Raw genomic sequence first — 115,343 nt, 5'->3', positions numbered from 1 at the left:
TGAACACGCGTCACTGGAATTGGTGATGCAGCCGCAACTGGCAAGCGTGCTGTTCCGCTATCGTCCGCAGCAACTGGCGACAGCGGATGATGCGACTATTGCATTGCTCAACCAACGCATTGGCGATGCGCTGTTGGAGTCAGGTCGTGCCAACGTGGGCGTTACCGAGTTTAACGGCGTAACCTGCCTGAAACTGACGTTACTGAACCCAACCGTTACGCTGGACGATGTTAACGTCCTGCTGGCACTGGTTGAAAGCACCGCTCAGCCGTTGCTGAACGCGTAATGCGTTAACACACCGATCTGGAAGACAAGCCGGTAACCGCTGAGGTTATCGGCTTTTTACTTTCTCTCTCCCTCTGCTGCTGGAGAATGATAAGCGTCACCCTACCACGGCTGGAAAGGGTCAGGAAAATGGCGCCATGCATCAGGGCCTAGCGCGATTTCTTCGTCTGTCAGTAAAGCATGGTTCAATTTGGAACGCATGCTGTCTTCATCCATATCGATCCCTATAAAGACCAACTCCTGACGGGCATCACCGATGTCATCCATCCAGTTTGACAAAATGTAATGCAGCGATTCGGGGTCGTCTGGCCAACGTTCTCTGGGAACACTCGCCCACCATTGACCGGCGAATCCTTCACGTGCCACACCGCCGGCTTGTGACCATGAACCCGCGCCGCCCGGACGGCTTGCCAGCCAGAAAAAGCCCTTAGACCTTACTACACCGGGCAATTCCCCCGCGATAACATCCCAAAAACGCGCCGGATGAAACGGTTTACGTGCTCGGAAAACGAAATGAGTAATACCATACTCTTCTGTTTCCGGTGTGTGTTCGCCCCGTAATTCCTTGAGCCAGCCGGGAGCCTGTGAGGCAGCATCAAAATCGAATAAACCGGTATTAAGCACTTGATTCAGTGGAAACTGCCCAAACTGGGAAACCACGATTTTCGCACGAGGATTCAGTGAATGCAGGATAGCCATTAGCTTTTCCTGCTGGGGTTTGTCGATCAGATCAACCTTGTTCAGCACCAGAACATCACAGAATTCAATTTGGTCGATCAGTAAATCCACAACTGTACGCTCATCCTCCTCGCCCAACGATTCTCCGCGTGAGCGGATGCTTTCATTCGCGCTATAGTCTTTTAAAAAATTAAACGCATCCACGACGGTAACCAGCGTATCCAACCTCGCCACATCGGAAAGGCTTTCTCCATCATCACCGGCAAACGTGAAGGTTTCGGCAACGGGTAGAGGTTCCGCAATCCCTGTAGATTCAATCACTAACTGGTCAAAACGCCCTTCTTTGGCAAGCTGACTGACTTCCAGTAACAGATCTTCGCGTAACGTGCAGCAGATGCAGCCGTTACTCATTTCCACCAGTTTTTCATCCGTGCGCGACAGTGCCGCGCCCCCTTCTCTGACCAGCGTGGCGTCAATATTCACTTCGGACATATCATTGACGATGACGGCAACCCGGCGACCTTCACGGTTAGCAAGAATATGGTTCAGCAACGTCGTTTTACCCGCCCCCAAAAAACCCGACAGCACGGTGACGGGCAATCTGTTATCTACCCTTTCGTATCTGGAAACTTCAGACATTATTCGCATCCTTCTCTGGCTTGTTACACTATCGAACAAATAAATAGACGTTCTCGATAACCCGTGCAGGAATAAGCACGACCCATCTGAATTTATTGTGATGTTATAACATAACAATAAATCATTACCAGTTTTGTAAGGGATTACAATGGATGCGGCTTTCAGCCCCGCGAATAAAACCCGCAGGGCTGATGGTAAAACAAGAGCTTAGTACGAATATCCTGGTTTTTTCGCCAGCGTTTCCAACTGCGGTTTAATCAGCGGATCGTAAACGTCATCCTTCCAGCGGTCGGGCTGAATTTCGTTAAACGCCACAGAAAGCGAGTCGTCAGAAGAGCCGAAATGCTTCTTCAGAACCGCAGCGAGATCTTCAGCGACAACTTTTTTCTCTTCTTCAGACAGGTTTCTTGGGAAGTGTTTGACGTCAATATGAGGCATGGGAGAGTCCTTTTCAGTGATGAAACAGCACGATGATTAAGATAGCTATTGCGCATGCAGACGGCAATAGAATGCCCACGCCTGATGATAAACCATCCATCTGAGATAAATTGGCCTAAACTCATCGAAGTGTGTCATTCAGGCCACTGTTAGCGACCGGTCAGATTCTTATACTGCTTCTGTTTGGTGCGTAACGGCACCGCCAGTTAACTTGATATGGGAGCGATAAGATGAAAATAACGCAGATTCGCAATGCGACATTACGACTGGAATTTGGTGAGCAGGAAAGTAGCCAGATCATTATGCTATTGGTGAAGAGACGGATCGCCGCCTATCCTTAAAATGTACTAATGGTCACATTCAGCAATACCACGAATATAACACCTCACTGCAAGCATACGCCCTTTCTGACCAACGTTAATCGCCCATCGTGACACTCTGTTTATCCACGATAAAACATGGAGAACCCATGCAAACGCGTAACACGAAGCTGATTATTTTCAGCGATCTCGACGGATCGTTGCTCGATCATGAGACTTATCGGTGGGATGCCGCACAACCGTGGCTGATGCGGCTGGCAAATGAGGCAATTCCGCTGATTATCACCACCAGTAAAACGGCGGCCGAAGTTGAACCCTTACGGCAGGCGCTCGGGCTGGAACATTATCCCTATATTGCAGAAAACGGTGCCATTGCCGCTCTCCCACGGGCATGGCAAACGCACCCCGATTACCCATGGAAGCGGATTGGCATGGAATATTCCGTCATTCGTGATCGGTTGGCACAGCTACGAGCATTTGGTTTCCGCTTCAAAGGCTTTGGCGATATGAACCACGCAGAAATCGCAGAGGTGACTGGGCTTACCGAGCAAGAGGCCCACTGGGCACAACAGCGTGAAGCCTCTGAGCCGCTACTTTGGCTGGATGATGCTGGCAAGTTACCGCATTTTTGCCAGTTATTAGCGGAGATGGAGCTGTCTCTAACTCAAGGAGGTCGCTTCCATCACGTTATGGGTAAGCAAGTGAGTAAGGGCTTTACGACAAACTGGATAAAAACGCAGTATATCGAGAAATACGCGACTTCCGTCAAAACGCTTGGCTTGGGCGATGGCCCTAACGATGTTTCCTTCTTATGCACAGTAGACTGTGCCGTACTCATTAAAGGTAAAGAAAATCAAATTCTTACCCTGCCTGAGTCGTACGCTGGTGAGCAATATTGTACGCAGGCTTCAGGGCCTCGGGGTTGGAGTGAAGGGCTGGAGCATTTTATCGGCAACGGCCATTTCCTGGCATGAACTTGCGACAAGATGGTATGGGAGCATAGGATGAGCGAATTTTATCAAGATGGCATCATTACCAATTTTCACAACCTCACTCAAAGAAGTACGGAAGAGTTGGAGTATGAACTTCAGGTATTTTCTGGGCAAAACAGTATGGGGCTGATTTTGCCATCGCTCTATTCTGAGCTGGAAGGCCCTGCGCTGAGCCACATTATCGATCAGCTGTCTCAAGTGTCTTACCTTGGCGAAATTGTGATTGGGCTAGATCGCGCTGACCGGGAACAGTTTCTTTACGCTCGAAAATTCTTTTCTCGCCTGCCGCAACGACATCGAATTCTGTGGAACGATGGCCCACGCCTGAAAGCGCTCAGCGATGAACTGGCAGAAAAAGCGCTGGCACCGCAGGAGCCCGGCAAGGGGCGGAATGTCTGGTTTTGTGTCGGTTACACGTTAGCATCGCGTCGCTCTGCCTGTGTTGCACTGCATGATTGTGACATTGTCACTTATGACCGTGCGATGCTGGCTCGTCTGCTCTACCCTGTGGCGAATCCACATTTTAGTTACGATTTTTGCAAAGGCTATTACGCCCGCGTTGCAGAGGGAAAACTGAATGGTCGCGTGGGACGCCTGCTGGTCTATCCGCTATTGAAATCGCTGCAAAAGGTCTACGGCAATTCCGACTATCTGGATTACATGCGCAGTTACCGTTATCCGCTTTCCGGTGAGTTTGCGATGCGCACCGCAATCCTGAATAACCTGCGTATCCCAAGCGATTGGGGGTTGGAAATTGGCGTGCTGTCAGAAATTCATCGTGGAACCGCAACCCGCCGTATTTGTCAGGTCGATATTGCGGATCGCTACGACCATAAACATCAGCCGATGTCTGAAGATGACCCGAATGCAGGATTACAGCGTATGGCGGCTGACATCACCAAAGCGCTGTATCGTAAACTGGCGATTCTCGGCGTGAATATCACTGCGGACTCTTTCCGCGTTCTGCGGGCGACTTACTATCGCACCGCCCTTGATATGATCGATGCTTTCGAACATGACGCCCGTATGAACGGCCTGAGTTTTGATCGTCACAAAGAGGAGTCGGCAGTGGAATTATTCTCTGATGTGATCACCTTTTCCGGCCATGTTTATAGCGATAGCCCAGGTGATAAACCCTTTGTGCCGAGTTGGAACCGTGTGCAGTCTGCTTTTCCCGATATCCTTGAGCGGCTGTACGCTGCGGTAGAAGCTGACAATCAGGAAACGTGACGCTTCTCCCGCTACCTCATAGAGCAAGTGCATCATGATGCATCATTCCATGCGTCATGATGGATCTTTTGCATAAGTAATTCATATTTTTTTGATTTAATTACTCAATGAATAAATCAATTTTTTTTACCTTTTATTAATGCGTCAGAAACGGTGAAATTTCCCGCCATACGGAAAAATTTGTCGTAAGAAAATATTATTTCATCTATTTGACAAGGTATTAGCGATCGCGCAATGTGATAAATTGGCGCGTTTTATGCTTTAGCTCTCCTGCCATTATGCAACTAAGGAGAGTGTTTTGATGAATTTTTTAATCAATGAAAGCGATGTGTTAAACCCGAAACGCAGAGCATTATTAAAACTTTCTGGCGCCCTGCTGGGGACGGCAGCGGTAACGACAGGGTTAAGTTCTCGAGTTTTTGCCGAAACACAACCTGAGAACGCAGCATTTACTGCCCCCTCGGTCGATAACCCCATCCGCATTAATTTCAATGAAAATCCACTGGGTATGTCACCTAAGGCGCAAGCCGCCGCACGCGATGCCATCGTGAAAGCCAATCGTTATGCAAAGAATGAAATTCTGATGCTTGGCAATAAGTTGGCTGCACACCATCAGGTTAAAGCCCCATCCATTTTGCTGACGGCTGGTTCGTCCGAAGGCATCCGGGCGGCGATTGAAGCCTACGCATCGCTGGATGCACAACTGGTTATTCCAGAACTCACCTACGGCGACGGCGAGCGTTTCGCCAAGATTGCCGGAATTAACGTCACGAAAGTCAAAATGCTCGATAACTGGGCCTTCGATATTGAAGGGCTAAAAGCCGCCGTTGCCGGTTACCGTGGTCCTTCTATCGTTTATCTGGTCAACCCCAATAACCCAACGGGCACGATTACGCCAGCGGATTTAATTGAACCGTGGATTGCCAGCAAACCTGCCAATACGATGTTTATCGTCGATGAAGCCTACGCCGAGTTCGTCAACGATCCGCGCTTTCGCTCTATTTCGCCGATGATTGCTCAGGGCGCAGAGAACATTATTTTGCTCAAAACGTTCTCCAAAATACATGCCATGGCTGGCATGCGTATTGGGTACGCCGTTGCACATCCCAACGTCATCGCGTTGATGGGCAGACATGTCGCGGGAGAGAAAATTAATTTTAGCGGCGTGGATGCTGCATTGGCGTCTCTGGACGATACAGCATTTATTACCTATAGCAAAAAGAGTAATGATGTGGCGCGCCAAATCCTGCTGAAAGCGCTGGATGACCTGAAGCTGCCTTACCTGCCGTCAGAGGGAAACTTTGTTTTCCATCAGTTGGTCGTACCGCTCAAGGATTACCAAAAGCATATGGCAGATACGGGCGTGCTGATCGGCCGTGCGTTCCCTCCGGCGGATAACTGGTGCCGCATCTCGTTAGGTACACCACAGGAAATGCAGTGGGTTGCGGACACCATGCGCGAATTCCGTAACAAGAATTGGATTTAATCCCTCGTCATGCCTGTCTTGTCGCTTGCGATAGCGCGGCATTCGCCCCTCGTTCTGAGGGGCGATTTTTCCTGAACCGCATCGTTGAAACCGGAGTAACGCTTGACCCACGGGGAATTGCGCGGCTAAATGATCCCACGCCTTTCATTATTTATAGTGATATCAGGCACAAGCAGAATATGGAAACCGTCAGGGAGAAATGCGAGCATGATTATTTTTGTTACCGGTGCAACGGCTGGGTTTGGTGAGTCAATTACCCGTAAATTTATTAGCGCAGGCCATAAAGTGATCGCCACGGGGCGCCGCCAGGAACGCCTGGATGCGCTCAAGGCAGAACTGGGCGATGCGCTGTATACGATAAAACTGGACGTGCGCGATCGTCAGGCGATTGAAAAAGCTGTTGCCGCTCTGCCAGCCGAATGGCGGACCATTGATGTGCTGGTGAATAACGCCGGACTCGCGCTGGGTCTGGAACCTGCACATAAAGCCTCGGTAGATGATTGGGAAAATATGATCGATACCAACAATAAAGGGCTGGTGTTTATGACGCGTGCGCTGCTGCCTGCCATGGTGGAACGTAATATCGGGCATGTCATCAACATCGGCTCTACCGCTGGCAACTGGCCATACGCAGGCGGTAACGTGTACGGAGCCAGCAAGGCATTCGTGCAGCAGTTCAGTCTGGGTCTGCGTGCCGACCTGTCTGGCACCCGAATTCGCGTCACGAATATTGAACCGGGTCTGGTCGGTGGAACCGAATTCTCGGCCGTGCGCTTCAAAGGCAACGACGAGAAAGTCAGCAAAACCTATGACAACACAACACCGTTGACGGCCGAAGATGTATCCGAAGCCGTTTTCTGGGTCGCCACTCTGCCTGCACACGTCAATATCAACACGCTGGAAATGATGCCGGTCAGCCAGTCTTTTGCCGGTTTAAGTGTACATCGTGAAGGCTGATAGCCGCCACAGAGTCGGGCATAAACGTCTGTTTCATGCCCTTTTCTATTGGCGCGATCACCCTTGTCGCGCGGTGCGGCACGGTTATAGTGTCGTTGAGGCGAAGAATGTATACTTCTGTTATGGGCAACTTTTCCTTTTGTACGACGCGCCAAGGTTACAGGGAACGGCGGTCGCCTTTTGTTGTCTACCGCTTGCCGTGCGCGTGTTATCGTTCTGCGGCATCGGCGTTTGTTTTTATCATTCGTTCTGTCAAGGTGAAACATGAACCACTACTCTTTTTCTTCTTTGATTCGGGCTTTCATCCCGCTTTCTCTGGTTATCGTTTCCGCTGCCTGGCAGCCTGCCGCACTGGCAGATACGCGCCATATCATTGTCGATTCTGGGGACAGCACACTGTCGAAAGAAGCGGCGCGTCAAAGCAAAGAGCAATGGGACTCAACGCGTTCACTGCGTAATAAAGTGAACAACCGCGTTGAGAAAGAATTCGATAAGACAGAAAAAGCCATTGATGGGCGCGAAAAATGCAACGCCAGCTTTAACGTCAATGCTTACTGGGAAAGCACGACCGATCGCTGTCTCGATCGTCGTACTGGTCGCCCGGTTACCCCCTGATTTTTCACCCACGTCTTCTGGCGTGGGTTTCCCCTTTTTGTCGTATTACAGCAAATTCGTCTGCTCTCAAAAGGTACCATCGCCTTTAAATTCAACGATTATCACTTTATTGCATGGCAACATTGACTCTGATCCAGAGAATGAAGCACATCAGGATGAATATGAATTTAGCTCGGTTATTTTCACGCCCTTATCACATAAAATTGTGGGGCGTGCTCATCATGTGCCTATTGGTTAGTTCGGGTTGACCAAACAGCAGGAAATCGATTTACGCGAACTCTTCTCAGCGCAAATTCCCACGACAATGGGAAAAGGTGAAGTCACCTTTAGCGCGAACGGCACATTTAGTGAGAAAAAAGCTCACTGGTCAGTTCGATAAACACGGGTCGTCTGGCGCAGCCTATTCCGGTGGTGATCAACAGCAGCGATAACTCCGGCAAAAACGTGCGGCTTGCCCCTCTCATGATTCCGGCTGTCGCCCTTTTCCCGCTGTTTATGATGTATGGCTGCGCCACCGGCCCCTGCGTTTAACCTTCTCAGGCCATTATGGATGGTTTGAGTCCGCAGCTTTTTCGCGTTATTTCCATCGTTTGATATACTCAAAGAGTCTTTTTTCAGAAAAGGATCAAAAGATGAAAAAAACCATCATTTTTGGCGCGGCGTTATTTCTGGTTGCTCCGTTGGCTGCACAGGCATCTTGCGAGAGCGTGAAAGTGGATATTGCCCAAAAAATCATCGCCAATGGCGTGCCAGAATCCGGTTTTACGCTGGATATTGTCCCGAACGATCAGGTGAATCAAGCCAGTGGTCAGGTGGTTGGTCACTGTGAGAATGATTCGCACAAGATTGTGTACACCCGTCATGCCGAGGGCGACGTCAATACCGAAAGTGCGCCTACTCCAGCAGAAGGCCAGCCGACAACAACACCGTAACCTCTCCTCTGGATAGGCAAAAGGCGCTTTCGCGCCTTTTCTTTTGTCATTATTTCTGTCTGGTTTCGGCCTGCCCAGGCCGCTGACTGGCAGGGATCATCTTGGCGGAAAGTAGCGTGATAGCGGCGATGAGTGCAGAAACAATAAATACCCCGTGGATTGAGGAAGCGACTTGCGATGCCAGCGTATCGAGTTGATTGACGCTCAGCAGAATGCGCTTGTCCGGATCCATGAGCGTCTGAAGTGGATCGCTCACGTTCGGTAATCGCCAGTGCAGATTAATGTTCAGTGTGGCACCAAGCATTGCCGTACCCAACGCTGAACCCAGCATGCGGGTAAACATGGCGGAAGCCGTCGCAATGCCGCGGATGGAGTAGTCCACCGAGTTTTGTATCGACACCAGAAACGTTGTGCTACTTAACCCCATTCCTGAACCGATCAGAAATGCCGCAAGCCGCGCCCACATAAGATTGCTGTCTGGCTGAACGGTTAGGAGCGTCAGACTACCAATCGTCAATATGATACCGCCTAGCATTGCCGTAAAGCGGTAAGACGTCCATAGCATTAAGCGTCCGCTCAACGTACTGGCCAGCGGCCAGCCAATTGACATCATCGCCAGAATACTGCCCGCTTCCAGCGGCGTTTTGCCCATCACGCCCTGAATAAACGTCGGCAAAAAGGCGCTCACGCCCATCATGGCGGCCCCAACGACCAATCCCCCGAGATTACCAGCAATAATAATTCGATTGCGCCACAGCGCCAGCGGGAACAACGGCTCCGCCGTGCGTTTTTCCTGCCGGACCAGCAGAATGCAGCCCACGGCAGAGATCGCGAGCAGCGGGATCACCCAGTAACCAAACACCTCAGCCTGTAGCAGCGCCATCAGCAGACTGGCGACGGACACAACCAGATAGAACGCGCCCATCCAGTCCAACTGATGCTGGCGCACGGCAGTGATCGTCGGCAGGTAGCGAGCTAGAAGGAATATGGAAAACAACCCAATCGGTACGTTGACCCAGAAAACCAGTGCCCAGTTAAAGTGTTGGACGATAAACGCGCCCAGCAGCGGACCGATAATCGCGGAAATCCCCCACACGCTGGACAGATACCCCTGTATTTTCGGGCGCTCGGTCGAGCTGTATACATCGGCAACAATAGTGAATGCAATTGGGGTTATTGCGCCAGCGCCCAGCCCCTGCAAGGTACGGAAGACAATCAGCCAGCCCATCTGCGTCGAAAATCCGCACAGAACAGACCCCAGTAGGAATACCATCATGCCGAAGAAGAAAATCTTTTTGCGGCCATACAGATCGGCCAGACGGCCATAAATCGGAATACTGATCGACTGCGTCAGCAAATAACCCGCAAAGACCCACCCTAACAGGGAAAATCCGCCTAAATCCGCGATGATGGTGGGCAGCGCCGTGGCGACGATCGTTACCTCAATCGCCGCCGTAAACATAGCCAGCATACAGGCAATTAAAATCCAATGGCGATGAGGAGCAGGCATTTGTCTCTGGTTATTCTCTGTTTTCATTATATTTTCAGGATAAGAAGAAAAACTGCCAGTGAGTATAACAGGTGGCGTGGCGGAGAAAATTTATTCCCGCAGAGAAGCGGGAATAGAAGACGACAGAAATTAGTCGCTGAGGGCAGAAAGATCGATGTAAGGCGAGAGATCACGCAGCTCTGCTCGCGGTAAGTAAGGCAGTTCGCCTAGTTGCGGCGCCGGAATCTTTTTCCGCAGGACATGAATGATTTCGGCGTAATTCGCCAGACCGGGGTTAATCCGGTTAGCGACCCAGCCAACCAGCGGCAAACCATCGTTAATGATCGCCTGTGCCGTCAGCAGCGCATGGCTGATACAACCCAGTTTAATGCCGACAACCAGCACCACGGGCAGTTGTTCCTGTACTACCCACTCGGAGTACGGACGCAGATCGTTCATGACACTCCGCCATCCGCCCGTACCTTCAACCACCACGATATCCGCTGCCTCGCCCATGTGGCGCAGCCCCTGCGTCATTGTACAGTAATCAATCATTCCATCACTGACGCTGATTTCATCCTCTCTCAGAGCGATGGGGTTAACCATGTTATAGGGCAATTCCAGCGTAGAGGCCGCCTGTAGCAGCAGTGCATCTTTATTTCGCAGACCCGATTCCGTCTCTTCGCACCCTTTTGCTATCGGTTTGTAGCCCGCAACCGATTTACCTGCCAGCGCCAGTTTTTGCAGTAACGCCTTGGATACCACTGTTTTGCCAACGGCGGTATCAGTACCAGTGACAAAAATACGTTTCAACATGGGATAACTCCAGACCACCTGAATGCCAAAAAACAAGCACAGCTAAAATGCTTTCCAAGCGTGAAAGTCTAGGCTATGCCTTATTCAGGCAGTTTGCGTTAGCGCAATGTTTTGTTGCTCTACGCCCTTATGGTTATCCCTGTAGCAGTTTAACCAGCAGCGATCCGTTGTAGAGCGCGTCTTTTACCAGTGCCGCGCCGGGCATCGTCCCCTGATTGTAGAACTGGGTCGCTTCCACCTGGATGTTGTGGCTATAGGGCGGGAATGACTGCTGTTGAATGCAGCCTAAAATGGCAGGGTGCAAAATGCTGGCCGCTTTATTCAGGGGGGAACCCACCAGAATTTTATCGGGGTTGAAGAGATTCACCATGATGGCGACAATTCGACCTACGTTATTGCCGACATCGTTAATGATATCTTTGGCTAACTGATCACCCTTGAGCGCGGCATCACACAGGCTCTCAACGTTAAGCGGAGAACCGTGTAAAAGCGAACTCATGGACGTATTCATGCGTTGCTGCACTAACTCCAGCATATTTTCCGTGCTGGCGACCGTTTCCAGACAGCCGTGATTGCCGCAATAGCAACGTTTGCCGTAAGGATCGACCTGTGTGTGTCCGATTTCGACCAGGTTCCGGCTTCCTGCATGCAGGATGCGTCCGCCGGTAATCACGCCCGCACCGACGTTATGGTCGATCACCACCTGAATCACATTTTGACAATCGCGCGCCGCGCCGTATAACGCTTCGGCCATCGTCCATGCGCAGATATCATGCTGCAAATATACCGGTAGCCCCGTACGCTGTTCCAGCGCCGGGCCAATCGCCATTTCCTTAACGTCATAGAACGGCATTCGATGAATAACGCCCTTACTGGCGTCAATCATGCCCGGCGCGGTAATCGCGATTGCCGTTAGTCGTTCCAGCCGTTTCTGGTGACGAATAAAAAACTGGTCGATTTCATTCAGAATACGGTCAAGTAGCGGCTGTGACGCCTCTGCGGGAAGCAGGATATCTTCTTCCACAACCAGCTTGCTGCTAAGATCGCGCAGTGCTAAAGAGATGCTATTGTGGCTGATGCGGGCAGAAAGATAGTGCCAGGCTTCGGTATCCAGAATCAGGCCGATCGCGGGACGCCCCCTGCTCCCCAGATCCTGGTATTCGGTTTCCTGCACCAGATGGGCTTCCAGCAGTTCACGGACGATTTTGGTAATACTGGCGGGGGCGAGCTGAGCGCGTTTAGACAATTCGATTCGTGATATCGGGCCGTACTTATCGATCAGCCGATACACCGCTCCGGCATTCACTTGTTTGATTTGATCGATGTGTCCTGGTTGACCGTCGGCAATCACAAACCTGGCTCCTACTCATTATATACCCGTCATACTTCAAGCTGCATGTGCGTTGGCTTCGCTCTGTCACCCGAATCACTTACCTGAGTAAGCTCATCGGGATTCTTTCCCTTGTCGCCTTCCTGCATCCCGAATTATTTAGGGTATATCTGGCACTGCTGTTGAGAAATTTATCTTTATCATTGCAGTATGACTATTTTTCACGCTGCAAAATAAAAAAACTGCGGCTATGGTGGGGCTTTTCGATAAACTCGTCAAATATTTGATTCGTTATGTGATTTAGCGCGCATATTTTAATGATTATCCCCCCAGCATCAGCGACATTAGCATTTTAGCCGCCGCACTTTGCGGATGATGCCGCGCGGTGACCAGCCAAACTTCCGTTGTGGCGTCCTCTTCTTCCAGCAACAAATATTTCACGCCATCGACCCGAATGCGTAAAAACGACGCCGGCAAAATGGACACGCCCAATCCAGCCGACACCAGCCCAACGATGGTCATTGCCTCACCCACTTCTTGCGTAATGTAGGGGCTGATGCCATAGCGTTTTAGCAACGTCAGCGTATCGTCATACAGTGCGGTGCCAACCGCGCGGGAGAAGAAAACAAACGGTTCGTTCGCCAACTGTGTAATGTTGATTGCTCTCCCTGCGGCCTGTTGCGCTAACGGGTGGGACTCCTGTACGACGGCAATCAGCGGTTCACGTAATAGCAATTGATGATCCAGTGCGTTCGGTAGCGGGTTATTGCGCATAATGCTGATATCGAGCTTACCATTCAGCAGCGGTTCAATTTGCTGTTTGGTGTTGAGCTCCATCATCTGAATATGCACTTCCGGGTACGTGTGACGAAAACGCAGCAGGCTGCTGGAAATCTTTTTGATAAACGGCGCGGATGACGTAAAGCCGATCGTTAACTCTCCAATTTCGCCGCGTTGAATGCGAGAAGCTCGCTCCGCCGCCTGATCGACCTGACTGATAATTGACCAGGCTTCTTTCAGGAACATCTCGCCCGCCGGCGTGAGCTGGACATTACGGTTGTTACGCGCCAGAAGCTTCGCCCCGACCTGCTCTTCCAGAATTTGAATCTGTTGGCTCAATGGCGGCTGTGAAATGCGTAATCTTTCTGCCGCTCGGCCAAAATGCAGCTCTTCAGCGACCGCAATAAAATAGCGAAGGTGGCGTAGTTCGATATTCATATTTTAAAAATATCAATCATGACTATTAATATATTATACAAAATAATATCACTCTTCTATGATCGACTTACTGTTGTTTTACGCCTGATTTACCTTTTCCGGTAAGGAATTATTGTGAGTAACCTGCCATCTTCTGCACCGAATGACTGGCCTCTTTCTATGGCCGACGATGCAGATGATATTCCCCTGAGATCTTTGGGGAAAACGCCCTATATTGCCCGTGGTACGCCACAATTTATGCGTGTCACGCTGGCGTTGTTTTCTGCCGGATTAGCGACGTTTGCCCTGTTGTATTGCGTTCAACCGTTGCTGCCGGTGTTATCTCAGGATTTCGATATTTCGCCCGCTACCAGTAGTTTGTCGCTTTCCGTATCAACGGTGATGCTGGCGTTTGGGCTACTTTTCACCGGCCCACTTTCCGATACGATCGGTCGTAAAAATGTCATGGTCGTGTCCTTGATGCTGGCTGCGCTCTGTACCGTGATTTGCGCATTTATGGCCAGTTGGAAAGGCGTATTGATCATGCGGGCGATGATTGGCCTGTCGCTAAGCGGCGTCGCAGCCGTCGCCATGAGCTATCTGAGTGAAGAAATTCACCCTAGCGTGCTGGCGTTCTCGATGGGGTTATATATCAGCGGTAATTCGATTGGCGGCATGAGCGGACGTCTGATCAGCGGAGTCTTGACGGACTACTTCCCGTGGCGGGTTGCCATCGGCACGATTGGCGTACTGGCGCTCATTGCGGCGATAACATTCTGGCGTATTCTTCCCGAGTCACGCCATTTCCGCCCCGGCTCATTACGACCTAAAACGCTGTTGCTGAATAGCAAACTGCACTGGCGCGATGCGGGTTTGCCATTGCTGTTCCTTCAGGGATTTTTACTGATGGGCGCATTCGTTACCCTGTTTAACTACATTGGGTACCGGTTGTTAGCCCCACCGTATTTACTCAGTCAAGCGGTAGTCGGCTTACTTTCCGTGGTTTATCTCACCGGAAGTTACAGCTCGCCAAAAGCCGGGGCATTAACCGCTCGCTATGGACGCGGCCCGGTGCTAAGCATGGCGATCCTCCTGATGCTAGCAGGTCTGGGGATAACGGCACTGACGCCGGTATTTGCTATCTTTGGTGGGATGATGCTCTTTACCGCCGGCTTCTTCGCGGCACACTCGGTATCCAGCAGTTGGATTGGCCAACGGGCACGGCGCGCGAAAGGCCAGGCATCATCAATGTATCTCTTTTCTTATTATCTGGGGTCAAGCCTGGCTGGCACGCTAGGTGGATTCTTCTGGCATGCATGTGGTTGGATGGGTATCACCGTCTTTTTGAGCGCACTCTTAGTACTCGCGCTCGGAGTCAGCCTGATACTTAAAAAACGGCTTTAACGCTTTTCTTATAGGAGTTTACCTGAATCAAGGTAAATTCCTTGCTGCTCTTGTTCACTTCCCTATATTTCCCCCATCAGCACTGCTGAAAATGATGATATGCACGATTGCTGAAGTATGTGTTTCTGAGTATAAATATATGTATGTTGTAACTAAAATGAGTTGTAAGTTGAGCTATGAATCGCTACGCGCTAATCGATCGTATGAACCACTGTTTTCAGACGTTAGAGAAGAAACTTGCCCTGATGCAACAACAGTTTGCTGAGTATCGGCTGCTCGCTGGCCGCGTCTATTCCCTTCCCCCAGTGGAAAAAGGCGCGGAGCATGATCCTATCGAACATATCGCCGTCACGCAGTTCGTCGGGCAGGAGGCACGCGATAAAGGGTTAGCCCACTTTCAGCGTCTGTTCATTCACCACTACCCGGAAACGCTCAGCAGTAAAAGTGCAATTCGCTTACCAGGTGCACTCTGCTTTGCTGTAAACGCGGCACAATATCAGCAGGCACAGTCGCTCATCGCAGAAATTAATGCGCTGAAAAAAGAGCTGGAACACATTATTACCATCGAATCCGGACTGGAGCCGGAACAACGCTTTGAGTTCGTCCACACACATTTGAAAGGATTGATCACGCTTAGCGCTTACCGGTCGTTAACGCTGATAACAAACCCGGCGTCAGTCCGCTTTGGCTGGGCGAATAAGCACGTCATCAAAAATATGACGCGCCGGGAACTGCTGGAACAACTGACCAAAAGTCGGAATGCTGCAAAACACACGGCACCGTATACCAAAGCGCAGTGGATTGAGCATATAGAAGAGGAAATTGACGCGGTCCTGTCGCTGCCGGAAGACGCAGTATTGAAAATCAAACGCCCGGTAAAAGTGCAGCCCATCGCCCGCGTGTGGTATCCCGAACAGCAGAAACAGGTTCAGCATCCCTGCCCGTCTCCCCTGATTGTATTTTGTCAGCAGGAGTCCGGCGGCGACGTGCCAATTATCGGCGAGCTGAATCCTTATGACGCCAACAACATAAAACATAAGCACAAACCGAAAGCGGCCGAACTTCGCCTGCTTATACCGCGTTTGCACCTGTATACCGACGCATTGGAATGAAAATGAAAAAGAAAAAGCCTGCTGATAAACACCAGCAGGCGATAAGATAACGCCCTCATTACCGGGCCATTACTTTTTTAAGCTACCGACCATATCCTCCGGCTGAACCCACTCATCAAACTGCGCTTCGGTCAGATAGTCCAGTTTGAGCGCGGCGGCCTTCAGAGTCAGCCCTTCTTTGTGCGCTTTTTTGGCAATTTCTGCCGCTTTGTCATAGCCAATATGTGTATTCAGCGCCGTCACCAGCATCAGCGATTCGTTCAGCAACTGATTGATACGATTGTGATTCGGTTCGATACCTATCGCACAATGCTCGTCGAAGCTCTTCATACCATCAGCCAGCAGGCGAACCGATTGTAGGAAATTATGAATCACCATAGGTCGGTACACGTTCAGCTCAAAATTACCGGACGCCCCGCCGATATTCACCGCGACATCATTGCCCATCACCTGACAACACAGCATCGTCAGCGCTTCACACTGGGTTGGATTGACCTTACCCGGCATGATAGAGCTACCCGGTTCGTTTTCAGGAATACTCAATTCGCCGATACCACAGCGCGGGCCCGACGCCAGCCAGCGCACATCGTTAGCAATCTTCATTAACGATGCAGCCAGCCCCTTCAAAGCACCGTGCCCATGAACCAGCGCATCACAGGTCGCCAGCGCTTCGAATTTATTCGGCGAGGTAACAAACGGCTGACCGGTGAGTGTCGCCAGTTCCGCCGCCACGCGCACCGCATATTGAGGATGTGTGTTCAGCCCCGTACCAACCGCAGTGCCCCCCAGCGCCAGCTCGCAAATGTGAGGTACGCTGTTTTCGATATGCTTCAGGTTATGCTGCAACATCGCCGCCCAGCCGGAAATTTCCTGACCCAACGTCAGCGGTGTTGCATCCTGTAAATGCGTACGGCCGATCTTGACGATATCCTTAAACTGCTCGGCCTTAGACGCTAGCGTGGCGTGTAGCGCTTTCAACTCAGGAATCAGGTGTTCATTGATCGCGACCACGGCCGCAACATACATCGCTGTAGGGAAGACGTCGTTGGAACTCTGACTTTTGTTTACATCATCATTGGGATGAACCAGTCGGTTGTTGCCCCGCTCTCCCCCCAGCAGTTCACTGGCACGGTTAGCCAACACTTCGTTCATATTCATATTGCTTTGCGTGCCCGATCCCGTCTGCCAGATCGCTAACGGGAATTCCCCGGCATGCTTGCCTGCTAACACTTCGTCCGCTGCCTGAATAATCGCATTTCCTCGATCGGCAGGCAGAAGCGAGAGATCCATGTTGACGCGGGCCGCCGCACGCTTGGTTTGCGCCAATGCATAAATCAGCGCACGCGGCATTTTTTCTTCAGAAATACGGAAATGTTCCAGCGACCGCTGCGTTTGTGCGCCCCATAAACGTTCAGCAGGAACATCAATCGGCCCCATTGAGTCTTTTTCACTACGCGTCGTGCTCATTATCTTTCCTCCTTAAAAATATACATTTAACTAGTAGAAGACATTGAATCACATCGCTGGGCCTATTCTAGTAACACTCACTGGCCTGATAACACATATTGGTCTATTAACACTGTCTGGCATCGCGCTACATAAAACATTACCATGAAGCGAAGAAGATGCAGTGTATTCATAATCATTCAAGTAATTAACAGCCAGCATCACAGAAATTAACAATTAATGTAATAGTAGGAAGCCGACATGCAAAAAATGCTCAACTGCATCCAGCACTACGCCTGGGGCAGCAAACACGCCTTAACTGAGCTATACGGCATTGAAAATCCTAACGATTTACCTATGGCGGAACTGTGGATGGGTGCCCATCCTAAAAGCAGCTCGACGATTATGGATGAAAAAGGCAACATCCGTAACTTGCGGGACGTTATTGCCGAAGACGTAACGACGCATCTTGGCGCAACGATTGCGCAACGTTTCGGCGAGTTGCCCTTTTTATTTAAGGTATTGTGCGCGGAACAACCGCTTTCCATTCAGGTTCACCCCAGTAAAACAGCGGCAGAACAAGGTTTTGCGAAAGAAAATGCCGCTGGCATCGCGCTGAATGCCGCCGAAAGAAATTACAAAGATGCCAATCACAAACCGGAACTGGTCTATGCATTAACGCCTTTTCAGGCCATGAACGGGTTCCGAGAATTATCTGAAATTGTGTGCCTGCTGACGCCAGTTGCCAGCGCACATCCGTCAATCGCTGCGTTTTTACAACAACCCGACGCAAAGAATCTCGCCATGCTGTTCACCAACCTGTTGAGCATGGAAGGTGAGCAAAAATCACGTGCACTTGGCGTGCTGAAAGCCGCGTTAAACAGCCAGGATGACGAGCCCTGGGCGACTATTCGCTCGATTACACAATACTATTCTGATGACAGCGGATTGTTCTCCCCGCTGCTGCTGAATGTCATTACGCTGCAACCGGGCGAAGCTATGTTCCTGTTTGCTCAAACGCCGCATGCCTATCTGAAAGGCGTAGCATTAGAAGTCATGGCGAACTCGGATAACGTGCTGCGAGCTGGACTCACGCCAAAGTACATTGATATTCCCGAACTGCTGGATAATGTCGTGTTTGAAGCCAAACCCGCAAACCAGTTGCTGACGACGCCACGCCGACAGGGTTATGAACTCAGCTTCCCGATCCCTGTTGATGATTTTGCTTTTTCGCTGCACGAACTGGACCAGCGTCCACAAACGCTCAGCCAGAACAGTGCCGCCATTGTATTTTGTGTTGACGGTCATGCCGTCCTGCAAAAAAACGAGCAGCGGCTCTCGCTACGTCCGGGAGAATCCTGCTTTATTTCCGCCAGTGAGTCACCGATAACGGTTGAGGGACAGGGGCGTCTCGCTCGCGTATTTAACCGATAACTTGTTCTATACGCGGCGGTTACCTATGGGTAAGCTGCCAGCGTTTCGCGTTGAAAACGCGCATTTTTTTACTAAAGGATGAATAAAAATGAAAAAGTCGTTAGTCGCCGTAGGCATTATTGTTGCTCTGGGTGCCGTCTGGACCGGCGCATCCTGGTACACCGGCAAGCAGGTAGCTCAGCAGATTGATGGTTTTACCGATATGCTGAATACTAAGCTCAAGCAAAACTACCCGAACGCCGGATTGAAAGTAGTCTATCGCGACTATCAGGGCGGCGTATTCACTAGTACTCTGGCCTATGTTTTGCAGGCAGACGGCACGGCAAAAGGCGCACAGTTCCTGGCGCCCGGTGAAGAACTCGTTTTCAACGAAACCGTGTCTCACGGACCGTTCCCGCTGGCACAGCTCAAGAAATTCAACCTCATTCCGGCAATGGCCTCTGTTCATACCGAGTTAGCCAACACGCCGGCCGTCAAAGCATGGTTTGATTTGACTAAAGATAAACCGTTCTTTACGTCCGAGACTCGCGTCGCCTACAGCGGGGATACTCAGTCACTCATTACGTTGGCCCCTATCGACCATCAATCACCAGAACAAAAGTTTTCTTTCAGCGGTGCGGAAGCGCTACTGGATATCGGGCACGATCTGCGTAGCAGTAAGCTGGATACCACCATCAGCAGCGTGAAGATGGAAAGGAAAAATGCCTGGGGCCAGACAGAGAATGTGGATGTCACCGATTTATCCATCAAGGGAACCAATCAAAAAGGTAAATTCGATCTTGATTTAGGCGATGGCGCACTGTCTCTTAAAGCGATGACGTTTACCGTAGAAGGTGGCGAACCCGTTACGTTGAACGATTTTTCTTTAAAAAGTAGCGCAACGGAAGATGACAAAAATCTGGCGGGCAGCATGGCTGTGACGCTGGGCTCGTTAATCATCGGCGACCGCAATCTGGGGTCGGGTAACGTAAACATGTCTATCTCACAGCTTGATGGCGCGGGCACCAAGCAATTCCTCACAGCCTATCAGGAAAAGGTGCAGACACTCTTGCAGAATCCAACCGCAGTAGATCCCGATAATTATCAGCACGAAGTGGTCATGTCTGTACTGCAATATTTGCCACAACTACTGAAAGGTAACCCAAGCATTGAAATCTCCCCAATCAGTTGGAAAAATAGCAAGGGTGAAGGCACATTCATGCTGGCGCTGGATCTAACCGATCCGTTACAGAACACCGATAAAGCGAATGACCCAAGCCTATCGGATGAAGAAAAAATCATTCGCCAGTCGGTCAAAAAACTTGATGCAAAGCTCAATGTCCCGTTGGATATGCTGGCAGAGCTAATGATACAAGCCGGACCTAAACCGGCGAGTGATGAAGAGCAAAAGCAGGCGACAGAAATGGCGCAGCAGCAGGCTAAAATGATGGCGGACATCGGCCAAATGAACCAGTTGAGCGTCACGAAAAACAACACGATTACCAGTTCACTGAACTATGCCGATGGTCAGATTGACTTCAACGGTAATAATATCTCGCTGGCTGACTTCATCGCGCCTTATTTCTCCGTTCCAGCGGAAGAAGGTGAAGAATCTCTGCCTGGTGCACAGGAAGCGCCTGTTACGCCCCCGGCGCAATAAGCCATACAGGATAACATTACGTCCGAAAACACCCGGTGGCCGCACTTGCAGCCACCGGGTTTTCTGCCCGCCCTTTTCGTTTTGATTTTGAGATAACACCATGCCCGCGTTAAAACCCTTTCTGGAATCCCATCAGGCCGCCATCTACTTTGTTGCTGTGATAACGGCGGTGGTAACGGCTATGGTTTTGCCGGAAACAGAGCAATGGGATGCCGCGATTAATCCGGCGCTGGCGCTGATGCTGTTTGTCACGTTCCTGCAAGTTCCGCTGACTACGATCGGAAAAAGTATCACTCATGTCAGATTCATCGGCGCACTGCTCGTGGCCAATTTCATCGTGATTCCCTCATTGCTCGCGGCGTTATTGCCTTTTCTCCCTTCTGAACCGCTGGTCAAGCTGGGCATCCTGCTGGTGTTACTGGCACCCTGTATTGACTACGTGGTGACCTTCGCGCATCTGGGCCGTGCCGACGCTGTCCGCCTGCTGGCCTCAACACCTATTTTGCTGTTGCTGCAAATGCTAGCCTTGCCCTTCTATCTGACGCTGTTTCTCGGTGACGCCGCCGCCGGGCTCATCGTCTTTGCTCCCTTTATCGAGGCGTTTATCTGGTTGATTGCCGTGCCTTTAGCGCTGGCAGCGCTTCTGCAATGGCTGGCGGTACGCCAGCGCACGATGGCGGCATGTTCGGACGCTTTGGGCTATCTCCCCGTTCCGGCAACCGCTCTGGTGTTATTTATCGTGGTTGCGGCGGTGATTCCACAACTGCGTACCACCTGGGCATCCGTGTTGCTCGCGGTGCCGTTTTACCTACTCTTCGCGCTGCTGGCACCGCTACTCGGCTGGTTCACTGGCCGCGCTTTCCGGTTGGACTCCACTGGCGGACGCGCCGTAGCCTTTAGCGCCAGCACACGTAATTCTCTGGTTATTCTGCCGCTGGCGCTGGCAATACCGGGCGCCTTGCCCCTCCTTCCCGCCATCATCGTCAGCCAAACGTTAGTGGAGCTACTCAGTGAGCTCATTTATATCCGGGCGATTCCTAAGCTGAACGCACGTGATACCAGGCAGGAAAAGCCATAACAGTCTGGTTTTGCTCAATGGTTGCTCAGGGAGTGCGCGTTTCGGCGGTAACAATTGGCTATTTACCACGATTTCTTTTTATACTTTGTCATACGAGAAACCGTAATCAGACAATAACATTATGATTGATTTGAACCTGCCATTGACGGATATCCACCGCCATTTGGATGGCAATATCCGCGCCCAGAGTATTCTGGAGCTCGGACGCCAGTATAATGTCGCGTTACCCGCGCACGATCTTGAAGCGCTTCGCCCTCACGTTCAGATCACCCAAAATGAACCTGACCTGGTGAGCTTTCTACAAAAGCTCGACTGGGGTGTGGCCGTGCTCGGCTCACTGGACGCCTGTCGCCGCGTCGCTTATGAAAACGTTGAAGATGCCGTAAAAGCCGGGCTAGATTACGCCGAACTGCGTTTTTCTCCCTATTATATGGCGATGAACCACAAGCTTCCGGTTGCTGGCGTGGTTGAAGCGGTGATCGACGGTATTACCGCAGGTTGCCGTGATTTCGATACTGACATTCGTCTGATTGGCATCATGAGTAGGACATTCGGCACCGAGGCGTGCCAACAAGAGCTGGACGCCCTGCTGTCCCAGCGAGACCGCATCGTCGCACTCGATTTGGCTGGCGATGAATTGGGGCACCCTGGTGCGCTATTTACCTCCCATTTCCGACAGGCCCGCGATGCCGGCTGGCACATCACGGTTCACGCAGGAGAAGCCGCTGGGCCGGACAGTATCTGGCAAGCGATTAATCATCTGGGCGCAGAGCGTATCGGACACGGCGTGACTGCTATTATCGATCAGCGTCTGATGACGCACATGGCAGAACAGGGAATCGGAATTGAATCCTGCCTGACATCCAACATTCAGACCAGTACAGTAGAATCTCTGGATAAGCACCCGCTCATCCACTTCCTGCGTTATGAAATCCCCGCCACCATCAATACGGATGACCCGGCGGTTCAAGGCATAGAGATCCGCCACGAATATGAAATTGCAGCACCGCTTGCTGGTCTGACAGCGGTGGAAACCCGCAAAGCACAGGAAAACGGCCTGAACATTGCGTTTATCAGCGAGCAGGAAAAGCAGCAACTGCGTAAAAAGGTTCTGCGTAAACGTAGCGCGACCTGATAGCGCACGCTGTAATAACTACTCAATGCCATACGAAAAAACGGCTAACTATTGTTAGCCGTTTGACATAAAGCAGTTACAAATAAGTTACATAAATCAGCTGCTCGGATTCATCGAAGAATGGTGCGTGGTGATCAACCACTGTTTGCCATCCCAAGCGTAAGTATAGGTATATCGTGCTTTGGCTACGCTACCATCCCCGAATGTGAAGGTGTAGGTTCCGGTATCAACGGCCTTATTACAGCCGATACGGATCGTACTGGTGTCAATCTTACCGACCGGCTTTTTCGCTAGAAAATGTTCAAAATAGTCGATACGCTCTGCGTCAGTCGTACGCGGTTTATCGGACAGCGTCGGCAGCAGCACCGCGTCTGGCGCATAGTTTTTCGCAACCTTCTTCGCATCCCCCGTCTGTAGCGATGCATTCCAACGGTCAAACAACGAGGCAATCTCTTTTTTATTGGTCTTCACACAATCCATATGTTGAGCGGCCTGAACGGAGGTGGAAGCTAACGCCCCTAGCATTGCTAAAGTTACTACCGTTTTTTTTAACATATTTTCTCGATCTCAAATGAAAATTATCATCAACTGCATCCTGCTCTATCGATAATGAATCTTGATGAGCCAACATTGTTATAACGTAACAGATCGAAAAAATGATAAACTCTAGAAACTATCACTGTAATAGATTATTTTTTGTGTTTCCGGGTAGTTACAAATGATTGTTACAAGTGATAGCGACAAATAACAACGCCCCGACCTGATTCAGGCCGGGGCGTTTGTCATGTGAGAGAGAACAATAATCTCTTATTGACGAGGCGTATCCTGTTCTTTCTGTAGCCGTTTAGCATAACGCTGAGCCAATGCAGCGCACACCATCAACTGGATTTGATGGAAAATCATTAACGGCAGCACCATCGCACCGACAGCCGCAGCAGGAAACAGTACGTTGGCCATCGGGATCCCATTCGCCAGGCTCTTCTTCGAACCACAGAACACAATGGTAATTTCATCGGCGGTGTTAAAGCCCAGTTTGCGCGCAGCGAGCGTATTGACCACCAGCACAATCGCTAACAGCACCATCGAACAGCCAACGACCGCGAGCAATGACCAGCCGTTGATTTGTCCCCAAATCCCTTGCACAACCGCCTCACTGAAAGCGACATACACTACTAAAAGAATGGATGACCGGTCAGTAATATTAATTAGCTTACGGTGACGAGCGACCCAGCCAGCAATCAGCGGACGAGACAGATGTCCAATCACGAAAGGCACCATTAACTGCATAATAATGGAACCGATGGCGTGCAACGTATCGGTCTCCCCGCCCTGCGTATGCATCAGCAAACCGACAAGAATCGGCGAAAGGAACACGCCCAGGATACTGGATGCTGATGCACTACAGATCGCCGCCGCCACGTTGCCGCCAGCCATTGAGGTATAAGCAATCGCCGACTGCACCGTCGCTGGGAGCGCACACAGATAGAGGAAGCCAAGGTATAATGTTGGCGTCAGCACCACTGGTGACAGCAGACTCATGCCGATGCCCAGTAGCGGGAACAGAATAAACGTGCTGGCAAACACCACCAGATGCAAACGCCAATGTCCCATACCGGCGGTAATCGCTTCACGCGAGAGCTTTGCACCGTGCATAAAGAACAACAGAGCAATCGCCGCGGTTGTCAGATTTTCAAAGAAAACTTTCGCGATACCTTGAGCAGGAAGAATCGATGCTGTCACGACAACCAGAATTAAAACCAATAAGAACTTATCAATGCGTAACCGTTGTAACCACCCCATGCCTGACACCTTTCCCCTAGCCTGTTATCGATCGACTTCACACCCGAACAAGACGGGCGACCCGAAGATCGCCCAAAAACAGTAGTCTATGGCGCTCCTAAGAGCGCCAGTTTAAGCAAAGCGTTAACTATCTGGAATAAAACACAATAAATCTAGCTATTTTTCAGCGTAACGGCTTTTTTCTGCTCATGAGAAAGCAGCCCCAGTTCGATGAGTTCCATCACCTGAATTGCCTGATGTACGCTGACGGGGTTTTCTCCCTTACCGAGCAACGCATCGCGCACGGCAGCATAGTAAGCCGGATAGTTGCCCGGCATCGTGGCGATCGTTTGCTCCGCCATGATGCCATCGCGCGACAACGTCAGCACGCCATCACGCTTATCCTGCCCCCAATCGGCCAGCGGCGGACGTTCACCCGCTTTCAGACGATCTTCCTGTGGGTCAAGGCCGTATTTGACAAAGCTACCGCGCGTCCCGTGCACGGTATAACGTGCAGAAGCCGCCGCCACCAGCATACTGGCATGCAGAACCACCCGGCGCTGCGGGTAAATCAGCGTCGCATGGAAATAATCCGTTGCCTTGCTCCCCGGTCTCAATTGCGCCATGTCCACCTGAATCGCGACCGGTAAACCAAACAGTTCCAGCGCCTGATCCAGCAAATGCGGCCCCAGATCGTACCAAATCCCGCTGCCTTCACTGCCGTCTTCACGCCAGCGCTGGCGCACTTCAGGACGGAAACGATCGAAATGTGATTCCATGTACACCACATTCCCTAACGTTCCCGCTGACAGTAGCTGTTTCAGCGTCAGAAAATCACTGTCCCAGCGGCGGTTATGGAAAACAGAAAGCACCTTTCCAACCCGTTCAGCCACCACACCCAGTTCATGGGCTTGTGACAACGTCACCGTGAAAGGTTTATCGACAACGACGTGCTTACCCGCTTCCAGCGCCTGTTTCGCCAGCGGGAAATGCGTGTCGTTGGGGGTAGGAATAACAATGAGGTCAATATCGGGATCGTTAAACAGCGCCTGAGGGGTTTTCTCTACTCGCAGATTTGCCCAATCCGCATGCACTTTTTCAGCACTACTGCTGGACACAGCCACCAGCTCCATACCAGCCGTACCGGCAATCAACGGCGCGTGGAATGACTTACTGGCATAACCGTAGCCCAGTAGCCCAACGCGAACAGTCTCACTCATGACGATTCCCCTTAACGTAAGTTTGACTTTGTGATTTCTCACTCAGTATATACCCGTCATCCGCCAGATTGCAGAAAGGGATCACGCCAGGGGAATCTGGCACAATTCAGAATATTAACCGCCTACGGCACTGGGCATCCGCTCGCCCCACGTCACAGGCAGCATTTTAGCTGCCGGATAGTTGATTTCACTGCTGCGTCGGCGGAAATCACTGGGGCTGACGCCGACTCGCTTACGGAACACACGTGAAAAATAGAGCTGGTCGTCATACCCCACCACGCGGCCAATGTTAGCGATAGATTCCTGCGTCGTCTGCAATAACAGCTTGGCGCGAATCACGCGCTGATCTTCACGCCAGCGCAGGATATTAATCCCCACCTGCTCGCGGAAAAGATGCGCCAGCCGCGACGGCGATAAGCAAACGTGGCGTGCCACTTCGTCAATACGCAGTTCGTCGGCCAGATTGCTGGTAATAAACTGGCAGGCCTCTATTACACGCGGATCCATGATCTTCTGCGGACTTTGCGGGTCTTCTTCCATCGCTCTGAGCAACAGACGCTCCAGCAGATTCATGCCCAACTCTTCTGAAAAACGCCGCCCAGAACGCTGTGTCTGCTCAATATTGGCAAACAGCCTATCGAACTCCAGCAGCAGTTGGTTATTTGGCAGGCTCATGCGGCCAATACCGCTGCTTTTAGTATGCCATTCCAGCCAGTCTGCCCAATAGGCGCGCGGGCGAAAATAGACCCAGCGGTGATACCAGCAGTCGCTGCTCGGTGAGCGGCCATAAAAATGCTTCGATTTCGGCGGGAACAACAGCAAATCGCCGGGATTACAGAGAAAGGTCTCATCACCATCAAAGACCTGCCCCTGTCCCTTCATGGTGAGATTAATGATGTAGCCTTTCATACCATCGGGGCGATCAATAAAGAAATCGAGTGGCCCATCAGCCAAAATCGGCGTCAGGCCTGCCACGAGATAAGCGTTGAACGAATATCCCGGCAGCAGCGGATTAGGCTGAGATTCATGCGCCATACGGTGATACATCGAGCCTCCGGTACACGCTAGTAATGAGAGAAAGCGGCAGAATGACTCACCTGCCGCACGGGCATTTACACCGTTTTCTTTGCCAACTGTTTGTAGCGGTCAAAGATAACCGCCGCCAGCAGAATCAAACCGCGCACCACATACTGGGCAAACGGCGAGATATTCAGCAGGTTCATCGCGTTCTCCACCGTCCCCAAAATCAGCACGCCGGCCACCACGTAAGAAATTTTGCCGATCCCGCCTTTCAGCGACACACCGCCTAGCACACAAGCAGAAATCACGATCAGCTCATACCCGATGGAAGTCATTGGCTGGCCGCTGGTCATACGCGAGGCCAGAATGATCCCCGCTGCGGCAGAGACCAAACCGGACAAGGCGAAGATGATAATCTTGGTACGCACTACCGGCACCCCAGCCAGACGCGCTGCCTCTTCATTGCCCCCAATCGCCAGCGTATTGCGACCAAAGGTCGTTTTGTTCAGCAGCAGGCCAAACACAATCATGCAGCCTATCGTGATCCAGATTGGCGCAGGCAAGCCCAGCCAGTTGGCATAGCCCAGCGCGAAGAAACGCTCATCTTCAATCCCTACCGCTTTACCGTCGGAAATGATGTACGCCAAGCCGCGCGCAATCTGCATGGTCGCCAACGTGGTGATCAGCGCGTTGATCTTCAAACGAGCAATCACGAAACCGTTGAGCAAACCGAACGCCACACCTAACAGCAGCCCGGCACTCACACCGATCCACAGGCTTTCACTGATATTGATCACCACCGCCGTGGCTACCCCGGCACAGGCAATGATGGAGGCCACCGACAGGTCGAAATCGCCAGAGGCTAGACAGAACAGCATCCCGCAGGCCACTATGCCCGACATGGAGATCGCCAGTCCCAGCCCTTTCATATTGATAAACGTCGCGAAATTCGGGACAAAAATCGCACACCCCAGAAACAACACGGCAAAAACCACCAGCATGCCGTAGTTATCCCAAATGCGGGACAATCCCGTACCGCTGTTCTTCTTTTCTGAGGTGGCAGACGTAACCGTTGACATTATTTTGCTCCTTCGCGGTCAGGCAACCGCAGATTCGATATCGGGGGTTCGTAACATAGCCAGACTGAGCACCTTCTGCTCCGTGGCATCATCATGCTGCAACTCACCGGAAATAGCCCCTTCGCGCATAACAATGATCCGGTCGGCCAGCCCGAGCACTTCTGGCAAATCGCTGGAGGCAAACAGCACCGCGATCCCCTGATTCGCCAGTTCATAGATGACATGATAAATTTCATGCTTCGCGCCGACGTCAATGCCGCGCGTAGGTTCATCAAGCAAAATGACTTTCATCTCTTCAGACAGCCAGCGACCAAGAATGGCTTTCTGCTGGTTTCCGCCGGAAAGATTCATAATCAGTTGTTCATCGGACGGTGTTTTGATGTTCAATGCGTCAATACGCTGTGCAGCGTTATCCGCTTCCCACTGATTATTAATAATAAAACCGTCTCTCAGGCTTTTACGCCTCGCGCTGATATTGATATTGTCACGCACCGAATGCACCGGAATGATACCGTCGGCTTTACGATCCTCCGGGCAAAGCATCATGCCCTGACGAATCGCATCAATGGGGGAATTCACCACCAGCGGTTTACCATCCAGCAGCACCTGACCGCTGGTAATTTTGGTCGCCCCAAACAGCCCCTTCATCAGTTCGCTGCGGCCAGCCCCTACCAGCCCAAATAGCCCGACGATTTCCCCCTGCCTTACGTTCAGGGACACCGTGGATTTCACGCCCGGCGCTTTGACGTCTTTCAGCGTCAAACGCGCGTCGCCGTGCGGGCGCGGCGCATAGCCATAGATATCCCCCAGGTTACGTCCAACCATCGCCTGTACCAGCGACTCATGGTTCACCTGATGCATATCGTCAAATGTGCGCACATAGCGACCATCTTTAAACACAGTAATGGCATCGCTCAGCGCAAAAATTTCTTCCATCCGGTGCGAAACGTACAAAATGACCCTGCCTTCACGACGCAATTCTTTAATCACACGGAAAAGCTGCTCGATTTCACGGGCAGACAGCGAACTAGTCGGTTCATCAAAAGCAATGATTTTGGCGTTACGGGCCAGCGCCTTGGCGATTTCCACCATCTGCCATTGCCCGATAGACAGGTATTTCAGCGGGGTATCAGGATCGATATCCAATCCGAGATGCTGTAGCTGGAGCTTAGCTTCATAGCGCAGCAGCGGGTAGTTCACCATGCCGTATTTATGCGGCAGTTGACCCAGATAGATGTTCTCGGCGACCGTCATTTCCGGCACCAGATGCAGTTCCTGATAAATGATGGCAACCCCCGTATTCAGGGCATCCATCGTGTTAGCAAACTGTACAGGTTTACCCTGAATATGAATTTCACCTGCGGACGGTGAATAGTTGCCGCTCAGGATCTTTAACAGCGTCGATTTGCCCGCTCCGTTTTCCCCCATCAATGCATGGATCTGGCCGGCATGGCAGGAAAAACTGATATCCGACAGTGCTTTAACACCGGGAAACTCTTTACCGATCCCATGAAATGACAAATAGGGTGACTGTGCAGCCATCTCTGTTTCCTCATAACAATGCAGGTAACGCGCGGATAACCTCGACCAGCGTTATGCCGATCGGCGTTATCCGCATCGTGACAAAATCAGGCGTGATTACATCAGGCCTTTTTTCTCCAGTTCGACCTTAAAGTTGTCACGGGTGATCAGCACCACGTCAGTCACTTCGGTGAATTTCTCCGGTTCAACGCCTTTGGTGACCCAGTCGTTCAGCATCTGGATACTCTTATAACCGTGAATATCCGGGCTGGGCAGCAGTGAACCAAAGAAGCCCGTCGCTTGGCCTTTGGACAGTTCACTTACCGCGTCCACACCATTAATACCGATACCAATGACGTTTTCCGCTTTAAAGCCCTGACCTTCTGTCGCACGCACGCCCCCCAGCACGGTGTTGTCATTCATGCCGACAATCAGCCAGTTTTTCACTTTCGGGTGCTGAACCAGCATCGAGTTGGCGGCGTCGAACGCGCCGGGGATATCGTTAGATTTGGTGGGAACCTGATAGATCTGTTTTTCAGGGAAGCCTGCGGCTTTCAACGCTTCCATCGAACCAGAGGTACGGCGACGTGCGGTATCCAGTTCGTTAGCAGTAATCGCCATCACGGCGGTTTCATCCACCTTCCAGCCACGTTTATTCATCTCTTTATACAGTTCCTGCCCCTGACGCTCGCCAATTTTGGTGGCGGCCATCATCACCAGCGGCACGGTATCCATCGGCTGGCCTTTGGCATTGACGAACTGATCGTCAACGGCAATCACTTTCAGATCGTAGCTGCGTGCTTTCGCCATAATGGCAGGCCCCAACTTCGGATCAGGCGTACAGATAACAAAACCTTTTGCTCCACTGGCCGCCAGACTGTCAATCGCGTTCAGGGTCTTTTCCCCATCGGGAACCGCAATCTTTATCACATCAAAACCGAGATCTTTTCCTGCTTTATCAGCAAATTTCCATTCGGTCTGGAACCAAGGCTCTTCCGGTTGTTTAACCAGAAATCCCAGCTTTGCGTTCTCTGCCATAGCTGATTGTGACATAACCGCAGCCAACCCGATGGCTGCCAGCGCCTTAGTGAATTTATGCATGATGTTCTCCGGTGTAATTATCTTTTCGTTCGCCAGCAACGCCGACACGCGTTCGCGTTGTGGGTAAGGTATTTCCGGGCTGGTAAAGGAAAAACACAGACTTAGCGCAGTTCCTTTACTGAGTAGCATTCAGACGCTTTATGTTTTAGTCGTTATTTCAGGTCCGAATATAGAGCTTTATCACATCACGGAACAATGACAGGTTTGTGCATACATTTAGCAATTTTAACCAATCATTAACCTTTGACGGGCTTCACACAATGGCTGCGGGCGACAGAAAAATACATACTTCCAGCTAACCACTCCTAACCGCCTCTTCCTGTCCCTGCCTATCGTAAACAGTAATGATTTGGGATTAATGAGGAGCAAAGCATGAGTGCGGGCGCTATTACGATTGGCCTCGACTTCGGCAGTGATTCGGTACGCGCCTTAGCCGTTGACTGCCAAAGCGGGCAAGAGCTGGAAACAGAAGTGGTCTACTACCCCCGTTGGCGTGCGGGTAAATATTGTCAGCCTGCCAACAACCAGTTCCGACACCACCCGCTGGACTATATCGAATCACTCGAACAGGCGATTAAGGTGGTGGTTTCCCGTCTGACGAACGAACAACGGCAACACATCATTGGCATCGGCGTGGATTCGACCGGATCCACACCCGCACCGATTGATGAGCAAGGCCAAATTCTGGCGCTGCGTCCTGACTTTGCCGACAATCCCAATGCCATGTTTGTGCTGTGGAAAGACCACACGGCAATAGAAGAAGCGGAAACCATCAATACGCTGTGCCGGAGCGGCCAGTTCCCGGATTACACCCGTTATATCGGCGGCGTTTACTCGTCTGAGTGGTTCTGGGCCAAAATCCTGCATGTCTCGCGCCACGATGAAGCCGTGCGTCAAGCAGCCGTTTCCTGGATCGAACTGTGTGACTGGGTGCCCGCTCTGCTTTCCGGTACGCAAGCGCCTGCCGATATTCGCCGTGGCCGGTGCAGCGCCGGACACAAATCACTCTGGCACCCGAGTTGGGGCGGACTGCCGCCGAAAGATTTCTTGCACGCCCTCGATCCCTGCCTGACCGAAACATTGCAGTACCCGCTGTTTACCGATACCTGGACCGCCGAACAGCCGGTCGGAACCATTACCGCAGAGTGGGCGCAGCGGCTCGGCATCCCCGAAACCGTCATCCTGGCGGGCGGCGCGTTTGACTGCCACGTTGGCACCGTCGGCGCAGGCGCACAGCCGTATACGTTGGTCAAAGTGATTGGTACGTCCACCTGCGACATTTTGATCGCCGACGACGCACGCATTGCCGATCGCACCATCGCCGGTATTTGTGGGCAGGTCGACGGCAGTGTTGTTCCCGGCTATATCGGCCTCGAAGCAGGACAGTCCGCTTTCGGCGATATGTATGCCTGGTTTGGGCGGCTGTTGGGTTGGTCATTACAGGAAGCGGCGAAAGACTATGCCGAACAAGGTCATCCCGAACTCAAAACATCATTACAAGCGATGGAAGCCAAACTGCTGGAACGGCTTACCCGTAGCTGGGAAGAAAATCCCACGCTGGATCACTTACCTGTCGTGCTGGACTGGTTTAATGGCCGCAGAACGCCGTTCGCCAATCAGCGACTCAAAGGCGTGATTACCGATCTCAATCTGGGTACCGATGCCCCCACGCTGTTCGGCGGTTTTATTGCCGCGACGGCCTTTGGCGCACGCGCGATTATGGAATGTTTTGAAGATCAAGGCGTCCCCGTCGAGAACGTACTGGCACTGGGCGGCATCGCCCGAAAATCCCCTGTCATCATGCAGGTATGTACCGATGTGATGAATCGTCCCGTGCAGATCGTCGCCTCCGATCAGTGCTGTGCCCTCGGTGCCGCGATCTTTGCCGCCGTCGCCGCTGGCGTTCACGGAGATATCCCAACGGCACAGCAGCATATGGCCAGCGGCATAGAACGCACCTTAATGCCAGACAGCCAACGTGTTGCCCGTTATCAGCAACTTTATGCGCGCTATCAGCAGTGGTGCCGCCTCGCGGAACCGGCCTACAGCCCAACGTCTACGGCAAAAAACTAATTTTTATCCCTCTGGGATCACGTTACAGGAGTCATCATGGATCATTTTAAGCAGCTTGAAGTCTGGTTCGTCATCGGTAGCCAGCACCTCTACGGGCCGGAAACGTTACGTCAGGTAAAAGAGAACGCGGAAAAGGTCGTCGCCGGGTTAAATCAACAGGCCAATCTGCCGGTTAAACTGGTGCTGAAGCCGCTGGTGAAAACACCGGACGAAATTCTGGCGCTGTGTCGCGATGCCAACTATCAGGATAACTGCATCGGTCTGCTGACCTGGCTGCATACCTTTTCGCCAGCCAAGATGTGGATTGGCGGTCTGAGCGTACTCAATAAACCACTGCTGCAATTCCACACCCAGTTCAATGCCGAAGTACCGTGGGACACCATGGACATGGATTTTATGAACCTGAACCAGACCGCGCACGGCGGACGCGAATTTGGCTTCATCGGCGCTCGGATGCGTCAGGCGCATCAGGTGGTCGTTGGTCACTGGCAGGATAAGAACGCGCATATCCGTATCGGGAAATGGATGCGGGTTGCTGCCGCCATTCAGGAAAGCAAACAGCTGAAGGTCGCGCGCTTTGGCGACAACATGCGTGAAGTGGCCGTTACCGAAGGTGATAAAGTCGGCGCACAAATTCAGTTCGGTTATTCCGTCAGCGCCTGGGGACTGGGTGATTTAACCGCCCTGGTTGATGCGGTATCCAAAGGCGATATCGATGCGTTGGTCGACGAATACGAATCCAGCTACCAGTTAACGGATGCGGTGAAGCTCAACGGCGCTAATCGCCAGAATCTGCTGGATGCTGCACAGATCGAACTCGGAATGAAGCGCTTTCTGGAACAAGGCGGCTATCACGCGTTCACCACCGATTTTGAAAATCTGTACGGTTTGAAGCAGCTACCGGGGCTGGCGGTACAGCGTCTGATGCAACAAGGCTATGGCTTCGGCGGCGAAGGCGACTGGAAAACCGCCGCGCTACTGCGCATCATGAAAGTGATGGCCGGAGGTTTGTCAGGCGGGACGTCCTTCATGGAGGACTACACCTATAACTTCCAAAACGATAACAATCTGGTCGTCGGTTCCCACATGCTGGAAGTCTGCCCCACTATCGCGAAGGAACAGAAACCGATTCTGGATGCGCAATACCTTGGCATTGGTGGAAAAGCCGACCCTGCTCGTCTGATTTTCTCTACGCCAGCTGGCCCATCACTCAACGCCAGCGTGATCGACATGGGCGACCGTTTCAGAATGCTGGTAAATTTGGTCGATACGATCGAGCAACCGCACCCACTGCCTAAATTGCCGGTTGCCCGCGCCATCTGGAAAGCGCAGCCGTCGCTGGAAGTTGCAGCGGAAGCCTGGATTCTGGCAGGCGGTGCGCACCATACTGTCTTTAGTCAGGCGTTGGATCTCGAACACATGCGGCTCTACGCAGAAATGCAGAACATTGAACTGCTGGTGATCGACAACGAAACCCGACTCCACGAATTCAAAGATGCCCTACGTTGGAACGAGGTGTACTACAAACTGTGTAGTCGCTAGACGCAAATATCAGGGGCAGATTCCCGCACAATCTGCCCCGTTATCGTCACCCTCATTCCATGCGCCGGTTTACCATCGTCCTGCCGCTCACCATTGACTTAAACGCCATCGTATTTTCTGTCAATCCGTTATTTTTATTTTCATTTTTTTGTTGTTGAAAAATAAGCGTACTTTTATTACATCGCCCCCTAGACAGGCTTTCTCGCTTGCATATACTTAGTCATCTCAATCACATAACTATTAGACCCATCACCATGACCGTTCATGACTATTTGCTCAAATTCAGGAAAGTCAGCTCAACAGAAAGTCTGGAAAAACTCTTTGATCACCTCAATTATTCTCTGACAGATAGTCAGGAAATCATCAACATGTATCGTGCCGCGGATCATCGGCGGGCTGAACTGGCATCCGGCGGGCGCTTATTCGATATCGGCTGTGTGCCAAAATCCGTCTGGCATCACGTCCTGTAACCATAAAGCGTTATCAGCGATAAAAAGAATAATTATGCAATAATTTCCTTCCGGGCTATTGCTCAGAACATACCCTTCGTGGTTGTCTGACAGCCCGGCGTTTCTCTTATTTACAAGACGTTAATCTTTCGCCCTTTGCAAGGGACATCGATAACCCTACTTTGGGTATGTTGTCGAAAACCCGACAATGCCTGATAATAGTCCGGTTTTGTTTTGTAGGCACCGTAATGACCGAATACGCATTGCTCTTTGTTAGCATCCTTCTGGTAAATAATTTCGTCTTAGTGAAGTTTCTTGGGCTGTGCCCCTTTATGGGCGTGTCCAAAAAGCTGGAGACGGCGATTGGTATGGGAATGGCGACCACGTTCGTGATGACGCTGGGCTCCATGTTTTCCTGGCTGATCAACGAATTTATTCTCGTTCCGCTCGATATTCTCTATTTGCGCACCATGGCGTTTATTCTGGTGCTCGCCGTTGTGGTGCAGTTCTCCGAGATGTTCGTGCGCAAAGTCAGCCCTGAGCTGTACCGTCTGCTGGGGATTTTCCTGCCGCTGATTACCACCAACTGCGCCGTACTTGGTGTTGTTCTGCTTAACATCAATCTGTCGCACGGTTTCCTGCAATCGACGATTTATGGCTTCGGTGGTGCCGCGGGCTTCTCGCTGGTGATGGTGCTCTTCGCCGCCATTCGCGAACGCCTCGCCGTATCAGATATCCCAGCACCGTTCCGCGGTTCTTCTATCGCGCTGATCACCGCCGGTCTCATGTCGCTGGCGTTTATGGGCTTTACCGGACTGGTGAAATTCTGATGACCGCAATCTGGATTGCCATTGCGGCATTAAGCGCCCTCGCGCTGGCATTCGGTCTGGTGCTCGGCTACGCCTCCCGTCGGTTTGAAGTCGAAAACGATCCGATCGTGGAAGAAGTGGAAGCCATGCTGCCCCAAAGCCAGTGCGGCCAGTGCGGTTACCCTGGCTGTCGGCCTTACGCCGAAGCGGTCGCACTGAATGGGGAAAATATTAATAAATGCGGTCCCGGCGGCGAGGCGATGATGTTGAAACTGGCTGAAAAGCTCAACGTCGATCCGCAGCCGCTGGAAGGCGATGCCGATGTTCAAGCCCCTGCGCGTCAGGTTGCCTGGATCGACGAAAGCAACTGCATTGGCTGTACCAAATGTATTCAGGCCTGCCCGGTTGATGCCATCATCGGCAGTACCAAAGCGGTACACACCGTCGTGAGCGATTTATGCACCGGCTGCGATCTCTGCGTCTCCCCTTGCCCGACGGACTGTATCGAATTACGTCCTATCGCTCCGACTCCCGCTAACTGGAAATGGGATCTCGATACGATTCCAGTGCGCGTTATTCAAGTAGAACACCATGCTTAAGCTGTTTTCCGCTTTTAGAAAAGACAGGATCTGGGATTTCGACGGAGGCATTCATCCGCCGGAAATGAAGACGCAGTCCAGCCGGACGCCACTGCGTCACATTCCGCTGCCAGAACAGTTCATTATTCCTCTCAAGCAGCATCTTGGGCCGGAAGGCGAGATCTGCGTCAGCGTCGGCGATAAAGTCCTGCGCGGCCAGCCGCTGACGCGGGGAAAAGGCCGAACCTTGCCCGTTCATGCACCGACATCGGGAACGGTAAATGCCATCCGTCAGCACACAACGGCACACCCTTCGGGCCTGTCCGAACTCAGCATCATCATCGTGCCGGATGGCGACGATCGCTGGTGTGAACGCCAGACCTTTGCGGATTATCGCGCACAAAGCACCGATACCTTGCTTGCCCACTTGCATCAGGCTGGCATCGCGGGTTTAGGCGGCGCAGGGTTCCCCACCGCGGCCAAGTTACAAGGCGGGATGCGCGGGATTGAAACCCTGATCATCAACGGTGCAGAGTGTGAGCCCTATATCACCGCCGACGATCGACTCATGCAAGAGTGTGCCGACGAGATTATTCAAGGCGTCGACATTCTGTCGTTCCTGTTGCAGCCAAAACGTATTTTGATCGGGATCGAAGATAACAAGCCGGAAGCCATCACCGCCCTGCGGCTGGCCTTGGGTAAACGCAGCGATATGCACCTGCGCGTCATCCCAACTAAGTATCCGTCAGGCGGCGCCAAGCAGCTCACCAAGATTCTGACCGGCAAAGAAGTCCCGTTTGGAAAACACTCCGCCGCCATTGGCGTACTCATGCAGAACGTCGGGACGGCCTTCGCCATCAAACGTGCCGTGATCGACGGTGAACCGCTCACCGAACGTGTGGTGACGCTGACCGGTGAAGCCTTGCGTCAGCCCGGTAACGTGTGGGCACGATTGGGGACGTCAGTACGCCACCTGCTCAAACAGGGGGGCTTCCATGTCAATAAGCAGCCGATGGTGGTGATGGGCGGTCCACTGATGGGCTTTACCCTGCCGTCGCTGGATGTGCCTATCGTCAAAATTAGCAACTGTCTGCTTGCGCCGTCGCATACGGAAATGGAGCCGGTGGCCGAAGAGCAATCCTGCATTCGCTGTAGCAAATGTGCAGACGCCTGTCCGGCGGGGCTCTTGCCACAGCAGCTTTACTGGTTCAGCCGTGGACAGGAACACGAGAAAGCCCGCAATCACCATCTGTTTGACTGTATCGAATGTGGTGCCTGCGCTTACGTTTGCCCGAGTAATATTCCGTTGGTGCAGTACTATCGTCAGGAAAAAGCCGAAATTCGGGCAATCGATGAAGATGCACAGCGTGCCGCGCAGGCTAAAGTGCGCTTTGATGCTAAACAGGCTCGTCTGGAGCGAGAAAAAGCCGCGCGCGAACTGCGCCACAAGCAGGCAGCGGCTAACGTGTCCAGCAGCGATAAAGACGCGGTTCAAGCAGCGCTGGAACGCGTGCGCCGCAAGCAAACCGCCGCCACAGAGATCGGTGCGCCAATCGAGATTACGTCCGATGCACAGCCGGATAACAGCGCCACCATCGCCGCGCGAGCTGCCCGCAAAGCACAGGCTCGTGAAGAACGAGCGCAGCAGGAAACGCCAACAGCCGAGGTTCCAACTGCCGAGCTTGACGATCCCCGCAAAGCCGCCGTGGCCGCCGCTCTGGCACGCGTTAAAGCGTGTAAAGCAGCCCAGCAGACTGACATCAGCACAGAGCGCGCGGAAGACGTGACGGCTCCCGTTGTTTCCAGCGTGGTGGCCGAGCCTGCCGCCGTTGTTGAAACACAAGAGCCGGACGATCCACGTAAGGCCGCCGTGGCTGCGGCCATCGCTCGCGTTAAATCCCGCAAGGCTGCACAGCAGACCACGACAAAGGCGGAAGCACCCACTTCATCCGTTGCTCCTGACATCTCTGCTGAGCCTGTCCCGGCCGTTGAAGCACAAGAGGCGGACGATCCACGTAAGGCTGCCGTTGCTGCCGCTATCGCTCGCGTTAAAGCCCGTAAAGCCGCGCAGGCATCGTCATATCAAGAGGAATAAATGGCTTTTAGAATTGCGAGTTCCCCGTTTACACATAACCAGCAGCGCACACAGCGCATCATGCTGTTGGTCATTCTGGCCTGTCTGCCTGGCATGTTGGCGCAGGTCTATTTCTTTGGCTATGGCAACCTGATTCAGGTCGGGCTGGCATCGGCCACCGCGCTTATCGCGGAAGGCGTGACACTGTCACTCAGAAAATTCGCAGTACGCCCCACCCTGGCTGACAATTCCGCACTATTGACCGCCGTACTGCTCGGCATCAGCCTGCCTCCGCTTGCCCCGTGGTGGATGGTTGTCATGGCAACCGTCTTCGCCATCATTATCGCCAAACAGCTGTATGGCGGCTTAGGACAAAACCCCTTTAACCCCGCGATGATTGGCTATGTGGTGCTATTGATTTCTTTCCCGGTTCAGATGACGAGCTGGCTGCCGCCGGCACCATTGCAAACCATCCCTGTCGGTTTCCATGATGCGCTCGTCATCATATTTACCGGGCACACGCCTGACGGACACACCATGCAGCAGTTGATGCACAACGTTGATGGCGTCAGTCAGGCTACCCCACTGGATACGTTTAAAACCAGCTTACGCGCTGGCCAAATGCCGCAGGACATTCTGCAACAGCCAATGTTTGCGCAATCGCTGTCTGGGATTGGCTGGCAGTGGGTGAATATCGGTTTTCTCATCGGCGGGCTGTTTTTGCTGATCCGCGGTACTATTCGGTGGCATATTCCGGTCAGTTTCCTGCTGTCACTGATGTTCTGTGCGTCACTCAGTTGGGCCATCGCGCCGGAGAAATTCGCTCCGCCGATGCTGCATTTGCTGTCCGGCGCTACCATGCTCGGCGCCTTTTTTATTGCGACCGACCCGGTTACCGCCTCAACCACAAACCGTGGCCGTCTGATTTTTGGGGCGCTGATTGGGTTACTGGTCTGGTTAATTCGGACCTACGGCGGCTATCCGGACGGCGTCGCGTTTGCCGTTCTGCTGGCAAATATCACCGTGCCACTGATTGACTATTACACCAAGCCACGTGCTTACGGCCACCATCGCTGAGGAGACGCCCATGATAACAACAATGCGTCGCCACGCGACAACACTGGCCCTGTTTGCCGCGTTCACTACCGCCGTCACTGCCATGGTGAACATGCTGACGGAACCCACGATCTCGCATCAGGCGATGCTACAGCAAAAAATGCTGTTAGATCAGGTAGTTCCCACCGAGTTATACAATAGTGACATTCAAAAGGAGTGTTACGTTGTCACCAACCCGGCATTAGGATCATCAGCGCCGCATCGCGTGTTTATCGCTCGTCTGAACGGAGAACCCGTCGCCGCCGCACTGGAAAGTACCGCGCCGGATGGCTATTCTGGTGCTATTAGGCTGCTGATCGGTGCCGATTTTCATGGCAAGATACTTGGCGTCCGCGTCACCGAGCACCATGAAACGCCGGGGTTGGGTGATAAAATCGAAGTACGAATTTCTGACTGGATCACCCGATTCAGCGGACAAACGGTACAGGGCGAGGCGGATACTCGCTGGGCAGTGAAGAAAGAAGGCGGAATGTTTGACCAATTTACCGGAGCCACCATTACGCCACGCGCCGTTATTAATAGCGTAAAACGCAGCGCCCTTTACCTGCAAACGCTGCCGTCACAAATCAACACGCTGTCCGCCTGTGGAGAGAACCAATGAGTCAAACCAAAGCGCTTTTCATTGAAGGGTTATGGAAAAACAACTCGGCACTGGTTCAATTACTGGGTCTCTGCCCTCTGCTGGCTGTGTCATCAACCGCCACTAACGCGTTGGGACTCGGGCTGGCGACCACGCTGGTTCTCACCTGTACCAACATGGCCGTCTCTGCGCTACGCCGCTGGGTGCCAGCGGAAATCCGTATTCCTATTTACGTCATGATCATTGCCTCGGTGGTCAGCACCGTGCAGATGTTGATCAACGCTTACGCCTACGGTTTATATCAGTCTCTGGGGATCTTTATTCCGCTGATCGTGACGAACTGTATCGTCATCGGTCGTGCAGAAGCCTTCGCTTCCAAGAATGCGGTGTTCCCTTCTGCGATTGACGGCCTGGCAATGGGGCTGGGAGCCACCAGCGCGCTGGTGGTGCTCGGTTCTTTACGTGAAATTTTAGGTAACGGCACGCTGTTCGACGGCGCGGATTTGCTGCTGGGCAGTTGGGCCAAGGTTCTCCGCATCGAGGTTGTACATCTTGACTCCCCCTTCCTGCTGGCCATGCTGCCACCGGGCGCGTTTATCGGCTTGGGGCTGTTGCTGGCCGCGAAATATTTGATCGATGAGAAAATGAAACAACGCCGAGCTCGTGCCGCTGTGACCGAAGGTAAAACGGCACCGGCAACCGGTACCGTAGGGGAGTCGCTGTGAACAAAGCCAAACGGATTGAGATCTTAACGCGATTACGTGCCAACAATCCCCATCCCACAACAGAGTTAAATTTCAGCACACCGTTTGAGCTGCTCATTGCCGTCTTGCTTTCTGCACAGGCAACCGATGTCAGCGTCAACAAAGCAACGGCAAAACTCTATCCCGTCGCGAATACGCCAGAAGCTCTGCTCGCACTCGGCGTAGACGGCGTGAAAGAGTACATCAAGACCATCGGTCTTTTTAACAGCAAAGCGGAAAACGTCATCAAGACCTGCCGTTTACTGCTGGAAAAGCATCAGGGACAGGTTCCTGAAGATCGTGCAGCGCTGGAAGCCTTACCCGGCGTAGGACGAAAAACGGCAAATGTGGTTCTGAATACCGCGTTTGGCTGGCCAACGATTGCTGTTGATACCCACATCTTTCGCGTCAGCAACCGTACAGGATTTGCGCCGGGTAAAAATGTTGAACAGGTAGAGGAAAAACTGCTGAAAGTCGTTCCGGCGGAATTCAAAGTCGACTGTCATCACTGGCTCATCCTGCATGGTCGTTACACCTGCATCGCACGCAAACCACGCTGTGGTTCCTGCCTGATTGAAGATTTGTGCGAATTTGGTGAGAAGATCGACGCCTAATCTGTAGCGGTCTGTTAAACCCGTTCACCAGACCGTCACCCCGCTCATTCCACGCCCAGCTCCTCACACATTTTCTGACGTATCTTCCATCAAAAAAACTGTATAAAAATACACATAACCACTATTTAAGGCTAATAAGTTATTTTTAATAGAAAATTTAGTGATTGAATGTCACTTGGTGTGATTATTTCGACATTCATCTTGTTAGGCGAATTTGATTGATTTTTATACGCACTACACATTTAATGATATGCAAAAGATTAAACCACATATTCATTCATAATTAATGGTATTGTCTTGATTTTAACTAAAAGGCAGATTATATCCCTTTTTGAAAAAATAAATTCGACAAGTCGAGATAATAATTTGATGGGGAAGAAAGATATGAAATTAAACTCTGCATAATATTTGATTTATAGTTTTATCCAACCACCAAACCCACTTGTAACAAAACATGTCAAACAGCTTGTCTGTCCGTAAAATAACGTCAATATAACGCTGTTTTTCCTCCCCATAACAATGAAAAGAGGTCGCAGTTTCACTGCCTCACTCTTGTTATTTTCTCGTTAAAAAAAACGAGATATGTAAAATCAGAGGTCTTTGTGTCAACAGCAAACAACAACAGCAAATCCGCCGAAAGCGTCAGCATGAACGCTTTCAAACAACCAAAAGCGTTTTATCTCATCTTTAGCATTGAACTGTGGGAGCGTTTTGGTTACTACGGCCTGCAAGGCATCATGGCCGTTTATCTGGTCAAAATGCTGGGCATGTCCGAAACCGACTCCATTACCCTCTTCTCCTCGTTCAGCGCGCTGGTATATGGTTTTGTCGCGATTGGCGGCTGGTTGGGGGATAAAGTCCTCGGCACCAAACGTGTGATCGTGCTGGGTGCTATTGTGCTGGCGCTCGGTTACACCATGATTGCCTATTCAGGCCACAGTGTGACATGGGTTTATATCGGTATGGCAACCATTGCCGTCGGTAACGGCTTGTTTAAAGCCAACCCGTCGGCCTTGCTGTCGACCTGCTATGCGAAGGACGATCCACGTCTGGATGGTGCCTTCACCATGTACTACATGTCGGTGAACATCGGTTCCTTCTTCTCTATGCTGGCGACACCGGTACTGGCCGCACACTATGGCTGGAGTGTCGCTTTCTCCCTGAGCGTGGTCGGGATGATCCTGACGCTGGTCAACTTCATGTTCTGCCGTAAGTGGGTCAGTACACAAGGCTCTCAGCCAGATTTCGAACCGATCAATCTGAAGAAGCTTGTCATTACTCTCGCGGGTATCGTTGTGCTGGTCGCACTTTCCACCTGGCTGCTGCACAATCAGGGCGTTGCTCGTTGGATTTTGACCATTATTTCAGTCGCCGTTGTCGCCATCTTTATTAAAGAAATGCTGGCGGTAAGCGGTGCAGAACGTCGGAAAATGATCGTCGCGCTGCTGCTGATGCTGGAAGCCGTGGTCTTCTTTGTGTTGTACAACCAGATGCCGACCTCGCTGAACTTCTTTGCGATTCGCAACGTTGAGCACGCCATTTTAGGTTTTGCCTTTGAGCCGGAGCAGTATCAGGCGCTCAACCCGTTCTGGATTATGGTTGCCAGCCCGATTCTGGCTGCGGTTTATAACAAAATGGGCGACCAACTGCCGATGGCACACAAATTTGCGATCGGTATGGTGCTGTGCTCCGGTGCGTTTCTGGTGCTACCGTGGGGTGCCAGCATGGCAAACGAACAGGGTATCGTGTCCGTCAACTGGCTGATCCTCTGCTATGGCCTGCAAAGTATCGGGGAGTTAATGATTTCTGGTCTGGGTCTGGCTATGGTCGCTCAACTGGTGCCACAGCGTCTGATGGGCTTCATCATGGGGGCCTGGTTCCTGACATCGGCTGGTGCTGCGATTATCGCGGGCTATGTCGCTAACATGATGGCCGTGCCTGAGAACGTCGTAGACCCACACGTATCACTTGAGGTTTACAGCAATGTCTTCATGCAGATTGGCATCGTGACGGGCATCATCGCCGTTCTGATGCTGCTGACCGCGCCGAAACTGACGCGTATGACGCAGGATGTCGCCACCGATGTTCCTGCGAGCACCGCTACGACAACAGCATCCGCCTGATAACCAGCCTGAACCTCTCATGCTGATGTGTGAGGCGTGAGGAGCAAGCGTTTGAATGATAAAAAGCCAGACACTGTCTGGCTTTTTTACGTTGGTGACTCGTCCTGAACGACACTTACTTCACTGGCAGCGTGACGTCCTTGAACATCGCTTCTATTTCATCATTTGAACGCAGTGCAACCGCAGTATCGACGACATCTCGCGTTAAATGCGGCGCAAAACGCTGGATGAAATCGTACATGTAGCTACGCAGGAACGTGCTGCGGCGGAAGCCGATTTTCGTTGTACTGTAGCTGAAAATACTGTTCGCGTTGATGGTCACCAGATCGGTTTCCGTTTGCGGATCGACCGCCATATTGGCAATCACCCCCACACCCAGCCCTAAACGCACGTAGGTTTTAATCACATCGGCATCCGTGGCGGTAAAGACGATACGCGGCGTCAGCCCCGCACGGTTAAACGCGGTATCCAGCTCGGAACGGCCCGTAAAACCAAAGGTATAAGTAACGATGGGATAAGCGGCCAGCTCTTCAATGGAGATGTCTGTTTTGGAGGCCAGCGGGTGATCGGGTTTTACCACCACCGCGCGATTCCAGTGGTAGCACGGCAGCATGATCAGATCGTCGTACAGGTGGAGCGCTTCGGTCGCAATAGCAAAATCCGCAGACCCTTTCGCTACGGCCTCTGCAATCTGCGTCGGCGAGCCCTGATGCATATGCAGCGACACGCGAGGATAGCGATCGATGAAACCTTTGATGACGCCTGGCAGCGCATAGCGCGCCTGCGTGTGCGTGGTCGCCACGTACAGCGATCCTTTATCGGGATAGGTATGCTCTCCGGCAACCGCTTTGATGGCTTCGACTTTCGACAACACTTCACGTGCAATGCGGATGACTTCCTGTCCGGCTGGTGTCACCTGTGTCAGGTGTTTTCCACTACGGGCAAAAATCTGAATGCCCAACTCATCCTCCAGCATGCGGACCTGTTTACTGATCCCCGGCTGGGAGGTGTACAACCCCTCTGCAGTAGAAGATACATTCAGGTTGTGATTAACAACTTCAACAATATAACGAAGCTGTTGTAGTTTCATAATTTATCCCATTCCCAATTGAAGTGTGCGCGTGGCATCTCACGACGTTCTGGCGACGTTCCGTTTTATACCCGTAAAACTTCAAGCTGCATATGCGTTGGCTACGTTACTCGGCACACTTACGTGTACCTCGCCCCGTAGGGGCCGCTGCAAGCAGCGTTCAAATCTGCCTCTGGCAGATTTGTCACTCACCCGAATCACTTACCTGAGTAAGCTCATCGGGATGAAATGAGAGACATCCTGTCTCTCACCGAAGGCCAGCCTTTGGCTGGTCAAATTCGTTCCCGACGAATTTGTCCCTCTCTTGCCGCCTTTCTGCAACTCGAATTATTGGGGTATATTGACCTTGACTACGCCTTAACCATCTGGCGCATATTTCTATCAATTTATGTCATTTAATCATAAAAATTATTTTTATATGACCATTTTTACATAGCGAAACGATAAAGAACACAGTGCGTGCGATTATCACCAAGGTAAACCGCACGATTCTCTATCACGGATCAACAATCCTCATGCTACCGCAGAACAATCTTCATACATTTGTTTTATCTAGATATTTTCTGCGATCGAAAAAGCCAGCCTTACGGCTGGCTTGATGTCGCGATTTATCGCGCATAACTCAGTTACACGCTGGGTGACAGAAAAAAGTTACTTCTTCCCTTCAACCCATTTGCCATCAATGTAAAACGCTGACCAGCCTGTTGCCTTGCCGTCTTTTTCTGACGAGACATATTGCTGTTTAGTCTTACGGCTGAAACGCACCTGCGTCTTATTGCCGTCTTTATCAACCACCGGAGCTTCCGCCAAATAACGCAGTTTTTCCGGCAAGCGATCCTTGAAACGTACCAGTTCTTCTACTAGCGGCGCCCGCGTTTCACGAGATTTCGGGAACGTATTGGCAGCGAGGAAAACCCCGGCCGCCCCGTCACGCAGCACGAAATAGGCGTCGGACTTATCACAAGGCAGCTCAGGTAGCGGCACCGGATCTTCCTTCGGCGGCGCAACCTCACCATTGCGTAGGATCTTACGCGTATTTCCACAGCTCTCGTTGGTACACGCCATGTATTTACCGAAACGTCCCATTTTGAGATGCATTTCGGAACCACACTTCTCGCACTCAACAATCGGGCCATCATAGCCTTTTATGCGGAACTCACCGGTTTCGATCTCATACCCGTCACAGGCTGGGTTATTGCCACAAACGTGCAGCTTGCGCTGATTATCAATCAGGTAGCTGTCCATCGCCGTGCCACACTTCTCGCAGCGGCGGCGGGCGCGCAGCGCGTTGGTTTCAGCATCATCGCCTTCCAACACGTTCAGCACTTCGTTTTCTGGTATCAGGTTGATCGTGGTTTTACAGCGTTCTTTCGGCGACAGCGCATAGCCGGAACAGCCCAGAAACACCCCGGTACTGGCGGTACGAATCCCCATTTTACGCGAACAAGTTGGACAATCGATACTGGTCAACACCATCGCATTAGGTCGCATGCCGCCGTCTTCAGGATCCTGCTCGGCCTTTTCCAACTGCTGACTGAATTCGTTGAAGAACTCATCCAGCACGCCTTTCCATTCAGCCTGATTATTGGCGACCTGATCGAGACGGCTTTCCATCCGGGCGGTGAAATCGTAATTCATCAATTCGCGGAAGTTTTCTTCCAGTCGATCGGTAACGATTTCGCCCATCTTCTCGGCGTAGAAACGACGGTTCTCCACCCGAACATAGCCGCGATCCTGAATGGTCGAAATAATAGACGCATAGGTAGACGGGCGGCCAATGCCACGTTTCTCCAGCTCTTTAACCAGAGAGGCATCGCTGTAACGCGCCGGTGGTTTAGTAAAGTGTTGCCCTGGCAGGAGCTTCTGGAGAGACAGCACCTCGCCCACCGCCACGGTTGGCAGCGTGCGGTCTTCATCATTTTTACGTAGCGCAGGCATGACTTTCGTCCAGCCATCGAAACGCAGCGTACGGCCTTTCGCACGCAGTTGATAATCTGCGGCTTCCACGATTAACGTGGTGGAGTCGTATTGCGCAGGCGTCATTTGACAGGCGACGAACTGGCGCCAAATCAACTGATACAGCTTCTGTGCATCGGCTTCCATATCTTTCAGGCTCTCTGCCAGCACGCCAACATCGGAAGGACGAATCGCTTCGTGCGCTTCCTGAGAGTTTTCTTTGCTACTGTAAAGATTTGCTGATTCAGGCAGATAGCGCTTGCCGAATTCTTCGCTAATATAGCCACGCACCATCGTCAATGCATCCTGACTGAGGTTCGTTGAATCGGTACGCATGTAAGTAATGTAGCCCGCTTCATACAGACGCTGTGCCATCATCATGGTTTTTTTCACGCCAAAACCAAGACGTGTACTGGCAGCCTGTTGCAGCGTAGAGGTGATGAACGGCGCTCCCGGCTTACTGCTGGTCGGCTTATCTTCACGATCGGCGACCTTATAACGAGCATTTTCAAGCAGGCTAACCGCCGCCTGTGTTTGCGCTTTATTAACTGGTTTGAACGGTTTACCGTTATGGTGCGTCACCTGCATTTGCAGTTGAACATCGCTGCTAGCCAGCAAATCGGCGTGCAATTCCCAATATTCTTCCGGCACGAACGCTTTAATTTCGCGTTCGCGATCGACAATCAGGCGCACCGCAACCGACTGCACGCGTCCAGCGGACAAGCCGCGGGCGATTTTTTTCCACAGCAGCGGGGATACCATGTAACCCACCACGCGATCCATAAACCGACGCGCCTGCTGCGCATTCACACGGTCAATATTCAACGTGTCTGGTTTTTCAAAAGCCTGTTTAATGGCATTTTTCGTGATTTCATTAAACACCACGCGGCTGAAACGCTCATCTTCACCACCAATGATTTCCCGCAGGTGCCAGGCAATGGCTTCCCCTTCGCGGTCAAGGTCGGTTGCGAGATAGATGTGGTCGGCATTTTCCGCCAGCGTTTTTAATTCGGAGACCACTTTCTCCTTACCCGGTAGTATTTCGTAGTTAGCTTTCCAGCCATGATAAGGGTCGACGCCCATACGATTAACCAGCGCGGATTTCTCATCCTTTTTGACTTTCTTTTTCGTTTTATCTTTCGTTGAGTCCGCGCTCTTTTTACTGACTGAGCCACTCGTCGGCAAATCGCGTACATGACCGACGCTGGATTTCACCACGTAGTCATTGCCTAAATACTTGTTGATCGTTTTGGCTTTTGCCGGGGACTCGACGATAACGAGAGCTTTACCCATATGTACTATTACCTGCTGAATTCTTCTGAAAATCAGATATTTTTCGGGGCATCCAGATGCGGATTCTACTGACTGCGCAAAATCCCACACTCTACCTGATAAATACTGTCACGCAACCTAATTAGCGTGGAAATCCTGTTTTATCCGCATCCGGCCACACTGAATATCGGCAGGTAAGCCCCTAAAATGTAGCCTATTTGCATCATAATCTACGCTTTACGCTGAAACCGTATCGCAGTACCCTTTCTTTTTGTGCCGCGTTTAAAATAACCCGATTGAGGGGTGAAATCGCTGTGTTGATTTTCGAAACAGCATTGCTGATATAGTGCAACGCCCCACTTTTTCAAGGGTGAGTACAGGAGTAAGAATCATGTCATCTGAACATCAGGTTAACAAAGAAAAGCGCCCTATTGACCGCAAGAGCTTATTAGTTGAAGCCAATGACATCATTAAACATCACGATGACTATTTGCATGGCATGGTCGCAAATAGCGTAGAACAAAAAAACGGCGTGCTGGTTTTTCGTGGTGAGTTTTTTCTCGATGAGAATGGAATGCCAACCTTAAAAAGCACTGCGGTATTTAACATGTTCAAGCACCTTGCACATGTTTTATCCGAAAAATACGACTTGATCGATTAAATAGTATGATGGATTAAATACAAATGCCCGCAAATTCGCGGGCATTTAATTTGTGCAAACCGCTACGCTAAGCGATTACAGCAGAGGCTTTGAACCCCGTTGCCACCAACGCAGCATCAGTCGTTCTGCCGTGTCCCCTGCGCTGCCCGTCAGACGATCCAGCAGGCGTTTACGACGCGTATAGCGAACGCTTAATACTTCATGGCTGGCCATTTCCGCAATCAGCAAATCGTCACTGGTCCCGATGGCGTCAATCAACCCCAGATCTTTCGCCTGCGTGCCAAACCAGTGCTCTCCCGTCGCCACCGCATTAATATCCAACGAAGGGCGCATCTGCTGCACAAAATCCTTAAACAGCGTATGCGTGACATTCAGATCTTCGCGGAATTTCTCACGGCCTTGTTCGGTATTTTCACCAAATAGCGTCAACGTACGTTTGAATTCACCGGCGGTGTGCAGCTCAACATCAATGTCTTTGTTCTTCAGCAAACGATGGAAATTGGGAATCTGCGCGACGACACCAATAGACCCTACTATCGCAAAAGGGGCCGCTACAATACGGTCAGCCACGCAGGCCATCATATAGCCACCGCTGGCAGCCACTTTATCCACGGCAACGGTCAAGCGTACACCGCCTTGACGTAAACGTTGCAATTGCGAGGCCGCCAGCCCATAGCCGTGCACCACACCGCCGGGGCTTTCGAGACGTAATAGCACTTCATCCTGTTGCTTCGCGACAGCCAGCACGGCGGAAATCTCTTCACGCAGCGAGCTCACTTCGCCCGCATCCATACTGCCGTTGAAATCGAGAACGTACAGGCACGGTTTTACACTTTTTCCCTCGCCACGTTTGGCGCGCTGTTTATCTTGCTTCGCCGTTTCTTTATCTTTCTTCTTTTCTTGTTTCGATAGCAGCTTCCGTTCGGTGTCGCTCATACAGGCCGTCTGCATTTCGCGCTGCATTTCCTGATATTGCTCGCCAAGGTTCATGACCTGCAACTCACCTTTATGCTGGCGTTTACGTTGCGTCATCCCAAATACCAGAACGACTAACGCCCCAATAGCCACCACGATAGTGAATACCTTAGCCAGGAATAAACCGTACAGAGAAAGTAATTCCACAAACACCGTCCTCATTGACTGCGTATTAATTAATGTTGGTTTACTCACCAACCATGGCGTTGACGTCGTGCGCCATTCCCTTCCTATAACCTAACTGATGGCACGCAATATGGCGATGTTATTCCTGCGTTTTTATGCCTATTGCTGCTTTTTGCAACAGCACAGGAAGAAATAGAGGCAGTCTCATTGAAAACGGTCGACATTTGAGGCATAACACCCCCATTCACCCTGCCCAAATGCGCCGTCATCTGGCGTTCCGAGCGACGCAGCCCGACACAGTTGTGTCTCGCCGTGCCAACACAAGATGGCAGGTCTATTATCTGAAGCGTGGCTGTTTTGCGCCACGGCAAGAGGAATTCATTGTGCATTACCAGCCTAAAATCGATTTACTGCAAAACCGCATCATTCTGGTCACCGGCGCTGGCGACGGCATTGGCAAGGAAGCCGCCCTGACCTATGCCCGCTACGGCGCACATGTCATCTTATTAGGGCGAACAGAAAGCAAACTTCAGGCAGTTAAGCAACAGATTGAGCAGGAACACGGTACGCCAGCACACGTAGTTGTCTGCGATATGCTGGCTTTATCTTCCGCGCAGTGCTTTCAACTGGCTGACGAATTGGCGCAGGTTGTGCCGCACCTGGACGGTGTTCTCCACAACGCCGGGCTACTCGGGGAGATCGCGCCTGTCACAGAGCAAACGCCGGAGATCTGGCATCAAGTTATGCAGGTCAATGTCAACGCCACCTTTATGCTGACACAGGCGCTGCTGCCTCTGTTATTGAAATCACCTTGCGCATCTCTGGTTTTCACCAGTTCCAGCGTAGGCCGCGAAGGTCGCGCCGGCTGGGGAGCCTACTCCGTATCCAAGTTCGCGACAGAAGGCCTGATGCAAGTGCTGGCTGAAGAATATCGTTCACAAAATCTGCGCGTGAATTGTATTAATCCCGGCGGAACGCGTACGGGAATGCGCGCCTCAGCGTTCCCCAACGAAGATCCGATGAGACTAAAAACGCCGGCAGATATTATGCCGCTGTATCTCTATCTGATGGGCGATGACAGTCGCCGCAAGACGGGGATGAGTTTTGACGCACAACCGGGCAGAAAAGCCGGTCCAGCCGAATAATAGAGAAGAACACGCACGATGAGCGATGAACGCCACCAGCAGCGTCAGCAGCGATTGAAAGAAAAGGTCGACGCCCGCATTGCCGCCGCGAATGAAACGCGCGGTATCTTGGTTGTTTTCACCGGCAATGGGAAAGGCAAGACCACGGCCGCATTTGGCACCGTCACGCGGGCAATCGGTCACGGATTACGCGCGGGCGTGATTCAGTTTATTAAAGGCGAGTGGCCAAACGGTGAGAAGAACCTGCTGCAACAGCACGGCGTGGAATTTCAGGTCATGGCGACCGGCTTCACCTGGGAGACGCAGAACCGCCAGACAGATACGGAAGCCGCACAGCAGGTCTGGCAGCATGGCAAACGGATGCTAGCCGACCCACAGCTCGATCTCGTCGTGCTGGACGAACTGACGTATATGCTTAGCTATGACTATTTGGATTTAAGTGACGTTGTCACTGCATTAAAACAGCGTCCTGCTGGACAGACGGTCATTATTACCGGCCGCGGTTGCCATCGTGACTTGCTGGAAATGGCCGATACCGTGACGGAAATGCGCCCGGTAAAACATGCGTTTGATAGTGGAATTCAGGCACAACAAGGCATTGACTGGTAGTCGTTAGCTTTATTGCTAACAAAGGCCAGCGCACGGGAGTAACGGATAGACCGTAAAGACGCTGCAAGTACATCCATGTCAGCTCGGATTGCGCGAATATGAATCTCATCCTGAGATTCACCCTTTCAGGGCCGTCGCCAGCAACGTTCAAAAACGTTCCTGGCGTTTTTGTCCCTGGCGCAAACGCTTTACTCTTCTATTCCGTTACGCCCGTTTTCATTCGGTAAATAGGTTTGTCAACAGCCTATTACGGTGCCCGTGAAGCATAGGGCTAACACGATTAGCCGTTGCGCTTCGGCTTTGGAGACGTACGACGGGCCGGAGCGGTACTAATCTGGCTATGGCGTTTTACCGCACGACGGATCTGGTTCGCTTTCACTCGACGGCGCTCACGCTCAACCGGTAGTTTCGATACCGTCTCAGCCGGAAGTTGCACCAGCTCACGCAGGTAATTCAGCTGTTCCAGCGGCATCTCTGCCCAGCCGCCGCGCGGCAGACCTTTCGGCAGCGTAATATCGCCGTAGCGCACGCGAATCAGGCGGCTAACCTGCACGCCGACCGCTTCCCACAAACGGCGAACTTCACGGTTGCGCCCTTCGGTCAGCGTAACGTTATACCACTGGTTCAGACCTTCACCACCCTGATAGCGGATAGTACGGAATGACGCCGGCCCATCTTCCAGTTGTACACCTTTACTCAGTTGTTTGATCTTTTCGTCATCAACTTCACCGAAGACCCGCACAGCGTATTCACGCTCAACCTCGCGGCTGGGGTGCATCAGGCGATTGGCTAACTCACCGTCAGTCGTGAACAACAGCAGACCGGACGTGTTCACGTCAAGACGCCCTACCGCCACCCAACGAGAGCCTTGAATTCTCGGCAGACGGTCAAACACCGTCGGACGGCCATCAGGATCGTTACGCGTACACAGTTCACCTTCCGGTTTGTAGTACACCAGTACGCGGCACACGGTTTCTTCGGTTTCCTTAACGGTAACCACATGGCCATCAATACGGATTTTGGTGGCTTTCGTCACTTCAACGCGATCACCCAGTGTGGCAACCTTACCGTCAACGCTGACGCGTCCAGCCTGAATGATACCTTCAATTTCGCGGCGTGAGCCATGTCCGGCACGCGCCAGAACTTTTTGTAACTTTTCGCTCATTGAGCAACCTCTAGTGTCGCCTTCCCAGGCGTCGGGGGGAGTCATAACCGCCGATAAAATTCAGCCAGTTACGTAAAAATCGTTCGTAGTATTCAATGCTGGCGCGATTATACCGATCTTCGCACCATTTGTATTCCCATTGTTACAGTCTGTCGCAACGCTTACAGGAACGGCGTAACATCGCCGGTACCTTCACGGGCGACGCGCGGCACGGATTCGGTCAGATCGATAACCGTCGTCGGCTGTTGACCCAGCGAACCGCCGTGAATAATCAAATCCACCTGTTTGCCCACTCTTTCCTGAATTTCTTCGGGATCGGACTCGGCAAAATCATTTCCCGGCAGCATCAGCGTTGTCGACATCAAGGGTTCATTCAACGCGGCCAGTAATTCCAGCGCGATAGGATTGGAGGGCACGCGCAGGCCGATGGTTTTACGCTTTTCATTCATTAAACGACGAGGGACCTCTTTCGTCGCTTTCAGAATAAAGGTGTAGTTGCCCGGCGTATTATTTTTAATCAACCGGAACGCCGTGTTATCAACGTGGGCATACGTCGAGAGTTCGGACAGATCGCGGCACATCAGCGTAAAGTTATGATCGCTACCCAGATCGCGAATCCGGCAGATGCGTTCCAACGCGTTCTTTTCGCCCAACATACAGCCCAGCGCATAACCGGAATCCGTTGGATAAACAATCACTCCACCTTTATGCAAAAATTCCACCGATTGGTTGATCAATCGTGGCTGCGGATTCTGCGGGTGAATATAGAAAAACTGACTCATGGCCCTACCTCATACGTCTGACATTTCGCGGCGTTGCACATTTCAACCCGCGTCATCGTGCAATAGGGTTATTATAGAACGTGTCGGAGGTAAAAGATTGTTATTTCATAGGATCGCGATGGCATTACGCCATGATACGCGGCAAATCTGCCAGTAACGGATGGTGCCAGACTGGCTCGACATCGGCAGGCAGCCACAGCTTGCGACCTAACTCGATCCAGGCGCACGGCAGGTGGAAATCCGAACCTTGTGATGCCATCAGGTTGAAATCTCGCGCATAGCGACCCAGTTGCGTCCGTTCATCCGGTGCCTGTTGACATTGCGCCACTTCCATCGCCATCCCGCCGTTTTCTGCAAACGTGGCTAGCAGGCGCTTTAGCCATTTGGCCGTCAGATCATAGCGCCCCGGATGCGCCAGCACCGACACGCCGCCGGATTGATGAACCGCTTCGATGGCTTGCGGGATGCTGCACCACTGTGGCGGCACGTAACCGGTTTTACCTTTCGCCAGATATTTTTTGAACACCTGATTCATGTTCGCCGCGATACCCTGCTCAATGAGGTAACGCGCAAAGTGCGCCCGCGTAATCTGTCCTCCCATTGCCAGACGCTGTGCACCAGCCAGCGCATCGGGAATGCGAGCTTTTTCCAGCCGTGTCGCAATCTGTTCAGCCCGACGCTGCCGACACTCCGCCTGTCGTTGCAGCAATCCGCTTAGCGCTGGATGCGCAATATCCATTCCTAGCCCGACAATATGGATCTCATGATTTTCCCACAGGGTGGAAATCTCCACTCCGGGAATCAGTCTCAGCGGTAATCCCTGTTGGGCAATTGCATGTTGTGCTTCTTCAAGTCCGCTGGTCGTGTCGTGATCGGTTATCGCCAGCACGCTCACCCGCATATCTACCGCCCTCTGAACAAGCGCTGTTGGCGTTAAAACGCCATCAGATGCCGTCGTGTGGCTATGCAGATCATAAAGTGGGAATGACGATATCGGTTGGGAATCTTCTGGCACAAGCCTATCCATTAATAAAAATCATACGAAAGCCGCATGATGCCATTCATAGGAAGCAAATGGTAATGTCCACCGTTTACTGAGTAATAAAATGATCATATTGAAGGTGTTGACATTCCACCACTGAGCCAGTTAACTAGTACGCAAGCTCAGTGCAGTAATCCGAACACAAACCGCGAGATGATGATAATGGTAACACAGAAAATGATGAAACATGCTTGGTGGTGCTCTTCTCTCTCGCGGGTGGACTAATCACGCATCGCTGTTATCACACATGCAGATATTCCCTGGCCCGCTTAACTCAGCGGGCTTTTATTTGATGGGCACAACATTAAACGGGTAGCAAGAATGCAAACAACACAACCTACACTGGAACTGCTGCGCACCAAGGCCGTTTACCGTAACGACCCCAGTGCCATCTTCCATCAGCTCTGCGGTGCCAGACCTGCAACGTTGCTGTTAGAGTCGGCTGAAATCGACAGTAAGGAAAACCTGAAAAGCCTGTTAATCGTTGATAGCGCGCTGCGTATCACTGCTCTGGGCCAAGACGTTTCCATTCAGGCCTTAACGGCAAACGGCGCCAGCCTCCTGCCGCGTCTGGATGCTGCACTGCCTGCGGCAATTATTAATCAGCCGCGTCCGAATGGCCGTGAACTCACCTTCCCACCAGCAGACGTCATGCAGGATGAAGACGCTCGTCTGCGTTCGCTGTCGGTCTTTGATGCTTTACGCCAGATTCTGACGCTGGTCTCCTGCCCGGCAGACGAACGTGAAGCCATGTTCCTCGGTGGTTTGTTCGCCTACGATCTGGTTGCCGGATTTGAAGCGTTACCCGCGCTGAGCCAGCAACAGCGCTGCCCGGATTTTTGTTTCTATCTGGCAGAAACGCTGCTGGTGCTCGATCACCAAAAACACGAGACCGTGCTGCAAGCCAGCCTGTTTACGCCGAACCACAGCGAAAAGCAGCGTCTGCAACAGCGTCTGGAACAACTGCAATTTCAGCTTACTCAACCAGCACCCGCACTGCCGAGCCAGTCCATTGAGAATATGACGCTGAGCTGCAATCAGAGCGATGAGGCCTTCGGCGAGGTCGTTAGCCAAATGCAGGAAGCCATCCGCATCGGTGAAATTTTTCAGGTCGTGCCGTCGCGCCGCTTCTCTCTGCCATGCCCATCACCGCTGGCTGCCTACCAAACGCTGAAAGATAACAACCCAAGTCCTTACATGTTTTACATGCAGGATCAGGATTTCACACTGTTCGGTGCCTCGCCGGAAAGTTCGCTGAAATACGATGCCGACAGCCGCCAAATCGAAATCTACCCGATTGCCGGCACTCGTCCGCGCGGCCGCCGCGCCGATGGCTCGCTGGATCGCGATCTCGATAGCCGTATTGAGTTGGAAATGCGTACCGACCATAAAGAGCTGGCAGAGCATCTGATGTTGGTGGATTTGGCCCGTAACGATCTGGCACGAATCTGCCAACCGGGCAGCCGTTACGTTGCTGACTTGACCAAAGTTGACCGTTATTCCTTTGTGATGCATCTGGTGTCTCACGTGGTGGGAACATTACGTGAAGATCTGGATGTGCTGCACGCCTACCGCGCCTGCATGAATATGGGCACGTTGAGCGGCGCACCGAAAGTCCGGGCAATGCAATTGATTGCCGAAAGTGAGAAAACCCGTCGCGGCAGCTACGGCGGCGCAGTGGGTTACTTCACCGCACACGGCGATCTGGATACCTGCATCGTTATTCGCTCCGCCTATGTCGAAGACGGCATTGCGACCGTTCAGGCTGGCGCAGGCGTGGTACTGGATTCGAACCCTCAGGCCGAAGCCGACGAAACACGTAATAAAGCCCGGGCCGTACTGCGAGCCATTGCCAGTGCGCACCATGCAAAGGAGATCTTCTGATGGCCGACATTCTGCTGCTCGATAATATCGATTCATTCACCTACAACCTCGTGGATCAACTGCGTGCCAGCGGCCATCAGGTTGTGATTTACCGTAACCATCTGCCTGCCGATGTCATCATCGCGCGGTTACAGCAAATGGAAAAACCGATTCTGATGCTTTCCCCCGGCCCCGGTACACCGGCTGAAGCAGGCTGCATGCCGGAACTGCTGCAACGTCTGCGCGGTCAATTGCCGATTATTGGTATTTGCCTCGGCCATCAGGCCATTGTGGAATCTTATGGCGGCCATGTTGGTCAGGCAGGCGAAATCCTGCACGGCAAAGCATCGGCCATCGACCACGATGCCAGCGGTATGTTTAGCGGTTTGCCGCATCCATTACCGGTCGCCCGCTACCACTCGCTGGTCGGCAGCCGTATTCCTTCTACGCTGACCGTCAACGCGCATTTCAACACGATGGTCATGGCGGTGCGTAACGACGCTGACCGTGTCTGCGGTTTCCAATTCCACCCGGAGTCGATTCTGACCACACACGGCGCGCGACTGCTGGAACAAACGTTGGACTGGGCGCTGGCTTAACGAGGGATACGATTATGCAACTGTCTTCTATACAACCGTTTTCTGCTCAGGATGTCGCCACCATGCAAAATATACTGGAAAAATTATACCGCTCGGACAACATCAGCCGTCAGGAAAGTCAGGCGCTGTTTGGTGCCATTATCCGTGGCGAGCTGGAAGCCAGCCAGTTGGCTGCTGCGCTGATTAGCATGAAAGTGCGCGGCGAGCACCCCGATGAGATTGCCGGTGCCGCCACGGCATTGCTGGCCGATGCGCAGCCATTCCCCCGTCCTGACTATTTATTTGCCGATATTGTCGGCACAGGCGGTGATGGCACGAACAGCATCAACATTTCGACTGCCAGTGCTTTCGTCGCTGCCAGTTGCGGCCTGAAAATCGCCAAGCACGGCAACCGCAGCGTATCCAGCCGCTCCGGTTCCTCCGATTTGCTCTCTGCCTTCGGTATTAAGTTGGATATGAGCGCGCAAGATTCACGTCAGGCTCTGGACGATCTGGGCGTGTGCTTCCTGTTTGCTCCGCAATACCATCTGGGGTTTCGCCATGCTATGCCGGTGCGCCAGCAGCTCAAAACCCGCACGGTTTTCAACGTGCTGGGGCCGCTAGTTAACCCTGCTCGCCCGCCACTGGCGCTGATTGGTGTGTACAGCCCTGAATTGGTTCGCCCTATTGCCGAAACGCTGAAAGTGCTGGGCTACCAGCGTGCCGCCGTCGTACACGGCGGTGGGATGGATGAAGTTGCGATTCATGCGCCGACACACGTTGCCGAATTACACAATGGCAAGATCGAAACTTACGAACTGACGCACCGCGATTTCGGTCTTGATGCGTACCCACTGTCCGCATTACAAGGCGGTACACCAGAAGAAAACCGTGACATTCTCGCGTCACTGCTACAAGGTAAAGGTGAACACGCGCACGCCGCGGCGGTTGCCGCCAATGTTGCGCTGCTCCTGAGATTGTTCGGACAGGAAGATCTGCGCCAGAATGCGCAACAGGCACTTGAAGTCATTCATAGCGGACAAGCTTATCAGCGCGTTATCGCCCTGTCCGCCAGAGGATAATGGAACCATGCAGGAAACCGTATTACATAAAATTGTGCGTGATAAGGCGCTCTGGGTTGCGGAACGAGAGAAAGCACAGCCGCTGACCTCTTTTCAGCATGAGATCGTTCCCAGCCAGCGTGATTTTTATCAGGCGCTGAAACAAAATAAGCCCGCTTTTATTCTGGAATGCAAAAAGGCTTCACCTTCGAAGGGATTGATTCGCGATGATTTCGACCCGGTAGCGATTGCCCAGATCTATAAAGATTATGCGTCTGCCATTTCTGTTTTGACTGACGAGAAATATTTCCAGGGCGATTTTGCCTTTCTGCCGCAGGTCAGCGTGGCGGTCCACCAGCCAGTGTTGTGCAAAGACTTTATTATTTCGCCTTACCAGATCTATCTGGCTCGCTACTATCAGGCCGATGCGATTCTGCTGATGCTGTCTGTACTGGACGATGAGCAATACCAACAACTGGCAGACGTGGCGCACAGCCTGAAACTCGGGGTGCTGACGGAAGTCAGCAATGAAGAAGAGCTACAGCGAGCCATTCAGCTTGAAGCGCGCGTCGTCGGGATTAACAACCGCGACCTGCGCGATCTCTCCATTGACCTCAACCGCACCCGGACGCTCGCCCCGCGCCTGCCCGCTGGCGTAACCGTGATCAGTGAGTCGGGCATCAATCACCATGCGCAGATTCGTGAACTCAGCGCTTTTGCTCAGGGGTTCCTGATCGGCAGTTCACTGATGTCCGAGCCGGATCTGAACGGCGCGGTACGCCGCGTTATTTTGGGTGAGAACAAAGTCTGCGGCCTGACCCGCGCTGCAGATGCACAGACAGCCTATCAGGCCGGCGCGCTCTACGGCGGATTAATCTTCGTCGCCAGTTCCCCTCGCTACATTGATGCCAAACAAGCCACTGACGTGATGACCGGTGCTCCACTTCGCTATGTCGGCGTTTTCCGCAATGCGCCCGTCGAACACATCGTTGCTATCACGACGCAGTTAGGGTTAGCGGCCGTTCAACTGCATGGCGATGAAGACCAACAGACGATCAATCAGCTACGTCAGCAATTACCTGCGGCTTGCCAGATCTGGAAAGCGCTGAGCATCGCGGATGCAATGCCTACGCGCGATCTCGTCCATGTCGATCGTTACGTGTTCGACAACGGTCAGGGCGGCAGCGGGAAAACCTTCAACTGGTCACTGCTGGCGAATCAGTCATTGGATAACGTGCTGTTGGCTGGCGGCCTGAATAGCGATAACTGCGCGCTGGCGGCACAACAAGGTTGCGCCGGACTGGATTTCAATTCCGGCGTAGAAAGCGAACCGGGAAAAAAAGACTCACATAAAATTGCTGCGGTTTTTGCGACCTTGCGTCAACCGCAACACTAAAACAGACGGGAAAATTATGACATTACTCAACCCTTACTTCGGTGAATTCGGCGGACAGTTTGTTCCGCAGATCCTCATCCCAGCGTTACGCCAGTTAGAAGAGGCTTTCGTCAGCGCACAAAAAGATCCTGATTTTCAGGCCGCGTTTATCGATCTGCTGAAAAACTACGCAGGTCGCCCGACCGCATTAACTCTGTGTCAAAACCTGACTGCGGGGACGAAAACCAGACTGTACCTGAAACGTGAAGACCTGCTGCACGGCGGCGCGCACAAAACCAATCAGGTACTCGGACAGGCGCTGCTGGCTAAGCGTATGGGCAAAAGCGAAATCATCGCTGAAACCGGTGCAGGTCAACACGGCGTCGCGACCGCGCTGGCTTGCGCGCTACTCGGCCTGAAATGTCGCGTTTATATGGGCGCGAAAGACGTTGAGCGCCAGTCGCCGAACGTCTTCCGTATGCGTCTGATGGGTGCAGAAGTCATTCCGGTTCACAGCGGCTCCTCCACGTTGAAAGATGCCTGTAACGAAGCGCTGCGCGACTGGTCTGGCAGCTATGAAACCGCACATTATCTGCTGGGAACGGCGGCTGGCCCCCACCCTTACCCGACGATTGTGCGCGAGTTTCAACGCATGATTGGCGAAGAGACGAAAGCGCAGATTCTGGAAAAAGAAGGCCGCTTGCCGGATGCAGTATTGGCCTGTGTCGGCGGCGGTTCTAATGCGATTGGCATGTTCGCTGATTTCATCGACGATACCAACGTGCGTCTGATCGGCATTGAGCCTGGCGGTTTGGGTATTGAATCCGGGCAGCACGGCGCGCCGCTAAAACACGGTCGTCTCGGCATCTATTTCGGTATGAAGTCCCCGATGATGCAAACGTCCGACGGACAAATCGAAGAGTCTTATTCGATTTCCGCCGGGCTGGATTTCCCGTCAGTAGGTCCGCAGCACGCCTATCTGAACAGCATTGGACGCGCTGACTATGTCTCGATTACCGATGACGAAGCGCTGGATGCCTTCAAAACGCTCTGTCGCAGTGAAGGGATTATCCCCGCGTTGGAATCCTCCCACGCGTTGGCTCACGCATTGAAGATGATTAAAGCGGAACCGGAGAAAGAACAACTGCTGGTGGTCAACCTATCAGGCCGTGGTGATAAAGACATCTTTACCGTGCACGATATTTTGAAAGATCGGGGAGAAATGTAATGGAGCGCTATCAGCAGCTGTTTAATCGCCTCTCAGAGAAAAAAGAAGGCGCATTCGTTCCTTTTGTGACGCTGGGCGATCCGTCTCCCGAACAATCCCTGAAAATTATCGACACGCTGATTACCGCCGGTGCCAATGCGCTGGAACTGGGCATTCCCTTCTCTGACCCGCTGGCGGATGGTCCAACCATTCAGGATGCCAACCTGCGCGCCTTTGCCGCAGGCGTCACGCCGGGCCAGTGCTTCGACATGCTGGCGACCATTCGTCAGAAATACCCAGCAATCCCGATTGGCCTGCTGATGTATGCCAATCTGGTCTTCAGCAACGGTGTTGATGAATTCTATCAGCGCTGCGCGCAGGTTGGCGTTGACTCGGTATTAGTGGCGGATGTTCCGGTGGAGGAGTCGGCCCCGTTCCGTACGGCGGCGCTACGGCACGGCATTGCCCCGATTTTTATCTGTCCGCCTAATGCTGACGATGATTTACTGCGCGAGATCGCCTCCTATGGCCGTGGCTATACGTATTTAGTGTCACGTGCAGGCGTAACCGGAACAGAAAAACGCGCACAATTGCCGCTGAATCATTTGGTAGCCAAACTGAACGAGTATCATGCCGCCCCTCCGCTGCAAGGATTTGGCATTTCCGATCCTGCTCAAGTGCGGGAAACGCTAGCATCAGGTGCAGCGGGTGCCATTTCCGGTTCGGCAATCGTGAGGATTATCGAAAAAAATCTGAACCAGCCCGATGATGCCATGCTGTCAGAGTTACACACCTTTGTGAGTGAAATGAAAGCTGCTACGCGTTCATAATACTTTTCAGGCGCGCGATTGATGCTTAACGCAATGACTATCGCGCGCACAATAATGTCTCAAATCATGTCTTATTTAATCAAGGCTAACCCTCTTTAATTATTATTTAATGTCTAATCAATTACAATTGTAAATAATCCCTTCAAGATAAAAATTTACTTAATTTCTTATTAGATAAATATTCTACTGATCGTTATTTTTTTAAACCACATAAATCCGCCCAATAAAACATGAATAAAACCACATAAATAAGATTATTGGAAACTTTTCCTTTTTAACGATCTTGTTCACATTACCGTGAGAGATAACAAATAAAATAAAACCGCTGAACGAAAGTGGCAGCGCGTTTTTAAAAAAATTCTCTTTTGGCTTGGGATAATAAATAAAATGAAAGTAAAAATATTGACGATGGTGGTAACTTCCTTAATCAGCTTAAGCTCCATGGCTGTTACGATTGACTATCGCCATGAAATGAAAGACACGGCAAAGAACGATCATAAAGACCGCCTGCTGATGTCCCACCGTTTTGACAACGGCTTTGGTCTGTCTATGGAAGCCAAATGGGGGCAATCCAAAAACGATACAACCCCAAATAAACCGTATAACGAAACCGTCAGCAACGGTACTGAAATGACCGCCAGCTACCTGTACAAATTCGCTAAAACCTTTGGACTGGAAGGTGGTTTGAACATGGTTTCCACTTCAGACGACAACAACTACCGTCCTTACATCAAAGGCACCGCCAACATTACCGATTCGCTGTATTATGCCCTACGCTACCGCGCATCGTACCTGCGTAAAAGTAATAACATCGGTAACTCCAACACCTCTGCGAACCCTACAGATATTAAAGGTTACACCATTACCAGTACGTTGGGTTATAAATTGCCTGCAAACCTTGTGGTTGAATACGAATTTGAATTCAATAAAAATACCCAATCGGGTCCTGTTGGATATTTAGCTGATAGCGATAACCATGAGCTGAGCCACGATGTTAAATTAGCGTATAAATTTGACAAGAACTGGACACCTTATGTGCAGCTCGGAAACGTAAAAGGCAGCACAACAACTGACGAACGCCAAATTCGCTACCGCGTTGGTGTACAGTACAATTTCTAATGGCTAATACCCTATAGATAATTGCCGTAATAAAATAAAAATCGCACTCTCTTTATTGGGTAGTTATTTTGTGTCTGTAAAAACGACGACGTTATTCACGTCGTCGTTTTGTTATGGCGTGCCATCCCTGACCGCCACCCTTACGGGCCGTTTCTGCCGCAACGTTAAAAATTTCTCGCGGAAATTTTTTTATCACATCAAATTAACAATCAGAAGCGATAACCTACGCCAAACATAAAGGCCCACGGATCAAGTTTAGTATGGATACTTTGCTGATCGTTACCGGCTTTAAATTTCACATCAGTATCAATATCCATCCACCATACGGACATGTTGACTAACCAATTCTTATCCAGGTTGTAATCCAACCCAGCCTGTGCAGCCACACCCCAGGAATTTTTCAGGCTCAGATCGCTCAGTCCTGCGGCCTTCCCTGTATCATTAAATTTCTCATCGAAGAACATCGTGTAGTTCAGGCCAACGCCCAAGTAGGGACGTAATTTATCTTGAGCGTCACCAAAATAGTATTGTGCTACCAGTGAAGGCGGCAGGTGTTTCACTTCTGCGATAGTGCCCGTGCCAGGCGTGCCGACTTTGTGTTTGAAGGGGGTGGCCGCGAGCAATTCAACGCCAATATTGTCCGTCACCATGTAGCTAAAAGTCAGACCCAACTGCGTATTGTTGTTTACCTGAAACTCCCCCAAACCCAGCACATTGTCCGAACTTTCACGTGGATGCACAGTTGCGGTACCCGCACGGACAATAAAATCACCCGCTTGATGAGCCTGTGCCAATGTAGGCATAAGCGCCGCTGCCAATAATAAGAAAGATGCCTTTTTCATTACCCACTCCATTTATAGGGTTTAAATTTCGAGCGAAATATAACCCTAAGTAGGTATTCTTGTTTTAAGCCAGATCACATCTTTTAAAGATTTTACACACAAATTGAACCAAATCATTTATCGCTAACTGATTAAAAATCAATAGAATTGATTCAAATCAATAAATGGCAAAGAATACATAACGTGCGCTGCCCGCAAATTGCATTACCGCGCGGACGCATTCAACGGTAGATTTTTATTTTCATTAACGTGATTCACGCTGGCTGGGGGCAGTTAGTCATCCAATGAGCGATAATACCTGTATGCACTGCGGCGCGTGCTGCGCTTATTTCAGAGTGTCTTTCTATTGGGGTGAAGCCGATGACGGCAGCGGCGTTGTGCCTTCTCAATTCACCGAACCTGTTTCCCCTTTTTTACGCTGTATGGCGGGTACGAACAGCAAGACGCCTCGCTGCCAGGCATTGGAAGGCACCATCGGGGATACCGTCAGTTGTTCTATTTATGTTAATCGCCCTTCACCGTGCCGTGAATTTATGCAATCAGGCGAAAATGGGCAGATCAACGATGCCTGCAACCGGGCACGGGAAGAATATGGTCTGCCACCTTTGGTAACATTTTCATCACCATCTTTCCTTACTGAAGGCAAAAGCAGCATTGCATCGTTGACGGGGTGCCACAGCATGGATTAACAGGTTACAATCATGAGTTAAGTTCTATCCGTTGATTTATCTTTTTCAAGGAGCCTGCATGCCTATCACGGCTAACACGTTGTACCGTGACACAATGAATTTTACCCGCAACCAGTTCATCAGCATTTTAATGATGTCACTGTTGACGGCATTCATTACTGTCATACTGAATCATGCGCTATCGCCTTCTGTAGACGAGTTACGGATTCTGAGCACCTCCGGCAGCGATCTGTCATCTTCTGTCGAATCCGGCTTGATGGACTTCATTCAGCAGATGACGCCGGAACAACAAACCGTGTTGCTAAAAATGTCGGCGGCGGGCACCTTTGCTGCGTTAGTAGGCAACGTACTGCTGACGGGCGGAATTCTGATGCTCATCCAACTGGTGTCTGACGGACATCGCACCAGTGCCCTACGCGCGATCAGCGCCTCCACACCTTTTTTACTGCGCCTGCTGTTCCTGATCCTGCTATGCACACTACTCATCCAGCTTGGCATGATGTTGCTGATCATTCCTGGCGTGCTGCTCGCCATCGCACTGAGTTTGTCGCCCGTGATAGTCGTCACTGAAAAAAGCGGGATTGTCAGCGCGATTAAAGCAAGTACCAAGCTGGCCTATGGCAATTTACGTGCAACCGCGCCTGCCATCGTGATGTGGTTGTTGGCTAAAATTGCTATTTTGCTGGTCGTGTCGAAGTTACCCATTTCCTCACCTACGGTGCTCGGCGTGGTTTTGAACGGGTTAAGCAACCTGATCTCCGCTATCTTGCTGATTTATCTGTTCCGCCTTTATATGCTGCTGCGCGCTTAATTAGCGCTCTTCGCCTATGCCGCAACGCTAGCGGCATAGGCTTCGCCCGTTCCCTCGTTCACTTGCCCAATCGTAATTTTCTGCAAATTATTACAATATCTCGGGAATGGTGTTCCACAATGAAGGATAATGGCGTGAGCTATCGGATAACTCTTGTGGGTTATGATTACGACACTGTTGAGTGATGGATTGAATAATGAAGCAACTTATTGATTTTATACCGTTGATTGTGTTTTTTGCGGCCTATAAACTCTATGACATCTACATCGCGTCGGGCGCATTAATTGCGGCAACGGCGCTGTCACTCGCGGTCACCTGGGTGATGTACCGTAAAATAGAGAAAATGACGCTGGTCACCTTTGCGATGGTCGTCGTTTTCGGTTCGCTAACATTGGTGTTCCATAATGATCTGTTTATCAAATGGAAAGTCACCATCATCTATGCGCTGTTCGCCGCAGCTCTGTTGATTAGCCAGTTTGTCATGAAGCAGACGCTGATTCAGAAAATGCTGGGTAAAGAGCTAACCTTGCCGCAGCCCGTCTGGGGAAAATTGAATTTGGCCTGGTCGATGTTCTTTCTGGTGTGCGGGCTAGTTAACATCTATATTGCTTTCTGGTTACCGCAAAGCGTGTGGGTCAATTTTAAAGTCTTTGGTCTGACAGGTGTGACGCTGCTGTTTACGCTGATTTGTGGCGTCTATATTTACCGTCACTTACCTAGTGACCAGGAAAAATCAGAAGAAGAAAAAAGCGAGCAACCATAATCGCTAAAGCAGCACACATTGTTTGATAAAGACACAATCCTCGTCAGCAAAAGCGCGTTGACTGATGGGGATACTCAACTTAACCAACTTGACTGATTGCACAATGAGCACACAAAACGTGTTACCACAGGGCGAACTGGTTCTTCGCACGCTGGCAATGCCAGCCGATACCAATGCAAACGGAGATATTTTTGGCGGCTGGCTAATGTCGCAAATGGACATCGGCGGCGCAATTTTGGCGAAAGAGATTGCCGAAGGGCGCGTCGTTACCGTACGGGTTGATGGGATGTCATTTTTAAAACCTGTCGCCGTCGGCGATGTGGTTTGCTGCTATGCACGTTGTTTGCGCACTGGCCGTAGTTCTATCAACGTCAACGTTGAAGTTTGGGTAAAGAAAGTCTCGTCTGAACCCATTGGTCAGCGCTATCGAGCGACCGAAGCGTTATTTACCTACGTCGCGGTAGATGAAGAAGGTCATCCACGTGAACTTCCTACCGGAAAAAGTCACTTCACACCAAGTGAATAACGTTTAGCGTTTAGCGTTCATCGGCATGAGCACAACGTCATCTGCCTTGAATAGCGATCGATACGAAAACGGGGCGTCATCTGCCAAATGATGACGCCCCGTTTCTTTTTCATACTGGCGTGAATTATTCGACTGCCGCTCCGCCGTCAATTTTAAAGACGATGGTCACAACCAGATTTTTGCCGGGCTTACCAGCTTCATAGCGCCACTTACGCATCGCCTGTTTAATATCGCGTTCGAACATATTACGTGGTTCGGCAGAAAGCACTCGAACGTTGTCAACACGCCCAGATTCGTCCACATCAAACTGCATTTTTACCCGGCCTTCAACGCGCAGGGAAAACGCGCGAGCAGGGTACTGAGGCTGCGCGCGGCTCAACGGACGTGGCCCACTTGACTGCGTGCTTGCTGCGGGCGCAGGTGCCTGCTTCACTGGCGCATTATTCACATTGCGCGTTGGCTCTTCGCTGGTAAACGGCGAAGGCGGCTGTTTTTCAACGGTTGGTTCGCGTTTAACCGGCTTCGGCTGCTCAACCTTTTTCACGGGTTTGGGTTTGGGTTTGGGTTCCGGCTTAGGTTTCGGCTTGGGCTCAGGCAATGGCATAGGAACCGGCTGCGGCAATGGCTCCGGCTCTGGAATCGGTTCCGGCACCGGTTCTGGCTGTTTCACTGGCTCTGGTTCTGGGGAAGATTTGGCAGCAGGCGCCGCTTCATAGGCCGCAGGGTTCACCATCACAACGCTGATAGGCTTGGATTCCTGCGGTAATTCGATTGAATTATTAAACGATGCGTACAGTAAACCTGCAATCAGTGAACCGTGAAAACCAACTGAAAGTAAGAATGGCCATGAGTAACGGCGGGTCAAAAAAAAATTTTTTTGCGGCATAGTCTGTCTTTATCCTCTTATGCCGCCCAAGTTTAAATGCAAATAGCAATCATATTCAATAACAACCCGTGGAATTGTCAAAAAAACAGAAATCTTAGGGGGATTACTCTGGCAAATCAACCTATTGTCCTCGAACAACATCACGTATGATGGCAAAACACGCGTCTCTTACCCGATAGCGTTTGGTCACTGGGCGCTAACCCGGCATACTAAGCGAAAAAGGGTACCTTCCTACCTGTGAGGTCACTATGCTCTATGTCATTTATGCTGAAGATAATGTTGATTCGTTGGCAAAACGCCTGTCGGTAAGACCCGATCATCTTGCCCGTTTACAGGCATTGCGCGATCAGGGACGACTGATTACCGCAGGCCCTTTACCGGTGATCGACAGCGAAGATCCCGGTCAGGCTGGCTTTAGCGGCTCCGTCATTATCGCCGAGTTCGCGTCACTGGATGAAGCAACGGCATGGGCTGACGCCGATCCCTATATCGCGGCAGGTGTCTATAAACACGTCAGCGTGAAGCCATTCAAGAAAGTGTTTTAAGGTTCTATTGATTCAGGTCATGATTGTACTAAAAAATCATGGCCTCTCACTCTCCGCTAAAAGCTGAAATATTTTAGTCATTTAACAGTGATAGTTTGACCGCTATTCATATAATGAGGGTCAACAATCATGTTAATGCCAGCGATTTTGCGAAACAGAATTGCTACCATCCGCCACCGTTATCGCCTCAGTATTCTCTCCGGATTGTTATTGATCATTGGGTTATTTTCTTTACTGCAATTGGTTTCCGTCGGCGTCATTTCTCAAACGATGACGCAGGTACGGCAGGATATTTCTGCTAACGAAAACCTTCGCCAGCAACAAGTCTTAATGGATAAAGCCCGGATGGAAGTGATGAACGCCAGCGATAAACTCAATCGCGCGGGCATCTATCTGTTGGTAGATAAAGAAACGGGCTCTGAAGGCAGTTGGCACAGCCTGATGGATGAGGCAGAAGTGTCACTCAAACAGGCGCAGGAGTATTTCCAACAACTGGGGACGATCACCACGGTGGAAGCGGACACAGCGGCTTTCACCGATTTGAAGAAGAGCTACAGCCAGCTCTATTCCGGGCTCATTGAACTCGCTCAGGGAATAAAAACCACCAACCAGATCGACATTTTTTTTGCCGTTCCCGTTCAGGCCTTTCAAAGCGATTTTACCCAGAAATATTCACACTATCTGCAAGACACCGATGCACTGCAAAAGCAGCACGGGCAACAGTTTTTATCCTCTCTCGATCGCGCTAAAACAATTTTTATCACGGTCCTGGGGCTCTTACTAGCGATCGCCATCGTAGTTTGGATCGGCGTGAATCGGGTCATTATTCGCCCTCTGACGCACATCATTGCCCATTTAAAACTGATCGCCGCAGGCGATCTTTCTCATTCGGTAAACGCAGAGATACGTGGGACGCGTGAAATTGAGCAACTGAATACCAGCGTCATTCAAATGCAGGAGGGTTTAGTGACGTTAGTCAATCAGGTTCGCCAAGGCGTTGACCACATGGTGACGCAGGTTGATCGGGTTACTGCGGATAACCATCGGCTTTCCGAACAGGCTAACCGCCAATCCTATGAACTCAAAGCTACCACGGAGCACATCATTCAGCTTAGCCAGCATCTCAAGCAAAATGCTCGGCATACTCAACAGGCCAACCTGCACGCGGAAGACACCAGCAAGATCGCCGCACAAGGCGAGACCATGATGAATGACGTCCAAGCGGCGATGTCAGACATTGCTGGCAGGACGCGCGAAATGACCGAAGCCATTGGGATGATTGAAAACGTGGCGTTCCAGACACATATTTTGTCTTTGAACGCGGCTATAGAGGCTGCACGTGCCGGGACGATGGGACGAGGCTTTGCCGTTGTCGCCCGGGAAGTCGGTACGCTGGCATCACAAAGCAGCCATTCTGCACAAAATATTAATGTGCTGATTCGTGATTCAGACAACAGTGTAAGTGCAGGAACGCGGTTGGTGAACAAACTGAATGATAGCCTACAGAACATTATTCAAACGGCTAAAGGCACCGGCACGTTTCTAAGCGAGATCTCGGCAATATCACATCAGCAGAACGAAAGTATTCATGAAGTGACCACCCGACTTAGTACGCTAAATGACTCTGTCAGAGAAAATGCGGGACAGGTTGAAGCCTCTGCGCGCACCTTTTCCTCGCTGCTGGAGCAAACGGAACGCTTAAATACCTCAGTGTCGCTGTTTATCCTGCCCTCGACGGAGGATGGCGGTAACCCGATGATCGATCAGAGAGAAATAACGCATCGCATTCCGGCTATGGGATAAAAAAAAAGCGACCATACCTCGGGTCGCTATTTTCCTCACTGGCTTACCAGTCGTAGGTTACCGCATAAAGCAATGCCCGCCGTTTGTGCTTTTGCTGCAAATAACGGGCAGAGCGAATATGGCGATACGTGCGTGATTGCGCCTCTAACCAGCGACTTCTTCGACGCTGGACCTGACGCAACATCCGCCAGCGACCCACTTCATTCCGACTACGTTTCATGATGCGGCTCTTATTAATACACTCGCGCTGGGCATTATATACCCCTGATGCGTGACGACAATCAGTGAATCCCCCTCCCCGCCATTCTCTTCTTATTCGATTGCACTATTTTATTCAGAGGAAAGGCGTTTCCCCTTTTATAGATCTATGCGTACACTTTGCTAATTCTTTGCAGAAGGGAACTATGCTGCCTTTATGTCGACATTTTATACCGTAATAAGTTGGTTGCTGGTTTTTAGCTACTGGTTGCTGATTGCAGGTGTGACCTTACGTATTCTGATGAAGCGCCGGGCAGTGCCTTCAGCGATGGCCTGGCTACTGGTGATTTATATTCTGCCACTTGTCGGTATTGTCGCTTATCTTTCATTTGGCGAACTCCACCTCGGCAAACGCCGAGCTGAACGCGCCAGTAAAATGTGGCCATCAACGGCAAAATGGCTGCGCGAATTAAAAGAGTATCGCCGTATTTTCGCAACGGAAAACAGCGAGGTCGCCAGCGCACTATTTCAGCTTTGTGAACGTCGACAGGGCGTTGGCGGCGTCAAAGGTAATCAGTTACAACTGATGACCACGTTTGATGACACGATTAAATCACTATTACGTGATATCGAGCTTGCGCGCAGCAACATCGAGATAGTGTTCTATATCTGGCAACCAGGTGGTCTGGTCGAGCAAGTTACCTCTTCCCTTATCGCGGCGGCGCGGCGCGGGGTGTACTGTCGCATTATGCTAGACTCTGCTGGCAGCGTACAATTTTTCCGTCAGCATCACCCCGAGCTGATGCGCACCGCTGGCATTGAGGTAGTTGAAGCCCTGAAAGTGAATCTGTTCCGTGCCTTCCTGCGCCGGATGGACTTACGGCAGCACCGTAAAATTATCCTGATTGATAACCGTGTTGCCTATACCGGCAGCATGAATATGGTCGATCCCCGCCTTTTCAAACAAGATGCTGGTGTCGGGCAATGGATTGACCTGATGGCGCGTATTGAAGGTCCGGTAGCGACCACGCTGGGGATTATTTACTGCTGCGACTGGGAAATGGAGACGGGCAAACGCCTGCTTCCGCCTCCGCCGGATGTTAACATCATGCCGTTCGAACAAGAGCGCGGTCATACCATTCAGGTTATTGCTTCCGGCCCCGGTTACCCGGAAGAAATGATTCATCAGGCACTGCTGACGTCCGTCTATTCAGCACGTAAACAACTGATCATGACAACGCCCTACTTCGTGCCCAGCGACGACCTGCTGCACGCCATTTGCACCGCCGCTCAACGCGGAGTCGATGTCAGCATTATTGTGCCGCACAAGAATGACTCTGTACTGGTCGGCTGGGCCAGTCGTGCCTTCTTCACGGAGTTGCTGGCCGCAGGCGTAAAAATTTATCAATTCAAAGACGGTCTGCTGCACACTAAAAGCGTCCTGGTCGACGGGCAGCTTAGTCTGGTCGGCACGGTAAATCTGGATATGCGCAGCTTGTGGTTGAATTTTGAAATCACACTGGTGATTGACGATGCCGATTTCGGCAACGATTTAGCCTGCGTGCAGGAAGACTATATCGCCCGCTCACGCTTGTTAAACGCGACACAGTGGCAAAACCGCCCTTACTGGCAACGCATCGTCGAGCGGCTGTTCTACTTTTTCAGTCCCCTGTTATAGCTTCCCACCTATCACTTAAATTATTTAGGGCATACGCGTTTTCCCGTGTTCTAATAGGGTAATTGGGAATTAACAGGAATGACGTTATGGATTTGAATAATCGCCTGACCGAAGATGAAGCATTAGAACAGGCTTACGACATCTTTCTTGAGCTTGCGGCTGATAACCTCGATCCCGCAGATATTTTGCTGTTCAACCTGCAATTCGAAGAGCGTGGTGGTGCAGAATTATTCGACCCTGCGGAAGACTGGGCCGAGCATGTTGATTTCGATCTGAACCCTGACTTCTTTGCTGAAGTCGTTATTGGGTTGGCCGAAAAGGAAGGTGAAGAAATCACAGATATTTTTGCCCGCGTGCTGATTTGCCGGGAAAAAGATCACAAGCTTTGCCACATCCTGTGGAAAGAATAATTCGTTTCGCCTCAATGCAAAGCGTCTGAAAACACGGGTAATTCTATTTACGAAACGAAAACGGTGATAATAGAAGAGTAAAGCGTCCGCGGCAGAAATGTCGCGGTTCGAGCGTACAAGGATGTATTCACAGCGTCTTTACAATCTATCCATTATCAACGCGCTACGTACATTGTCAGCAATGCAAGGCGTCCCCCTCAGGAGACGCCTTTTTTACATCTGTTGTTGCCTATAAACGCGGATTACTGTGGCTCGGCCTCTTCCAGCGGTAACAGCGCCTGAGGATCGACTTTCAGGCACGAAACCGCGTGCGTAAAGCTGCCTTCCAACAATGGGCGGGTCTTCGAGCACTCAGGGCCGACAACCGGACAGCGGGTGCAGAACACGCAGCCCGATGGCGGATTGATCGGGGAAGGCAAATCCCCTTCCAGCAGTTGGATCCTCTTGTTTCGTTCCTGATCGGGATCGGGAATCGGCACCGCTGACATCAGCGCGCGGGTGTAGGGATGCTGCGGGTTTTGATAGACCTGATCGTACGTTCCCAGTTCTACCGCATGACCCAGATACATCACCAATACACGATCGGAAATGTGCTTCACTACCGATAAATCATGCGCGATAAAAATCAGCGACAGGCGCATTTCACGCTGTAGCTGGCGCAGCAGGTTAACCACCTGTGCCTGAATTGACACGTCCAGTGCGGAAACCGGTTCGTCACAGATAATCAGTTTCGGTTCCAGAATCAGCGCGCGCGCGATCCCGATACGCTGACACTGGCCACCGGAGAATTCATGCGGGTAACGGTTGATCAGGTTCGGTAGCAGACCAACCTTTATCATCATCGCTTTCACGCGATCTTTTACCGTCTGCCGATCCAGTTCGGGATGATAAACCTTTAACGGCTCGGCAATGATTTCACCGATGGTCATGCGCGGATTCAGCGACGCCAACGGATCCTGAAATATCATCTGAATATCGCTACGCGCTGCCCGCCATTGATCGTCACTCATGCCCAGCAGGTCTTTCCCCAGCCAGGTGACACGTCCGTCGGTCGCTTTTACCAGTCCGATAATGGCACGCGCCAGCGTGGACTTGCCGCAGCCGGATTCCCCCACCACGCCCAGCGTTTCACCTTCATATAAACGTAGCGTCACGCCATCGACCGCTTTCAGCTTTTTCGGCGGCTGCCAGAACCACTGCTTATCATCTCTGACATCAAAGTGGACTTTCAGATCGTCCACTTCTAACAACACCTTTTTCTCGTCCGCGTTGTTCATACCACCTCCTCAATCGCTCTAAAGCAGGCGCGCAAGCGGCCATCACCAAAAGATTCCAGCGCAGGTGCGCTATGGCAGACATCCATGGAATACGGGCAGCGTGGTTGGAACGGACACCCTTTCGGCAGACGTAATAAGTTAGGCGGATTACCCGGAATGGTCGCCAGCACTTCATCTTCCGCATCTAGACGCGGCACGGCATTGAGCAGGCCGACAGAATACGGATGGCTCGGATGATAAAAGACATCGCGTGCCGCGCCGTATTCCATGGTGCGTCCGGCGTACATCACCAGCACTTTGTCACAAATACCGGCAACGACGCCCAGGTCATGGGTGATCATGATGATGGCGGTATTAAACTCGCGCTTCAGCTCGTTCAGCAGCGTCATAATCTGTGCCTGAACCGTTACATCCAATGCCGTGGTTGGTTCATCGGCAATCAGCAGTTTTGGACGACACAGTAACGCCATCGCGATCATCACGCGCTGACGCATCCCACCCGAAAATTCATGCGGATACATCTTCATGCGCTTACGCGCTTCCGGCATCTTAACCGCATCCAGCATTTTGACCGACTCTTCAAACGCCTGACTTTTGCTCATGCCCTTGTGCAGCATCAGCACTTCCATCAGTTGTTCACCGACGCGCATGTAAGGGTTCAGCGAGGTCATCGGGTCCTGAAAGATCATACTGATTTCTTCAGCACGCAGCTTATTCAGTTGGCTTTCAGGCAGGTTGAGAATTTCTTTGCCACGAAAACGTGCCGAGCCACCAATACGTCCATTGCGGGCCAGTAGTCCCATTAGCGCAAACGCCGTTTGTGATTTACCGGAGCCCGATTCACCGACAATTCCCAGCGTTTCACCCGCGTTAAGCGTGAAATTCAGATCGTTAACCGCCGTCACGTCGCCGTCCTGCGTCTTGAACGTTACCCGGAGATCCTGAACATGTAGCAGCGCGTCGTGCGCGTCCGTTAACTCAATCTTGCTCATGTTGATGCTCCTCAGCGATCTTTCGGGTCGAGGGCATCACGCAGGCCATCGCCGATAAAGTTAAAACAAAACAGCGTGACAACCAGAAACGCCGCCGGATAGAACAGTAGCCACGGCGATACTTCCATTGAGTTCGCACCATCATTCAGCAAGGCGCCCCAACTGCTTAATGGCTCCTGCGTTCCCAGCCCCAGAAAACTCAGGAAAGATTCGAACAGAATCATGCTTGGCACCAGCAGAGAGGCATATACCACCACCACCCCCAGCACGTTCGGCACTACGTGACGTAACACGATACCGCGCGTGGAAACACCGGACACCATTGCCGCTTCAATGAATTCTTTACGTTTCAGGCTCAGCGTCTGGCCGCGCACGATACGCGCCATATCGAGCCAGGACACCATACCGATGGCCACGAAGATCAACAGCATGTTCTGCCCGAAGAACGTTACCAGCAGGATCACGAAGAACATGAACGGGAATGAGTTGAGGATCTCCAGCAGACGCATCATCACCGAATCCACTTTGCCGCCCAGATAACCGGACATCGTGCCATACAGCGTCCCGACGATCACGGCAACCAGCGCCGCCGCTACGCCGACCATCAGCGACACGCGACCGCCGATAGCGACACGAACCAGCAGGTCGCGGCCGGAGGAGTCCGTACCAAAATAATGTCCTGACGTCATATCCGGCGCGGCTGACATCATTCCCCAGTCCGTATCCGCGTAATCAAATGCGGATAGCATCGGAGCAAAAATGACAAATACGCTAATCACAGCCAGCACAAACAGACTGGCCAGCGCCGCACGGTTATGGATAAAGCGCAGGCGCGCATCCTGCCACAGGCTGCGTCCTTCAATTTCTGTCTGCTCGGTGAAGTTCTCTAACGCTTCAACGTTTTTCCGATTCCAAAACATAGCGCCTCCAATTAATAGCGAATTTTCGGATCGATAACAGCGTAGAGCACGTCAATGATCGCATTAAAGAGAATGGTTAAGCCGCCGACCAGAATCGTCAGGCTCAGTACCAGTGAATAGTCGCGGTTCAGTGCGCCGTTTACAAACAACTGCCCAATACCGGGTAAGCCAAAAATGGTTTCAATGACCATTGAACCGGTAATAATCCCCACGAACGCTGGCCCCATATAGGAAAGCACGGGCAGCAGAGCAGGCTTTAACGCGTGGCGCAGAACGATGCGACGCATCGGCAGCCCTTTGGCACGCGCGGTGCGAATGAAGTTAGAATGCAAAACTTCGATCATCGATCCTCGGGTGATACGCGCGATGCTGGCGATATAGGACAAAGACAGCGCCACCATCGGTAAAATCATATATTGGGGTGCCCCACCATTCCAGCCACCGCCGGGTAACCAACGCAGCGTAATAGCGAAAATCAGCACCAATAACGGCGCGACGACAAAGCTGGGAATCACCACCCCCGTCATGGCAAAGCCCATCACGGTATAGTCCCATTTCGTATTCTGATTCAGCGCAGCGATTACGCCTGCACTCACACCAAAAACAATCGCCAGAATAAATGCCGCAGCTCCGAGCTTTGCAGACACGGGGAAAGACGTCGCAACCAAATCGTTCACGGAATAGTCTTTGTATTTAAAAGAAGGCCCGAAATCACCCTGCACCAATTGCAGTAAATAATTACCGTACTGCGTCATGATGGGGTCGTTCAGATGATATTTGGCCTCGATATTCGCCATCACTTCCGGCGGCAAATTACGCTCACCGGTAAAAGGGCTGCCGGGTGCCAATCGCATCATAAAAAACGAAATGGTGATCAGGATAAATAGTGTCGGAATCGCCTCTAAGCAGCGGCGAAAAATAAATTTTAACATTGCTCGTACCTATAAAAGGCTGGCAGCACAGCAGCGTGCGCCAGCCATTATTATTAGTGCTTGATGATATAAAGATCTTTCACGTAAACATAATCCTGGGGATCTTTGCCGGTTAATCCACCCACATAAGGTTTCACTAACCGGGTATTCGCATAGTAATAAACAGGGGCGATTACCGCGTCTTTATTCAGTAATGCTTCGGCCTGCTGATACACGTCTGCACGTTCTTCATCGGTTTTCACCTGTAAAGACTTCGCCACCAGCGCATCAAATTCTTTGCTCTTATAGTGTGCCGTGTTACTGCTACTGTCTGACAACATGCTGTTCAGGAACGTTGACGGTTCATTATAGTCCGCACACCATCCGCCACGCGCGATGTCATAACTGCCCTGATGACGGGAACTAAGGAAGGTTTTCCACTCCTGATTTTCCAGTTTCACCTCTACGCCAATATTCTGTTTCCAGATTGAGGCAGCGGCGATAGCCATTTTTTTATGGAGATCGGAGGTGTTGTACAGCAGGTTTAGCGTCAGCGGTTTGTTAGCCGTGTAACCGGCTTCCGCCAGCAGTTTCTTCGCTTCTTCATTACGCTTCGCCTGAGGCCAGGTGAACCACTCTGGTGTCTGTGCCTTGAAGCCATCAATATAGGGCGGTACAAAACCATAGGCTGGAATATCGCCCTGATTTTTCACTTTATTAGTCAGAATATCCTGATTCAGCCCAAGACGCAGCGCATCACGCACTCGGACATCGTTAAACGGCGGCTTCTGATTATTGATTTCGTAATAGTAGGTGCACAGGTACGGGTAGACTTTGACTTCGTCAGGAATTTCTTTCTTCAGCTTTTGGAACAATTCAATCGGTAGGTAGTTATAGGTCATATCAATTTCACCGCTGCGATAGCGGTTGACGTCCGTCACTTCCGACGAAATCGGCAGATATGTCACTTTATTGATGACGGTATGGGCGTTATCCCAGTATTGCGGATTGCGCTCCAGTACAAGTTTTTCATTCACCACCCACTCTTTCAGCTTATAAGCGCCATTACCGACCCAGTTTTGCGGCTGCGTCCATTTATCACCAAATTTCTCGATCGCGGCTTTATTAACGGGAGACATGGCTGCATAAACAGGCAGTTTATAGAAGTAAGGTACTGCTTCAGACAGCGTTACCTCAAACGTATGATCGTCGATCGCTTTAACGCCCAGCATATCGGGAGACTTTTTACCCGCGATGATGTCATCGATATTCAGCAGATGACCATATTGCAGATAGCTGGCGTAAGGCGATGCCGTTTTCGGATCGGCCAGACGCTGCCAGCTATAGACGAAATCTTGTGCGGTAACCGGCGTGCCGTCTGACCATTTGGCATCTTTACGCAGGTGGAATGTCCACACTTTAAAGTCTTTATTATCCCAGCGTTCTGCTACGCCAGGAACAGTTTTACCGTTCACGTCGGAAATAACCAGGCCTTCCAGCAGATCGCGCGACACGTTGGATTCTGGTACGCCTTCAATTTTATGCGGATCGAGGGAGGAAACTTCAGCGCCGTTGTTACGAACCAATTCCTGTTTTTCTGCTAACTGAACGCCAGCGGGAACGGTCGCGGCAAAGGCAGAAACAGCCATTGTGCTACTCAATGCCGCGATAATAGCGGCCGCTACTCTTTTTTTAGTTGTGATGTGTGTCATTATTTTCTCCTGTAATGTTGTCGTGTTAGTTATCCCAGCACGATTCCTGAGTTAGCACCCTGTGAGAAACGATTAATGGTTCCAGTCATGCCCTATTCCCACATGATGGGAATAGGCAGCCTGAGATTAAACACCAAATTAATTGCTACTCGCTCATTTCATTTGCATCAAACCGTAAATAACATCACGACGGATTAATGCTTAATGATGTAGAGATCCTTCACCCGCAGATTATCCAACGGATCTTTGCCGGTAATGCCGCCGACATAGGGTTTTACCAGTCGGATATTCGCGTAGTAATAGACCGGAACGATAGCCGCATCTTTATCCAACTGAGATTCCGCCTGCTGATAAATCTGTGCGCGCTCATCGTCCGTTTTCGCCTGAACAGCCTGCTGCATCAGCTTGTCAAACGCCGCACTCTTATAATGCGTCGTATTATTGCTGCTGTCTGACAGCATACTATTCAGGAACGATGTCGGTTCATTATAGTCCGCACACCATCCGGCACGCGCAATGTCATAATTGCCCTGATGACGTGTGCTGAGATACGTTTTCCATTCCTGATTTTCCAATTTCGCATCGACGCCCAGATTCTGTTTCCAGACTGAGGCCGCCGCAATTGCCAGCTTTTTATGTAGATCTGACGAGTTATAGAGCAAATTAAACGTCAGCGGTTTCTCAGCGGTATACCCCGCTTCCGCCAGCAGTTTTTTCGCTTCTTCGTTACGTTTCGCCTGTGGCCAGGTAAACCACTCTGGCGTATGCGCTTTCAGGCCGTCCGTAAAAGGAGGAATATAGCCATAGGCAGGAATATCACCCTGATTTTTCACTTTATTGGTCAATATGTCTTGATCAAGCCCCATACGCAGCGCTGTACGCACCCGTACATCGTTAAATGGCGGTTTCTGATTATTGATTTCGTAATAATACGTGCAGAGGTAGGGATTGATATTAACTTCTTGTGGGATTTCTTTTTTCAGCTTCTGAAATAGCTCAATGGGTAATTTATTATTGGTGACATCAATTTCACCCGCACGATAACGGTTAACGTCGGTCACTTCAGAAGCAATCGGCAGATAGGTGACTTGATTAATCACGGTCTTGGCGTTATCCCAATACTGGGTATTACGTTCCAGCACAAGCCGCTCATTCACGACCCAGGATTTAAGACGGTAGGCGCCATTCCCCACCCAGTTTTCCGGCTGAGTCCATTTATCACCAAATTTCTCCACCACCGTTTTATTTACCGGGGACATGGATGAGTGATTCAGTAATTTATAAAAGTATGGGATCGGTTCGCTTAATGTAACTTCCAGCGTATGGTCGTCGAGCGCTTTTACACCCAGCGTATCGGGAGATTTTTTACTGGCGATAATGTCATCGATATTCAGCAGATGGCCATATTGCAGATAGCTGGCGTAAGGAGAAACGGTTTTCGGGTCGGCGAGACGCTGCCAGCTATAAACGAAATCTTGCGCGGTAACCGGTTCGCCATTTGACCATTTGGCGTCTTTACGTAAATGGAATGTCCAGACTTTAAAATCACTGCTTTCCCACCGCTCCGCCACGCCGGGAATGGGGTGTCCGTCAGGATCGGAAATCACCAGCCCTTCATATAAGTCGCGCGCAACGTTGGATTCCGGCACTCCTTCTATTTTATGAGGATCCAGTGATGACACCTCAGCGCCATTGTTTCTCACCAGAACCTGCTCTTTCGCCAGATCAACACCGGCAGGCACATTAGCCGCTTGAGCATTCACGCATGACGCCATCACTGCCGCGGTAATCATACGGGTAACAAAGCATCGTTTGGTGTTGCGAATTTTCATTTTATAAACGCCCTTGTCTTGATACAACGCCATACCGGACTCTATGCATAAAGATTGCCATCACATAGAGCAGAAAAGATCGCCCATTATCCAAATAAATCATAAAATTAATTTATGGGTGAATAACGAATAATAGGTCGAAACTCGAAGCTATCAAAAGCGGACACATTCGTCAATATTTTTACATTGATGTTGCTTAATTTTCTTTACGACAGCCCGGTAAGCGTTTTATCCCAACAATTTGATTCCATCATTAACCATTTGAAAAAAATGATTTTTATTTTAAACTTAAACTATTTTTTAAATATTAAACAATTTATAGATTTTGATCAAAAAAACATCGTAGTGGATTTCATCATTTTCACAGCACAAAAATGATGATGTGAGCTTACCTGTCCGCCTCATTATCTGACCGAAATGTTATTATTTTAACAATTTATTTACTCGCTTTGCACAATAAGCTCGTGAAACGTCCCTGCGCGTAGAAGACGAACAAAATAACTAACCCAGTTAAGATATAAGCACTGTTTATACGAACACGTTTTATACGAACAACGCATTCTCATTATACGAGCAAGCCTGCCGGAATTTCTCCCGCCAGGCTTCGGCTTCAACGTCCGCTGTTTATCCTTCACCCATCAATTTTAGCTAGAAAAGCCGCTGACTTTATCTTGTTAATGATAGGCATTATCAACACCAACCTGCTGAATGGTGTCAGCATAAAAAAATTCGATATTGATCACAAAAAAGGCACCCACAAATGGGTATGCTCATTTCATACTGTAACAGGTGCATAAATCCTCTTAATTTTGAAGTGTTCTCAAAATAATATTTCAAAAATTTAGGATATTAGCGGTTACAGTATTTTAAAAAGCAGTAATCGCGCCACAGCGGCGGCTGACAAGCTCTTTGAGTCAATTAATGCGAAATAGGTAGAAAAGAATAGCTCGGTAACGAAAACGCCCCTCTCGTTTATCTATACTGTTCTATTCGGCAAACAATTGACTGAAAGAGTTTAACATTTATCAGGAGAGCATTATGGCCGTAACCAACGTTGCTGAACTTAACGCACTGGTCGAAAGAGTGAGAAAGGCGCAGCAGGAATTTGCCACTTACACTCAGGAACAGGTGGACAAGATCTTCCGCGCTGCCGCACTCGCGGCATCAGATGCCCGTATCCCGCTGGCAAAAATGGCGGTTGCCGAATCCGGCATGGGGATCGTGGAAGATAAAGTCATCAAAAACCATTTCGCATCTGAATACATTTATAACGCCTATCAGGATGAAAAAACCTGCGGCGTCCTCTCTACTGATGACACTTTTGGTACGATTACCATTGCAGAACCGATTGGCCTGATTTGCGGCATTGTTCCCACCACCAACCCCACTTCTACCGCGATTTTTAAAGCGCTGATTAGTCTGAAAACCCGTAATGGGATTATCTTCTCTCCACATCCGCGTGCAAAAAATGCGACCAATAAAGCCGCAAACATTGTTCTGCAAGCGGCGATTGCAGCAGGTGCGCCGAAAGATATTATCGGTTGGATCGATCAACCTTCTGTTGAGCTGTCTAACCAGCTTATGCACCATCCGGATATCAACCTGATTTTGGCTACCGGTGGCCCAGGTATGGTGAAGGCCGCCTACAGCTCCGGTAAACCGGCAATCGGCGTCGGTGCAGGTAACACGCCTGTTGTCGTTGATGAAACTGCGGATATCAAACGTGCCGTTGCCTCTATTCTGATGTCAAAAACCTTCGATAACGGCGTAATTTGTGCGTCAGAGCAGTCAGTCATCGTCGTAGACAGCGTCTATGATGCCGTGCGTGAACGTTTCGCAACCCACGGCGGCTACATGCTGAAAGGCAAAGAGCTTCACGCCGTACAGGGTACCTTGCTGAAAAACGGCTCACTAAATGCCGATATCGTAGGTCAACCTGCACCGAAAATCGCAGAAATGGCGGGTATCACCGTTCCTGCGAACACCAAAGTGCTGATCGGTGAAGTCACCGCGGTCGATGAGTCCGAACCGTTTGCCCATGAAAAACTGTCGCCGACGCTGGCAATGTACCGTGCGAAAGACTTCAACGACGCCGTCATTAAAGCGGAAAAACTGGTTGCAATGGGTGGTATCGGTCACACATCCTGTTTGTATACCGATCAGGACAATCAGCCAGAACGCGTGAATCATTTCGGCAATATGATGAAAACCGCGCGTATCCTGATTAACACACCAGCTTCTCAGGGGGGCATCGGCGATCTCTACAACTTCAAACTCGCTCCGTCTTTAACGCTGGGCTGTGGCTCTTGGGGCGGAAATTCCATCTCCGAAAACGTCGGTCCGAAGCACTTGATCAACAAGAAAACGGTAGCCAAGCGAGCAGAGAATATGTTGTGGCATAAACTTCCCAAATCCATTTACTTCCGTCGAGGCTCACTGCCCATCGCTCTTGAAGAAGTCGCCTCCGATGGCGCCAAACGTGCATTTATCGTGACCGACCGCTTCCTGTTCAACAATGGTTATGTCGATCAGGTGACGTCAGTCTTAAAACACCACGGACTGGAAACCGAAGTTTTCTTTGAAGTTGAAGCGGATCCAACATTGAGTATCGTGCGTAAAGGTGCCGAGCAAATGCACTCCTTCAAACCGGACGTGATCATTGCGCTGGGCGGCGGTTCGCCAATGGATGCGGCGAAAATCATGTGGGTGATGTATGAACACCCTACGACGCACTTCGAAGAGCTGGCGCTGCGTTTCATGGATATCCGTAAGCGTATCTACAAGTTCCCCAAAATGGGCGTCAAAGCCAAAATGGTGGCGATTACCACCACCTCCGGTACCGGTTCCGAAGTCACGCCGTTTGCCGTGGTGACCGATGATGCCACCGGGCAGAAATATCCGCTGGCAGACTATGCGCTGACGCCAGATATGGCGATTGTTGATGCCAACCTGGTAATGAACATGCCGAAATCACTGTGTGCATTTGGCGGACTTGATGCGGTAACACACTCGTTGGAAGCCTATGTTTCCGTGCTGGCAAACGAATATTCAGACGGACAGGCGTTACAAGCGCTTAAACTGCTGAAAGAGAACTTGCCAGACAGCTACCGTGACGGCGCGAAAAACCCGGTTGCCCGTGAGCGCGTGCACAATGCCGCGACGATTGCCGGTATCGCGTTCGCCAACGCCTTCCTCGGTGTCTGTCACTCCATGGCACATAAACTGGGTTCGGAATTCCATATTCCGCACGGTCTAGCTAACGCCCTGCTGATCTCAAATGTTATTCGCTATAATGCGAATGATAACCCAACCAAACAGACGACGTTCAGTCAGTATGACCGTCCGCAGGCTCGCCGTCGTTACGCGGAAATAGCCGATCACCTGCGTTTAACCGCGCCAAGCGATCGTACCGCACAGAAAATCGAGAAATTGCTGAACTGGTTGGAAGAAATGAAGACCGAGTTGGGAATCCCAACCTCGATTCGTGAAGCTGGCGTACAGGAAGCCGATTTCCTGGCTAAGGTAGATAAGCTGTCAGAAGACGCATTCGACGATCAGTGTACTGGGGCGAACCCACGTTACCCGCTGATTTCCGAACTGAAACAGATTCTGCTGGATACTTACTATGGCCGGAAGTTCTCTGAAGAGGCAAAAACGGAAGTGGCTGAGCCCATAGCAAAAGCCGCTAAAACCGGTAAGAAGTAAAAAAGCGGCACATTAACGTTCGTCCGTTAACGCCTTAGCAGTCGATAAGGCGGTTTATCTCACTGCCCTGCCCAACCCTAAACGGGTTGGGCATTTTTATTACTCGTACATGCATCGACACGCCATTTATTAATAGTCCGCCAGTCGGATATTTAACCGCCTTACTCGCTTTCCTTACGGGTTAATCCCAGAGCAATTTTATAATGTTTACGACACACGGAAACATAGCTCTCATTACCGCCAATAACGACCTGTTCCCCTTCATGGACTGCATTACCTTGCGCATCTAATCGCAATACGCAGTTAGCTTTACGGCCGCAATGGCAGACCGTTTTTAACTCAATCAGCTTATCTGCCCACGCTAATAAATAGTGACTCCCGGAAAACAAATCGCCACGAAAATCAGTACGCAACCCGTAGCACAATACCGGGATATCTAATTGGTCCACGACATCAGAAAGCTCACTCACCTGCTCGCGGGTTAAAAATTGACATTCATCAATTAATACACAATCTACAGGCTGAGCACGGTGCTCTTTCTCCAGCAATCCAAATAAAGATGTCTGCGGATTAAACAATAATGCCGGAGAAGAAAGGCCGATTCGTGAGCTTACAATCCCCATGCCATGCCGATTATCTATTTCTGCGGTGAACACCAGCGTACGCATCCCGCGCTCCTGGTAGTTATATGACGACTGCAATAGCGCCGTCGATTTCCCTGCATTCATTGCAGAATAATAAAAATAAAGTTGGGCCACTCAGCTACTCCAAAAGGCAGGCGATATGATCTTTGTGTCGTAAAAACTTATTGTAACAACTCGCCTTCACGCTGTGCAATGGGCTATTCCTCGACCACCTTTTGTCCATATGCCCGTCTGCGGCGACCTGTTGCGATAAAAGATATAAACATTCCTTATAACAACGGCGCGACATCAATAAGCCATCCTCTGTTGTTTGAAAGAGAAAAACGGCATACCAAATGTATTTTTTTGATAACAGGAAAGTATTTATATTTATGTAACATACAATGTGAGATCTGTTTTAAAAATGATGTTTTTTAACAAACTTACAAATTTGACTATTGCAGAAAGGAAAATAGCACTCTATTATCACACTACACGCCACCAATAATATTAATTTGAGATTATCACAATGAGCGAAGCACTAAAGATTCTTAACAACATCCGTACTCTGCGTGCCCAGGCAAGAGAATGTACCCTGGATACTTTGGAAGAAATGCTGGAAAAACTGGAAGTCGTGGTTAATGAACGCCGCGAAGAAGATAGCCAGGTCCAGGCTGAAGTTGAAGAACGTGCGCGTAAATTGCAGCAATATCGCGATATGCTGATTGCCGACGGTATTGACCCTAACGAATTATTACAGTCATTAGGTTCAGTGAAAGTTGCAGGTAAAAGCAAACGCGCTGCCCGGCCGGCAAAATATCAATACACTGACGAAAACGGCGAAGTTAAAACATGGACTGGTCAGGGTCGTACACCGGCAGTAATCAAGAAAGCAATCGAAGAGCAAGGTAAATCTTTAGACGATTTCCTGCTGTAATTGTTTATCAGACCTGAATACTAAAAAAACCCCCAATACTTATCGGGGGTTTTTCTTTGGTAACGTGTTTTGCAAAGAGAAACAGATATGTCGCCGTTTTTAGCCGCTCTCTGTTTTTTTTGTAAAACAGAGAGCAATCATTACATTCGTTATTTTTCTTCTTCTTCAATCGTTTCCTGCAACCATTGCGCAAATTCCTGCCCTAAACCGTCATGGCGCAAACCATATTCTACAAATGCCTGCATATAGCCTAATTTATTACCACAGTCATGACTCACACCTTTCAGGTGATACGCTTCTACTGTTTCTTTTTCCATCAGCATTGCGATAGCATCGGTTAACTGAATTTCATTGCCTGCACCCGGTGGCGTTTTCTCCAGCAGAGACCAAATATCCGCAGAGAGTACATAACGGCCAACGACGGCTAAATTAGATGGCGCTTCGGAAGCTTTCGGTTTTTCAACTACGCCCACCATCGGTGCGCTATCCCCTGCTTTTAATTCCACGCCTTTGCAATCAACCACGCCATAGCTGCTTACATTTTCAACTGGCTCAACCATAATCTGGCTGTAGCCTGTAGTAGAAAAACGTTGCAACATTTCGCTCAGGTTATCTTTTTTCAGATCGGACGCATATTCATCAATAATCACATCCGGCAGAATAACCGCAACGGGTTCATCTCCCACTAATGGATGCGCGCACAATACCGCATGGCCAAGCCCTTTAGCTAATCCCTGACGCACTTGCATAATGGTGACATGTTTAGGACAGATAGATTGAACTTCTTCCAGCAACTGACGTTTAACGCGTTTTTCCAGAATGGCTTCCAGCTCAAAACTGGTATCGAAATGGTTTTCGATAGAATTCTTAGAAGAGTGTGTAACCAGAATAATTTCATTAATCCCTGCTGCAATACACTCATTAACAACATATTGGATCAGCGGTTTATCTACCAACGGCAGCATTTCTTTAGGAATGGCTTTGGTGGCAGGCAGCATACGCGTCCCTAATCCTGCAACCGGTATGACCGCTTTTTTTACTTTTTTATTCACAATAGACATAAACAGCCTCTTATATACCGTTCAAATAATGAACTTTATTTATCTAATCAAGATAACCGAAAGAGTATAACGATTTTAACAAGAGCACGCTTTCCCCAACACTACTGTTCAATAAAAATAAGATAACTCCCTACTATAGTAGGAAATAAAAAATAATATCGAAAGATGGGGATAGTCCGAAACCCGCATTACCTTGCGCTATCAGATTATTCTGTCGTTAACATGAGTCGTAAACGACCGCCGCCCCCCCATATCTGACATTGCCAGGCTTCGCACTGATAATTCAGTTGGTTGAGATAAGCACCTTCAAGCGTGCCTAAAGGGACACCGCTATTCAGTGCTACTTGCTGTTCATTAACATTCAGCGTCGCGTTTAACCCGGCAGAAATCAGTATCAGCTGCTTTAGCTGTCGATGGTAATATCCCACCAGCAAAGGAAAACGGCCGTCCAGACTCGCCTGACGCAGTAACTGGTTTACCTGCTTTAATAGCGTCGGCAAATACGGCAAACGGTGTTGCTGATCGGCCAGATGCTCCTGAAGCAGTCCATTGAACAACGTTCGAAGCAGTAACGCTGCCAACGTCCCATTATTATTGACTCCCTGAGTGACATCCAGACAATAGAACGCTAGCTCCGTGTCCGAAAGCGCGGCAATGTCCAACACCAGCCCCGGCTGTTCCGCCGTCGTCAACTGACGATAGTTAACGCGGCACCGAGCAAGCGTTTGCTGCACAGGAGGCTGTAGCTGGGCAAGCAGCTTGGTTACGGCTTCAGGAGATTGATTGAGGGAATCCATGTCCTGCATCAGTTGATCCATCTCATTCAACTGTGAAGTGAAGATATCGGGATACAAGCAGGACATCACGGCTTCACGCAAGCGCGCATAATCACGAATCGGTTTCAGCAATACATCCTGAACGCCAAGACGCAAGACTTTGGCAATATCCGCCATCTGGCTGGTTGCAGAAATAATCAGTATCGGCGTGTCATTGTCCTTCAAACGTAGGCGTTCAAGGAATTCAATGCCTCCCATCGTCGGCATCTTCAGATCACAAATCATTAAATCGGGTTGGTAGTGTTCAAGAATACTTAGCGCATCTAATCCATTAATCGCTTCCTGAACGGAAGCCCCAAGAGAAGTCAGATAACCAGCGAGCACAGATCGAAAAACGGCCTCGTCATCAATGACTAAAATATGCTTACCCGCCAGTGGTTGTTCCATCAGTACCCCTTACTTCAAACACCGAATAATCACACCCGCTTTAGCGCCGATATGTCGGATAAACGGCATGCTTACGCATTTTTAACGACATGCGTTTTAACTATATGTTTTTTAACTATATGTTTTTTAACTACATGTTTTTTAACTACATCAGTTCTTAACTACATCTTCACTGCATATACTCTCAACAACGTGTCACCTTCAGACCATACATTCTTCGTTACGATTCTTTCGCTAGCGGCAACAATTCATCACGCCTCTTTTCTACCGCCTTGTAACCTGCCTCAATCGCCTCTTGCGCCCGATGAAAATCTAATGTCGCGATCTGGGGGCAATAGGGTTGCAACAACACGTCAGGCGGATCGCCAGCCATCCGTGTCATCTTCAACCGATTTTCCAGAATCTGGATCGATGTGCTCATGATCTCCATCGCCGTTGGTGAACTTTCTGTTGGCTGGCGCCGACCTCGCAGTAGACGTTCACGAATTCTGCTACGCCAATCTTGGGGAACATTTTCCGCATCAATGTCTGACGCCGTCGGTTTGATCGACAGCAAATCATGGTGATTCAGACTGGCGTCGTGCTGGAGATCAACCGCAATCACAATGTCAGCGCCCATAGCCCGTGCCAAAGAAACGGGAACAGGGTTAACCACCGCTCCATCTACCAGCCAGTAATCGTTAAATCGAACAGGTGATAGCAGGCCAGGCATGCTGCAAGATGCGCGCATAGCCTGATGTAAATCGCCCTCTGTCAACCAGAGTTCACGCCCCGTACTCAAGTTTGTCGTCACCACGCCATATTTGATATCACAGTCTTCAATCCGCGTTGTCTGAAGCAAATGCTTCACGCTATTGAATACACGATCGCCACGCAATAAGCTGCCACGCTGCCAGGAGAGATCCATCAGTCGAATCACGTCCCAGTAGCCAAACGCCCTCACCCAGCGATCCATTGACGTTAAATTGTTGGTGGCATACGCCGCCCCTACCAGCGCACCGATAGAGCACCCGGCTACAACGTCAACTACGATCCCCATTTCTGTTAACGCATTAAACACACCAATATGCGCCCATCCCTTCGCGGCCCCGGATCCCAAGGCGACGCCTATCTTTTTCCGCTTCATGATCGAACCACCCGTCTTCATTTTAGCGCACATTGCTACACGTAGAGTTTCTTAGGTAACATAATCGGCATCCTGCATAGGGATCTGTTTATTATCTATCAGTTTTTATCTTAAATTTTCTTCAGGAGATGTCGTGTCAGAATCATGCCCCTGTTGCAGTGGATTGCAGTATAACGCATGCTGTCAAGCCTATCTCACACATGCCGCAACAGCGGCTGAGCCAGTCATATTAATGAGATCACGCTATACCGCCTACGTCAAACAGGATGTGGATTACCTTATCACCACCTGGCATCCCGATCTCCAACCCGAGAAATGGCGCGCGTCGCTCACTGAAAGCTGCCTGAGTTCACAGTGGCTCGGCCTCACTATACTGGCAACATCTCTTGGAAAAACGCCCGATGAGGGATATGTGGAATTCGCCGCACGTTATATATCGGAAACGGACAATCAGCGAACAGAAATGATGCGAGAACGCTCACGCTTCCTTCGCCAGCACAATCGCTGGTACTATATAGACGGCGTTCATGTGCAGACAGGAAGAAATGAACCTTGCCCGTGCGATTCCGGCAAAAAATACAAAAAATGCTGCGGACAATAGAACACAGGCAGTCGCCCATGCGGCCTTACCGCTGCGTTATCATAAGATCGTTATTTTAGTTTTTGGACAGGATCCACGCGCTCATGCAATCCCAAAATATACAAAGAAAAGTATTACGAACCATTTGCCCCGATGCAAAAGGGCTCATCGCGAAAATTACGAATATTTGTTACAAGCACGAATTGAACATCGTGCAAAACAATGAGTTTGTCGATCATCGCACTGGCCGCTTTTTCATGCGGACCGAGTTGGAAGGGATTTTCAACGACACCACGCTGTTAGCCGATCTGGATAGCGCGCTTCCCGAAGGTTCTTCTCGCGAATTAACCGCCGCAGGTCGTCGTCGCATCGTCGTTCTGGTGACAAAAGAGGCCCACTGTCTAGGCGACCTGTTGATGAAAAGCGCTTATGGCGGCCTGGATGTCGAAATTGCTGCCGTCATTGGCAACCACGATACATTACAGACGCTGGTCGAGCGGTTTGATATTCCTTTCCATCTGGTCAGCCATGAAGGATTAACTCGCGAAGAGCACGATCAAAAGATGATCGCACAGATCGATCAATACAAACCTGATTACGTCGTACTGGCGAAATATATGCGAGTGCTGACACCTGCGTTTGTTCAGCATTACCCGAATCAGGTGATCAACATTCACCATTCGTTCTTACCTGCCTTTATCGGTGCTCGCCCATACCATCAGGCTTACGAACGCGGTGTAAAAATCATTGGCGCGACGGCACACTACGTCAACGATAATCTGGATGAAGGTCCGATCATCATGCAGGACGTTATTCACGTCGACCATACTTACTCAGCAGATGACATGATGCGTGCAGGCCGTGACGTTGAAAAAAATGTCCTGAGCCGTGCATTATACCGCGTGCTAGCGCAGCGTGTTTTTGTCTACGGTAACCGCACCATTATTCTGTAATTGGTTGATTGGACATCTTTTTGTATAAGGATGAGCCGAACGGAATAAAAAAACGGCAACCGCATTTATTTTTGATATATACCGCTTTACAGGGGCGCGTCATTTGATATGATGCGCCCCGCTTGAAGCGAAAGCCTCTTGCAGCAAGGCCAGTGGTGGGGTTCCCGAGCGGCCAAAGGGAGCAGACTGTAAATCTGCCGTCACAGACTTCGAAGGTTCGAATCCTTCCCCCACCACCATTTCAAAGCAGTAATTCTGAATTAAATCCCAACATCAAAGCATCAGATCCCCATTAGGGGAAGGTGAGAACCTTCGACCAAGGTTCGACAAAACCGGCACGGTTTTGAGCAATGCGCAGCATTGACCCGCAGGGCGAGGAGCGAAGCGACGAGTTATCCTTCCCCCACCACCATTTCAAAGAGTATTTCTGAATTAAATCCCAACATTAAAGCATCAGATTCCCATTAGGGGAAGGTGAGAGCCTTCGACCAAGGTTCGACAAAACCGGTACGGTTTTGAGCAATGCGCAGCGTTATTTCCCCACGGCCACTCGCACCAATAATCAGCGCAATAGAATGGAATGGGGAAAAAATGCCTTACGCCTTCCCTTTCCAGCGTCCAGGGACATAAGAGAACACCGGAAGCTGCCACGACCAGCGAATGGCCGCCAGACGCACGGCCAAACCGATGCTGAATGACGTCAGCAGGTTAATATCGTGATTAACGTTAAGCGACTTTAACCCAAGATAGAGAAGTGCGACTAAAAGCGAGACGCTGGCGTACAGCTCTTTTTTCAGCACCATCGGCGTACGATTGCAGAAAATATCACGCAATATTCCACCGAAAATCCCGGTCACGATGCCTGCCATAACCACCACCGTCGTCGAATAATTCAGGTTCAGCGCCACATTACAGCCGATAATGGTGAAGGCAATGAGTCCCATCGCATCCAAAACCAGAAAGAGGCGATGCAAATGGTGCATAAAGCGCGCAATGATAATCGTGAAAAGACCCGCACCAATGGTGAGGTAAATATAGCCAAGATGCTGCGTCCAGCCGATGGGATAATTACCGAGGAGAATATCGCGAACGGTGCCACCGCCAAGCGCGGTGATGAAGGCAATCATGCCTACGCCAAAAATATCCATATTGCGACGTCCGGCGGCCAGTGCCCCGGACATTCCCTCAGCCGTAATCGCGATCAGATAGATGTAAGTCAGCACACAAGTTATCCTGTGAAATGTGCCACTCCCTCTGTCCGCTTTACCTGAGAGTTTACGCAGCCGTGCTGCTTGCCCCTTCGGTGGGTTGCATCGCAACCTCTCTCCAGTTGGCTTCAATGGAATTCGCAGTTAGGGTAGCCTGAGCGATTATGGGAGTTTGCGCCTTCGGCGGAGCGTCATATATACGCCCTCTCTCCTGCGAGGAGCGGAGTATAACGGTCGACAAGCATCGAGTTCAACTGAATATAAGTGAAACTTATTTTCAACGATGCTCATCTGCACTAACGGCTTCAGACGTCACGGCAATACCTTCATTCGCTCGCTCCTAAAGCCACTCCCCACCGTGACGGCATACCTCATTTTCTGCTACCATCTGGCCACATTTTTTAGCGAATGGCAGCGAACATGAAAGTTGTATCTTTTAATATCAATGGCCTACGGGCGCGCCCTCATCAGTTGGCCGCCATTATTGAACAACACCAACCGGATATCATCGGGTTGCAGGAAACCAAAGTCCACGATGACATGTTTCCGTTAGAGGATGTCAGCCAGTACGGTTACCACGTTTATTATCATGGACAGAAGGGGCACTACGGCGTCGCCCTGCTGTGTAAAGCGCAGCCAATTGCGGTACGTCGCGGTTTCCCAACGGATGAAGAAGATGCACAGCGCCGGATCATTATGGCGGATTTCGCCACTGAACATGGCACCTTCACGATCGTTAACGGGTATTTTCCACAGGGAGAAAGCCGCGACCATCCGGTAAAATTCCCCGCTAAGACGCGTTTTTATCAGGATTTGCAAACCTATCTGGAACAGCACCATAGTGCCACACAACCGCTGATCGTTATGGGTGATGTCAATATCAGCCCTACCGATCTGGATATCGGCATTGGTGAGGAGAATCGCAAGCGCTGGCTACGCACGGGGAAATGCTCTTTCCTGCCGGAAGAGCGCGAATGGATGGCGCGTTTGCAAGACTGGGGGCTGATTGACACCTTCCGTGCCGCCAACCCTGGGAGCAACGATCGTTTTTCGTGGTTTGATTACCGTTCTGCCGGGTTCGATGACAACCGTGGCCTGCGTATCGACCTGATTCTCGCCAGCACGTTCCTGGCTGAACGCTGCGTTGCTACCGGTATTGACTATGATATCCGGGGAATGGAAAAACCGTCCGATCACGCACCAATCTGGGCGCAGTTTTCGCTGTAGAAATACTATGTTTATAAAAATGCTATATTATAGAAAAAGTACGCGGTAAAAATAACATCCCCGCAGTGCATCAAACCACTGCGGGGATGAAAATGGGCGCGAGAACGATGCGCAGTACTTTCTTAACGCACCGTTATTGCTTCACTAATTGCCATATCAGGTTATTCGTTCCCAACGTTTGCTTATCCCGCACGCATTGCAGAATCACACCCTCGACCTTCAGCACCGCACCTTCGGAATAGTTCCGATTTTCATACACACAACAGCGCAGGCAGTTGTTATTTTGCTCTCGCACCGTCGTCCCGGCTCCCCACACTTCCGATGGTGCGGGAACGACAATATCCGTTCCGCCAGGATTCGCCTGCGCCAGCGTGGGCAGCACCAGCATCACACTGGCGAAACACAAAGACACTAACGATTTCATTGCTCCTGCTCCTTCGCTTTTTTAGTCTGAGGCTTACGCCGTTTTGTGGCACCCGACGGCGGCGCGGAAAGCCCTTTAAACGCTCCCACCGCACCGTTTTGTTTAGCCTGCTGAATCAACGCCTGCAAGGAGTAGGTCAGCGGCTGCATAAAATCCTGATAGCGGCATTTCTTCTCGCTGATTTGCGTCAACGTGGCTTCCCAATGTGCGGTCATGTCAGGGTGTGCTGCGCTGGCAGGCAGTGAGTGAATCAACGCCCGCCCCGCTTCGCTTGCGTGAATATAGCGCGCTTTCTTAAACAGAAAAGCCCGTTTAAACAGTAATTCGATGATGCCTGCCCGCGTGGCCTCAGTTCCTAAACCGTCGGTCGCCCGCAGGATTTTCTTCAGTTCTTTATCCTGCACAAAACGTGCGATACCCGTCATTGCCGATAGCAGCGTCGCATCGGTAAACGGTCGCGGCGGCTGGGTTTGGCGCTCAACCACTTCACCACGTTCACACAGTAGCTCATCCCCTTTTGCCGCCACGGGCAACGGCGTGCCTTCATTTTCTTCGTCTCGTTCTTTACCGCCCAGCAGCGTGCGCCACCCGGCTTCGGCCAGGAACCGCGCTTTGGCAATAAATTCCCCCCCCGCGATATCCAGTTCAATGACACACTTGCGAAACACGGCATCCGGGCAGAACTGCATGATGTACTGCCGCGCGACTAAACCATATACTTTACGCTCATTCTCCGTCAGCGAGGCGCTGGCGCTACGGGCAGTGGGAATAATCGCATGGTGAGCATCGACCTTACCGTCATCCCAGCAGCGGTTTCGTCGATCCACATCCATCACTGGCTGTGGCAGTAAATCAGGTTGATGTACGGATATCGCATTCAAAACGGCATGGCGCCCGGCAAAATGCTCCTCGGGCAGATAGCGGCAGTCAGAACGCGGATAGGTGATCAGCTTATGCGTTTCATAAAGCTTCTGGCACACGTCCAGTACCTGCTGCGCGCTGAGCCCGAAACGCTTTGCGGCCTCAATCTGTAGCGTCGACAACGAATAAGGCAGCGGCGCAGTTTCCGATTCCCGTTTATCATTATAGCTGGTGACAAACGCGGGATGGCCTTCAATACGTTTGACGACATGTTCCGCCAGTGAACGATGTAATAGGCGCCCTTCTTCATCCTGATAAGGTTCACAGGATTCGCTGGGTTGCCAGATCGCAACAAAACGCTCATCGGCAGGCGTCACGATATGGGCTTTCACTTCGAAATAATCTTTGGGAACGAAGTTTTCTATCTCTTCATCCCGCCGCACTACCAAGCCCAGCACCGGCGTTTGCACACGGCCAACCGACAGCACGCCGTCATAACCTGCATTGCGTCCTAATATCGTATAGGCGCGGGTCATGTTAATGCCGTAGAGCCAATCCGCACGGGAACGCGCGAGCGCCGAAACACATAAGGGAATGAATTCTCTGTTCTCACGCAGACGAGAAACTGCGCGCTCTACCGCCTGCGGGTTGAGATCGTTGATCAGACAGCGACGCACCTGCTGACGCTTTTCTTCCGGCAAAGCCAGATATTCCAGCACTTCATCTACCAGTAGTTGCCCTTCGCGATCGGGGTCTCCCGCGTGGATCACTTCACTGGCATCATTCAGGAGCTTTTTAATGGTGTTCAACTGTTTACTGACCGAGGGACGTGGTTGCAGCAACCATTTCTGCGGGATGATAGGCAAATCGGCAAGCGACCACCGTGCGTAGCGCGCATCATAAACATCCGGCTGCGCCTGCTCCAGCAGGTGCCCCACGCACCATGTCACGACATCATTCTGACCGCAGGCAATAAAGCCATCGCCGCGTCGATGCGGTTTGGGTAACACGTCTGCAATCGCCCGCGCAAGGCTGGGCTTTTCGGCAATAAAAAGTCGCATTATTCACCCTATCGCACACAGGCTGAGCATTTCCCGCATCATTCGCGGGAAAGCACACGGTAAAACGGGTGGGAAATCGATATTCTTCAAAAGATGACGATCAAAAATAGTGAACAAATGTGTCGGTATCAAGCGGCGCGACCGTCGTTGAAGTTTTGAGCTGCGGCGTCCCCAGATAGAGGAAACCGACAATGTCATCCTGTTCACGGCAGTTGAACGCTTCGCGTACCAGCGTGTTGTGCGTCCAGGCACCGCTACGCCAGATACCGTTAAAGCCCTGCGCCAATGCCGCCATCTGCATGGCCTGAACAGCACAACCTGCGGAAACAATTTGCTCCCAAAACGGGACTTTCGGGTTCTCTTCGCAATGCGCGACAACAGTGATAATCAGCGGGGCGCGATAAGGAGCCTGACGCGCTTTCTCGATACCGGCGTCATCCAGCCCTTCCTGACGCGCCGCACGCGCCAGCAGCGAACTAAAACGATCCAGACCGTCATTTTCGATCATAAAAAAGCGCCACGGTTGCATGGCACCATGATCCGGCGCACGCATACCCGCGTGGATAATGTTATTCAATGTGTCACCCGTCGGTGCTGGCGCGGTCAGGCGCGAGGCCGAGCGACGATTCAATAGCAATTCAAGAGCATCCATCGCACATCTCCTGTCTGGCAATATGATTTCTGCGCCCCTCATTTCCAAAGTAGACGCAATATTTACGCTAAAACGATGTTTACGGTAAAAAGAGTGGTACAGCAACGTTGCGCGCCACGTTAGCACAAGTAGAAGTTTTGTTACAAGATAACCCCGACAGGGCGCGCTTCCGCAGCGATTTAATACTGACTTTTTACTGTCTGCTCATTAGGATACTATCACTCCTTGTGCTTCATCACTTGCCAGAGGCGAGCTGAAGGACATAGAGCACACGTTGTTTACCCGTTCATGGAGATATCATGCGCACATTGTGGCGAATTCTTAGCGGATTTTTTAAGTGGACATGGCGTCTGCTTAATTTTATCAGAGAATGTATTCTCAATATTTTTCTTATCGCCCTGATTCTGGTTGGCATTGGAATCTACTCACAGGTAAAAACAACGCCGGAAGAGGCTACGAAGGGTGCGCTGCTGGTCGATCTGACGGGCGTGGTGGTTGATCAACCCACCGTCAATAACAAACTGCGTCAATTAGGGCGTGAATTCTTCGGCGCATCGAACAACCGTCGTCAGGAAAATTCACTGTTCGATATCGTAGACAGCATTCGTCAGGCAAAGAGTGACGACAACATCACAGGAATGGTGCTGGATCTCAGCGATTTTACCGGTGCCGATCAGCCGTCCCTGCAATATATCGGCAAGGCGCTGCGCGAATTCCGCGATAGTGGTAAACCCATTTATGCCGTTGGCGACAGCTACAACCAGTCTCAATATTATTTGGCCAGTTTTGCTAATACGGTGTCATTGACACCACAGGGCAGCGTCGATCTGCACGGTTTTGCGACCAATAATCTCTACTTCAAATCCATGCTCGACAAGCTGAAAGTAACCGCCAGCATTTTCCGCGTGGGAACCTATAAGTCAGCCGTTGAACCGTATCTGCGAGACGATATGTCTCCTGCGGCACGCGACGCCGATACCCGTTGGATCAATGCTCTGTGGCAACAGTATTTAAATACGGTTTCCGCTAACCGACAGATTACGCCGCAGCAACTTTTCCCAGGCGCTGCAGGTATCATTGCAGGCTTGCAGTCCGTTCAGGGCGACACCGCCCGCTATGCGCTGGATAACAAGCTGGTTGATGAAGTGGCATCACGTTCCGTGACCGAACAAGCCCTGGTTAAAGCGTTTGGCTGGAATAGCCAGAAAAACAACTTTAATTTCATCAGCATCTACGACTACACCGTCAAACCGCCAGTGCAGAACAACAACCAGATTGCGGTTGTGTTTGCCAATGGCGCTATCATTGATGGGCCAGAAACGCCGGGAATGGTCGGTGGCGATACCACGGCAGCACAAATTCGTGCCGCACGCCTCGATCCTAAAGTCAAAGCGCTGGTGCTACGCGTCAATAGCCCCGGCGGTAGCGTCACCGCATCGGAGCTGATTCGCTCGGAACTGATGGCGCTCCGTCTGGCCGGCAAACCGATCGTGGTCTCCATGGGCGGCATGGCAGCATCGGGCGGCTACTGGATCTCAACGCCAGCAAACGCAATTATTTCCAGCGCCAGTACGTTGACTGGCTCTATCGGTATTTTTGGCGTGATCACCACGTTCGAAAATTCACTGGAAAGTCTTGGCGTGCATACGGATGGCGTTGCCACCTCCCCGCTGGCCGATCTGTCGATTACAAAATCGCTGCCGCCTGAATTCGCGCAGATGATGCAGTTAAGTATTGAGCGCGGCTATAAGAACTTCATCGATATCGTGGCACAGGCACGTAAGAAAACGCCGGAGCAAATCGATCAGATCGCGCAAGGGCATGTCTGGGTCGGTAGCGACGCGAAACAAAATGGTCTGGTCGATCAGATCGGTGATTTTGATGATGCTGTGAAGAAAGCCGCTGAGCTGGCCAAACTGGGACAATATCAATTGAACTGGTACACCGAACAGCCGGGCCTGCTCGACACGATGCTGAATCAGGTGAACGCTTCCGTTTATGCCCTGCTGCCCGTTGTCGTTCAGTCTATGTTGCCGGCTCCGGTCGCACAGTTAGCGGAAGCCGTGCAGTCACAGCCGTCTATCATGAATAACCTAAACGACCCGCAGAACCGGTACGCATTTTGCCTCAACTGCGGAGACGTCCGGTAACGGTTACATCGGCCGCAAATAAGCCCGGTAATAGTCATTGCTTATGATGGTATTATCGGGCTGCTTTTCTCTTTATAATTCTCGGTTTAATCCATACTCACACCACCATGCGAAAGAAATCCATTTATGTCGCCTACACGGGCGGCACCATCGGCATGCAGCGATCTGCTAATGGCTATGTACCGGTATCCGGTCATTTACAGCAGCAGTTGGCAAACATGCCCGAATTCCACCGCGAAGAGATGCCGGCATTCACGATTCATGAATATGACCCGCTGATCGATTCGTCTGACATGACGCCAGCAGACTGGCAATCCATCGCGGACGATATTCAAGACCACTACGATGATTACGACGGTTTTGTGATTCTGCATGGGACTGACACGATGGCGTTCACCGCTTCTGCGCTCTCATTTATGCTGGAAAATCTTGCCAAGCCGGTTATCGTGACAGGGTCACAAATTCCGTTGGCAGAATTGCGCTCGGACGGCCAGACCAACCTGTTGAACGCGCTATACGTTGCGGCTAATCATCCGATTAATGAAGTTGCCCTCTTCTTCAATAACAAACTGCTACGCGGCAATCGCACCACCAAAGCCCATGCGGATGGCTTTGACGCTTTCGCCTCCCCCAATTATCCGCCACTACTGGAAGCCGGTATTCATATTCGTCGGCTGGCACCCACCGTGGAATGCAGCAATTGCCCGCCGCTAAAAGTGCATCACATTACGCCCCAGCCTATCGGGGTGATTACAATTTATCCCGGCATTTCTGCCGATGTTATTAGTAATTTCCTCCTCCAGCCGGTGAAGGCGCTTATCCTGCGATCTTACGGCGTTGGCAACGCACCGCAAAGCCCCGGCCTACTGCACGAAGTACGTGAAGCCTCCGCACGCGGCATTGTAGTCGTCAATCTGACGCAGTGCATTTCCGGACGTGTGAACATGGGCGGTTATGCAACAGGTAATGCGCTGGCGCATGCAGGCGTGATCAGTGGCTTTGACATGACCGTTGAAGCCGCATTGACCAAATTGCATTACTTATTGAGCCAGAAAGACTTAAGCGCCGATGAAATTCGCCATTTGATGCAGAAAAACCTGCATGGGGAATTGAGCGATAAAGATTGAGTCAATCACGGAGTCAGTAATGAAAAAAGCATTGCTATTAGTTGACTTACAAAATGATTTTTGTCCCGGCGGCGCATTGGCCATTAACGAAAGCGACCACGTCATTGCGGTTGCCAACCGTGCTATTGCAGCCTGCATGGCCGTTGGCGTTACCGTGATCGCCAGTCAGGATTGGCATCCCGAGAATCACGGCAGCTTTGTCGTTAATGCGAATACTAAAGCCGGAGAAATCGGCGAGCTAAACGGATGGCCGCAAATCTGGTGGCCGGTTCACTGCGTACAAGGAACCGCCGGAGCTGATTTTCATCCAGCACTCAATCAGTCAGCCATTCAGTGGATCGTACAAAAAGGGACTCAGCCAGAGATCGATAGCTATAGCGCTTTTTTCGATAACGGACATCGCATTAAAACCGACTTGGATGAGTGGCTACATGCCAACCGTATCACCCATCTGACCATCCTGGGGCTGGCGACAGATTATTGCGTCAAGTTCAGCGTGTTAGATGCCATTGCACTGGGTTATCACACCGAAGTATTGGTGGACGGCTGTCGCGGCATTAATCTTTTGCCCGACGACAGCGAATCCGCATTGCGGGAAATGGTACAGCGTGGGGCGACACTTACGGATATGACGCAGTTTCTTGCCACACTGCCTTCAGCGCACTAGCCAGCGCACTGTCACCCTGCATCACGGCAGCCGATGAGGCTGCTTGCTTACGCGTTAGGCGTCGGGCTCCAGCGTAACAATGGCATCAGCGATGTTAAACTCGCGCTTCAGTTCCTGCTTACTCTTCATCACAATTTCGCCATTGGTACCAATCGTCATGTGCTCAGCTTGTTCGTTATGGCGTGCCTGCCACATCATCACCATTTGCAGGCAGTTTTCTTTCTGTTCAGCCGTCAATGCGACACCGTCCGGCCATTTGCCGAGTTCTACCGCCGTGACCAGCCGTTGGTAAATTTCTGGCGTCATGGCGTCGAACAGATCATTGAGTTCCATATCCGGTTTCTGCTCCGAGAAAAGTCAACATTATGCTTACTGCGCTCTGTTATTGGCAGGGACACCTGTATTTACAGGAACATTTGTATTACAGGAATACTTGATAGCTGAATCGTTTAAAGCTATACAGCGTCAGCCTGTAGCACCGCCCTCTTTATCCCACAGGTTACCCGTCAACGCGCTCGCCATCAACGTCATCAATAAAGCTCAGAGATGCTGAATTCACGCAGTAACGTTCGCCCGTGGTTTTCGGGCCATCAGGGAAAACGTGCCCCAGATGTGCATCACACTGCCCACAGCGGATCTCAATACGGCGCATATTATGTGAATCATCTTCCAGATAGCGAATCGCTTCTGAGGAAACGGGCTGATCGAAGCTCGGCCAGCCACAACCAGAGTCATATTTATTGTCAGAGTAAAACAGCGGAGCCTGGCAGCACAGGCAGTGATAAACGCCGGTGCGCTTGTTATGCAGCAGTTTTCCTGAAAACGCAGGCTCCGTACCGCGTTGCTGGGTGACATAGCGCTGCATCTCTGTCAGTTCAGTATTATCGGACGGGGTGCGGGAAACAGAGTCGTTAGTCATGGAAGTCTCACAGCGGGTGTTATCAATTCAATTAATCCTTGATTATAACAAAAAATTAACAACCTGACAGGCCGTTCTGGCCTAATATTAGGAATGTTATCAGCATGAATATTTAATTGTGACTAGCATCACATATTGAGATAACACAGACTTTATATGATGCATTCCGCCCTCATATCAGTCTTAGATGTTACTTAGTTACAGACTCAAGCGGTTTTTGCACAAAGATTGGTCATAGGTTTGACTTACAGCAACTATTGACACGATTCCGCTTGACGCTCAGCAAGGTTTTTGTAATTTTACAACCAACCTTTTATTCACAAACCAATAGCTGGTGGAATATATGACTATCAAAGTAGGTATCAACGGTTTTGGCCGTATCGGCCGTATTGTTTTCCGCGCTGCACAAGAACGTTCTGACATCGAAATCGTTGCAATCAACGACCTGTTGGACGCTGATTACATGGCGTATATGCTGAAGTACGACTCAACTCATGGTCGTTTCAACGGCACCGTTGAAGTTAAAGATGGCCACCTGGTTGTTAACGGCAAAACCATTCGTGTTACCGCAGAGCGCGATCCTGCAAACCTGAAGTGGAACGAAGCTAACGTTGATGTCGTTGCTGAAGCAACTGGCCTATTCCTGACTGACGAAACTGCACGTAAGCACATCGCTGCTGGTGCGAAGAAAGTCGTTCTGACAGGGCCATCTAAAGATGACACCCCGATGTTCGTTATGGGTGTAAACCACAAAGCTTACGCAGGTCAGGACATCGTTTCTAACGCGTCTTGCACCACTAACTGCCTGGCTCCGCTGGCAAAAGTTATCAACGACAACTTCGGTATCGTTGAAGCGCTGATGACCACCGTTCACGCAACGACTGCCACGCAGAAAACCGTTGATGGCCCATCTCACAAAGACTGGCGCGGCGGCCGTGGCGCGGCACAGAACATCATCCCATCTTCTACCGGTGCAGCTAAAGCAGTAGGTAAAGTTATCCCTGAGCTGAACGGAAAACTGACTGGTATGGCGTTCCGCGTCCCTACCCCGAACGTTTCTGTAGTTGATCTTACTGCTCGTCTGGAAAAACCAGCGTCTTACAAAGAAGTTTGCGCAGCAATCAAAGCCGCTTCTGAAGGCGAACTGAAAGGCGTTCTGGGTTACACAGAAGACGACGTTGTTTCTACCGATTTCAACGGTGAAAAACTGACTTCTGTGTTCGATGCTAAAGCAGGTATCGCACTGAACGACAACTTTGTGAAATTGGTTTCCTGGTACGACAACGAAACAGGCTACTCAAACAAAGTTCTGGATCTGATCGCTCACATTTCTAAATAAGTGTCAGTGATGATTCGGTGAAAAAAGGGCGACGTCATGTCGCCCTTTTTTATTGTTAATTGCAGGTTTCTTTTTATAACGAAAAACAATCAAAAAAAGGCACTATCATGCATAACACAATTTTCTCACTCCCCGTCACGAAACAAATTAGTGCAACCCTCAGCCAGCGTCAGTTGAACCAGCTTCCCATCGTCGTCGTTGACCATCCTGAAGTACGCGCGGCGGTGGCATTACAAGGAGCACACTTACTCAGTTGGCAGCCGACAGATGAAGAGCCGGTACTCTGGCTGAGCGACAATACGCCTTTTACTCATCACGTTGCGATTCGCGGCGGTGTACCGATTTGTTTCCCTTGGTTTGGCCCTTTCGCCGATCCTAACCACGGTTTTGCCCGTCTGCTGCCGTGGGAATTTACCGCCCACAGCGAAGATGAGCACGGTGTGCAGCTCACCTTCACGCTGCGGGACAATGAAGAAACACGCAAGAGCTGGCCGCATGAATTCACGCTAATCGCGCGTTTCAAGCTGGGCAAAGAATGCAGTATTGAGTTGGAAGCTCATGGCGATTACAGCATCACCAGCGCGCTGCACACCTATTTCAACATCGGCGACATCAGTGATATTCGCATTACTGGTCTGGGTGAGTCATTTATTGATAAGGTCGATCAGGGCAAGCTGGCAACACAGCAAGGCGATTTGGTCTTTACCGATCGTACAGACCGTATTTATACCCAGCCGCAAGACACCAGTGTGGTACATGATGCTGTATTGAAACGCGCTATCGAAGTACACCATACGCATCATAGCGATGTGGTGTCATGGAACCCCGGCGCAGAACTGTCTCGTACGATTAGCGATATGCCGGACGAGGGATATAAAACGTTCGTGTGTGTGGAAACCGCGCGGATTAACCAACCGTTTGTCGCATCCGCCGAGGCTCCGGCTCGTTTGACGACGGTTATCCGCATCAAGAAATAACCACGGCAATGCCCTAAATATATTGATGTATGGCGACATCATCCGCCATACATCACATGCTTTCGCTTCTGCTACACCACATCCAGATGTTGTTTACGCGTCGGCGGTGGAAAAGCCTGATCCAGTTGCCCAATATCGACCTCAGACAACACCACGTCCAGCGCTTGCGCATTTTCCTGCACATGCTTTACCGAACTGGCTTTTGGAATGGCGATCACGCCCGGCTGGCGAATCGCCCACGCCAGTAAAAGTTGAGCAGGTGTGATTCTATGTTCGCGTGCGATGCGGTTTACCACCGGATGCGAAAATAATCCCTCACGCAAGCGCCCTGCCTGCGCCAGCGGGCAATATGCCATCACTGGGAGCTGCTGTTGCTGGCACCACGGCAACAAATCAAATTCAATGCCGCGAGAGGCTAAATGGTAAAGCACCTGATTAGTCATGCAGCGCTGTCCGCCACTTAACGACCACAGCTCCTGCATATCCTCAAGGTCAAGGTTGGACACGCCCCACTGGCCGATTTTACCCGCCTGCTGCAATCGCTCCATTGCCGCAATGGTATCCACTAACGGAATGCCGCCGCGCCAGTGCAGCAGATACAGATCGATACGTTCGGTTTGCAGTCGATTAAGGCTGCGTTCACACGCCTGTATCGCCTTTTCGCCTCCCGCATTGTGCGGGTACACTTTCGATACCAGATAAACGCGGTCGCGACGGCCGCGTATCGCTTCGCCAACCACGTCCTCAGCCCTACCATCCGCATACATTTCGGCGGTATCAATCAGCGTTAATCCAAGGTCGATGCCAGCTTGCAGCGCCGCCACTTCCTGCGCTTTCATTCGAGCATCTTCGCCCATATACCATGTTCCCTGACCGATTGCCGGTACGCGGGTGTTATCTGGAAAACGAATCGTTTTTGGCACGCTCCCCTCCCTTGTTTACCATCAACCTAGCATAGCACTCAGTGCACCATAAACGTGCAAATGGGGTGATATTACCCCATTATTGTACGGCAAATGCACCATGCTCGCGAAAAGCATTAGAAGCGGTAGCTGACGCCTGCACTCATCAAGATGCTGTGGTTACTATCGACAATCGGGCTGTCTTTCATTTCGTCAGACAAGCGCGTGTAACGCCCAACTGCCCAGGCGCTCCAGCTATCGTTAATTTTATAACCCGCACTCAGCTCAAGATACGGGGCCCAGCCATCGCCAGGGCTATATTGGTTAAAGCCGGAACGCGCGGACTCTTGTGCGCTCACGCCGTAGTAATACTGGTTCATGTTTTCACTGAACCAGGTAGCACCGATACCCGGAGTGATGCTCAGATCGCCCATTGAGAAGCGGTAAAGGTAAGCGGTATCCCATGAAAAACCGTTGCTGTAATCCAGCGTGTCACCTGCTAGCACAGTACGAATTTCGCCCCAGTCGGCAATATGACGGTAGGCCGCACCCGCCATCAGCGTACCGCGACGTTTATCTAGCTGCTTCATACGCAGATCGTCGCTATCTCCGGGTTTAAACCCTAAAGGCAGGTAGTAGGCCGTTAAAGAGAGACGATTTGCGCCGTCATTCCACAGGTAGTATCCGCCACCCAGTCCGCGGAAATAAAAATTTTCACTTTCATAATTCAGTACAGGAAGCGGATAAACGTCATTATCAACACCACGGTACACAGACGTTGAACCCGCAGCGCCAAGGCCCAGAGAGACATCTGCGGCATAGGCTGAAGGCAGGAGCACGGCACCAGAAATCAGTGCGGCCAGCATACATAGTTGAGGTTTTTTCACAGTTTTCTATTTCCTATTGCAGATAAATATCATGAAACATGATAGGCCAATTACACACGTTCGCGTTCAGGTTATATAAAAATAACATTAACGAATAACCTATATATCCGATAGGTTTTACGTACGCTAACGTCGGTAATAGGCAGTGTCCTAAGGCTAAGCGCCTATTCTACGCAATGTTACACGGATTTTCCTGAAAGTGAGTCCTTGAAATATCTTAAAAATACGTTTGTAGACTAGAGGAAATTTTACGGATGCAAACTACGCTTTAATACAGAAGGTGACATCTTCCTAACCAGTAGGTATGAATAAAACCACGACGCCCTGACGCGGCAAGTTGGCATAAGGGTTGCTGGACTCGGGAGATTTCTTCTTTCGGAGGGCAAAACATTAATACGCATATATTCCACGCGCTCTCTTAATCTGTGCTAATCGACGAAGGACGGGCATCGCTATGAACATATTTGATCACTACCGCCAGCGCTACGACGCTGCCAAGGATGAAGAATTCACTCTGCAGGAATTCCTTACTATCTGTCAGCAAGATCGCAATGCTTACGCGAACGCGGCTGAACGATTGTTAACGGCTATAGGTGAGCCTGTAATGGTGGATACCGCCCAAGAATCACGAATGTCGCGCCTATTTTCAAACCGGGTGATTGCTCGCTACCCGGCTTTTGAAGAATTTTATGGTATGGAAGAGGCCATCGAACAAATTGTTTCTTATCTGAAACATGCCGCGCAGGGATTGGAAGAGAAGAAACAGATCTTGTATCTGTTGGGGCCAGTGGGCGGCGGGAAATCTTCTCTGGCCGAACGCCTGAAAGCACTGATGCAGCGCGTACCGATTTACATCCTCAGCGCCAACGGCGAACGCAGCCCGGTGAATGACCACCCGCTCTGCCTGTTCAACCCGCAGGAAGATGCCGCAATACTCGAAAAAGAGTACGCCATTCCACGGCGCTACCTCGGCACCATCATGTCACCTTGGGCAGCCAAACGCCTCCAGGAATTTGGCGGCGACATTTCCAAATTCAAAGTCGTTAAAGTATGGCCATCGATTTTGGCACAAGTCGGGATCGCGAAAACCGAACCCGGTGATGAGAACAATCAGGACATTTCAGCGCTGGTCGGCAAGGTCGATATCCGCAAGCTGGAGCATTATGCCCAGAACGATCCCGATGCCTACGGTTACTCCGGCGCATTGTGCCGCGCGAACCAGGGCATTATGGAATTCGTCGAGATGTTCAAAGCGCCGATTAAGGTGCTCCACCCGCTGCTGACCGCGACACAGGAAGGCAACTACAACGGGACGGAAGGCATTGCCGCCCTGCCGTTCAACGGGATTATTCTGGCGCACTCCAATGAATCGGAATGGGTGCAATTCCGTAACAACAAGAACAATGAGGCGTTTCTTGACCGCGTGTATATCGTGAAGGTGCCATACTGCCTGCGCGTCTCCGAAGAGGTCAAAATTTACGACAAGCTGCTGAATCACAGCGAACTGACGCATGCACCTTGCGCGCCCGGCACGCTGGAAACGCTGGCTCGCTTCTCCATTCTGTCGCGCCTGAAAGATCCCGAAAACTCCAGCATCTACTCCAAGATGCGGGTTTATGACGGGGAAAGCCTGAAAGATACCGATCCGAAGGCGAAATCCTATCAGGAGTACCGCGATTACGCGGGCGTGGATGAAGGGATGAACGGCCTGTCGACCCGCTTCGCGTTCAAGATACTGTCACGCGTCTTTAACTTCGATCACAGCGAAGTCGCGGCTAACCCGGTTCACCTGTTCTACGTACTGGAACAGCAAATCGAACGTGAGCAGTTTCCACAGGAGCTGGCAGAGAAGTACCTGGAGCACCTGAAAGGCTATCTGACGCCGAAATACGCGGAGTTTATCGGTAAAGAGATCCAGACCGCCTATCTCGAATCCTACTCCGAATACGGCCAGAACATTTTTGACCGTTATGTTACCTATGCGGATTTCTGGATTCAGGATCAGGAGTACCGTGACCCAGATACTGGCCAACTGTTTGACCGTGAATCGCTAAACGCCGAGTTGGAAAAGATCGAAAAGCCTGCGGGCATCAGCAACCCGAAAGACTTCCGTAACGAGATCGTCAACTTTGTCCTGCGCGCCCGAGCCAATAATAGCGGCCGGAACCCAAACTGGACCAGTTACGAAAAACTGCGCACGGTCATCGAGAAGAAGATGTTCTCCAACACCGAAGAGCTGTTGCCTGTGATTTCGTTTAATACCAAAACTTCAACGGATGAACAGAAAAAACATGATGACTTCGTCGATCGTATGATGGAGAAAGGCTACACCCGGAAGCAGGTTCGTTTGCTGTGCGAATGGTATCTGCGGGTGAGAAAATCATCATAATGACGCACGATGCTGGCAACAGCGTTTGGGGGAAACATGGCCTATTTTATTGATCGACGGCTAAACGGTAAAAACAAAAGCACGGTGAACCGCCAACGCTTTTTGCGCCGCTATAAGTCGCAAATAAAACAGTCGATTTCCGAGGCCATTAATAAGCGTTCGGTGACCGACATCGAAAGCGGGGAGTCAGTGTCGATCCCCAATGCAGACATCAACGAACCGATGTTCCATCAGGGCCGCGGAGGACGACGCCATCGCGTCCACCCGGGTAACGATCACTTCATACAGAACGACAAAATCGAGCGGCCACAAGGAGGCGGTGGCGGTGGTTCCGGTCAGGGAGACGCCAGTAAAGATGGCGAAGGCGAGGATGAGTTTGTCTTTCAGATCTCCAAAGACGAATATCTGGATCTGCTGTTTGAAGATCTGGCGCTGCCGAACCTGAAGAAGACCCAGCATCGGCAGATGACCGAGTACAAAACGCACCGCGCCGGCTACACCGCGAATGGCGTTCCTGCCAACATCAGCGTGGTGCGGTCGTTGCAAAACTCGCTGGCACGCCGCATGGCGATGACAGCAGGTAAACGCCGCACGTTACACGAACTGGAAGAGACGCTGGAACAGTTGGCGCACACCGAGCCCGCACAATTGTTGGAAGAGGAACGGCTGCGGCAGGAAATTACCGAACTGCGCCAGAAAATCGCTCGTGTGCCGTTTATCGATACATTTGACCTACGCTACAAGAACTACGAGCGTCGGGCCGAGCCATCAAGCCAGGCCGTAATGTTTTGTTTAATGGACGTGTCCGGCTCTATGGATCAGGCGACGAAAGACATGGCGAAGCGCTTTTATATTTTGCTCTATCTGTTCCTCAGCAGAAATTACAAAAACGTGGACGTTGTCTATATTCGCCATCACACGCAGGCGAAAGAGGTCGATGAACAGGAGTTTTTCTACTCTCAGGAAACCGGCGGCACCATTGTCTCCAGTGCATTAAAGTTGATGGAGGAAGTCGTGCGTGAACGTTACGATCCGTCGCAGTGGAATATCTATGCGGCACAGGCCTCGGATGGCGATAACTGGGCTGACGATTCACCGCTGTGTCACCAGATTCTGGCGAATCAGTTGCTGCCGATGGTGCGTTATTACAGCTATATCGAGATCACCCGACGTTCACACCAGACGCTCTGGCGCGAATATGAAATGCTGCGCGATACGTTCGATAATTTCGCTATGCAGCATATTCGCGATCAGGATGATATCTACCCTGTCTTCCGTGAACTTTTCCGCAAGCAAACCGTAGGACATTAACCATACCTTTGCCAGCCAGTTATCTGTTAGTCGTTAATGGTTAGCTGGCTGATATTCTCCTCTCGAGTGGAATTACCCCACCTTTGTGACATTGTCACAAATATAATGCTTTCTTTCCGCCGGTGTGCGCATTACCCTGTCGAACCCATAAAACGTAGATTTCTGTTTTGTTATGCAACGATTTTTTCTAATTTTACTGACTCTGGTTCTACTCGGTCCGTTGGGTATCGACATCTATTTACCCCTGATTCCTGCCATCGCCGTGGCGCTGAACAGTCCTGAAGCGCTGATTCAGTCCACCGTCGCACTATTTATTCTGATCATGGGATTAGGTCAGCTTCTGGCTGGGCCGCTGGTCGATAAGTATGGCCGACGCCCTATGGCGCTGGCTGGCGTGATTATCTATATCATCGGTGCCATCATGGCCGCGTTGGCGACCAACGCCACGTTATTCGTGCTCTCACGCCTTTTTCAGGGTATGGCCGTCTGCTGTACCGCCGTTGCCATTTTCAGCAGCGTACGTGACAAACTGAACGGCGACGATGCCGCCAGAACCTATGGTTTTCTTAACGGTACACTGAATATTGTGCCAGCACTGGCACCGCTCTTGGGCGGACTTTTGGCTGAAGCCTTCGGCTGGCGAGCCCCCTTCTGGTTCCTCGCAGGCTACAGCATTCTGGTACTGACACTCGTCATTCGCTTCCTTCCTGAAACACGCCCGGATTCAACGTTGCCCGTACACGGCTTACCCCTGCGCCACTATGTGCGCCTGTTATCCGATCGCCACTTTCTGGGATTCGCATCCGTCAACGCGGGTGCCATGGGGATGGCGTTAACCTACGTCACCTTTTCCCCTGTGGTCTTGATGAATCAGGCGCAGCTCACGCCGCTTGAATTTTCGCTTGCCTTCGGCGCAAACGGCTTTTGGATCATGTTGGTCAGTTTTTTTGCGAACCACATTATCCGCAAAGTCGGCCGGCCACGCTGTCTGACTGTCGGTAGCCTGATGATGGGCATGGGTTTCCTTTCTCTGCTTGGTGGTATCGTGCTCTTACCTGATGCACTGCAAAACACCTGGCCAACCTACATGCTGCCCGTCGCGCTGGCCTGTGCCGGCCTGGCATTTTTGATCGGCCCCTCCACCAGCTATGCACTGGAACCTTATTCCAATGAGGCAGGAATTGCGTCGGCGATGGTAGGTTTTGTGCAGATGGCGGGCGGTGCGGCACTGGGGCTAATTGCGATGGCAATCCCTCTGCCGTCAAAAATATCACTGGCGCTGGTAATGCTCTGTGCCGCCCTGCTGGCGGTACACGCCCGACTGCTCACGCGGCACCACAAAGGCAGCATTACGCCGCTGCCCCATAGTTAATTTAAACACATTCCAGATACGTTAACGCGTATAGCGAGACACGGACAAATCATCGGCTTCAATTTCCGGTGCTTTGTCCGACAGAATATCCGCCAACAATTTCCCCGAGCCACAGGCCATCGTCCAGCCTAACGTGCCATGACCGGTGTTCAGATACAGGTTTTTCAGCGGTGACCGCCCCACCAGCGGCGTGCCGTCCGGCGTCATCGGGCGCAGCCCCGTCCAGAATGTTGCTTGTTCAATCGGACCACAATGGGGATACAGATCGTGCGCCACCCTTTCCAGCGTTTCCCGACGTTTAGGATTCAGCGCGGTATTAAAGCCGACAACCTCTGCCATACCCCCAACCCGGATGCGGCGATCAAAGCGGGTGATTGCCACTTTGTAGGTTTCATCCAGCACGGTAGAAACTGGCGCAGAGGCATCGTCCGACAGCGGAATCGTCAGTGAATAGCCTTTCAGCGGATACACCGGAATATCAAACCACTGCCGCAGCAGGCCCGTTGAATAGGAACCGCAGGCCATCACATAGGCGTCCGCCACGATCATTTCATCGTCGCACTGGACGCCCGTCACGCGTTGCCCTTCCACCCGCAGTTGGCGGACGTGACGTCCCAGTTTGAAGGTGACGCCGACATCGGCAGCCATCACCGCCAGTTGACGCGTGAATAGCTGACAATCACCGGTTTCATCATGCGGTAAACGTAGCCCGCCCGTCAGTTTCTCCGCCACATTCGCCAACGCGGGTTCAACGGAGGCCAACTCATGACGAGACAGTAGTTGATACGGAACGCCAGCCTCTTTCAGCACGGCGATATCCCGTGTCGCATTATCATATTGCTGTTCGGTACGGAACAGTTGCAGTGTTCCGCCCTGCCGACCTTCATACTGGATACCCGTGTCCTGCCGCAGTTGTTGCAGGCAGTCACGGCTGTATTCGGCCAGACGAACCATCCGCGCTTTATTGGTCTTATAGTGTCGCGCATCGCAGTTGAGCAACATTTGCCACATCCAGCACAACTGTGCAGCCGTGAAGTCGGGTCGGATCGCCAGTGGTGCATGGCGCTGGAACATCCATTTTATCGCTTTCAGCGGTATTCCCGGTGCAGCCCACGGTGCGGCATAGCCGGGGGAAATCTGCCCGGCATTCCCGGCACTGGTTTCCAACGCCGGTTCCGGTTGCCTGTCGATAACGGTGACATCATGCCCTGCCTGCGCAAGATACCAGGCGGTACTCACGCCAACTACGCCACTTCCCAGAATCACAACCTGCATACTACCGCTCTCCTTTCCCTTCCGCCAAAGACCGTCTAATATACTGTAAAAATGCTTATTTAATGGAATAAAACACTGGTTAAAAGGTAAAACTGAAGACTACTCTAGCATTTGAGAAGGAATTGTCACCTGCCTAAACGATAACATTTATCTATTGTTATCTCTTCGAACCGTTGATTCTCCACTGAGATTGTAACGAAACAACCGTGAAATCATTCACAAAATTCGTATTCGCTTTTTAGCTGGAAGGCTAAAGAAAAATAAAAAAGATGAAAATGTTAAACGGCAAATTAATAAGAGCCTAAGGGATGAAGCCTAAAGAAAATCTGTCTACGATTGCCGTTTCCCACCCCAACGATATTCAGACGCGGTTAAAACGGTATCAACACCGCTAGTCAAAACCGGTTATTTAGCGCCCTCTCCAGAGGACGAATTTCTCTATCAATAGACCGCGTAATACCGATTTCTTTTTTATCCCTCAGCGACCTTTCTCCATCAAACACGCTCAGTTCGTCAATTGCCGCGTTTCCAAAGCTCAGCTATAACTAAATGAACAACGATGATTTTTTGACAGGAGCCAGCGGGAAGGCAGTAAACGAGATCTCACGTACAGACTTGTTATGTTAGGGGGCGCACTAATGGCTATATCAACGGATAATCAGGTAAAAAAAACACTTCGCCTGAGTGATGGACCGGACTGGACGTTTGAGTTGTTGCAGGTTTACCTTGATGAAATCGATCGGGTCGCCAAGCTGTATCGTCTGGCAACCTATCCTCATCAGATCGAAGTCATCACCTCAGAACAAATGATGGACGCCTATTCCAGTATAGGGATGCCGATCAACTATGCCCACTGGTCGTTCGGAAAGAAATTTATCGAAACCGAACAACGTTACAAGCACGGGCAGCAGGGGCTGGCATACGAAATTGTCATCAATTCCGATCCCTGTATCGCGTATTTGATGGAGGAGAACACGCTGCCGATGCAGGCGCTGGTCATGGCACATGCCTGCTACGGACACAACTCGTTTTTCAAAGGTAATTACCTGTTCCGCAGTTGGACCGACGCCAGCTCCATTGTCGATTACCTGCTGTTTGCCCGGCAGTATATCGCACAATGTGAAGAACGTTATGGCGTCGACGAAGTCGAACGTCTGTTAGATTCCTGCCATGCACTCATGAATTACGGCGTTGATCGCTATAAGCGCCCGCAAAAAATTTCGCTTGAAGAGGAAAAGTCTCGCCAGAAAAGCCGCGAGGCCTACCTGCAAAGCCAGGTTAACGACCTTTGGAAAACCTTGCCACGTCGCGAACAAGGTGCCGTACCAGAACAAGCGAGACGCTTTCCGCAAGAGCCGCAGGAAAACCTGCTCTATTTTATGGAGAAAAATGCGCCGCTGCTGGAACCCTGGCAACGAGAGATTCTGCGCATCGTGCGTAAAGTCAGCCAATATTTCTATCCGCAGAAGCAGACTCAGGTAATGAATGAAGGCTGGGCAACGTTCTGGCACTACACTATTCTCAACCATCTCTACGATGAAGGCCGGGTCACTGAGCGTTTCATGCTGGAATTCCTGCACAGCCATACTAACGTGATTTATCAGCCGCCGTATAACAGTCCGTATTACAGCGGCATCAACCCGTATGCACTGGGCTTCGCGATGTTTCAGGACATCAAGCGCATTTGCCAGTCACCGACGGACGAAGATCGCTACTGGTTTCCGGATATTGCGGGTAAAGACTGGCTCGATACGCTGCATTTTGCGATGCAGAATTTCAAAGACGAGAGCTTCATCAGCCAATTCCTGTCGCCTAAACTGATGCGCGATTTTCGGCTATTTACGGTTCTGGACGACGATCGCAACAACTATCTGGAAATTGCTGCGATTCATGACGAAGAAGGCTATCGTCTGATTCGGCAAGAGCTTTCCGCACAGTACAACCTGAGCCATCTGGAGCCGAATATTCAGGTCTGGAATGTGGATTTGCGCGGCAATCGGGCGTTGACGCTGCGTTATGTTCCGCATAATCGCGCCCCGCTGGATAAAAAAAGTAGTCAGGAAGTCTTGAAGCACGTCCATCGCCTGTGGGGTTTCGACGTCTACCTGGAACAGGCTAACGCCGATGGCAGCGTTGAACTGCTGGAACGCTGTCCGCCGCGTAACGGGACGTCATCCACGTAACGGAGTTCGGCCACACGGCCAAAGACAAGGGGATTCAGGTTGTGCCTGAATCCCCTTTTCACAATGAAACCCGTCTCACCAAGAAACGAAGCGGCAGGAGCCTTAGCGGCGTACTTCCGCGATATCCCGTGGGATCGCGCTCTGCATACTGTGCCAGATCGCTCCGCTTTCTTTGCCGTAATGTCTGACGACATCCATGACCTGATCGTATAGCTCTTCGCGGCGCAACGCTTCCAATCGACCGTAAAAATTCACCGCCAGCTTGCGGGCTTCCGGGTTGGAAAAATAGTAGCGCCCGACGCGAATGTATAGCCCTTTAAGGCCGTTCAGAATCAGACCGTAAATCGGATTGCCGGAGGCAAAAGCCAAACCACGAAACACGTTGTAGTCAAGTTGCGCAAAAGATTCCGCGCTATCGTCTACCGCGTTTGCCTGAGTCAATACATCACGCACCTTTTCCGGGTTATGCCGTAACGCCGTCCGAATAAAGATGGCGGCGATGTTGGTTCGCACTGCGAGCAGGTTATCGATCAATTGCGGCACGCTATCGTGATCGAGTCGCGCCAGCGTTTCCAGAATATTGAGCCCAGAAGTTTCCCAAAAATTGTTAATTTTTGTTGGCTTACCATGCTGTATCGTCAGCCAACCATCTCGGGCCAAACGCTGAAGCACCTCACGCAGCGTCGTTCGAGTCACGCCGATCAATTCGGAAAGTTCTCTTTCCGCGGGCAAAATAGAGCCAGGAGGAAAGCGGTTATTCCATATACTTTCGATAATGTATTCTTCCGCGAATCCAGCCGGACTTTGCGCCTTTATAACCATGTGTTTGATAATCCGTAGCGGTGATTGCCGAAAAAAGCCGAATCATAATACCAGACCAAAGAATCATGATATAGCGCCGTACTCGGGCACCAAACCATTTCAATGAAAAATTGTGACTGCAAACCGCCCCATCACGGCATATAACGGTAGACTTATGACTGTTTGTAAAGTTTTTACGGTATGATGTAAAAACTCAAATTATTCTAACAAGCAAGGATTTCTTTCCCATTATGAATGGTATATCCATGCGCCGAGCGCTATTGAAAAATTTTCTGGGGCAATCCCCAGACTGGTACAAACTTACCATTGTCAGCTTCCTGCTCATTAATCCGTTACTGTTCTATTTTGTCAGCCCATTTTGGGCAGGCTGGTTATTAGTCGTGGAGTTTATTTTTACGCTCGGCATGGCGCTGAAATGTTACCCGCTACAGCCCGGTGGCCTGTTGGCGCTCCAGGCGATATTTATCGGCATGACCAGCCCGCAGCAGGTATGGCATGAAGTCACAGGAAATATTGAAGTTCTCATGCTGCTGGTGTTTATGGTGGCGGGTATCTACTTCATGAAGCAACTGCTGCTTTTTGTGTTTACCAAACTACTACTGCGTATTCATTCCAAGACGCTGCTGTCACTTGCTTTTTGTGTTGCCGCCGCCTTCCTTTCTGCCTTCCTTGATGCATTGACTGTGATTGCCGTTGTTATCAGCGTTGCTATCGGATTTTATGGAATTTACCACCGATTCGCCTCTCAACAGGGTGTAGACGAGGCCGATATCAGCGATGACAGTGCGTTAGGCAGCGAGGAGCACCATAGTACGCTGGAACAGTTTCGAGCATTCCTACGCAGTCTGCTCATGCACGCTGGGGTCGGTACAGCGCTGGGCGGCGTGATGACAATGGTCGGTGAGCCTCAGAATCTGATTATCGCGAAAAGCGCAGGTTGGGATTTCGTCAGTTTCTTTCTGCGAATGTCACCGGTGACCGTCCCTGTGTTTATTTGCGGCATACTGACCTGCGTACTGGTCGAACGTTTTAAACTGTTCGGCTACGGTGTAAGCCTGCCGGACAACGTGCGCCACGTGCTTGAAGATTACGATCGGGACATGACGGAAAAGCGCACGCCGCAGGATAAGGCGCGTTTAATCGTACAAGCGGTGATTGGCGTTTGGCTGATTGTTGCACTAGCGTTTCATCTGGCTGAGGTCGGGTTGATTGGCCTTTCCGTGATTATTATGGCTACGACGTTTTGTGGCGTGACCGAAGAACACGCCATCGGTAAAGCGTTTCAGGATGCCATGCCGTTTACCGCGCTGCTGACGGTTTTCTTTTCCATCGTCGCTGTCATTATCGACCAACACCTGTTTTCCCCTATCATCCATTATGTGCTGCAAGCCTCAGACAGTGCTCAACTCACGCTGTTCTACCTGTTTAATGGATTGCTATCGTCAATATCAGACAACGTCTTCGTTGGCTCGGTTTATATTACCGAAGCACGTAACGCATTAACGAACGGGAGGATTTCCCCCGAACAGTTTGAACTGCTCGCCGTGGCGATCAATACCGGCACCAACCTGCCTTCCGTCGCCACCCCAAATGGGCAAGCCGCGTTCCTGTTCCTGCTGACGTCCGCTTTGGCACCGCTTATCCGCCTGTCTTACGGGCGCATGGTAATCATGGCGTTACCTTACACCATTGTGATGACGCTGGTCGGATTGCTTTGCGTAGAGTTCACACTTGTGCCATTTACCGATTTTTTGATGAATAACCACTGGATTTCTTTGCCAAACTTGACCCTATCAGGCAGTCACTCATAATCACGATCGTGTATAGTAATCACGGCAGCGACCATTTCCGTCTTGATGACGTTATCAATACGATGTTCGCCGCCGTAAAATGACAGAAAAGCATTAAATAAACATATCGTTACGTTTTGCACAGTGAAATGATGGCAGTGAAGCCAGAACGGTTTACACTGCTGCTTTAATCATGTTTAGCATGGAATATTTTTATGTTGCGATTTCTTAATCGTTGCTCACGCAGGCGCGGTGCATGGCTGCTGCTGGCGTTGACTGCTTTGGCGTTGGAATTGACCGCGCTCTATTTTCAGCACGTTATGCTCTTAAAACCGTGCGTGCTGTGTATCTACCAGCGCTGTGCACTATGGGGCGTGTTCGCTGCGGGTATTGTTGGTGCCATCGCACCATCAACGGCATTACGTTACCCGGCCATCGCACTATGGATATACAGTTCCTACGAAGGGGTCCGACTGGCATGGAAACACACGGATATTTTGTTAAATCCGTCGCCGTTTACCACCTGTGACTTCTTTGTTAGCTTCCCATCCTGGTTACCATTAGACAAATGGCTTCCCGCCATTTTCAATGCGACAGGTGATTGCTCAGTGCGTCAGTGGGAATTCCTCTCCTTGGAAATGCCGCAATGGCTGCTTGGCATCTTTGTCGCCTATCTGGTGGTTGCCGTATTGGTGTTGATCGCTCAGCCTTTCCGCCCAAAACGCCGCGACCTCTTCAGCCGTTAATTATATACCCTAACTAATTCGAGTTTCAGGACAAAACGTTAACGTTTTGAACAACGCGAAGCGTTAACCCTTTAGGCTGAGGAATCCCCAGAAAACAAGACAGGCATAGAGTTTTATGATCT

At 51.0% G+C, this 115,343-nt stretch carries 102 protein-coding genes, 1 tRNA gene, 1 other RNA gene, 1 riboswitch and 1 other annotated feature (1 of these 106 running past the window's edge); of the genes, 61 read left to right on the top strand and 43 right to left on the bottom strand.

Annotation, left to right across the window (positions count from 1 at the left end; translation table 11 throughout):
• Positions 1-286 carry the 3' portion of a pyridoxal phosphate-dependent decarboxylase family protein gene (locus ACKQAD_RS11055; protein ID WP_409160206.1) on the top strand. The gene continues 1,226 nt to the left of window position 1, outside the view, so only the last 286 of its 1,512 coding nucleotides appear in the window; the start codon falls outside the window, past its left edge; it ends in the stop codon at positions 284-286.
• 101 nt (positions 287-387) lie between these two features.
• On the opposite strand, the gene zigA is transcribed toward ACKQAD_RS11055, so the two are convergent.
• Positions 388-1,602, bottom strand: a complete 1,215-nt coding sequence (gene zigA / locus ACKQAD_RS11050; RefSeq protein ID WP_409160205.1) for a zinc metallochaperone GTPase ZigA — start codon at positions 1,600-1,602, stop codon at positions 388-390.
• Between the two features lie 207 nt (positions 1,603-1,809).
• Entirely contained in the window at positions 1,810-2,040 is a 231-nt protein-coding gene (gene pptA / locus ACKQAD_RS11045; protein ID WP_409160204.1) for a tautomerase PptA, read from the bottom strand.
• A 469-nt stretch (positions 2,041-2,509) separates the two neighbouring features.
• Between pptA and ACKQAD_RS11040 the strand changes: the two genes are divergently transcribed.
• The 6 genes from ACKQAD_RS11040 (at position 2,510) to ACKQAD_RS11015 (ending at position 8,572) form a co-directional block, all read left to right on the top strand.
• Positions 2,510-3,334 (top strand): mannosyl-3-phosphoglycerate phosphatase-related protein, encoded by an 825-nt coding sequence (locus tag ACKQAD_RS11040; protein ID WP_409160203.1) that lies wholly within the window; start codon positions 2,510-2,512, stop codon positions 3,332-3,334.
• A gap of 30 nt (positions 3,335-3,364) precedes the next feature.
• Positions 3,365-4,582, top strand: a complete 1,218-nt coding sequence (locus ACKQAD_RS11035) for a glycosyltransferase family protein (protein ID WP_409160202.1) — start codon at positions 3,365-3,367, stop codon at positions 4,580-4,582.
• A 301-nt stretch (positions 4,583-4,883) separates the two neighbouring features.
• Positions 4,884-6,068: a pyridoxal phosphate-dependent aminotransferase gene (locus ACKQAD_RS11030; protein ID WP_409160201.1), complete on the top strand. Its 1,185-nt coding sequence runs from the start codon at positions 4,884-4,886 to the stop codon at positions 6,066-6,068.
• A gap of 207 nt (positions 6,069-6,275) precedes the next feature.
• Positions 6,276-7,025, top strand: coding sequence for a bifunctional NADP-dependent 3-hydroxy acid dehydrogenase/3-hydroxypropionate dehydrogenase YdfG (gene ydfG / locus ACKQAD_RS11025; RefSeq protein WP_409160200.1), 750 nt, complete (start codon positions 6,276-6,278; stop codon positions 7,023-7,025).
• A gap of 264 nt (positions 7,026-7,289) precedes the next feature.
• The gene (locus ACKQAD_RS11020) at positions 7,290-7,640 is read left to right on the top strand and encodes a DUF1283 family protein (RefSeq protein WP_409160199.1); all 351 of its coding nucleotides are present in this window, start codon (positions 7,290-7,292) and stop codon (positions 7,638-7,640) included.
• Between the two features lie 632 nt (positions 7,641-8,272).
• Positions 8,273-8,572, top strand: a complete 300-nt coding sequence (locus tag ACKQAD_RS11015; protein WP_409160198.1) for a DUF1161 domain-containing protein — start codon at positions 8,273-8,275, stop codon at positions 8,570-8,572.
• Between the two features lie 49 nt (positions 8,573-8,621).
• On the opposite strand, the gene ACKQAD_RS11010 is transcribed toward ACKQAD_RS11015, so the two are convergent.
• The 4 genes from ACKQAD_RS11010 to ACKQAD_RS10995 all read right to left on the bottom strand — a co-directional run bounded on the left by ACKQAD_RS11010 (position 8,622) and on the right by ACKQAD_RS10995 (position 13,425).
• Positions 8,622-10,109, bottom strand: a complete 1,488-nt coding sequence (locus ACKQAD_RS11010) for an MDR family MFS transporter (protein ID WP_409160197.1) — start codon at positions 10,107-10,109, stop codon at positions 8,622-8,624.
• A gap of 102 nt (positions 10,110-10,211) precedes the next feature.
• Positions 10,212-10,877, bottom strand: a complete 666-nt coding sequence (gene bioD / locus ACKQAD_RS11005; protein ID WP_409160196.1) for a dethiobiotin synthase — start codon at positions 10,875-10,877, stop codon at positions 10,212-10,214.
• A 133-nt stretch (positions 10,878-11,010) separates the two neighbouring features.
• Positions 11,011-12,228: a sugar metabolism global transcriptional regulator Mlc gene (gene mlc, locus ACKQAD_RS11000; RefSeq protein ID WP_409160195.1), complete on the bottom strand. Its 1,218-nt coding sequence runs from the start codon at positions 12,226-12,228 to the stop codon at positions 11,011-11,013.
• Between the two features lie 300 nt (positions 12,229-12,528).
• The gene (locus tag ACKQAD_RS10995; protein ID WP_409160194.1) at positions 12,529-13,425 is read right to left on the bottom strand and encodes a LysR family transcriptional regulator; all 897 of its coding nucleotides are present in this window, start codon (positions 13,423-13,425) and stop codon (positions 12,529-12,531) included.
• Positions 13,426-13,539: 114 nt separating this feature from the next.
• Here ACKQAD_RS10995 and ACKQAD_RS10990 point away from each other — a divergent pair, with 114 nt between their 5' ends.
• Together ACKQAD_RS10990 and tus are read left to right on the top strand one after the other, a co-directional pair.
• The gene (locus ACKQAD_RS10990; RefSeq protein WP_409160193.1) at positions 13,540-14,808 is read left to right on the top strand and encodes an MFS transporter; all 1,269 of its coding nucleotides are present in this window, start codon (positions 13,540-13,542) and stop codon (positions 14,806-14,808) included.
• Positions 14,809-14,984: 176 nt separating this feature from the next.
• On the top strand, positions 14,985-15,920 hold the full coding sequence (gene tus / locus ACKQAD_RS10985; protein WP_409160192.1) for a DNA replication terminus site-binding protein: 936 nt from the start codon (positions 14,985-14,987) through the stop codon (positions 15,918-15,920).
• A 69-nt stretch (positions 15,921-15,989) separates the two neighbouring features.
• Here tus and fumC read toward each other — a convergent pair whose 3' ends face one another.
• On the bottom strand, positions 15,990-17,387 hold the full coding sequence (fumC, locus tag ACKQAD_RS10980; RefSeq protein ID WP_409160191.1) for a class II fumarate hydratase: 1,398 nt from the start codon (positions 17,385-17,387) through the stop codon (positions 15,990-15,992).
• Between the two features lie 240 nt (positions 17,388-17,627).
• Between fumC and manA the strand changes: the two genes are divergently transcribed.
• The 4 genes from manA (at position 17,628) to add (ending at position 22,652) form a co-directional block, all read left to right on the top strand.
• Entirely contained in the window at positions 17,628-18,800 is a 1,173-nt protein-coding gene (gene manA / locus ACKQAD_RS10975) for a mannose-6-phosphate isomerase (protein WP_409160190.1), read from the top strand.
• Positions 18,801-18,888: 88 nt separating this feature from the next.
• The gene (locus ACKQAD_RS10970; protein WP_409160189.1) at positions 18,889-20,439 is read left to right on the top strand and encodes a YdgA family protein; all 1,551 of its coding nucleotides are present in this window, start codon (positions 18,889-18,891) and stop codon (positions 20,437-20,439) included.
• Positions 20,440-20,539: 100 nt separating this feature from the next.
• The gene (locus ACKQAD_RS10965; protein WP_409160188.1) at positions 20,540-21,517 is read left to right on the top strand and encodes an arsenic resistance protein; all 978 of its coding nucleotides are present in this window, start codon (positions 20,540-20,542) and stop codon (positions 21,515-21,517) included.
• A gap of 121 nt (positions 21,518-21,638) precedes the next feature.
• Positions 21,639-22,652: an adenosine deaminase gene (gene add, locus ACKQAD_RS10960; protein ID WP_409160187.1), complete on the top strand. Its 1,014-nt coding sequence runs from the start codon at positions 21,639-21,641 to the stop codon at positions 22,650-22,652.
• A gap of 96 nt (positions 22,653-22,748) precedes the next feature.
• On the opposite strand, the gene ACKQAD_RS10955 is transcribed toward add, so the two are convergent.
• The 7 genes from ACKQAD_RS10955 to ACKQAD_RS10925 form a co-directional block, all read right to left on the bottom strand.
• A complete protein-coding gene (locus ACKQAD_RS10955; protein WP_409160186.1) occupies positions 22,749-23,207 on the bottom strand; it encodes an SgcJ/EcaC family oxidoreductase in 459 nt (152 codons plus the stop codon).
• Between the two features lie 252 nt (positions 23,208-23,459).
• A complete protein-coding gene (locus ACKQAD_RS10950) occupies positions 23,460-24,452 on the bottom strand; it encodes a bile acid:sodium symporter family protein (RefSeq protein ID WP_409160185.1) in 993 nt (330 codons plus the stop codon).
• A 152-nt stretch (positions 24,453-24,604) separates the two neighbouring features.
• Positions 24,605-25,651 carry an oxidoreductase gene (locus ACKQAD_RS10945; protein WP_409160184.1) on the bottom strand — a complete coding sequence of 349 codons (1,047 nt, stop codon included), beginning with the start codon at positions 25,649-25,651 and terminating at the stop codon, positions 24,605-24,607.
• A gap of 114 nt (positions 25,652-25,765) precedes the next feature.
• Positions 25,766-26,698, bottom strand: coding sequence for an arabinose operon transcriptional regulator AraC (gene araC, locus ACKQAD_RS10940; protein WP_409160183.1), 933 nt, complete (start codon positions 26,696-26,698; stop codon positions 25,766-25,768).
• Positions 26,699-26,763: 65 nt separating this feature from the next.
• Positions 26,764-27,750: an L-arabinose ABC transporter permease AraH gene (gene araH, locus ACKQAD_RS10935; protein WP_409160182.1), complete on the bottom strand. Its 987-nt coding sequence runs from the start codon at positions 27,748-27,750 to the stop codon at positions 26,764-26,766.
• A gap of 18 nt (positions 27,751-27,768) precedes the next feature.
• The gene (gene araG / locus ACKQAD_RS10930) at positions 27,769-29,292 is read right to left on the bottom strand and encodes an L-arabinose ABC transporter ATP-binding protein AraG (RefSeq protein WP_409160181.1); all 1,524 of its coding nucleotides are present in this window, start codon (positions 29,290-29,292) and stop codon (positions 27,769-27,771) included.
• 96 nt (positions 29,293-29,388) lie between these two features.
• Positions 29,389-30,372: an arabinose ABC transporter substrate-binding protein gene (locus ACKQAD_RS10925; RefSeq protein WP_409160213.1), complete on the bottom strand. Its 984-nt coding sequence runs from the start codon at positions 30,370-30,372 to the stop codon at positions 29,389-29,391.
• Between the two features lie 372 nt (positions 30,373-30,744).
• Here ACKQAD_RS10925 and ACKQAD_RS10920 point away from each other — a divergent pair, with 372 nt between their 5' ends.
• The 11 genes from ACKQAD_RS10920 to dtpA all read left to right on the top strand — a co-directional run bounded on the left by ACKQAD_RS10920 (position 30,745) and on the right by dtpA (position 43,073).
• Complete coding sequence (locus ACKQAD_RS10920; RefSeq protein WP_409160180.1) at positions 30,745-32,445, top strand: ribulokinase; 1,701 nt, start codon at positions 30,745-30,747, stop codon at positions 32,443-32,445.
• A gap of 36 nt (positions 32,446-32,481) precedes the next feature.
• Positions 32,482-33,987: an L-arabinose isomerase gene (gene araA, locus ACKQAD_RS10915; RefSeq protein ID WP_409160179.1), complete on the top strand. Its 1,506-nt coding sequence runs from the start codon at positions 32,482-32,484 to the stop codon at positions 33,985-33,987.
• Positions 33,988-34,241: 254 nt separating this feature from the next.
• A complete protein-coding gene (ydgT, locus tag ACKQAD_RS10910; protein ID WP_129711257.1) occupies positions 34,242-34,457 on the top strand; it encodes a transcription modulator YdgT in 216 nt (71 codons plus the stop codon).
• A gap of 227 nt (positions 34,458-34,684) precedes the next feature.
• Entirely contained in the window at positions 34,685-35,266 is a 582-nt protein-coding gene (rsxA, locus tag ACKQAD_RS10905) for an electron transport complex subunit RsxA (protein WP_011093834.1), read from the top strand.
• Positions 35,266-35,844, top strand: coding sequence for an electron transport complex subunit RsxB (rsxB, locus tag ACKQAD_RS10900; RefSeq protein ID WP_409160178.1), 579 nt, complete (start codon positions 35,266-35,268; stop codon positions 35,842-35,844). Before rsxA ends, rsxB begins: the two co-directional genes overlap by 1 nt.
• Positions 35,837-37,918: an electron transport complex subunit RsxC gene (gene rsxC / locus ACKQAD_RS10895; protein ID WP_409160177.1), complete on the top strand. Its 2,082-nt coding sequence runs from the start codon at positions 35,837-35,839 to the stop codon at positions 37,916-37,918. The genes rsxB and rsxC overlap by 8 nt, the downstream gene beginning before the upstream one ends.
• Positions 37,919-38,974 carry an electron transport complex subunit RsxD gene (gene rsxD, locus ACKQAD_RS10890; protein ID WP_409160176.1) on the top strand — a complete coding sequence of 352 codons (1,056 nt, stop codon included), beginning with the start codon at positions 37,919-37,921 and terminating at the stop codon, positions 38,972-38,974.
• Between the two features lie 10 nt (positions 38,975-38,984).
• A complete protein-coding gene (rsxG, locus tag ACKQAD_RS10885; protein ID WP_409160175.1) occupies positions 38,985-39,614 on the top strand; it encodes an electron transport complex subunit RsxG in 630 nt (209 codons plus the stop codon).
• The gene (locus ACKQAD_RS10880; RefSeq protein ID WP_409160174.1) at positions 39,611-40,318 is read left to right on the top strand and encodes an electron transport complex subunit E; all 708 of its coding nucleotides are present in this window, start codon (positions 39,611-39,613) and stop codon (positions 40,316-40,318) included. The genes rsxG and ACKQAD_RS10880 overlap by 4 nt, the downstream gene beginning before the upstream one ends.
• On the top strand, positions 40,315-40,950 hold the full coding sequence (gene nth, locus ACKQAD_RS10875) for an endonuclease III (RefSeq protein WP_409160173.1): 636 nt from the start codon (positions 40,315-40,317) through the stop codon (positions 40,948-40,950). Before ACKQAD_RS10880 ends, nth begins: the two co-directional genes overlap by 4 nt.
• 602 nt (positions 40,951-41,552) lie before the next feature.
• A complete protein-coding gene (dtpA, locus tag ACKQAD_RS10870; RefSeq protein ID WP_409160172.1) occupies positions 41,553-43,073 on the top strand; it encodes a dipeptide/tripeptide permease DtpA in 1,521 nt (506 codons plus the stop codon).
• 115 nt (positions 43,074-43,188) lie between these two features.
• Here dtpA and cysB read toward each other — a convergent pair whose 3' ends face one another.
• Together cysB and topA are read right to left on the bottom strand one after the other, a co-directional pair.
• A complete protein-coding gene (gene cysB / locus ACKQAD_RS10865) occupies positions 43,189-44,163 on the bottom strand; it encodes an HTH-type transcriptional regulator CysB (RefSeq protein ID WP_409160171.1) in 975 nt (324 codons plus the stop codon).
• A 651-nt stretch (positions 44,164-44,814) separates the two neighbouring features.
• Positions 44,815-47,412 (bottom strand): type I DNA topoisomerase, encoded by a 2,598-nt coding sequence (gene topA, locus ACKQAD_RS10860; RefSeq protein ID WP_409160170.1) that lies wholly within the window; start codon positions 47,410-47,412, stop codon positions 44,815-44,817.
• A gap of 370 nt (positions 47,413-47,782) precedes the next feature.
• Between topA and ACKQAD_RS10855 the strand changes: the two genes are divergently transcribed.
• A complete protein-coding gene (locus ACKQAD_RS10855; RefSeq protein WP_409160169.1) occupies positions 47,783-48,052 on the top strand; it encodes a YciN family protein in 270 nt (89 codons plus the stop codon).
• A 75-nt stretch (positions 48,053-48,127) separates the two neighbouring features.
• Here the strand turns inward: ACKQAD_RS10855 and sohB are convergent, their stop codons facing one another.
• The gene (sohB, locus tag ACKQAD_RS10850; RefSeq protein WP_409160168.1) at positions 48,128-49,174 is read right to left on the bottom strand and encodes a protease SohB; all 1,047 of its coding nucleotides are present in this window, start codon (positions 49,172-49,174) and stop codon (positions 48,128-48,130) included.
• A gap of 362 nt (positions 49,175-49,536) precedes the next feature.
• On the opposite strand from sohB, the gene ACKQAD_RS10845 reads away from it, so the two are divergent.
• Positions 49,537-50,298: a YciK family oxidoreductase gene (locus ACKQAD_RS10845; protein WP_409160167.1), complete on the top strand. Its 762-nt coding sequence runs from the start codon at positions 49,537-49,539 to the stop codon at positions 50,296-50,298.
• 18 nt (positions 50,299-50,316) lie between these two features.
• Positions 50,317-50,907, top strand: a complete 591-nt coding sequence (gene cobO, locus ACKQAD_RS10840; protein ID WP_409160166.1) for a cob(I)yrinic acid a,c-diamide adenosyltransferase — start codon at positions 50,317-50,319, stop codon at positions 50,905-50,907.
• Between the two features lie 280 nt (positions 50,908-51,187).
• Here the strand turns inward: cobO and rluB are convergent, their stop codons facing one another.
• The 3 genes from rluB to rnm all read right to left on the bottom strand — a co-directional run bounded on the left by rluB (position 51,188) and on the right by rnm (position 53,869).
• Positions 51,188-52,072 (bottom strand): 23S rRNA pseudouridine(2605) synthase RluB, encoded by an 885-nt coding sequence (gene rluB, locus ACKQAD_RS10835; RefSeq protein WP_409160165.1) that lies wholly within the window; start codon positions 52,070-52,072, stop codon positions 51,188-51,190.
• Between the two features lie 161 nt (positions 52,073-52,233).
• Positions 52,234-52,854: an L-threonylcarbamoyladenylate synthase gene (locus ACKQAD_RS10830; RefSeq protein ID WP_409160164.1), complete on the bottom strand. Its 621-nt coding sequence runs from the start codon at positions 52,852-52,854 to the stop codon at positions 52,234-52,236.
• Between the two features lie 124 nt (positions 52,855-52,978).
• Positions 52,979-53,869, bottom strand: coding sequence for an RNase RNM (gene rnm, locus ACKQAD_RS10825; RefSeq protein ID WP_409160163.1), 891 nt, complete (start codon positions 53,867-53,869; stop codon positions 52,979-52,981).
• Between the two features lie 213 nt (positions 53,870-54,082).
• Positions 54,083-54,187: a sequence feature (Trp leader region), on the top strand.
• Positions 54,188-54,217: 30 nt separating this feature from the next.
• Between rnm and ACKQAD_RS10820 the strand changes: the two genes are divergently transcribed.
• The 7 genes from ACKQAD_RS10820 to ACKQAD_RS10790 all read left to right on the top strand — a co-directional run bounded on the left by ACKQAD_RS10820 (position 54,218) and on the right by ACKQAD_RS10790 (position 61,929).
• The gene (locus tag ACKQAD_RS10820; protein ID WP_409160162.1) at positions 54,218-55,780 is read left to right on the top strand and encodes an anthranilate synthase component 1; all 1,563 of its coding nucleotides are present in this window, start codon (positions 54,218-54,220) and stop codon (positions 55,778-55,780) included.
• Positions 55,780-56,358, top strand: coding sequence for a glutamine amidotransferase-related protein (locus ACKQAD_RS10815; protein ID WP_409160161.1), 579 nt, complete (start codon positions 55,780-55,782; stop codon positions 56,356-56,358). The genes ACKQAD_RS10820 and ACKQAD_RS10815 overlap by 1 nt, the downstream gene beginning before the upstream one ends.
• Positions 56,359-56,420: 62 nt before the next feature.
• Positions 56,421-57,419: an anthranilate phosphoribosyltransferase gene (gene trpD / locus ACKQAD_RS10810; RefSeq protein ID WP_409160212.1), complete on the top strand. Its 999-nt coding sequence runs from the start codon at positions 56,421-56,423 to the stop codon at positions 57,417-57,419.
• A 7-nt stretch (positions 57,420-57,426) separates the two neighbouring features.
• Positions 57,427-58,794, top strand: coding sequence for a bifunctional indole-3-glycerol-phosphate synthase TrpC/phosphoribosylanthranilate isomerase TrpF (trpCF, locus tag ACKQAD_RS10805; RefSeq protein ID WP_409160160.1), 1,368 nt, complete (start codon positions 57,427-57,429; stop codon positions 58,792-58,794).
• Between the two features lie 13 nt (positions 58,795-58,807).
• Positions 58,808-60,001: a tryptophan synthase subunit beta gene (gene trpB / locus ACKQAD_RS10800; RefSeq protein WP_409160211.1), complete on the top strand. Its 1,194-nt coding sequence runs from the start codon at positions 58,808-58,810 to the stop codon at positions 59,999-60,001.
• The gene (gene trpA / locus ACKQAD_RS10795; protein ID WP_409160159.1) at positions 60,001-60,810 is read left to right on the top strand and encodes a tryptophan synthase subunit alpha; all 810 of its coding nucleotides are present in this window, start codon (positions 60,001-60,003) and stop codon (positions 60,808-60,810) included. The genes trpB and trpA overlap by 1 nt, the downstream gene beginning before the upstream one ends.
• A gap of 387 nt (positions 60,811-61,197) precedes the next feature.
• Entirely contained in the window at positions 61,198-61,929 is a 732-nt protein-coding gene (locus ACKQAD_RS10790) for an oligogalacturonate-specific porin KdgM family protein (protein ID WP_409160158.1), read from the top strand.
• 209 nt (positions 61,930-62,138) lie between these two features.
• On the opposite strand, the gene ompW is transcribed toward ACKQAD_RS10790, so the two are convergent.
• The gene (gene ompW / locus ACKQAD_RS10785) at positions 62,139-62,771 is read right to left on the bottom strand and encodes an outer membrane protein OmpW (protein WP_409160157.1); all 633 of its coding nucleotides are present in this window, start codon (positions 62,769-62,771) and stop codon (positions 62,139-62,141) included.
• Between the two features lie 284 nt (positions 62,772-63,055).
• On the opposite strand from ompW, the gene ACKQAD_RS10780 reads away from it, so the two are divergent.
• The 4 genes from ACKQAD_RS10780 to yciA all read left to right on the top strand — a co-directional run bounded on the left by ACKQAD_RS10780 (position 63,056) and on the right by yciA (position 65,560).
• Positions 63,056-63,460, top strand: coding sequence for a YkgJ family cysteine cluster protein (locus ACKQAD_RS10780; RefSeq protein WP_409160156.1), 405 nt, complete (start codon positions 63,056-63,058; stop codon positions 63,458-63,460).
• Between the two features lie 58 nt (positions 63,461-63,518).
• Positions 63,519-64,271, top strand: coding sequence for a YciC family protein (locus ACKQAD_RS10775; protein ID WP_409160155.1), 753 nt, complete (start codon positions 63,519-63,521; stop codon positions 64,269-64,271).
• A gap of 196 nt (positions 64,272-64,467) precedes the next feature.
• Entirely contained in the window at positions 64,468-65,034 is a 567-nt protein-coding gene (locus tag ACKQAD_RS10770) for a septation protein A (RefSeq protein ID WP_409160154.1), read from the top strand.
• A 103-nt stretch (positions 65,035-65,137) separates the two neighbouring features.
• Positions 65,138-65,560: an acyl-CoA thioester hydrolase YciA gene (gene yciA / locus ACKQAD_RS10765; protein ID WP_271878610.1), complete on the top strand. Its 423-nt coding sequence runs from the start codon at positions 65,138-65,140 to the stop codon at positions 65,558-65,560.
• 124 nt (positions 65,561-65,684) lie between these two features.
• Here yciA and tonB read toward each other — a convergent pair whose 3' ends face one another.
• Positions 65,685-66,446 carry a TonB system transport protein TonB gene (tonB, locus tag ACKQAD_RS10760; RefSeq protein ID WP_409160153.1) on the bottom strand — a complete coding sequence of 254 codons (762 nt, stop codon included), beginning with the start codon at positions 66,444-66,446 and terminating at the stop codon, positions 65,685-65,687.
• Between the two features lie 248 nt (positions 66,447-66,694).
• On the opposite strand from tonB, the gene ACKQAD_RS10755 reads away from it, so the two are divergent.
• Positions 66,695-66,991, top strand: coding sequence for a YciI family protein (locus tag ACKQAD_RS10755; RefSeq protein WP_409160152.1), 297 nt, complete (start codon positions 66,695-66,697; stop codon positions 66,989-66,991).
• 129 nt (positions 66,992-67,120) lie between these two features.
• Positions 67,121-68,794: a Tar ligand binding domain-containing protein gene (locus tag ACKQAD_RS10750; RefSeq protein ID WP_409160151.1), complete on the top strand. Its 1,674-nt coding sequence runs from the start codon at positions 67,121-67,123 to the stop codon at positions 68,792-68,794.
• 43 nt (positions 68,795-68,837) lie between these two features.
• Here ACKQAD_RS10750 and ACKQAD_RS10745 read toward each other — a convergent pair whose 3' ends face one another.
• Positions 68,838-69,014, bottom strand: coding sequence for a YciY family protein (locus ACKQAD_RS10745; RefSeq protein WP_015840226.1), 177 nt, complete (start codon positions 69,012-69,014; stop codon positions 68,838-68,840).
• 195 nt (positions 69,015-69,209) lie between these two features.
• On the opposite strand from ACKQAD_RS10745, the gene cls reads away from it, so the two are divergent.
• Complete coding sequence (gene cls, locus ACKQAD_RS10740; protein ID WP_409160150.1) at positions 69,210-70,670, top strand: cardiolipin synthase; 1,461 nt, start codon at positions 69,210-69,212, stop codon at positions 70,668-70,670.
• An 86-nt stretch (positions 70,671-70,756) separates the two neighbouring features.
• Complete coding sequence (locus ACKQAD_RS10735) at positions 70,757-71,080, top strand: HI1450 family dsDNA-mimic protein (protein WP_409160149.1); 324 nt, start codon at positions 70,757-70,759, stop codon at positions 71,078-71,080.
• 242 nt (positions 71,081-71,322) lie between these two features.
• On the opposite strand, the gene oppF is transcribed toward ACKQAD_RS10735, so the two are convergent.
• The 6 genes from oppF to oppA (ACKQAD_RS10705) form a co-directional block, all read right to left on the bottom strand.
• Entirely contained in the window at positions 71,323-72,357 is a 1,035-nt protein-coding gene (oppF, locus tag ACKQAD_RS10730) for a murein tripeptide/oligopeptide ABC transporter ATP binding protein OppF (RefSeq protein ID WP_409160148.1), read from the bottom strand.
• A complete protein-coding gene (locus ACKQAD_RS10725) occupies positions 72,354-73,349 on the bottom strand; it encodes an ABC transporter ATP-binding protein (protein ID WP_409160147.1) in 996 nt (331 codons plus the stop codon). Before ACKQAD_RS10725 ends, oppF begins: the two co-directional genes overlap by 4 nt.
• Before the next feature lie 11 nt (positions 73,350-73,360).
• A complete protein-coding gene (gene oppC, locus ACKQAD_RS10720) occupies positions 73,361-74,269 on the bottom strand; it encodes an oligopeptide ABC transporter permease OppC (RefSeq protein WP_409160146.1) in 909 nt (302 codons plus the stop codon).
• 11 nt (positions 74,270-74,280) lie between these two features.
• Positions 74,281-75,201, bottom strand: a complete 921-nt coding sequence (oppB, locus tag ACKQAD_RS10715; RefSeq protein WP_151242221.1) for an oligopeptide ABC transporter permease OppB — start codon at positions 75,199-75,201, stop codon at positions 74,281-74,283.
• A gap of 53 nt (positions 75,202-75,254) precedes the next feature.
• Positions 75,255-76,892 (bottom strand): oligopeptide ABC transporter substrate-binding protein OppA, encoded by a 1,638-nt coding sequence (oppA, locus tag ACKQAD_RS10710; RefSeq protein ID WP_409160145.1) that lies wholly within the window; start codon positions 76,890-76,892, stop codon positions 75,255-75,257.
• Positions 76,893-77,086: 194 nt separating this feature from the next.
• Positions 77,087-78,757, bottom strand: coding sequence for an oligopeptide ABC transporter substrate-binding protein OppA (gene oppA / locus ACKQAD_RS10705; RefSeq protein WP_409160144.1), 1,671 nt, complete (start codon positions 78,755-78,757; stop codon positions 77,087-77,089).
• Positions 78,758-79,762: 1,005 nt separating this feature from the next.
• Here oppA (ACKQAD_RS10705) and adhE point away from each other — a divergent pair.
• Positions 79,763-82,429, top strand: coding sequence for a bifunctional acetaldehyde-CoA/alcohol dehydrogenase (gene adhE / locus ACKQAD_RS10700; RefSeq protein WP_409160143.1), 2,667 nt, complete (start codon positions 79,763-79,765; stop codon positions 82,427-82,429).
• 161 nt (positions 82,430-82,590) lie between these two features.
• Here adhE and ACKQAD_RS10695 read toward each other — a convergent pair whose 3' ends face one another.
• Positions 82,591-83,187: a thymidine kinase gene (locus ACKQAD_RS10695; RefSeq protein WP_409160142.1), complete on the bottom strand. Its 597-nt coding sequence runs from the start codon at positions 83,185-83,187 to the stop codon at positions 82,591-82,593.
• Between the two features lie 394 nt (positions 83,188-83,581).
• On the opposite strand from ACKQAD_RS10695, the gene hns reads away from it, so the two are divergent.
• Complete coding sequence (hns, locus tag ACKQAD_RS10690) at positions 83,582-83,989, top strand: histone-like nucleoid-structuring protein H-NS (protein ID WP_015840215.1); 408 nt, start codon at positions 83,582-83,584, stop codon at positions 83,987-83,989.
• Positions 83,990-84,138: 149 nt separating this feature from the next.
• Here the strand turns inward: hns and galU are convergent, their stop codons facing one another.
• The 3 genes from galU to rssA form a co-directional block, all read right to left on the bottom strand.
• Positions 84,139-85,050 carry a UTP--glucose-1-phosphate uridylyltransferase GalU gene (gene galU / locus ACKQAD_RS10685; RefSeq protein WP_409160141.1) on the bottom strand — a complete coding sequence of 304 codons (912 nt, stop codon included), beginning with the start codon at positions 85,048-85,050 and terminating at the stop codon, positions 84,139-84,141.
• A 206-nt stretch (positions 85,051-85,256) separates the two neighbouring features.
• Positions 85,257-86,273 carry a two-component system response regulator RssB gene (gene rssB / locus ACKQAD_RS10680; protein ID WP_409160140.1) on the bottom strand — a complete coding sequence of 339 codons (1,017 nt, stop codon included), beginning with the start codon at positions 86,271-86,273 and terminating at the stop codon, positions 85,257-85,259.
• 220 nt (positions 86,274-86,493) lie between these two features.
• Positions 86,494-87,399 carry a patatin-like phospholipase RssA gene (gene rssA / locus ACKQAD_RS10675; RefSeq protein WP_409160139.1) on the bottom strand — a complete coding sequence of 302 codons (906 nt, stop codon included), beginning with the start codon at positions 87,397-87,399 and terminating at the stop codon, positions 86,494-86,496.
• 133 nt (positions 87,400-87,532) lie between these two features.
• Between rssA and ACKQAD_RS10670 the strand changes: the two genes are divergently transcribed.
• The 5 genes from ACKQAD_RS10670 (at position 87,533) to ACKQAD_RS10650 (ending at position 89,344) form a co-directional block, all read left to right on the top strand.
• Entirely contained in the window at positions 87,533-88,000 is a 468-nt protein-coding gene (locus tag ACKQAD_RS10670; protein ID WP_409160138.1) for a YchJ family protein, read from the top strand.
• On the top strand, positions 87,945-88,205 hold the full coding sequence (locus ACKQAD_RS10665) for a hypothetical protein (protein ID WP_409160214.1): 261 nt from the start codon (positions 87,945-87,947) through the stop codon (positions 88,203-88,205). Before ACKQAD_RS10670 ends, ACKQAD_RS10665 begins: the two co-directional genes overlap by 56 nt.
• A complete protein-coding gene (purU, locus tag ACKQAD_RS10660) occupies positions 88,099-88,932 on the top strand; it encodes a formyltetrahydrofolate deformylase (RefSeq protein WP_409160210.1) in 834 nt (277 codons plus the stop codon). The genes ACKQAD_RS10665 and purU overlap by 107 nt, the downstream gene beginning before the upstream one ends.
• 154 nt (positions 88,933-89,086) lie before the next feature.
• A tRNA-Tyr gene (locus tag ACKQAD_RS10655) sits at positions 89,087-89,171 on the top strand.
• Between the two features lie 43 nt (positions 89,172-89,214).
• Positions 89,215-89,344: non-coding RNA, RtT sRNA (locus ACKQAD_RS10650), on the top strand.
• Positions 89,345-89,528: 184 nt separating this feature from the next.
• Here the strand turns inward: ACKQAD_RS10650 and ACKQAD_RS10645 are convergent.
• Positions 89,529-90,155, bottom strand: coding sequence for a trimeric intracellular cation channel family protein (locus ACKQAD_RS10645; protein WP_409160137.1), 627 nt, complete (start codon positions 90,153-90,155; stop codon positions 89,529-89,531).
• 21 nt (positions 90,156-90,176) lie between these two features.
• A riboswitch (glycine riboswitch) is annotated at positions 90,177-90,272 on the bottom strand.
• 288 nt (positions 90,273-90,560) lie between these two features.
• On the opposite strand from ACKQAD_RS10645, the gene xthA reads away from it, so the two are divergent.
• Entirely contained in the window at positions 90,561-91,367 is an 807-nt protein-coding gene (gene xthA / locus ACKQAD_RS10640) for an exodeoxyribonuclease III (RefSeq protein ID WP_409160136.1), read from the top strand.
• 133 nt (positions 91,368-91,500) lie between these two features.
• On the opposite strand, the gene ACKQAD_RS10635 is transcribed toward xthA, so the two are convergent.
• The 3 genes from ACKQAD_RS10635 to ACKQAD_RS10625 all read right to left on the bottom strand — a co-directional run bounded on the left by ACKQAD_RS10635 (position 91,501) and on the right by ACKQAD_RS10625 (position 94,365).
• The gene (locus tag ACKQAD_RS10635; protein ID WP_409160135.1) at positions 91,501-91,791 is read right to left on the bottom strand and encodes a YnjH family protein; all 291 of its coding nucleotides are present in this window, start codon (positions 91,789-91,791) and stop codon (positions 91,501-91,503) included.
• Positions 91,788-93,713 carry a DNA topoisomerase III gene (locus ACKQAD_RS10630; RefSeq protein WP_409160134.1) on the bottom strand — a complete coding sequence of 642 codons (1,926 nt, stop codon included), beginning with the start codon at positions 93,711-93,713 and terminating at the stop codon, positions 91,788-91,790. The genes ACKQAD_RS10635 and ACKQAD_RS10630 overlap by 4 nt, the downstream gene beginning before the upstream one ends.
• Positions 93,714-93,813: 100 nt before the next feature.
• Positions 93,814-94,365: an NAD(P)H nitroreductase gene (locus ACKQAD_RS10625; RefSeq protein ID WP_409160133.1), complete on the bottom strand. Its 552-nt coding sequence runs from the start codon at positions 94,363-94,365 to the stop codon at positions 93,814-93,816.
• Between the two features lie 299 nt (positions 94,366-94,664).
• On the opposite strand from ACKQAD_RS10625, the gene sppA reads away from it, so the two are divergent.
• From sppA to pncA, 3 genes are all read left to right on the top strand, one after another.
• The gene (gene sppA, locus ACKQAD_RS10620; RefSeq protein ID WP_409160132.1) at positions 94,665-96,515 is read left to right on the top strand and encodes a signal peptide peptidase SppA; all 1,851 of its coding nucleotides are present in this window, start codon (positions 94,665-94,667) and stop codon (positions 96,513-96,515) included.
• Positions 96,516-96,622: 107 nt separating this feature from the next.
• A complete protein-coding gene (gene ansA / locus ACKQAD_RS10615) occupies positions 96,623-97,642 on the top strand; it encodes an asparaginase (protein WP_409160131.1) in 1,020 nt (339 codons plus the stop codon).
• A gap of 19 nt (positions 97,643-97,661) precedes the next feature.
• On the top strand, positions 97,662-98,309 hold the full coding sequence (pncA, locus tag ACKQAD_RS10610) for a bifunctional nicotinamidase/pyrazinamidase (RefSeq protein ID WP_409160130.1): 648 nt from the start codon (positions 97,662-97,664) through the stop codon (positions 98,307-98,309).
• A 54-nt stretch (positions 98,310-98,363) separates the two neighbouring features.
• Here pncA and ACKQAD_RS10605 read toward each other — a convergent pair whose 3' ends face one another.
• A complete protein-coding gene (locus ACKQAD_RS10605) occupies positions 98,364-98,642 on the bottom strand; it encodes a YeaC family protein (RefSeq protein ID WP_409160129.1) in 279 nt (92 codons plus the stop codon).
• Positions 98,643-98,808: 166 nt separating this feature from the next.
• Complete coding sequence (gene msrB / locus ACKQAD_RS10600; RefSeq protein WP_409160128.1) at positions 98,809-99,228, bottom strand: peptide-methionine (R)-S-oxide reductase MsrB; 420 nt, start codon at positions 99,226-99,228, stop codon at positions 98,809-98,811.
• Between the two features lie 343 nt (positions 99,229-99,571).
• On the opposite strand from msrB, the gene gapA reads away from it, so the two are divergent.
• Positions 99,572-100,567: a glyceraldehyde-3-phosphate dehydrogenase gene (gene gapA, locus ACKQAD_RS10595; protein ID WP_409160127.1), complete on the top strand. Its 996-nt coding sequence runs from the start codon at positions 99,572-99,574 to the stop codon at positions 100,565-100,567.
• 107 nt (positions 100,568-100,674) lie between these two features.
• Positions 100,675-101,544, top strand: coding sequence for a D-hexose-6-phosphate mutarotase (locus ACKQAD_RS10590; protein WP_409160126.1), 870 nt, complete (start codon positions 100,675-100,677; stop codon positions 101,542-101,544).
• A 71-nt stretch (positions 101,545-101,615) separates the two neighbouring features.
• Here ACKQAD_RS10590 and ACKQAD_RS10585 read toward each other — a convergent pair whose 3' ends face one another.
• A complete protein-coding gene (locus ACKQAD_RS10585; RefSeq protein ID WP_409160125.1) occupies positions 101,616-102,467 on the bottom strand; it encodes an aldo/keto reductase in 852 nt (283 codons plus the stop codon).
• 116 nt (positions 102,468-102,583) lie between these two features.
• On the bottom strand, positions 102,584-103,333 hold the full coding sequence (locus ACKQAD_RS10580; protein ID WP_409160124.1) for a MipA/OmpV family protein: 750 nt from the start codon (positions 103,331-103,333) through the stop codon (positions 102,584-102,586).
• A gap of 454 nt (positions 103,334-103,787) precedes the next feature.
• Between ACKQAD_RS10580 and yeaG the strand changes: the two genes are divergently transcribed.
• From yeaG to ACKQAD_RS10565, 3 genes are all read left to right on the top strand, one after another.
• Positions 103,788-105,722 carry a protein kinase YeaG gene (yeaG, locus tag ACKQAD_RS10575; RefSeq protein WP_409160123.1) on the top strand — a complete coding sequence of 645 codons (1,935 nt, stop codon included), beginning with the start codon at positions 103,788-103,790 and terminating at the stop codon, positions 105,720-105,722.
• A gap of 36 nt (positions 105,723-105,758) precedes the next feature.
• Positions 105,759-107,033 carry a YeaH/YhbH family protein gene (locus ACKQAD_RS10570; protein ID WP_409160122.1) on the top strand — a complete coding sequence of 425 codons (1,275 nt, stop codon included), beginning with the start codon at positions 105,759-105,761 and terminating at the stop codon, positions 107,031-107,033.
• Positions 107,034-107,205: 172 nt separating this feature from the next.
• Entirely contained in the window at positions 107,206-108,405 is a 1,200-nt protein-coding gene (locus ACKQAD_RS10565) for a multidrug effflux MFS transporter (protein ID WP_409160121.1), read from the top strand.
• A gap of 21 nt (positions 108,406-108,426) precedes the next feature.
• On the opposite strand, the gene ACKQAD_RS10560 is transcribed toward ACKQAD_RS10565, so the two are convergent.
• A complete protein-coding gene (locus tag ACKQAD_RS10560; protein ID WP_409160120.1) occupies positions 108,427-109,680 on the bottom strand; it encodes a D-amino acid dehydrogenase in 1,254 nt (417 codons plus the stop codon).
• A gap of 638 nt (positions 109,681-110,318) precedes the next feature.
• On the opposite strand from ACKQAD_RS10560, the gene ACKQAD_RS10555 reads away from it, so the two are divergent.
• Positions 110,319-111,863, top strand: a complete 1,545-nt coding sequence (locus ACKQAD_RS10555) for a SpoVR family protein (protein ID WP_409160119.1) — start codon at positions 110,319-110,321, stop codon at positions 111,861-111,863.
• Between the two features lie 102 nt (positions 111,864-111,965).
• Here ACKQAD_RS10555 and fadR read toward each other — a convergent pair whose 3' ends face one another.
• A complete protein-coding gene (gene fadR, locus ACKQAD_RS10550; RefSeq protein ID WP_409160118.1) occupies positions 111,966-112,685 on the bottom strand; it encodes a fatty acid metabolism transcriptional regulator FadR in 720 nt (239 codons plus the stop codon).
• A 230-nt stretch (positions 112,686-112,915) separates the two neighbouring features.
• On the opposite strand from fadR, the gene nhaB reads away from it, so the two are divergent.
• Together nhaB and dsbB are read left to right on the top strand one after the other, a co-directional pair.
• Complete coding sequence (gene nhaB, locus ACKQAD_RS10545) at positions 112,916-114,496, top strand: sodium/proton antiporter NhaB (RefSeq protein ID WP_409160117.1); 1,581 nt, start codon at positions 112,916-112,918, stop codon at positions 114,494-114,496.
• A gap of 194 nt (positions 114,497-114,690) precedes the next feature.
• Positions 114,691-115,221, top strand: coding sequence for a disulfide bond formation protein DsbB (dsbB, locus tag ACKQAD_RS10540; RefSeq protein ID WP_409160116.1), 531 nt, complete (start codon positions 114,691-114,693; stop codon positions 115,219-115,221).
• The last annotated feature ends 122 nt before the right edge of the window (positions 115,222-115,343 follow it).

Source organism: Pectobacterium artocarpous (genome assembly GCF_046159765.1).
Classification (GTDB): Bacteria; Pseudomonadota; Gammaproteobacteria; order Enterobacterales; family Enterobacteriaceae; genus Pectobacterium.
The sequence above is the reverse complement of the archived record's forward strand: the minus strand, read 5'-3'. Positions and strand labels throughout refer to the sequence as shown.

Excerpts from the sequence above, each read along its gene's own strand:
- ACKQAD_RS10605 (WP_409160129.1), bottom strand. The coding sequence starts at position 98,642 with ATGGAACTCAATGATCTGTTCGACGCCATGACGCCAGAAATTTACCAA.
- ACKQAD_RS10965 (WP_409160188.1), top strand. The coding sequence starts at position 20,540 with ATGCCCGCGTTAAAACCCTTTCTGGAATCCCATCAGGCCGCCATCTAC.
- araG (WP_409160181.1), bottom strand. The coding sequence starts at position 29,292 with ATGGCTGCACAGTCACCCTATTTGTCATTTCATGGGATCGGTAAAGAG.
- msrB (WP_409160128.1), bottom strand. The coding sequence starts at position 99,228 with ATGACTAACGACTCTGTTTCCCGCACCCCGTCCGATAATACTGAACTG.
- ACKQAD_RS10780 (WP_409160156.1), top strand. The coding sequence starts at position 63,056 with ATGAGCGATAATACCTGTATGCACTGCGGCGCGTGCTGCGCTTATTTC.
- adhE (WP_409160143.1), top strand. The coding sequence starts at position 79,763 with ATGGCCGTAACCAACGTTGCTGAACTTAACGCACTGGTCGAAAGAGTG.
- yeaG (WP_409160123.1), top strand. The coding sequence starts at position 103,788 with ATGAACATATTTGATCACTACCGCCAGCGCTACGACGCTGCCAAGGAT.
- ACKQAD_RS11020 (WP_409160199.1), top strand. The coding sequence starts at position 7,290 with ATGAACCACTACTCTTTTTCTTCTTTGATTCGGGCTTTCATCCCGCTT.
- zigA (WP_409160205.1), bottom strand. The coding sequence starts at position 1,602 with ATGTCTGAAGTTTCCAGATACGAAAGGGTAGATAACAGATTGCCCGTC.
- ACKQAD_RS11040 (WP_409160203.1), top strand. The coding sequence starts at position 2,510 with ATGCAAACGCGTAACACGAAGCTGATTATTTTCAGCGATCTCGACGGA.
- ACKQAD_RS10950 (WP_409160185.1), bottom strand. The coding sequence starts at position 24,452 with ATGGGGTGGTTACAACGGTTACGCATTGATAAGTTCTTATTGGTTTTA.
- ACKQAD_RS10625 (WP_409160133.1), bottom strand. The coding sequence starts at position 94,365 with ATGGATGCTCTTGAATTGCTATTGAATCGTCGCTCGGCCTCGCGCCTG.
- ydgT (WP_129711257.1), top strand. The coding sequence starts at position 34,242 with ATGACCGTTCATGACTATTTGCTCAAATTCAGGAAAGTCAGCTCAACA.
- trpD (WP_409160212.1), top strand. The coding sequence starts at position 56,421 with ATGCAAAATATACTGGAAAAATTATACCGCTCGGACAACATCAGCCGT.
- ACKQAD_RS10555 (WP_409160119.1), top strand. The coding sequence starts at position 110,319 with ATGGCTATATCAACGGATAATCAGGTAAAAAAAACACTTCGCCTGAGT.
- ACKQAD_RS10820 (WP_409160162.1), top strand. The coding sequence starts at position 54,218 with ATGCAAACAACACAACCTACACTGGAACTGCTGCGCACCAAGGCCGTT.
- ACKQAD_RS11010 (WP_409160197.1), bottom strand. The coding sequence starts at position 10,109 with ATGAAAACAGAGAATAACCAGAGACAAATGCCTGCTCCTCATCGCCAT.
- ACKQAD_RS11035 (WP_409160202.1), top strand. The coding sequence starts at position 3,365 with ATGAGCGAATTTTATCAAGATGGCATCATTACCAATTTTCACAACCTC.
- ACKQAD_RS10630 (WP_409160134.1), bottom strand. The coding sequence starts at position 93,713 with ATGCGACTTTTTATTGCCGAAAAGCCCAGCCTTGCGCGGGCGATTGCA.
- nhaB (WP_409160117.1), top strand. The coding sequence starts at position 112,916 with ATGAATGGTATATCCATGCGCCGAGCGCTATTGAAAAATTTTCTGGGG.
- ACKQAD_RS10920 (WP_409160180.1), top strand. The coding sequence starts at position 30,745 with ATGAGTGCGGGCGCTATTACGATTGGCCTCGACTTCGGCAGTGATTCG.
- rsxC (WP_409160177.1), top strand. The coding sequence starts at position 35,837 with ATGCTTAAGCTGTTTTCCGCTTTTAGAAAAGACAGGATCTGGGATTTC.
- ACKQAD_RS10735 (WP_409160149.1), top strand. The coding sequence starts at position 70,757 with ATGGATTTGAATAATCGCCTGACCGAAGATGAAGCATTAGAACAGGCT.
- cls (WP_409160150.1), top strand. The coding sequence starts at position 69,210 with ATGTCGACATTTTATACCGTAATAAGTTGGTTGCTGGTTTTTAGCTAC.
- gapA (WP_409160127.1), top strand. The coding sequence starts at position 99,572 with ATGACTATCAAAGTAGGTATCAACGGTTTTGGCCGTATCGGCCGTATT.
- ACKQAD_RS10565 (WP_409160121.1), top strand. The coding sequence starts at position 107,206 with ATGCAACGATTTTTTCTAATTTTACTGACTCTGGTTCTACTCGGTCCG.
- ACKQAD_RS10560 (WP_409160120.1), bottom strand. The coding sequence starts at position 109,680 with ATGCAGGTTGTGATTCTGGGAAGTGGCGTAGTTGGCGTGAGTACCGCC.
- ansA (WP_409160131.1), top strand. The coding sequence starts at position 96,623 with ATGCGAAAGAAATCCATTTATGTCGCCTACACGGGCGGCACCATCGGC.
- araH (WP_409160182.1), bottom strand. The coding sequence starts at position 27,750 with ATGTCAACGGTTACGTCTGCCACCTCAGAAAAGAAGAACAGCGGTACG.
- ACKQAD_RS10955 (WP_409160186.1), bottom strand. The coding sequence starts at position 23,207 with ATGTTAAAAAAAACGGTAGTAACTTTAGCAATGCTAGGGGCGTTAGCT.
- rsxD (WP_409160176.1), top strand. The coding sequence starts at position 37,919 with ATGGCTTTTAGAATTGCGAGTTCCCCGTTTACACATAACCAGCAGCGC.
- ACKQAD_RS10880 (WP_409160174.1), top strand. The coding sequence starts at position 39,611 with ATGAGTCAAACCAAAGCGCTTTTCATTGAAGGGTTATGGAAAAACAAC.
- manA (WP_409160190.1), top strand. The coding sequence starts at position 17,628 with ATGCAAAAAATGCTCAACTGCATCCAGCACTACGCCTGGGGCAGCAAA.
- ACKQAD_RS10815 (WP_409160161.1), top strand. The coding sequence starts at position 55,780 with ATGGCCGACATTCTGCTGCTCGATAATATCGATTCATTCACCTACAAC.
- ACKQAD_RS10590 (WP_409160126.1), top strand. The coding sequence starts at position 100,675 with ATGCATAACACAATTTTCTCACTCCCCGTCACGAAACAAATTAGTGCA.
- galU (WP_409160141.1), bottom strand. The coding sequence starts at position 85,050 with ATGTCTATTGTGAATAAAAAAGTAAAAAAAGCGGTCATACCGGTTGCA.
- oppF (WP_409160148.1), bottom strand. The coding sequence starts at position 72,357 with ATGAACAACGCGGACGAGAAAAAGGTGTTGTTAGAAGTGGACGATCTG.
- hns (WP_015840215.1), top strand. The coding sequence starts at position 83,582 with ATGAGCGAAGCACTAAAGATTCTTAACAACATCCGTACTCTGCGTGCC.
- ACKQAD_RS10855 (WP_409160169.1), top strand. The coding sequence starts at position 47,783 with ATGTCATCTGAACATCAGGTTAACAAAGAAAAGCGCCCTATTGACCGC.
- yciA (WP_271878610.1), top strand. The coding sequence starts at position 65,138 with ATGAGCACACAAAACGTGTTACCACAGGGCGAACTGGTTCTTCGCACG.
- ACKQAD_RS10770 (WP_409160154.1), top strand. The coding sequence starts at position 64,468 with ATGAAGCAACTTATTGATTTTATACCGTTGATTGTGTTTTTTGCGGCC.
- ACKQAD_RS10970 (WP_409160189.1), top strand. The coding sequence starts at position 18,889 with ATGAAAAAGTCGTTAGTCGCCGTAGGCATTATTGTTGCTCTGGGTGCC.
- rsxG (WP_409160175.1), top strand. The coding sequence starts at position 38,985 with ATGATAACAACAATGCGTCGCCACGCGACAACACTGGCCCTGTTTGCC.
- cysB (WP_409160171.1), bottom strand. The coding sequence starts at position 44,163 with ATGAAACTACAACAGCTTCGTTATATTGTTGAAGTTGTTAATCACAAC.
- fumC (WP_409160191.1), bottom strand. The coding sequence starts at position 17,387 with ATGAGCACGACGCGTAGTGAAAAAGACTCAATGGGGCCGATTGATGTT.
- ompW (WP_409160157.1), bottom strand. The coding sequence starts at position 62,771 with ATGAAAAAGGCATCTTTCTTATTATTGGCAGCGGCGCTTATGCCTACA.
- add (WP_409160187.1), top strand. The coding sequence starts at position 21,639 with ATGATTGATTTGAACCTGCCATTGACGGATATCCACCGCCATTTGGAT.
- ACKQAD_RS11030 (WP_409160201.1), top strand. The coding sequence starts at position 4,884 with ATGAATTTTTTAATCAATGAAAGCGATGTGTTAAACCCGAAACGCAGA.
- oppA (WP_409160145.1), bottom strand. The coding sequence starts at position 76,892 with ATGACACACATCACAACTAAAAAAAGAGTAGCGGCCGCTATTATCGCG.
- trpCF (WP_409160160.1), top strand. The coding sequence starts at position 57,427 with ATGCAGGAAACCGTATTACATAAAATTGTGCGTGATAAGGCGCTCTGG.
- xthA (WP_409160136.1), top strand. The coding sequence starts at position 90,561 with ATGAAAGTTGTATCTTTTAATATCAATGGCCTACGGGCGCGCCCTCAT.
- ACKQAD_RS10755 (WP_409160152.1), top strand. The coding sequence starts at position 66,695 with ATGCTCTATGTCATTTATGCTGAAGATAATGTTGATTCGTTGGCAAAA.
- bioD (WP_409160196.1), bottom strand. The coding sequence starts at position 10,877 with ATGTTGAAACGTATTTTTGTCACTGGTACTGATACCGCCGTTGGCAAA.
- ACKQAD_RS10925 (WP_409160213.1), bottom strand. The coding sequence starts at position 30,372 with ATGCATAAATTCACTAAGGCGCTGGCAGCCATCGGGTTGGCTGCGGTT.
- fadR (WP_409160118.1), bottom strand. The coding sequence starts at position 112,685 with ATGGTTATAAAGGCGCAAAGTCCGGCTGGATTCGCGGAAGAATACATT.
- sppA (WP_409160132.1), top strand. The coding sequence starts at position 94,665 with ATGCGCACATTGTGGCGAATTCTTAGCGGATTTTTTAAGTGGACATGG.
- pncA (WP_409160130.1), top strand. The coding sequence starts at position 97,662 with ATGAAAAAAGCATTGCTATTAGTTGACTTACAAAATGATTTTTGTCCC.
- ACKQAD_RS10945 (WP_409160184.1), bottom strand. The coding sequence starts at position 25,651 with ATGAGTGAGACTGTTCGCGTTGGGCTACTGGGCTACGGTTATGCCAGT.
- cobO (WP_409160166.1), top strand. The coding sequence starts at position 50,317 with ATGAGCGATGAACGCCACCAGCAGCGTCAGCAGCGATTGAAAGAAAAG.
- oppB (WP_151242221.1), bottom strand. The coding sequence starts at position 75,201 with ATGTTAAAATTTATTTTTCGCCGCTGCTTAGAGGCGATTCCGACACTA.
- araC (WP_409160183.1), bottom strand. The coding sequence starts at position 26,698 with ATGTATCACCGTATGGCGCATGAATCTCAGCCTAATCCGCTGCTGCCG.
- rssB (WP_409160140.1), bottom strand. The coding sequence starts at position 86,273 with ATGGAACAACCACTGGCGGGTAAGCATATTTTAGTCATTGATGACGAG.
- rssA (WP_409160139.1), bottom strand. The coding sequence starts at position 87,399 with ATGAAGCGGAAAAAGATAGGCGTCGCCTTGGGATCCGGGGCCGCGAAG.
- ACKQAD_RS10745 (WP_015840226.1), bottom strand. The coding sequence starts at position 69,014 with ATGAAACGTAGTCGGAATGAAGTGGGTCGCTGGCGGATGTTGCGTCAG.
- rluB (WP_409160165.1), bottom strand. The coding sequence starts at position 52,072 with ATGAGCGAAAAGTTACAAAAAGTTCTGGCGCGTGCCGGACATGGCTCA.
- topA (WP_409160170.1), bottom strand. The coding sequence starts at position 47,412 with ATGGGTAAAGCTCTCGTTATCGTCGAGTCCCCGGCAAAAGCCAAAACG.
- ACKQAD_RS10635 (WP_409160135.1), bottom strand. The coding sequence starts at position 91,791 with ATGAAATCGTTAGTGTCTTTGTGTTTCGCCAGTGTGATGCTGGTGCTG.
- tus (WP_409160192.1), top strand. The coding sequence starts at position 14,985 with ATGAATCGCTACGCGCTAATCGATCGTATGAACCACTGTTTTCAGACG.
- oppA (WP_409160144.1), bottom strand. The coding sequence starts at position 78,757 with ATGGCGTTGTATCAAGACAAGGGCGTTTATAAAATGAAAATTCGCAAC.
- ACKQAD_RS10790 (WP_409160158.1), top strand. The coding sequence starts at position 61,198 with ATGAAAGTAAAAATATTGACGATGGTGGTAACTTCCTTAATCAGCTTA.
- ACKQAD_RS10725 (WP_409160147.1), bottom strand. The coding sequence starts at position 73,349 with ATGAGCAAGATTGAGTTAACGGACGCGCACGACGCGCTGCTACATGTT.
- ydfG (WP_409160200.1), top strand. The coding sequence starts at position 6,276 with ATGATTATTTTTGTTACCGGTGCAACGGCTGGGTTTGGTGAGTCAATT.
- tonB (WP_409160153.1), bottom strand. The coding sequence starts at position 66,446 with ATGCCGCAAAAAAATTTTTTTTTGACCCGCCGTTACTCATGGCCATTC.
- ACKQAD_RS10570 (WP_409160122.1), top strand. The coding sequence starts at position 105,759 with ATGGCCTATTTTATTGATCGACGGCTAAACGGTAAAAACAAAAGCACG.
- ACKQAD_RS10995 (WP_409160194.1), bottom strand. The coding sequence starts at position 13,425 with ATGAATATCGAACTACGCCACCTTCGCTATTTTATTGCGGTCGCTGAA.
- ACKQAD_RS10830 (WP_409160164.1), bottom strand. The coding sequence starts at position 52,854 with ATGAGTCAGTTTTTCTATATTCACCCGCAGAATCCGCAGCCACGATTG.
- trpA (WP_409160159.1), top strand. The coding sequence starts at position 60,001 with ATGGAGCGCTATCAGCAGCTGTTTAATCGCCTCTCAGAGAAAAAAGAA.
- ACKQAD_RS10750 (WP_409160151.1), top strand. The coding sequence starts at position 67,121 with ATGTTAATGCCAGCGATTTTGCGAAACAGAATTGCTACCATCCGCCAC.
- rsxB (WP_409160178.1), top strand. The coding sequence starts at position 35,266 with ATGACCGCAATCTGGATTGCCATTGCGGCATTAAGCGCCCTCGCGCTG.
- ACKQAD_RS11015 (WP_409160198.1), top strand. The coding sequence starts at position 8,273 with ATGAAAAAAACCATCATTTTTGGCGCGGCGTTATTTCTGGTTGCTCCG.
- oppC (WP_409160146.1), bottom strand. The coding sequence starts at position 74,269 with ATGTTTTGGAATCGGAAAAACGTTGAAGCGTTAGAGAACTTCACCGAG.
- araA (WP_409160179.1), top strand. The coding sequence starts at position 32,482 with ATGGATCATTTTAAGCAGCTTGAAGTCTGGTTCGTCATCGGTAGCCAG.
- ACKQAD_RS10665 (WP_409160214.1), top strand. The coding sequence starts at position 87,945 with ATGAACCTTGCCCGTGCGATTCCGGCAAAAAATACAAAAAATGCTGCG.
- rsxA (WP_011093834.1), top strand. The coding sequence starts at position 34,685 with ATGACCGAATACGCATTGCTCTTTGTTAGCATCCTTCTGGTAAATAAT.
- pptA (WP_409160204.1), bottom strand. The coding sequence starts at position 2,040 with ATGCCTCATATTGACGTCAAACACTTCCCAAGAAACCTGTCTGAAGAA.
- dsbB (WP_409160116.1), top strand. The coding sequence starts at position 114,691 with ATGTTGCGATTTCTTAATCGTTGCTCACGCAGGCGCGGTGCATGGCTG.
- ACKQAD_RS10775 (WP_409160155.1), top strand. The coding sequence starts at position 63,519 with ATGCCTATCACGGCTAACACGTTGTACCGTGACACAATGAATTTTACC.